General features: G+C 60.9%; 107 protein-coding genes, 2 tRNA genes and 1 riboswitch (2 of these 110 cut by a window edge). Of the genes, 43 read left to right on the forward strand and 66 right to left on the reverse strand.

Features of this window, described 5'->3' with window-relative positions; translation table 11 throughout:
- A protein-coding gene (locus CCICO_RS07520) for an MDR family MFS transporter (protein WP_018019172.1) crosses the window boundary here: on the forward strand, positions 1-1,011 show its 3' portion. It extends 678 nt beyond the left edge of the window; the window shows 1,011 of its 1,689 coding nt (coding positions 679-1,689); its start codon lies off the left edge, out of view; the stop codon is at positions 1,009-1,011.
- Between the two features lie 102 nt (positions 1,012-1,113).
- Here the strand turns inward: CCICO_RS07520 and CCICO_RS07525 are convergent, their stop codons facing one another.
- The gene (locus CCICO_RS07525; RefSeq protein WP_018019173.1) at positions 1,114-1,710 is read right to left on the reverse strand and encodes a GNAT family N-acetyltransferase; all 597 of its coding nucleotides are present in this window, start codon (positions 1,708-1,710) and stop codon (positions 1,114-1,116) included.
- A 69-nt stretch (positions 1,711-1,779) separates the two neighbouring features.
- Positions 1,780-2,475 (reverse strand): type 2 periplasmic-binding domain-containing protein, encoded by a 696-nt coding sequence (locus CCICO_RS07530; RefSeq protein ID WP_018019174.1) that lies wholly within the window; start codon positions 2,473-2,475, stop codon positions 1,780-1,782.
- Between CCICO_RS07530 and CCICO_RS07535 the strand changes: the two genes are divergently transcribed.
- Positions 2,474-2,866 (forward strand): DUF5997 family protein, encoded by a 393-nt coding sequence (locus CCICO_RS07535; protein WP_018019175.1) that lies wholly within the window; start codon positions 2,474-2,476, stop codon positions 2,864-2,866. The genes CCICO_RS07530 and CCICO_RS07535 overlap by 2 nt on opposite strands.
- A gap of 63 nt (positions 2,867-2,929) precedes the next feature.
- On the opposite strand, the gene glyA is transcribed toward CCICO_RS07535, so the two are convergent.
- On the reverse strand, positions 2,930-4,228 hold the full coding sequence (gene glyA, locus CCICO_RS07540; protein WP_018019176.1) for a serine hydroxymethyltransferase: 1,299 nt from the start codon (positions 4,226-4,228) through the stop codon (positions 2,930-2,932).
- Positions 4,229-4,429: 201 nt separating this feature from the next.
- On the opposite strand from glyA, the gene coaA reads away from it, so the two are divergent.
- Positions 4,430-5,356 carry a type I pantothenate kinase gene (gene coaA / locus CCICO_RS07545; RefSeq protein ID WP_018019177.1) on the forward strand — a complete coding sequence of 309 codons (927 nt, stop codon included), beginning with the start codon at positions 4,430-4,432 and terminating at the stop codon, positions 5,354-5,356.
- A 24-nt stretch (positions 5,357-5,380) separates the two neighbouring features.
- Here the strand turns inward: coaA and CCICO_RS07550 are convergent, their stop codons facing one another.
- The 4 genes from CCICO_RS07550 to mca form a co-directional block, all read right to left on the reverse strand.
- Positions 5,381-5,899 (reverse strand): flavodoxin domain-containing protein, encoded by a 519-nt coding sequence (locus CCICO_RS07550; RefSeq protein WP_018019178.1) that lies wholly within the window; start codon positions 5,897-5,899, stop codon positions 5,381-5,383.
- Between the two features lie 3 nt (positions 5,900-5,902).
- Positions 5,903-6,694: an isoprenyl transferase gene (locus CCICO_RS07555; protein WP_026161354.1), complete on the reverse strand. Its 792-nt coding sequence runs from the start codon at positions 6,692-6,694 to the stop codon at positions 5,903-5,905.
- Between the two features lie 109 nt (positions 6,695-6,803).
- On the reverse strand, positions 6,804-7,076 hold the full coding sequence (locus tag CCICO_RS07560; protein ID WP_018019180.1) for a hypothetical protein: 273 nt from the start codon (positions 7,074-7,076) through the stop codon (positions 6,804-6,806).
- A 5-nt stretch (positions 7,077-7,081) separates the two neighbouring features.
- Positions 7,082-8,023 carry a mycothiol conjugate amidase Mca gene (mca, locus tag CCICO_RS07565; RefSeq protein WP_279625137.1) on the reverse strand — a complete coding sequence of 314 codons (942 nt, stop codon included), beginning with the start codon at positions 8,021-8,023 and terminating at the stop codon, positions 7,082-7,084.
- A gap of 157 nt (positions 8,024-8,180) precedes the next feature.
- On the opposite strand from mca, the gene CCICO_RS07570 reads away from it, so the two are divergent.
- From CCICO_RS07570 to CCICO_RS07580, 3 genes are all read left to right on the forward strand, one after another.
- Positions 8,181-8,630 carry a DUF4307 domain-containing protein gene (locus tag CCICO_RS07570; protein ID WP_018019182.1) on the forward strand — a complete coding sequence of 150 codons (450 nt, stop codon included), beginning with the start codon at positions 8,181-8,183 and terminating at the stop codon, positions 8,628-8,630.
- A gap of 91 nt (positions 8,631-8,721) precedes the next feature.
- Positions 8,722-9,246, forward strand: coding sequence for a transcription elongation factor GreA (gene greA, locus CCICO_RS07575; RefSeq protein WP_018019183.1), 525 nt, complete (start codon positions 8,722-8,724; stop codon positions 9,244-9,246).
- An 18-nt stretch (positions 9,247-9,264) separates the two neighbouring features.
- Positions 9,265-9,720, forward strand: coding sequence for a hypothetical protein (locus tag CCICO_RS07580; protein WP_156809820.1), 456 nt, complete (start codon positions 9,265-9,267; stop codon positions 9,718-9,720).
- 80 nt (positions 9,721-9,800) lie between these two features.
- On the opposite strand, the gene CCICO_RS07585 is transcribed toward CCICO_RS07580, so the two are convergent.
- Both CCICO_RS07585 and CCICO_RS07590 read right to left on the reverse strand, forming a co-directional pair.
- Entirely contained in the window at positions 9,801-11,228 is a 1,428-nt protein-coding gene (locus tag CCICO_RS07585) for an HNH endonuclease signature motif containing protein (RefSeq protein WP_018019184.1), read from the reverse strand.
- 460 nt (positions 11,229-11,688) lie between these two features.
- The gene (locus CCICO_RS07590) at positions 11,689-12,555 is read right to left on the reverse strand and encodes a Bax inhibitor-1/YccA family protein (RefSeq protein ID WP_018019185.1); all 867 of its coding nucleotides are present in this window, start codon (positions 12,553-12,555) and stop codon (positions 11,689-11,691) included.
- Between the two features lie 197 nt (positions 12,556-12,752).
- Between CCICO_RS07590 and CCICO_RS07595 the strand changes: the two genes are divergently transcribed.
- A tRNA-Leu gene (locus CCICO_RS07595) sits at positions 12,753-12,826 on the forward strand.
- A 65-nt stretch (positions 12,827-12,891) separates the two neighbouring features.
- Here CCICO_RS07595 and CCICO_RS07600 read toward each other — a convergent pair.
- From CCICO_RS07600 to CCICO_RS07625, 6 genes are all read right to left on the reverse strand, one after another.
- Positions 12,892-13,857 (reverse strand): Ppx/GppA phosphatase family protein, encoded by a 966-nt coding sequence (locus CCICO_RS07600; protein ID WP_018019186.1) that lies wholly within the window; start codon positions 13,855-13,857, stop codon positions 12,892-12,894.
- 1 nt (position 13,858) lies between these two features.
- A complete protein-coding gene (locus CCICO_RS07605; protein WP_018019187.1) occupies positions 13,859-14,413 on the reverse strand; it encodes a DUF501 domain-containing protein in 555 nt (184 codons plus the stop codon).
- A 33-nt stretch (positions 14,414-14,446) separates the two neighbouring features.
- Positions 14,447-15,058, reverse strand: a complete 612-nt coding sequence (locus CCICO_RS07610) for a septum formation initiator family protein (protein ID WP_018019188.1) — start codon at positions 15,056-15,058, stop codon at positions 14,447-14,449.
- A gap of 104 nt (positions 15,059-15,162) precedes the next feature.
- Positions 15,163-16,440 carry a phosphopyruvate hydratase gene (gene eno / locus CCICO_RS07615; protein ID WP_018019189.1) on the reverse strand — a complete coding sequence of 426 codons (1,278 nt, stop codon included), beginning with the start codon at positions 16,438-16,440 and terminating at the stop codon, positions 15,163-15,165.
- A gap of 255 nt (positions 16,441-16,695) precedes the next feature.
- Positions 16,696-17,484 carry a lytic transglycosylase domain-containing protein gene (locus CCICO_RS07620; protein ID WP_026161356.1) on the reverse strand — a complete coding sequence of 263 codons (789 nt, stop codon included), beginning with the start codon at positions 17,482-17,484 and terminating at the stop codon, positions 16,696-16,698.
- 25 nt (positions 17,485-17,509) lie between these two features.
- Positions 17,510-18,067 carry a MazG nucleotide pyrophosphohydrolase domain-containing protein gene (locus tag CCICO_RS07625; protein ID WP_018019191.1) on the reverse strand — a complete coding sequence of 186 codons (558 nt, stop codon included), beginning with the start codon at positions 18,065-18,067 and terminating at the stop codon, positions 17,510-17,512.
- Between the two features lie 73 nt (positions 18,068-18,140).
- Here CCICO_RS07625 and CCICO_RS07630 point away from each other — a divergent pair, with 73 nt between their 5' ends.
- A complete protein-coding gene (locus CCICO_RS07630) occupies positions 18,141-19,649 on the forward strand; it encodes an amino acid permease (protein ID WP_051067234.1) in 1,509 nt (502 codons plus the stop codon).
- Positions 19,650-19,779: 130 nt separating this feature from the next.
- On the opposite strand, the gene mfd is transcribed toward CCICO_RS07630, so the two are convergent.
- Both mfd and CCICO_RS07640 read right to left on the reverse strand, forming a co-directional pair.
- The gene (gene mfd / locus CCICO_RS07635; RefSeq protein ID WP_018019193.1) at positions 19,780-23,544 is read right to left on the reverse strand and encodes a transcription-repair coupling factor; all 3,765 of its coding nucleotides are present in this window, start codon (positions 23,542-23,544) and stop codon (positions 19,780-19,782) included.
- 320 nt (positions 23,545-23,864) lie between these two features.
- Entirely contained in the window at positions 23,865-24,617 is a 753-nt protein-coding gene (locus CCICO_RS07640; RefSeq protein WP_083878267.1) for a TetR/AcrR family transcriptional regulator, read from the reverse strand.
- 477 nt (positions 24,618-25,094) lie between these two features.
- Between CCICO_RS07640 and CCICO_RS07645 the strand changes: the two genes are divergently transcribed.
- Positions 25,095-25,952 carry an SGNH/GDSL hydrolase family protein gene (locus tag CCICO_RS07645; RefSeq protein WP_040357466.1) on the forward strand — a complete coding sequence of 286 codons (858 nt, stop codon included), beginning with the start codon at positions 25,095-25,097 and terminating at the stop codon, positions 25,950-25,952.
- 147 nt (positions 25,953-26,099) lie between these two features.
- On the opposite strand, the gene uriH is transcribed toward CCICO_RS07645, so the two are convergent.
- From uriH to CCICO_RS07670, 5 genes are all read right to left on the reverse strand, one after another.
- On the reverse strand, positions 26,100-27,059 hold the full coding sequence (gene uriH, locus CCICO_RS07650; protein WP_018019196.1) for a uridine-preferring nucleoside hydrolase UriH: 960 nt from the start codon (positions 27,057-27,059) through the stop codon (positions 26,100-26,102).
- A 58-nt stretch (positions 27,060-27,117) separates the two neighbouring features.
- Positions 27,118-27,918, reverse strand: coding sequence for a MetQ/NlpA family ABC transporter substrate-binding protein (locus CCICO_RS07655; protein ID WP_018019197.1), 801 nt, complete (start codon positions 27,916-27,918; stop codon positions 27,118-27,120).
- A 4-nt stretch (positions 27,919-27,922) separates the two neighbouring features.
- Positions 27,923-28,498: a 2OG-Fe(II) oxygenase family protein gene (locus CCICO_RS07660; protein ID WP_018019198.1), complete on the reverse strand. Its 576-nt coding sequence runs from the start codon at positions 28,496-28,498 to the stop codon at positions 27,923-27,925.
- Between the two features lie 39 nt (positions 28,499-28,537).
- Entirely contained in the window at positions 28,538-28,972 is a 435-nt protein-coding gene (locus CCICO_RS07665; RefSeq protein WP_018019199.1) for a 2-oxoglutarate and iron-dependent oxygenase domain-containing protein, read from the reverse strand.
- 154 nt (positions 28,973-29,126) lie between these two features.
- Entirely contained in the window at positions 29,127-32,564 is a 3,438-nt protein-coding gene (locus CCICO_RS07670) for an exonuclease domain-containing protein (protein ID WP_018019200.1), read from the reverse strand.
- Positions 32,565-32,862: 298 nt separating this feature from the next.
- On the opposite strand from CCICO_RS07670, the gene CCICO_RS07675 reads away from it, so the two are divergent.
- The 3 genes from CCICO_RS07675 to CCICO_RS07685 all read left to right on the forward strand — a co-directional run bounded on the left by CCICO_RS07675 (position 32,863) and on the right by CCICO_RS07685 (position 36,740).
- Entirely contained in the window at positions 32,863-34,119 is a 1,257-nt protein-coding gene (locus CCICO_RS07675) for an MFS transporter (RefSeq protein ID WP_018019201.1), read from the forward strand.
- A 146-nt stretch (positions 34,120-34,265) separates the two neighbouring features.
- Positions 34,266-35,738: a bifunctional UDP-N-acetylglucosamine diphosphorylase/glucosamine-1-phosphate N-acetyltransferase GlmU gene (gene glmU, locus CCICO_RS07680; RefSeq protein WP_018019202.1), complete on the forward strand. Its 1,473-nt coding sequence runs from the start codon at positions 34,266-34,268 to the stop codon at positions 35,736-35,738.
- A 24-nt stretch (positions 35,739-35,762) separates the two neighbouring features.
- Complete coding sequence (locus CCICO_RS07685) at positions 35,763-36,740, forward strand: ribose-phosphate diphosphokinase (protein WP_018019203.1); 978 nt, start codon at positions 35,763-35,765, stop codon at positions 36,738-36,740.
- Between the two features lie 140 nt (positions 36,741-36,880).
- On the opposite strand, the gene CCICO_RS07690 is transcribed toward CCICO_RS07685, so the two are convergent.
- The 9 genes from CCICO_RS07690 to CCICO_RS07730 all read right to left on the reverse strand — a co-directional run bounded on the left by CCICO_RS07690 (position 36,881) and on the right by CCICO_RS07730 (position 44,629).
- Entirely contained in the window at positions 36,881-37,735 is an 855-nt protein-coding gene (locus tag CCICO_RS07690; protein ID WP_018019204.1) for an alpha/beta fold hydrolase, read from the reverse strand.
- Positions 37,736-37,811: 76 nt separating this feature from the next.
- Entirely contained in the window at positions 37,812-38,228 is a 417-nt protein-coding gene (locus CCICO_RS07695) for a PaaI family thioesterase (RefSeq protein WP_018019205.1), read from the reverse strand.
- A complete protein-coding gene (locus CCICO_RS07700) occupies positions 38,225-38,548 on the reverse strand; it encodes a GNAT family protein (RefSeq protein ID WP_018019206.1) in 324 nt (107 codons plus the stop codon). The genes CCICO_RS07695 and CCICO_RS07700 overlap by 4 nt, the downstream gene beginning before the upstream one ends.
- Positions 38,541-40,181: an AMP-binding protein gene (locus CCICO_RS07705; RefSeq protein WP_018019207.1), complete on the reverse strand. Its 1,641-nt coding sequence runs from the start codon at positions 40,179-40,181 to the stop codon at positions 38,541-38,543. Before CCICO_RS07705 ends, CCICO_RS07700 begins: the two co-directional genes overlap by 8 nt.
- On the reverse strand, positions 40,181-41,011 hold the full coding sequence (locus tag CCICO_RS07710; protein ID WP_026161361.1) for an SDR family NAD(P)-dependent oxidoreductase: 831 nt from the start codon (positions 41,009-41,011) through the stop codon (positions 40,181-40,183). The genes CCICO_RS07705 and CCICO_RS07710 overlap by 1 nt, the downstream gene beginning before the upstream one ends.
- 36 nt (positions 41,012-41,047) lie before the next feature.
- Complete coding sequence (locus CCICO_RS07715; protein WP_083878279.1) at positions 41,048-41,554, reverse strand: aromatic-ring-hydroxylating dioxygenase subunit beta; 507 nt, start codon at positions 41,552-41,554, stop codon at positions 41,048-41,050.
- 82 nt (positions 41,555-41,636) lie between these two features.
- Positions 41,637-42,854, reverse strand: a complete 1,218-nt coding sequence (locus tag CCICO_RS07720; RefSeq protein WP_018019210.1) for an NAD(P)/FAD-dependent oxidoreductase — start codon at positions 42,852-42,854, stop codon at positions 41,637-41,639.
- A gap of 54 nt (positions 42,855-42,908) precedes the next feature.
- The gene (locus CCICO_RS07725; protein ID WP_018019211.1) at positions 42,909-43,253 is read right to left on the reverse strand and encodes a non-heme iron oxygenase ferredoxin subunit; all 345 of its coding nucleotides are present in this window, start codon (positions 43,251-43,253) and stop codon (positions 42,909-42,911) included.
- A gap of 50 nt (positions 43,254-43,303) precedes the next feature.
- On the reverse strand, positions 43,304-44,629 hold the full coding sequence (locus tag CCICO_RS07730) for an aromatic ring-hydroxylating dioxygenase subunit alpha (protein WP_018019212.1): 1,326 nt from the start codon (positions 44,627-44,629) through the stop codon (positions 43,304-43,306).
- A gap of 504 nt (positions 44,630-45,133) precedes the next feature.
- Between CCICO_RS07730 and CCICO_RS07735 the strand changes: the two genes are divergently transcribed.
- Positions 45,134-45,931: an IclR family transcriptional regulator gene (locus tag CCICO_RS07735; protein ID WP_026161362.1), complete on the forward strand. Its 798-nt coding sequence runs from the start codon at positions 45,134-45,136 to the stop codon at positions 45,929-45,931.
- A 161-nt stretch (positions 45,932-46,092) separates the two neighbouring features.
- Here CCICO_RS07735 and dmpG read toward each other — a convergent pair whose 3' ends face one another.
- From dmpG to CCICO_RS07755, 4 genes are read right to left on the reverse strand one after another with little or no spacing between them, the layout of a single operon-like run.
- Positions 46,093-47,097 (reverse strand): 4-hydroxy-2-oxovalerate aldolase, encoded by a 1,005-nt coding sequence (dmpG, locus tag CCICO_RS07740; RefSeq protein WP_018019214.1) that lies wholly within the window; start codon positions 47,095-47,097, stop codon positions 46,093-46,095.
- A gap of 18 nt (positions 47,098-47,115) precedes the next feature.
- On the reverse strand, positions 47,116-48,021 hold the full coding sequence (locus CCICO_RS07745) for an acetaldehyde dehydrogenase (acetylating) (protein ID WP_018019215.1): 906 nt from the start codon (positions 48,019-48,021) through the stop codon (positions 47,116-47,118).
- Positions 48,022-48,810, reverse strand: a complete 789-nt coding sequence (locus CCICO_RS07750) for a 2-keto-4-pentenoate hydratase (protein ID WP_018019216.1) — start codon at positions 48,808-48,810, stop codon at positions 48,022-48,024.
- Positions 48,811-48,818: 8 nt separating this feature from the next.
- Positions 48,819-49,754: a 3-carboxyethylcatechol 2,3-dioxygenase gene (locus tag CCICO_RS07755; RefSeq protein WP_026161363.1), complete on the reverse strand. Its 936-nt coding sequence runs from the start codon at positions 49,752-49,754 to the stop codon at positions 48,819-48,821.
- Between the two features lie 191 nt (positions 49,755-49,945).
- Here CCICO_RS07755 and CCICO_RS07760 point away from each other — a divergent pair, with 191 nt between their 5' ends.
- The gene (locus CCICO_RS07760) at positions 49,946-50,335 is read left to right on the forward strand and encodes a (deoxy)nucleoside triphosphate pyrophosphohydrolase (RefSeq protein ID WP_026161364.1); all 390 of its coding nucleotides are present in this window, start codon (positions 49,946-49,948) and stop codon (positions 50,333-50,335) included.
- Entirely contained in the window at positions 50,336-53,182 is a 2,847-nt protein-coding gene (locus CCICO_RS07765; protein ID WP_018019219.1) for a DEAD/DEAH box helicase, read from the forward strand.
- Positions 53,183-53,186: 4 nt separating this feature from the next.
- On the opposite strand, the gene CCICO_RS07770 is transcribed toward CCICO_RS07765, so the two are convergent.
- Positions 53,187-53,609 (reverse strand): bifunctional 3-phenylpropionate/cinnamic acid dioxygenase ferredoxin subunit, encoded by a 423-nt coding sequence (locus tag CCICO_RS07770; protein WP_083878268.1) that lies wholly within the window; start codon positions 53,607-53,609, stop codon positions 53,187-53,189.
- A 156-nt stretch (positions 53,610-53,765) separates the two neighbouring features.
- Between CCICO_RS07770 and CCICO_RS07775 the strand changes: the two genes are divergently transcribed.
- The 10 genes from CCICO_RS07775 to pth (CCICO_RS07820) all read left to right on the forward strand — a co-directional run bounded on the left by CCICO_RS07775 (position 53,766) and on the right by pth (CCICO_RS07820) (position 65,377).
- Positions 53,766-54,599, forward strand: coding sequence for a fumarylacetoacetate hydrolase family protein (locus CCICO_RS07775; protein WP_018019221.1), 834 nt, complete (start codon positions 53,766-53,768; stop codon positions 54,597-54,599).
- A 244-nt stretch (positions 54,600-54,843) separates the two neighbouring features.
- Entirely contained in the window at positions 54,844-55,506 is a 663-nt protein-coding gene (locus CCICO_RS07780) for a 50S ribosomal protein L25/general stress protein Ctc (protein WP_018019222.1), read from the forward strand.
- 149 nt (positions 55,507-55,655) lie between these two features.
- Entirely contained in the window at positions 55,656-57,164 is a 1,509-nt protein-coding gene (locus CCICO_RS07785; RefSeq protein ID WP_018019223.1) for an ABC transporter substrate-binding protein, read from the forward strand.
- 425 nt (positions 57,165-57,589) lie between these two features.
- A complete protein-coding gene (locus CCICO_RS07790; protein WP_018019224.1) occupies positions 57,590-58,240 on the forward strand; it encodes a class II aldolase/adducin family protein in 651 nt (216 codons plus the stop codon).
- 409 nt (positions 58,241-58,649) lie between these two features.
- Positions 58,650-60,407, forward strand: a complete 1,758-nt coding sequence (locus CCICO_RS07795) for an L-fucose isomerase (protein WP_018019225.1) — start codon at positions 58,650-58,652, stop codon at positions 60,405-60,407.
- A gap of 73 nt (positions 60,408-60,480) precedes the next feature.
- A complete protein-coding gene (locus tag CCICO_RS07800; RefSeq protein WP_301355018.1) occupies positions 60,481-61,821 on the forward strand; it encodes a rhamnulokinase in 1,341 nt (446 codons plus the stop codon).
- An 11-nt stretch (positions 61,822-61,832) separates the two neighbouring features.
- Positions 61,833-63,179: an L-fucose:H+ symporter permease gene (gene fucP, locus CCICO_RS07805; protein ID WP_051067235.1), complete on the forward strand. Its 1,347-nt coding sequence runs from the start codon at positions 61,833-61,835 to the stop codon at positions 63,177-63,179.
- Between the two features lie 65 nt (positions 63,180-63,244).
- Positions 63,245-63,673, forward strand: coding sequence for an RbsD/FucU family protein (locus CCICO_RS07810; RefSeq protein WP_018019228.1), 429 nt, complete (start codon positions 63,245-63,247; stop codon positions 63,671-63,673).
- 99 nt (positions 63,674-63,772) lie between these two features.
- Positions 63,773-64,768 (forward strand): LacI family DNA-binding transcriptional regulator, encoded by a 996-nt coding sequence (locus CCICO_RS07815; protein WP_018019229.1) that lies wholly within the window; start codon positions 63,773-63,775, stop codon positions 64,766-64,768.
- Between the two features lie 66 nt (positions 64,769-64,834).
- Positions 64,835-65,377: an aminoacyl-tRNA hydrolase gene (gene pth / locus CCICO_RS07820; protein WP_018019230.1), complete on the forward strand. Its 543-nt coding sequence runs from the start codon at positions 64,835-64,837 to the stop codon at positions 65,375-65,377.
- A 54-nt stretch (positions 65,378-65,431) separates the two neighbouring features.
- On the opposite strand, the gene CCICO_RS07825 is transcribed toward pth (CCICO_RS07820), so the two are convergent.
- The gene (locus CCICO_RS07825) at positions 65,432-66,925 is read right to left on the reverse strand and encodes an FtsX-like permease family protein (protein WP_018019231.1); all 1,494 of its coding nucleotides are present in this window, start codon (positions 66,923-66,925) and stop codon (positions 65,432-65,434) included.
- Positions 66,922-67,680 carry an ABC transporter ATP-binding protein gene (locus CCICO_RS07830; protein WP_018019232.1) on the reverse strand — a complete coding sequence of 253 codons (759 nt, stop codon included), beginning with the start codon at positions 67,678-67,680 and terminating at the stop codon, positions 66,922-66,924. The genes CCICO_RS07825 and CCICO_RS07830 overlap by 4 nt, the downstream gene beginning before the upstream one ends.
- A gap of 131 nt (positions 67,681-67,811) precedes the next feature.
- On the opposite strand from CCICO_RS07830, the gene CCICO_RS07835 reads away from it, so the two are divergent.
- The 4 genes from CCICO_RS07835 (at position 67,812) to CCICO_RS07850 (ending at position 71,708) form a co-directional block, all read left to right on the forward strand.
- Positions 67,812-68,576, forward strand: a complete 765-nt coding sequence (locus tag CCICO_RS07835; protein ID WP_018019233.1) for a sensor histidine kinase — start codon at positions 67,812-67,814, stop codon at positions 68,574-68,576.
- Positions 68,576-69,229 (forward strand): response regulator transcription factor, encoded by a 654-nt coding sequence (locus CCICO_RS07840; RefSeq protein WP_018019234.1) that lies wholly within the window; start codon positions 68,576-68,578, stop codon positions 69,227-69,229. The genes CCICO_RS07835 and CCICO_RS07840 overlap by 1 nt, the downstream gene beginning before the upstream one ends.
- A gap of 24 nt (positions 69,230-69,253) precedes the next feature.
- On the forward strand, positions 69,254-69,754 hold the full coding sequence (tpx, locus tag CCICO_RS07845; RefSeq protein ID WP_018019235.1) for a thiol peroxidase: 501 nt from the start codon (positions 69,254-69,256) through the stop codon (positions 69,752-69,754).
- Between the two features lie 472 nt (positions 69,755-70,226).
- The gene (locus tag CCICO_RS07850) at positions 70,227-71,708 is read left to right on the forward strand and encodes a sodium/glutamate symporter (RefSeq protein WP_018019236.1); all 1,482 of its coding nucleotides are present in this window, start codon (positions 70,227-70,229) and stop codon (positions 71,706-71,708) included.
- 110 nt (positions 71,709-71,818) lie between these two features.
- Here CCICO_RS07850 and CCICO_RS07855 read toward each other — a convergent pair whose 3' ends face one another.
- The 3 genes from CCICO_RS07855 to CCICO_RS07865 form a co-directional block, all read right to left on the reverse strand.
- On the reverse strand, positions 71,819-73,273 hold the full coding sequence (locus tag CCICO_RS07855; RefSeq protein ID WP_018019237.1) for a glyceraldehyde-3-phosphate dehydrogenase: 1,455 nt from the start codon (positions 73,271-73,273) through the stop codon (positions 71,819-71,821).
- Positions 73,274-73,462: 189 nt separating this feature from the next.
- On the reverse strand, positions 73,463-73,642 hold the full coding sequence (locus CCICO_RS07860; protein WP_018019238.1) for a hypothetical protein: 180 nt from the start codon (positions 73,640-73,642) through the stop codon (positions 73,463-73,465).
- 122 nt (positions 73,643-73,764) lie between these two features.
- Positions 73,765-74,754, reverse strand: coding sequence for a nitronate monooxygenase (locus CCICO_RS07865; RefSeq protein WP_018019239.1), 990 nt, complete (start codon positions 74,752-74,754; stop codon positions 73,765-73,767).
- Between the two features lie 29 nt (positions 74,755-74,783).
- Here CCICO_RS07865 and pth (CCICO_RS07870) point away from each other — a divergent pair, with 29 nt between their 5' ends.
- The gene (gene pth / locus CCICO_RS07870; RefSeq protein WP_018019240.1) at positions 74,784-75,449 is read left to right on the forward strand and encodes an aminoacyl-tRNA hydrolase; all 666 of its coding nucleotides are present in this window, start codon (positions 74,784-74,786) and stop codon (positions 75,447-75,449) included.
- A gap of 17 nt (positions 75,450-75,466) precedes the next feature.
- Here pth (CCICO_RS07870) and CCICO_RS07875 read toward each other — a convergent pair whose 3' ends face one another.
- On the reverse strand, positions 75,467-76,855 hold the full coding sequence (locus CCICO_RS07875; RefSeq protein WP_018019241.1) for an anaerobic C4-dicarboxylate transporter: 1,389 nt from the start codon (positions 76,853-76,855) through the stop codon (positions 75,467-75,469).
- A 455-nt stretch (positions 76,856-77,310) separates the two neighbouring features.
- Positions 77,311-78,237, reverse strand: a complete 927-nt coding sequence (locus CCICO_RS07880) for a Sir2 family NAD-dependent protein deacetylase (RefSeq protein WP_026161366.1) — start codon at positions 78,235-78,237, stop codon at positions 77,311-77,313.
- 22 nt (positions 78,238-78,259) lie between these two features.
- On the opposite strand from CCICO_RS07880, the gene CCICO_RS07885 reads away from it, so the two are divergent.
- Complete coding sequence (locus CCICO_RS07885; RefSeq protein ID WP_018019243.1) at positions 78,260-79,894, forward strand: peptide chain release factor 3; 1,635 nt, start codon at positions 78,260-78,262, stop codon at positions 79,892-79,894.
- Between the two features lie 99 nt (positions 79,895-79,993).
- Here CCICO_RS07885 and CCICO_RS11420 read toward each other — a convergent pair whose 3' ends face one another.
- Positions 79,994-80,128 (reverse strand): DUF8730 family Cys-rich protein, encoded by a 135-nt coding sequence (locus CCICO_RS11420; protein WP_494515696.1) that lies wholly within the window; start codon positions 80,126-80,128, stop codon positions 79,994-79,996.
- A 160-nt stretch (positions 80,129-80,288) separates the two neighbouring features.
- Positions 80,289-81,005 carry a DUF4282 domain-containing protein gene (locus CCICO_RS07890; protein WP_018019244.1) on the reverse strand — a complete coding sequence of 239 codons (717 nt, stop codon included), beginning with the start codon at positions 81,003-81,005 and terminating at the stop codon, positions 80,289-80,291.
- A gap of 815 nt (positions 81,006-81,820) precedes the next feature.
- Between CCICO_RS07890 and CCICO_RS07895 the strand changes: the two genes are divergently transcribed.
- The 8 genes from CCICO_RS07895 to pnuC all read left to right on the forward strand — a co-directional run bounded on the left by CCICO_RS07895 (position 81,821) and on the right by pnuC (position 87,797).
- On the forward strand, positions 81,821-81,970 hold the full coding sequence (locus tag CCICO_RS07895; protein ID WP_301354495.1) for a hypothetical protein: 150 nt from the start codon (positions 81,821-81,823) through the stop codon (positions 81,968-81,970).
- Positions 81,971-82,339: 369 nt separating this feature from the next.
- The gene (locus tag CCICO_RS07900) at positions 82,340-82,873 is read left to right on the forward strand and encodes an excalibur calcium-binding domain-containing protein (RefSeq protein ID WP_083878280.1); all 534 of its coding nucleotides are present in this window, start codon (positions 82,340-82,342) and stop codon (positions 82,871-82,873) included.
- 124 nt (positions 82,874-82,997) lie between these two features.
- On the forward strand, positions 82,998-83,189 hold the full coding sequence (locus CCICO_RS07905) for a hypothetical protein (protein WP_018019247.1): 192 nt from the start codon (positions 82,998-83,000) through the stop codon (positions 83,187-83,189).
- Between the two features lie 5 nt (positions 83,190-83,194).
- Positions 83,195-83,839, forward strand: a complete 645-nt coding sequence (locus CCICO_RS07910; RefSeq protein WP_018019248.1) for a hypothetical protein — start codon at positions 83,195-83,197, stop codon at positions 83,837-83,839.
- 654 nt (positions 83,840-84,493) lie between these two features.
- Positions 84,494-84,964 (forward strand): phage integrase central domain-containing protein, encoded by a 471-nt coding sequence (locus CCICO_RS07915; RefSeq protein WP_156809823.1) that lies wholly within the window; start codon positions 84,494-84,496, stop codon positions 84,962-84,964.
- A gap of 45 nt (positions 84,965-85,009) precedes the next feature.
- Positions 85,010-85,576, forward strand: coding sequence for a tyrosine-type recombinase/integrase (locus CCICO_RS07920; protein WP_018019251.1), 567 nt, complete (start codon positions 85,010-85,012; stop codon positions 85,574-85,576).
- 115 nt (positions 85,577-85,691) lie between these two features.
- Positions 85,692-86,777, forward strand: coding sequence for a hypothetical protein (locus CCICO_RS07925; protein ID WP_018019252.1), 1,086 nt, complete (start codon positions 85,692-85,694; stop codon positions 86,775-86,777).
- Between the two features lie 36 nt (positions 86,778-86,813).
- Positions 86,814-86,939: riboswitch (FMN riboswitch) on the forward strand.
- A 150-nt stretch (positions 86,940-87,089) separates the two neighbouring features.
- A complete protein-coding gene (gene pnuC / locus CCICO_RS07930; RefSeq protein ID WP_018019253.1) occupies positions 87,090-87,797 on the forward strand; it encodes a nicotinamide riboside transporter PnuC in 708 nt (235 codons plus the stop codon).
- 177 nt (positions 87,798-87,974) lie between these two features.
- Here the strand turns inward: pnuC and CCICO_RS07935 are convergent, their stop codons facing one another.
- The 7 genes from CCICO_RS07935 to CCICO_RS07965 form a co-directional block, all read right to left on the reverse strand.
- A complete protein-coding gene (locus CCICO_RS07935; RefSeq protein ID WP_018019254.1) occupies positions 87,975-89,063 on the reverse strand; it encodes a 3-hydroxyisobutyryl-CoA hydrolase in 1,089 nt (362 codons plus the stop codon).
- Between the two features lie 228 nt (positions 89,064-89,291).
- Complete coding sequence (gene ppk2, locus CCICO_RS07940) at positions 89,292-90,218, reverse strand: polyphosphate kinase 2 (RefSeq protein WP_018019255.1); 927 nt, start codon at positions 90,216-90,218, stop codon at positions 89,292-89,294.
- A gap of 102 nt (positions 90,219-90,320) precedes the next feature.
- The gene (locus CCICO_RS07945; protein WP_018019256.1) at positions 90,321-90,647 is read right to left on the reverse strand and encodes a putative quinol monooxygenase; all 327 of its coding nucleotides are present in this window, start codon (positions 90,645-90,647) and stop codon (positions 90,321-90,323) included.
- Between the two features lie 51 nt (positions 90,648-90,698).
- Positions 90,699-92,495, reverse strand: coding sequence for an ABC-F family ATP-binding cassette domain-containing protein (locus tag CCICO_RS07950; RefSeq protein ID WP_018019257.1), 1,797 nt, complete (start codon positions 92,493-92,495; stop codon positions 90,699-90,701).
- 73 nt (positions 92,496-92,568) lie between these two features.
- Positions 92,569-93,516: a 4-(cytidine 5'-diphospho)-2-C-methyl-D-erythritol kinase gene (locus CCICO_RS07955; protein ID WP_018019258.1), complete on the reverse strand. Its 948-nt coding sequence runs from the start codon at positions 93,514-93,516 to the stop codon at positions 92,569-92,571.
- Positions 93,513-94,436 (reverse strand): 16S rRNA (adenine(1518)-N(6)/adenine(1519)-N(6))-dimethyltransferase RsmA, encoded by a 924-nt coding sequence (gene rsmA / locus CCICO_RS07960; protein ID WP_018019259.1) that lies wholly within the window; start codon positions 94,434-94,436, stop codon positions 93,513-93,515. The genes CCICO_RS07955 and rsmA overlap by 4 nt, the downstream gene beginning before the upstream one ends.
- A gap of 201 nt (positions 94,437-94,637) precedes the next feature.
- Positions 94,638-95,777, reverse strand: a complete 1,140-nt coding sequence (locus CCICO_RS07965) for a resuscitation-promoting factor (protein ID WP_018019260.1) — start codon at positions 95,775-95,777, stop codon at positions 94,638-94,640.
- 460 nt (positions 95,778-96,237) lie between these two features.
- Between CCICO_RS07965 and CCICO_RS07970 the strand changes: the two genes are divergently transcribed.
- On the forward strand, positions 96,238-97,110 hold the full coding sequence (locus tag CCICO_RS07970) for a Cof-type HAD-IIB family hydrolase (protein WP_018019261.1): 873 nt from the start codon (positions 96,238-96,240) through the stop codon (positions 97,108-97,110).
- Here the strand turns inward: CCICO_RS07970 and CCICO_RS07975 are convergent.
- The 5 genes from CCICO_RS07975 to rsmI all read right to left on the reverse strand — a co-directional run bounded on the left by CCICO_RS07975 (position 97,095) and on the right by rsmI (position 104,376).
- Positions 97,095-97,919: a TatD family hydrolase gene (locus CCICO_RS07975; protein ID WP_018019262.1), complete on the reverse strand. Its 825-nt coding sequence runs from the start codon at positions 97,917-97,919 to the stop codon at positions 97,095-97,097. The two genes, CCICO_RS07970 and CCICO_RS07975, sit on opposite strands and share 16 nt — an antisense overlap.
- Positions 97,920-97,923: 4 nt before the next feature.
- On the reverse strand, positions 97,924-99,756 hold the full coding sequence (gene metG, locus CCICO_RS07980) for a methionine--tRNA ligase (protein ID WP_026161370.1): 1,833 nt from the start codon (positions 99,754-99,756) through the stop codon (positions 97,924-97,926).
- Between the two features lie 120 nt (positions 99,757-99,876).
- Positions 99,877-101,139 carry an alpha/beta fold hydrolase gene (locus CCICO_RS07985; RefSeq protein ID WP_018019264.1) on the reverse strand — a complete coding sequence of 421 codons (1,263 nt, stop codon included), beginning with the start codon at positions 101,137-101,139 and terminating at the stop codon, positions 99,877-99,879.
- Positions 101,140-101,274: 135 nt separating this feature from the next.
- Positions 101,275-103,155, reverse strand: a complete 1,881-nt coding sequence (locus tag CCICO_RS07990; RefSeq protein ID WP_018019265.1) for a BCCT family transporter — start codon at positions 103,153-103,155, stop codon at positions 101,275-101,277.
- A gap of 339 nt (positions 103,156-103,494) precedes the next feature.
- A complete protein-coding gene (gene rsmI / locus CCICO_RS07995; protein ID WP_018019266.1) occupies positions 103,495-104,376 on the reverse strand; it encodes a 16S rRNA (cytidine(1402)-2'-O)-methyltransferase in 882 nt (293 codons plus the stop codon).
- Positions 104,377-104,528: 152 nt separating this feature from the next.
- Between rsmI and CCICO_RS08000 the strand changes: the two genes are divergently transcribed.
- Entirely contained in the window at positions 104,529-106,199 is a 1,671-nt protein-coding gene (locus CCICO_RS08000; RefSeq protein WP_018019267.1) for a dolichyl-phosphate-mannose--protein mannosyltransferase, read from the forward strand.
- A 16-nt stretch (positions 106,200-106,215) separates the two neighbouring features.
- Here CCICO_RS08000 and CCICO_RS08005 read toward each other — a convergent pair whose 3' ends face one another.
- The 6 genes from CCICO_RS08005 to CCICO_RS08030 form a co-directional block, all read right to left on the reverse strand.
- Positions 106,216-106,929, reverse strand: coding sequence for a zf-HC2 domain-containing protein (locus CCICO_RS08005; protein WP_018019268.1), 714 nt, complete (start codon positions 106,927-106,929; stop codon positions 106,216-106,218).
- Positions 106,926-107,330, reverse strand: a complete 405-nt coding sequence (locus tag CCICO_RS08010) for a DoxX family protein (protein ID WP_018019269.1) — start codon at positions 107,328-107,330, stop codon at positions 106,926-106,928. Before CCICO_RS08010 ends, CCICO_RS08005 begins: the two co-directional genes overlap by 4 nt.
- A 117-nt stretch (positions 107,331-107,447) precedes the next feature.
- A complete protein-coding gene (locus CCICO_RS08015; RefSeq protein WP_018019270.1) occupies positions 107,448-108,242 on the reverse strand; it encodes a fructosamine kinase family protein in 795 nt (264 codons plus the stop codon).
- Between the two features lie 124 nt (positions 108,243-108,366).
- A complete protein-coding gene (locus CCICO_RS08020) occupies positions 108,367-108,765 on the reverse strand; it encodes a hypothetical protein (RefSeq protein ID WP_018019271.1) in 399 nt (132 codons plus the stop codon).
- 293 nt (positions 108,766-109,058) lie between these two features.
- Positions 109,059-109,448 carry a hypothetical protein gene (locus CCICO_RS08025; RefSeq protein WP_018019272.1) on the reverse strand — a complete coding sequence of 130 codons (390 nt, stop codon included), beginning with the start codon at positions 109,446-109,448 and terminating at the stop codon, positions 109,059-109,061.
- Positions 109,449-109,459: 11 nt separating this feature from the next.
- On the reverse strand, positions 109,460-110,701 hold the full coding sequence (locus tag CCICO_RS08030) for a Na/Pi symporter (protein WP_156809824.1): 1,242 nt from the start codon (positions 110,699-110,701) through the stop codon (positions 109,460-109,462).
- Positions 110,702-111,509: 808 nt separating this feature from the next.
- Between CCICO_RS08030 and CCICO_RS11385 the strand changes: the two genes are divergently transcribed.
- Both CCICO_RS11385 and CCICO_RS11390 read left to right on the forward strand, forming a co-directional pair.
- On the forward strand, positions 111,510-112,040 hold the full coding sequence (locus tag CCICO_RS11385; protein WP_435869253.1) for an MFS transporter: 531 nt from the start codon (positions 111,510-111,512) through the stop codon (positions 112,038-112,040).
- Complete coding sequence (locus CCICO_RS11390; protein ID WP_156809825.1) at positions 111,955-112,494, forward strand: MFS transporter; 540 nt, start codon at positions 111,955-111,957, stop codon at positions 112,492-112,494. The genes CCICO_RS11385 and CCICO_RS11390 overlap by 86 nt, the downstream gene beginning before the upstream one ends.
- A gap of 215 nt (positions 112,495-112,709) precedes the next feature.
- On the opposite strand, the gene CCICO_RS08040 is transcribed toward CCICO_RS11390, so the two are convergent.
- The 3 genes from CCICO_RS08040 to CCICO_RS08050 all read right to left on the reverse strand — a co-directional run.
- Positions 112,710-112,782: transfer RNA gene (locus CCICO_RS08040), tRNA-Ala, on the reverse strand.
- A 36-nt stretch (positions 112,783-112,818) separates the two neighbouring features.
- Positions 112,819-113,961 carry a divisome protein SepX/GlpR gene (gene sepX / locus CCICO_RS08045; protein ID WP_018019274.1) on the reverse strand — a complete coding sequence of 381 codons (1,143 nt, stop codon included), beginning with the start codon at positions 113,959-113,961 and terminating at the stop codon, positions 112,819-112,821.
- Between the two features lie 180 nt (positions 113,962-114,141).
- Positions 114,142-114,373, reverse strand: partial view of a GNAT family N-acetyltransferase gene (locus CCICO_RS08050; RefSeq protein WP_301354504.1) — the 3' end only. It continues 422 nt past the right edge of the window; only the last 232 of its 654 coding nucleotides appear in the window; its start codon lies beyond the right edge, outside the window — the gene reads right to left on this strand; the stop codon is at positions 114,142-114,144.

A 114,373-nucleotide genomic window follows, 5' to 3' on the forward strand; every position in this document is an offset into this window, starting at 1 on the left:
ACCACCTGGGGCGGCTCCCGCTACGAGTGGTCCGACCCAGTGATCATCGGCCTGATCTTTGGCTTTGTGCTCTCTGCAATCGCGCTCATCGCCGCCGAACGCCGCGCCACCAACCCCGTGGTGCCGCTGGAGTTCTTCGCCAACCGTAACTTTGCTCTCACCACCACCGTGGGACTCGTCTTGGGCATCACCATGTTTGGCGTGCTCGGCTATCTGCCCACCTATATGCAGATGGTGCACGGATTCAACGCCACCCAGGCCGGCTTCATGATGATTCCCATGCTCGTCTCCATGCTGAGCACCAGCATCTGGACCGGCCTGCGTATCACTCGCACCGGCCACTACCGCATCTACCCGATCGTCGGCATGGTGATCGTTTTTGCCACCCTCGTGCTTTTCCACTCCATGCAACCCTCCACCCCGGTGTGGCAGATCGCTGTCTATCTCTTCCTGCTCGGCCTCGGGCTCGGCCTGTCCATGCAGGTGCTCGTACTCATCGTCCAAAACACGCTACCGGCCGCCGTGGTGGGCACCGCCACCGCGGTGAACAACTTCTTCCGCCAGATCGGCTCCTCGCTCGGCTCCGCGCTGGTCGGCGGTGTGTTCGTGGGCAATCTCTCCACCCTGCTCGCCGAACGAATCCCCGCCGCCACCCGCCAGTTGCCGCCCGAGCAGCAGGCCGCGATGGCGCAACACGGCGGGCTCGACACCAACGCCATCACCCCAGGGTTGGTGGAGCAGATGCCCACACCTGTGCGGGAGGCCTTCATTGCCAGCTACAACGACGCGCTGACCCCGGTGTTTGTGTACGTGATGCCGATGGTGGTGGTGTCGTTCATCTTGCTGTTGTGCATCAAACACGAGAAGTTGCGTGAGACGGTCGGAACAGACAGCGATGCTGGGGCTGCACCCACGACTTCGGAGGAGGATGCCCCACGCACTCGGATCGTGGAGCATTCCGAGCCTGCCGGTTATGAGGAGCATCCCTCGCGCACACCCGCAGCCCGCTAGCCCCACCGAGGCGCCGAGCTCATCCATCAAGGAAGACCACAGGCGTCCACCGGCGCCTTTTCGTGGCCGCCGGTGGGCGCCTGTGTTGCGAGTAGCTATCTCTTAGGTCTCGGGCGCGTAGTCCTCGTGATCAAGCCGGTCCAGGGTTTCGTGGGTGTGATTGTCTGGGTCATAATCCTCAGGCTTGTCCAGCAGCCGCTCGTACAAATCCACGTTGCGCCACTGGCCTTTGAGCTCCCCGTAGGTCATGCGTCCCATGTGATGCATGGTGCCCACCCGCTCGAAACCGCGGGATTCGTGCAACCGCTTTGAACCTTCGTTCTCGGGGAAGATCCACGCGTGCAGCGACCAATAGTCCAAGCTATTGCACACCTCGATGAGCTTATCCATCAACGCCCCAGCAATACCTCGCCCGACAGCGTCTTTGCCCACGTAGATCGAGTTTTCCACCACGCCGTAGTACACAGAGCGCGAGGAGGCCGGCGCCCCAGAAACCCAACCGAGCACCTTCTCATCGTTGTCTTTTTCGACCGCGACAAAGCAGGTTTTCAGCAGCTTCTTCTGCGCGAATTCCTCCCAAGTAGGACCGCTGGTCTCGAAGGAGGCGTGACCGCTGTCGAGCCCGTGCTCATAGATTGCACGGGCCTGCGGATAGTCGGCCTTCGTCATCGGCCGGATACGGAAATCTCGCTGTGCCATGCGGACTATCTTCTCTCATTGCAGATTTACCCTGCAACATATGCCCATGAGCACGCAGTTCCCCTAGGCTTATCGACGCCGCCTCGCACGCCGTCCACCCTTAGTCTTGCCCGCGGCCGCCGTGCGTTGTCCCCGCCGCTGCTGTTTGGCGAGTGTTTTCTCCCGCGCTGAACGCTTGTTGCGTGTCTCCCCTGCCGGCTCGGTGCGGGTGCTACGCGGGGTGCGCCCACGGGTAATGCCCACAAACTCTTGGATCTCTTCGCAATCGCTGTCTTTCCTCCACACGACAGCGATCGTGGTGGGCCTGCCGTCGCGATAGTCGCGGTGGGCACAGGATTTCACATTGAACGAGCGCAAAAGTGGCCGCGGGGCGATAGCCACGCCCACATTGGCGCCGACCACATCGAGCGCCTGCTTGACCGCGGCCACATCCACCACGCCCTGCTCGTCGGGGGCGTTGATGGTGATTATCTCCTCGGCGATATCCTCAGCTGAGATCTCCTCGAGCAGTGTGAGCTCAGAATCCACCGGCACCGCAACCCCAGGCTGCTCCTGGTAGAGGGTGACCACGTGGTAGGAGTCGAGATGGTCGAGGGAGGTGGCGTCGACAAGCCGCGCGAGCGCTACCGTGGCCTCGCCGGAATCGATGTCCGCGAGCGCATCATAAGTTTCGAAGGAACGGAACGTAATGTCGGTGCGGTCCCGCATCCGAGCAAACCATTTGCCAGGCGCAGTGCCCTTGACGTACGAGATCACGAGTTCCATGGGCATAAATGCTACCGTGAAGCCTGTGAACGAAGAATCTGCACGCACCCCCATCGAGCCCTCCGGCACCGCTATGAAGCCGGAGACCGCCGCCAAGAAATTGGGAATCTACTTCCCCGCCTGCCCAGAGGAGTTCCGCACCACCGCGATCACGCACGCGGAGCTGAAGGCCCTGCGCACCAACCCGCCCGAGTGGCTCACTGAGCTGCGCGCTCACGGCCCCCACCCGCGTCCCGTGGTGGCCGACAAACTCGGTATCACCATCGCCGCCCTCAAACGCAACGAGATGGATGTGCCCATGACCACTGCCGCCATCGACGAGCTCATCTCCGCCATGCCTTCCTGGCTGGCCGAAGAGCGCGAGAAGTTCCAAGAAAACAAGAACTCCTAAAACACCCAACCACCATCGTCTCCGCAGCTGAATGCCGAGCCGATGGTGGTTGTTTGTGTGCGCCTAGGCGAGCTTCCACTCCTCGAGGCCGTCGTAGAGCGGGTACTGCGCAGCGAGGGCATCGACACGCTTACGCAGCGCCGCAACATCGGCGTTCTTAGCAGCAGCGAGAGCGGTGGCGATAATGTCTGCCACCTCGGTGAAGGCAGCGGCGTCGAAACCGCGGGTCGCCAGCGCCGGGGTGCCGATACGCAGACCCGAGGTGACCATCGGCGGGCGCGGATCAAAGGGCACAGCATTACGGTTGACGGTGATGCCCACCTCGTGCAGGAGATCCTCGGCCTCTTGGCCGTTGAGTTCGGAGTTACGCAGATCCACCAACACCAGGTGCACATCGGTGCCGCCGGTGAGCACATCCACACCTGCCGCGGCGCAATCCTCGCTCATCAGACGCTCAGCTAGGATCTTCGCCCCCTCGATGGTGCGGGCCTGGCGATCCTTGAACTCCTCAGTTTGGGCCACCTTGAAGGTCACTGCCTTCGCGGCGATAGCGTGCATCAGCGGCCCGCCCTGCTGTCCCGGGAAGACAGCGCTGTTGAGTTTCTTGGCGTAGTCCTGCTTGGCCAAGATCACCCCAGAGCGCGGCCCGCCCAAGGTCTTGTGCACCGTCGAGGACACCACGTCAGCGTGCGGCACCGGGCTCGGGTGCAGCCCAGCCGCCACCAAGCCCGCGAAGTGGGCCATATCCACCCACAGCTTCGCCCCCACCTCATCAGCAATCTCGCGGAAGGCCTTAAAGTCCTGGTGGCGCGGGTAGGCGGACCAGCCACCAATGATCACATCCGGACGCTCCGCCAGCGCCTGCTCGCGCACCTTATCCATATCCACGCGGAAGGTCTGAGGATCCACCTCATAGGCGGCCACCTCGTAGAGCTTGCCGGAGAAATTCAGCTTCATCCCGTGGGTGAGGTGACCACCGTGGGCCAAAGACAGGCCCATGATTTTATCGCCCGGATTGGCCAGGGCCATGAGCACCGCGGCATTCGCCTGCGCCCCCGAGTGCGGCTGCACATTCGCGAACTCAGCACCAAAAAGCTTCTTCACCCGCTCGCGGGCAAGATCCTCGATGACATCCACGTGCTCGCAGCCGCCATAGTAACGACGCCCCGGGTAGCCCTCCGCGTACTTATTAGTCAGCACCGAGCCTTGGGCCTGCAGCACCGCGCGAGGCACGAAATTCTCCGAGGCAATCATTTCCAAGGTGTCGCGCTGTCGACCCAGCTCGCCGCCGATCGCGGCAGCCACATCGGGATCGAGCTCGGCAAGCGACTGGTAGCGGATATCCGAGGTGTTCTCGCTCATGAAGGTCCTTCCCTATCACGGTGGTAGAGCGGCAGCGAGGAGGCGTCGACAAGCAAGCCCTGCCGCGAACGTACTGTAACCGTAGCTAACTCTCGGGGCGAGACTAAAGCCACATACACCTTGTACCCTACCCCCGATCACACCAACAGACAGCGGGGTTAAAGTTTTAGCCTCGCAAGCCCAGAAGGCACAATAGAGGCTATGGTCCGCGCCAACGACTCCAGCCCCTACCTCGACTTCGACCGCAACTCATGGCGCACGCTGCGTAAATCCATGCCGCAGGTGTTGACGGAAAAAGAAGTCATTCAGCTGCGCGGCATCGGAGAATCCATCAACCTGGACGAAGTCGCCGAAGTCTACCTCCCGCTCTCGCGACTGATCCACCTGCAAGTCGCCGCTAGACAGCGCCTCCACCAAGCCACCGCGGAGTTCGTCGACGCGCCCTTTACCCCCGTGCCCTACATCATCGGCGTCGCTGGATCCGTCGCCGTCGGCAAATCCACCACCGCACGTCTGCTCCAAGTACTCCTCTCCCGCTGGGACAGCCACCCCAGAGTGGACCTTGTGACCACCGACGGCTTCCTCTACCCCAGCGCCGAACTCCACCGCCGTGGCCTCATGAGCCGCAAAGGATTCCCCGAGTCCTACGACCGACGCGCCCTGCTACGCTTCGTCACCGACGTCAAAGCCGGCAAACCCCTTGTCCAAGCACCCGTCTACTCCCACACCCTGTACGACCGCGTGCCCGGTGAGACCATCAACATCGAACGCCCCGACATCGTCATCCTCGAAGGGCTCAACGTCCTTCAAACCTCCCCCACCCTCATGGTCAGCGACCTCTTCGACTTCTCCGTCTACGTCGACGCCGCCACCGAACACATCGAAAGCTGGTACATCGAGCGCTTTCTCAAACTGCGCCACTCAGCCTTCCAACAACCCAACGCCCACTTCTCCCACTACGCCAACCTCGACGACAACTCCGCCCGCGACGTCGCCCGCGAAATCTGGCAATCCGTGAACCTGCCCAACCTCGTCGAAAACATCCTGCCCACCCGGGTGCGGGCGTCGCTGGTGCTGCGGAAAAACATCGATCATTCCATCCAGCGGGTGCGGATGCGCAAACTATGACAGCGATGCCGATATGAACAATGTTCACCTGGCGGCGGTTGAGGCACGCTGCAGCCAGGCTTCGATCGGATCCAACTCCGCGAAATCGATACGCGAGATGTCCTTGCCATAGCCATCAAGAAGCTCCTGCTCCGCCACACTCAACGAGGTCTTGGCGCGCAGCACCTTCGTGAGCGTCCACAAAGCCGCCCGGTGCACCCGAGAAATCTCCGAATAGGCCAGACGGCCCGGCAAATAGAAACGCTCAATACTCGCACACTCCAGCACCCCCAACAGCTGGTCCTTCGCTCGGGCCTGCGACAGCGGGGTCATACCCACCGCAGCGAAAGCAACAGGCACGCCCTGGTGCGCCACTGAGCGGGCAAGATCGACGCCACGAAACTGCCCCGCATAGTTCGGCGACACGATCACCACTGGGCCGCGATGAGGGGGCTGGGAGGTGGCGTCGTCAAGCGTGATGCACGAGGCACCAACCCGGGCGGCGAGCTCGCGGGCGTAGCGCTCCGTGGAACCATACGTGGACGAAAAGACGATCGCTGTCATGCGCTACTTACCGAAACGACGCGAGCGCGAAGAATACTCACGCAGCGCCCGCAAAAAATCAATACGGCGAAAAGCCGGCCAATACGTATCAGTGAACCAAATCTCCGAATAGGCGGCCTGCCACAACAAAAAGCCCGACAGGCGCTGCTCGCCAGAAGTACGAATCACCAAATCCGGATCCGGCTGGCCCTTCGTATACAGATGAGTAGAAATCGCATCCACAGTGACAGCATCCGCAAGAGATTCCGCCGGGGTATCTTGCGCCAATTCATCACGAATCAACGCCTGGACAGCATCCACAATCTCCTGGCGGCCCCCATAGCCAACCGCAACATTGACTACCACGCCCGAATGCTCCGAGGTGCACGACTCAGCCTCCCCCAAAGCCTCAGACAGCGAATCAGGCAACAACTCCGTATGGCCGACCAACCGCACCCGACAATTAATATCCGGATCCGACAACTCGCGCGCCACATCCGCCAAAATCTCAAACAGCTGCTCCAACTCCGCCGAAGACCGAGCCAAATTCTCAGTACTCAGCAGATACACCGTCACCAAGGTGATCCCCAGCTCGTCCGCCCACTGCACCATCTCGGCGATCTTCTGGGCCCCCACCCGATGGCCATGGCTTACATCCGAAAAACCCGCCTCACGGGCCCAACGACGATTACCATCCGCCATCACCGCGATGTGCTTCGGCAGACGGGCCCCACGCAGCTCCTTCGTGATGCGCCGAACATCCCGCTCTAGGCGCTTCTCGTAGAGCGGGTACAAAACCTTCGGCAGAATCCTCACAAACCATTAGCTTATCCCCACTAGACAGCGATCGCGATTTTCCGCGCCCGCTGTCTAGTGAAAAACCCGCTGCGGTGGGCAGCGGGTGGCGTCGATAAGCGACAGACAGCTAAAACCAAGTGCGCTTCGCCTGGTCGTAGAGGCCGGCCTCCTTCAGGGCCTTATCGACGGCTTCCGTGTCGAACACATCGAGGCCATTGTCCTCCGCGAAACGCTGACGGCGGTTCAGCCGGGCGATACGACGCGACAGACGCCAGCCAATGAACAACACCGCCACCAGCGCCACAACCACCACGAACAGGCCAATCGGCGACGCCTTACCAAAATCAGGGCCAAGCGGGCCCTCCAGCTGGTCGGCCTGCGCGAGAATCTCATACAGCACGTCAGTTAATCCTTATCGATCCCAGCGAACAAATCGTCCTCTGGTAGTTCAGTCTTCACCCTCGTACGGGCCAATTCAAATTCCTCCGTCGGCCACAACTCGCGCTGCAACTCCACCGGAGTAGCGAAAAACGTGCCCGCCGGATCAATCTGCGTCGCATGAGCCCGCAACGCATCATCGCGCTGCTCAAAATACTCCGCGGCATGCACCTGAGTGGTCACACGCGCCAACGTATCGCCCTGATCAGAACGCAAACGATCCAAAAAGCCACCATACGGCGAGGGGCGGCCCTCCGCGACCAGACGATCATGGAACATCTGCAAACGCTGGCGAATAAATCCGTGCGTGTAATACAGCTTCAGTGGCGTCCAGGGCTCGCCCACCTCCGGATAGAAGCTCTCATCACTAGACAGCGCCCACGCTTTCATCGACACTTCATGGACCTTTAGATGATCCGGGTGCGGATAACCACCGTTCTCGTCATAAGTAATAATCACGTGCGGCTTGAAATCACGCACCACCCGCACCACCTCACGGGTAACCTCATCGCTGTCAGCGAGGGCGAAGCACCCCTCGGGCAGCGGCGGCAAAGGATCGCCCTCCGGCAAACCCGAATCCTCATAGCCCAACCACACGTGCGAGGTACCCAAAGCACGCATCGCCGACGCCATCTCCTCGCGACGCACCTCAGCCATGTTCTCCAACACGCCTGGGCGATCCATGTTCGGGTTCAAAATGCTGCCCCGCTCACCACCGGTGCACGTCAACACCAGCACCTCAGCGCCCTCATCGACATAACGGGCCATCGTGGCCGCACCCTTACTCGACTCATCATCCGGGTGGGCATGGATAGCCAAAAGACGCAAACCCGCCTTCGTACCAGACCGGCCCGCCGAGCTAGCACCACCACGAGCCTGCTCGAGTGCGGAGTCCGAATACATAGTCACGTGACAGTCACTCCCATAAACGTTGACAGACATTACATTCATTCGCCTGCGCACAAGCGCGGGCATCCCACCATCGTAATAGCTGAAGCCAGCAAGCTAGAATGACAGCGATCAACGTTTTCACACAAAGGTCTCCCCACACCCCAGAAAGCACGCCATGCCCACCCCCACGTCGCAACCGCGCAACCGCAGCACCGAGCCCACCGCAACCTATGACAGCGATCGCGGAACGATCTCCGGAAAGCTCATCGCTGTCGGCGCTGTCATCTTCGCGATCGTGGCCGTGGTGGTGATCGTGCAGTACTTCAACAAGCTGCAGGCGGGAAGTGTCGATGGGCAGGTCACCAAGTATGAGCGGGTCGAGGACAACCTGATAACGGCGACGGTGGATATCACGCGAGATGACGTCGATAAGCCTGCATACTGCATAGTGACAGCGATGAACTACGACGCCGTGGAAGTCGGGCGGCGCGAAATCTACATCCCCGCTGGCGGAGAACGCACCACCCGGCACGACACCAGCATCACCACCCGCGACATCCCCGTCGTCGCCGATCTCTACGGATGCTCCAACACCATCCCTGACTACCTGAAAGGCGACAGCTAGGGCGTCTGATACTATGGCGACCTAGAATTTCTCGCTGACAGCGATGCACCCCCACCCACCACCCAACGACGGGAAGGTATAAAGGCTAACTATGTCTGACGCCCGAAAGCAGTACATCACCCCGGAAACCAAGGCGAAGCTCGAAGCCGAACTCAACGAGCTCATCGCGCACCGCCCCGTCGTCGCCGCCGAAATCAACGAGCGACGCGAAGAAGGCGACCTCAAAGAAAACGCCGGCTACGACGCCGCCCGCGAGATGCAGGACCAAGAAGAAGCCCGCATCAAGCAGATCTCCGAAATCCTCGCCAACGCCACCACCGAGCGCTCCGCAGTCGAAGAAGGCGTCGCCAACGTCGGCTCCGTCGTGCACGTCTACTACAACGGCGACGAAAACGACAAAGAAACCTTCCTCATCGGCACCCGCGCCGCCGCCAGCGAAAACCCCGACCTCGAAACCTACTCCGAGCAGTCCCCCCTCGGCGCCGCAGTCCTCGGCGCATCCGAAGGCGAAACCCGCGAATACACCGCACCCTCAGGGGCAAGCATCAGCGTCACCGTGATCTCCGCCGAGCCGTACAACTCCGAAAAGTACGCCACCCTGCGCAACCAACGCTGACAGCGATCCACTTTTCCCATGCGCTCAACGATCCTCGCGATCGCAGCACTCAGCTCTGCGATCGCGCTTTCGGCGTGCACGCCGAGCCTGGAACAGGACTCTCCACGTAAAATCACCACCCCAGACAGCGATGCGATTCCCGCGAACCTTCCGCGATACATCGACTGCGTTTCTTCCCCGGAGGTTAGGCCCGAACGGATTTCGCTCAATTGCGCTACAGACAGCGATTACGTTGACGAAATCACGTGGGATGAATGGCTCATAGACAGCGCTTCCGGAACAGCGACACTGCACACCGCGTCGCTGTCTAATCAGACGAAGAAGCGTTCTGGTTCCAATAAGGCGAAGGACACGAAGACTGACTCCACCAAGACAGCGAAGCGCGTCGCTGTCACTCTGGGGGATCCAGTGCGTACGCCGTTTGGTGTGGCTTTCACATCGCTGTCTATTGATGGCGAAGAACAATCTCCTTAGCTTGCTCCCCTACCACGACCCCTAGCCTGGGCACCTTAACGGCGGCCAGGCATTTGTGTTGTGGGCGTGGGGTTTTGTTTTTAGGGGTCGTCGTCGGGTGGGGCCGCACTGTCGGGCCAGGGTTGGCGGCGGATTTTGGCGGCGGCTGATTGCTGGGAGAAGGTGCTGTGGTTGAAGCGCTTCTCTGGGTTGGGATTATCGGGTGTTGCGGCCTTGGTGTGGTAAACGATGCCGCTGTTGGGGTCTCGTTCGGCGTGATATCTGTGCGGATGGATGCCGCTGTCGTCGGTGTCGGAATGGTGTTGCGGGCACATCAGTGTGAGGTTGTCGAGGTCTGTTGGACCGCCGCGGGAGAAAGGATCAATGTGGTGGACGTGGCACGCTGTCACCGGTTGGTTGCAGCCGGGGTGGGAGCAGACCAGCTCGGTGGCGAACAGGGCGATGCGTTGGGCGACGTCGGCGAAGCGTTTGTCGGTGCGGAGGGACTTGATGCGGCCGGAGGTGGCGTCGTGAAGCGCGACATGCCCCGAGGTATCAATGCCGAGGAAGGCGAGATCGACGGCAGAGAGTTGGATGCCGCAGGTGGTGTGGAAGAGGGCGTTGGCGCCGGCGCGCGGTGGGAGCTCTAGGTCTTTCGCCGACAGCGATACGACAACGTGCGTGAGTGGGTGTGTGGGTTCGTGTGCTGTGGGCTGGCGGCCGAGGATGGTGAAGAGGGCGTCGGCGAGGCGCTGGCGTTTGGTGCGGTGGCAGGTGCTGTCGGCGCGTAGCGGACGCGCGGTGGATTGGGCGACGTCGAGTTGGGTTTTGAGCAGCGCCAGGGCGTAGGGCGGGATATAGCCGCCGATGCGGGCACCGCCATCGCTGTCTTGAGGGCCGATGAAGAATCCGCGGTTGCGGTGGGCGCGCAGGGTGTCGCGGGGCAGCTCGTCGTTGCGTTGGTTGACCTGGCTGATGACGAAGGCCTTGAGGTCCTCGACGCTGCAGTGGGCGGCGCGTTCGACAGCGCGAAGACGAATTGTCTCGCGCGGGATCGCGGACTTGGAGCGGAGGCATTTAAGGCCGCGCTCGATGGTGAGGCGCTGCTCGGCGGTGAGGCCATGGCGGTTGGCAAGGGTACGGGCAGTGGCGCGGATGCGCTCAGCTTCTTCCCGCCGCCTAGTGACAGCGACGCTGCTTTCGCCTTCGGTGGCGGGATCATCGACGACGCTGTCATACCAGCCGCGGCCTTGGGCGCGGAGATCCTTCGCCTTAGCTTTGGACCAGCCGTAGGACTCGGTGAGATACAGCGTGGACTTGTTAGAACCGCATAGCTCGGTAGTGCTACACGTATCTGCGGCTCGAGCTAGCTCGAGTTCGAATCGGGCCAGGGCGGTGAGAACCGACTTGATACGGTCGCGATTTTCGTGAACCGTGGCGAGAGCTATGTCGCCGGATTCGAGTCCGGCCGAGTGCTCTTCTAGCCATAGCGCCGCGCTGTCTAGCACGTGCGTATCCCCCGAGTACATTGGCTTGTTCCCCCGAATAAGTCAGTACTGCGTTGCGTTTACCTGACCAACCCTAACCTCCTTCCTACTCGCCACGCTCGCTAACTGTGCACGTCTCGGTGGGCATCGCTGCCCAGCATAGAGCGTCGGAATGAGCTATGGCCGGGGCGCAGGTGAGCTATGGTGAAAGTGCGCCGCTTGCCTCGCGCCGCGTGCCGCCCACCGCGTGCCGCCCGCAGTGCGCCGCGCGCAGCAGTGCCTCACGCAGTGCCGTGCACGGTGCCGCAGAGCGCAGCGCCTACGCACTAAACGAACTAAAACTCGGCGCAGCGCCCCAGCGCCCAACCACACAGCAACGCAGCCAGGCCAGTAACACCCCAACCCAACCGCCCCGGCACGACCCACTGCTGGGCAAAGAAAAACCCACAACCGACATCGCTGTCTGTTGTGGGTTGTCCTACCCCAATCTCAGATTGAGACCCTAGTTCCGGAAGTAGGACAGCAGGCGCAGAATCTCGGTGTAGAGCCACACGAGGGTGACGGCCAGTCCGAGGGCAACGCCCCAGGCCATTTTCGCGGGGGCGCCTTGGCGCACGAGCTGGTCGGCCATGTTGAAGTCGTTGAGGAAGGAGAATGCGGCGAGGCCGATGCACACGAGGGAGAACACGATGGCGAGCGGGCCGCCGTCGGTGAGCGGGTTGCTGCCGGTGAACATGTAGAGCAGCAGGTTGCCGATGGACAGCACGACTACGCCGATGATGGCGCCGGTCATGACGCGCTGGAATTTGGGCGTGACTTTGACGGCCCCAGTTTTGTACACGTAGAGCATGCCGATGAAGACGCCGACGGTGCCGAGGACGGCTTGGCCGATCATGACGGCGGCGTTGGTATCGGCGACCACCATGTTGGCGAACATGAAGGAGATGCCGCCGACGAAGAGGCCTTCGAAGGCCGCGTAGGTGAGGGTGATAGGCGCCGAGCCGTATTTCTTACCGAAGGCGCCGACCAGAACGGTGATTAGACCACCGATGGCGCCGATGCCTGCGAGCATCATTGCGATGCCGGGGTTGGAGACGCCGATGGCGTAAGTGATGATGGCGCCGACGATGATCACGCCGAGCGTCATGCCGGTTTTGGCGATCACGTCGTCTACGGTCATCGGCCGCTCACCGCTTTGGGCGGTGGCGTTGCTGAGGCTGGGATCTTGGTAGTAGCCCTGCATGGCGGCTTGCTGTGCCGTCTGCTGGCCGCGGTAGCCCTGGCCATAGGGGTCTTGGTTGCTGGGGCCGTGGCCGCCGCGCTGCCCAGATTGGGTGAGGGAGCTAAATACTGGATTGCTGCTACGCACTTGTTTCCTCGTGTCCTTTCGTAGCGTTGTTTATCTGCGATTGGATAGTGTCCAATCGCGCTTACGTCATATTCAACGTTTCCGCCGCCGTTTTAGTTCCCTCACCGTCGCACTATTCTCCCACCCTGCCGGTGCGGGAGATTCGCCCGCCATGCGCGCAATGTTTTACACTGAGTCGAGCGCGCTCGGCGCGTGATCCCCCTATAGCCCAATTGGCAGAGGCGGTGGACTTAAAATCCATTCAGTGTCGGTTCGAGTCCGACTGGGGGGACTTTATCTTTGTGTGGGCATCGCTTTCTCGCTTGTCGACGCCACCTCCCTGCCCTACCCGCTTTCTTAGTCGAGTTCGCCGCGCTGTCTAGCGAGCTGCTCGATGATTCCGTCGAGGATGTCCTTTTCGGAGATCATGATCTCGTGGACGTCGGTTTCTTCTTCGATCATGGTGGTGATGCCATCGACGACTACCGCCCCGCCGGAAATGACGTCTGCTCGGCCTTCGTGGATCACGGGGTGGGCGGCCCGTTGGGTGGAGGTTTTGGCGAGCAGGTCGTCGCAGAGCACGCGGAGGGCGTCGAAACGCAGTGTGCTGCCGTGGATCGCGGTGGCTTCGTAGGCTTCGAGGCCTTGGGCCAGGGCGGAGAGTGTGGTGAAGGTGCCGGCGCAGCCGACGAAGGTGGTGGCGCTGCTGATGGGCACGATGGCGCGCACTTCGGAGAGGCGTTCGCGCACGTAGTCGCCGGCGATTTCGATCTCTGTGCTGGTGGGCGGGTCGGAGCGCATGATCCGTTCGGTCAGGCGTACGCATCCCATTTGGCTGGAATGGGCGCCGAGGATCTCGCCGTCGCGGGTGCCTACAACGAATTCGGTGGAACCGCCGCCGAGGTCGATCACGCAGTAGGGGCCGGGCAGTTCCTTAAGGTCGCTGACGGCGCCGGCGAAGGAGAGCTGTGCTTCTTCCTCGCCGCTGATCACCTCGGCGCCGCGGCTGGGGGCCACTTGGTTGAGCAGGCGGCTGGTCATGGCGAAGAATTCTTCGCGGTTGCCGGCGTCACGGGTAGCGGAGGTGGCCACCATGCGCACGGCTTCGACGCGTTCGATTTTCATGATGCCCACATAGCGCTCGAGTACGGCGCGGGTGCGTTCGAGTGCTTCGGGGTCGAATTCTCCGGTGGCGTCGACTCCTTGGCCGAGCCGGACAATCTCCATGCCGCGATAGATGTCCCGGACGTGGCCATCCCGGACTTCGGAGATGAGTAGGCGCAGCGAGTTGGTTCCGCAGTCGACGGCGGCGAGGCGGGTCATGCTATTTCACCTCGGCGTTGGAGAAGTCGAAGTCGGCGAGATCAATGCCGAGCTCGGCACAGGTGGGCCAATCGGCAGGGATCGCCGTGCCGCGCAACTTGCCGTGTTCGGCGGCCATTGCCACGGCCTCGGTGCCAAGCCGCACGTGCTGCGGCCCTTCAGACAGCGCATAGGCGATCAGGACGTGCAGGCACTTCACCCGGTCCGGCATGCCGCCGCCGGAGAAGTCTGTGCCGAGATCCTCGATCGCGTTGCGCTTGTTCAGGTAAAACTCGTGGGCGCGGCGATAATCCTCGGCCAAATCCGCATCGCTGTCTAGTCGCGCGGTCATCCACTTCATCACGTGCGCCACCTCGAGCCGGGAAGCCTCCGCGGTCAGCCGCGGGTCGGTGAGGTAATACAGCGTGGGAAAGGGGGTGCCGTCTTCCAGCCGCGGGGCGGTTTCGATGGCCCCGGGTGCTCCGTCGGGGCAGCGGTAGGAGATGGCGCGCACGCCGCGGGGGCGGCGGCCCAGCTGGGTCTGGATTTCGTCTAGATCTGCATCGCGAACGCTCATGCGCTCTAGTGTCTCACGATCCTTCCCGCGGGGTTAATTCTGCGCCGGCGCTGCTGGCTCCTCCTCAGCGGGCTGGGGCTGCTGCTGCGGTTCGAGGGGCTCGAGCGGCAGGTTGGAGATATTGGGCTCTCCCCCACGATCGCTGTCTGGATTGTGGTTGAGTTCGACCAGCGGGGCGTGCGGGTCGGTGATCGTGTGCCAGAGATCGGAGTACCAGGTGTGGTTCGAGGCATCCTCGTCGGAGCTTGTCGACGTCACCCCGTCGGTGGGGGTGATGGAAGGGTCGAGGATACGAAACGGTGTTTCACCCTCGGCGATGGCGCCGAGCCGGCGGCGGATCTGCTCGTCCTGGTAGGCCGGCGAGTTGTTTTTCTCAAGCTCATCGAGCAGGCGTTGTTTTTCGGCCTGCTTGGCGGCGATCGAGGAGTTCAGATCGGAGATGTCCGAACGCTGGTCAAAGTAGGTGCGCAGGGGAAAAACGATGAGCCACAGGGCAAGCAAAAGGGCCACGACTAGCACAACGATGCCGACGGGGCTGATTCCACGGGTCACTGATGCTCGGGGGAAGCTAGCGCTGCGCGTGGGGGCGGCGAACTGCGCCTTGTTATTCACCGGTACCGAACGCGGGGTGTCTCCTGAGGCCATAATGCGTTTTAGTCTAGCCCCACACGCACCACCGCGCCCCACGCGACACCCTGTGCGGGTGTTCGTTCGTGGGGCGCGGTGTTCGCCGGGGGCCTAGGTGCCTCTTAGGCGTTGAAACGCGGGAAAGCGTCGGCGCCAGCGTAGACAGCGGCATCGCCCAGGATCTGCTCGATGCGCAGCAGCTGGTTGTACTTAGCTACGCGCTCGGAACGGGCCGGGGCGCCGGTCTTGATCTGGCCACAGTTCAGGGCCACTGCCAGATCGGCGATGGTGACGTCCTCGGTCTCGCCGGAGCGGTGGGACATCATGCAACGGTAGCCGTTGCGGTGGGCCAGCTCGACGGCGTCGAAGGTCTCGGTCAGGGTACCGATCTGGTTCACCTTCACCAGCAGGGCGTTGGCGGCCTTCTTCTCGATGCCCTCCTTGAGGCGCTGCGGGTTGGTGACGAAGAAGTCGTCGCCCACAATCTGGACCTTCTCGCCGATGGTGGCGGTGAGGGTGGTGTAGCCCTCCCAGTCGTCTTCCTGCAGCGGGTCCTCGATGGAGACGATCGGGTACTGCTCGATGAGCTCCTCGTAGACCTTGGCCATCTCCTCGGCGGTGTGCTCGCCGCCCTCGAAGTGGTACTTGCCGTCCTTGAAGAACTCGGAGGAAGCCACGTCCAGGGCCAAGGCAACGTCCTTGCCCGGGGTGAAGCCGGCCTTCTCGATGGCCTCAACGATGAGGTCGAGGGCAGCCTTGGTGGACTCTACGGAGGGAGCGAAGCCGCCCTCATCGCCCAGGCCGGTGGACAGGCCCTTGTCCTTAATAACCTTCTTCAGGGTGTGATACACCTCTGCACCGGTGCGCAGAGCCTCGGAGAAGCTCTCAGCACCGATCGGGGCGATCATGAACTCCTGGACATCCACACCGGAGTCAGCGTGGGCGCCACCGTTCAGGATGTTCATCATCGGCACGGGCAGAACGTGAGCGTTCGGGCCGCCGACGTAGCGGAACAGCTCCAGCAGAGAGGAGTCAGCGGCAGCCTTGGCCACAGCCATGGACACGCCCAAGATGGCGTTGGCGCCCAGGCGGGACTTGTTGTCGGTGCCGTCGAGCTCGATGAGGGTCTGGTCAATCAGGCGCTGGTCATCAGCCTCGAGACCGGCGAGGGCGTCAGCGATTTCCTCGTTGACATTCTCCACTGCCTTCTGCACACCCTTGCCCAGGTAGCGGTCGCCACCATCGCGCAGCTCGTGTGCCTCGTGCACACCGGTGGATGCACCCGAGGGAACATCGGCGCGACCGTGCGAGCCATCATCCAAGATGACCTCGCACTCAATGGTGGGGTTACCGCGGGAATCAAGGATCTCGCGTGCAAATACGTGCATAATCTCAGCCACTATGGCCTCCTAAGCCGTTAGACAGATGTGGGGTGTGGAAATGCGTGTGCAATCTTTCCACCAACATGCCCGATTCTAGCGCATTCCTGTGGGATACGGACCTAAAACCACATGGACTGTGTCCGATACCCAACAATTCTGCTGGATAGGCTTCGAGATGGTTGCGAAAGTCACGCTTCACCGCTCAATTGTGGCACGAATTGCCTGACTCTGCCGTCCCAGAAGCGGTTGTGGGAACAAACTCACATCGCAGATCTACAAGGCCGGCTGCCCCAGCGCATAGGAGGCGGCGGCATCGCGCACCCGCACCAGATAGTCATTGGACATGTTGTAGGAGCGAATCGCCTCGGCCCAGCCCTCCGGGGTGGACAGGTCGCGGTCATTGGCGCACAGCAAGGTAGCGGAACCGAGCGCAGCGTCGTCAATCTGATGCGGGTCTGCTACCTCATCGCCGTTGGCGTCGCGACCAAAGCGCTCCCAGGATTCGGGGATAAACTGCATCGGCCCCACGGCGCGGTCCCAATCGGGATCGCCGTCGAGTTCGCCATTGTCGGTATCGGGGATCTCCGCAAACCCGGGCGAGCCATCCAGCGGCACGCCGATGATCGGTGGCGAGACCACACCGTTGTCATCGATACTGGCGCCGCCGAAGACCTTGCCGGTGTAGGTGCCGTGGCGGGTTTCTACAAAGCCAATCCCGGCGAGGGTGTTCCAATGCAGGTGGCAATTGGGCCACGAGTCGGCGGCGATCAGCTCCGCATTGGCATAGGCGCGCAGCGCGGGGGCGGGAATGGACATCTCCGCGGCGAGCGGATCGGCCCAGTAGCCGAGTTTGTCCGAGGTGCGCCCAGAATCGTGCACATCAATAGCCGGCACCTCGGCGCCAGCGGCCGGGGGCACATTGTCCGGCACGGGCTGGAGCTGCCTAATAGGGCTTGAGCCCTCCAGCAACGACAGCGCCCAGCCTACGACGGCGATCACCATAATGATCGCCAAAACCGTGCTGCAGCCGCAGCCGAGCGCGCGTCGTCCTCCAGTAGCCATGGACGTTTAATATACAGAATCGCTGTTAGCTCGCTGAGTGCTCGGCCCGCTTAGCTTCCTGCCACAGTCGATCCTGCTCGGCCTCGTCGACGATCTCGCTGGTGCCGTCGAAGAGATAGGGGGCGCGGGCCTGGAGTTTGCTCACGAACGCCTGGGCTACCTCGGCCATCGAAAAATCGCCTCGGCGGCGGGCGATTTCCGCGTGGAAGAGCACCTGCAGGTACACATCGGCTAGTTCTTTTCTTAGCTCCTCCGCGCTGGCGTCGCCGCGCTCCCAGGCGGCGACGGCGGCGATGAACTCCTCTGTTTCTTCCCGTAGATAAGGCACCAGGGAGCTATGGGTTTGGCGGCGCTCCCACTGCCCGATTTCGAGGGCGCGCTCCATTACCGCTACCGCGCCGGCTTGGGGACCGGCAGTGATGCACACCGAGGCGTCGGGGCTGTGTACTGCTCCGAGGGCGCGCAGCTGGGATTGGACGGAGGTGGGCAGGGTGGCGTCGATAAGCACGGGCCCACGAAGGCTGGGGATGGCGTCGAGCGGGAGGGCGTAGTTGTTATCGGCGTCGAGAACAATGGTGCGCATGGGCCTAGCGTAGCGCCCTACCCCCACACGGTTGTGCGAGGCTTATTACTTTTTGTGCAGCGTGTTTTAGGGTATGGGCGTGACCAATACACTTCAGCCCGTAATCTCGGGCGCTGACTCTCATCGGCCGACCGTGCGCGTATGGACGCTCGTGTCGCTCATTATCGGTTCAACAATCGGAACAGGAATTTTCGCTCTTCCGCAAAATGCGGGTTCCGTGGCCGGCCCAGGCGCCATGCTCATTGGGTGGGCTATTGCGGGCGTGGGCATGCTCTCCATTGCGTTTGTATTCCAGATTTTGGCGGTGCGGAAACCGCATTTGGATTCGGGCGTGTATTCCTATGTGCGTGCCGGATTGGGCGATTTTGTTGGCTTCGCCTCGGCGTGGGGGTATTGGCTCGGTTCTGTCATCGCCCAGGTGGGATACGCCACCCTGTTTTTCTCCACGATCGGCCACTATGTGCCGATCTTTGATGAGCAGCACCGCTGGATTCAGGCCGTGGCTGTGTCGGTGATGACATGGGCCATTTATTTCGCCCTTACCCGCGGTATCCGCCAGGCGGCGGCGCTCAATATGGTGACCACCGTGGCAAAACTGCTGCCCATTGCCGCCTTTATTGTTTTGGTGGCCTTCATCGGCTTTAGCTGGGATACCTTCACTCTAGATTTCTGGGCGCGCGAGGGCTCGGTGGGCTCGACGATGGACCAGATCAAGGGCATCATGCTCTTCACGGTATGGGCGTTCATCGGCGTGGAGGGCGCCAGCGTGTACTCCAAGCAGGCCCGCACCCGCGCCGATGTGGGTAAAGCCACGGTGTTTGGTTTCTTCACGGTGCTCGCGCTGCTGGTGACGGTGGCCACGCTCTCCTATGGTGTGCTCACTCAAGAGGAATTGGCGGCACTGCCGGATAACTCGATGGCTAGTGTGTTAGAGGCCGTGGTCGGCCCGTGGGGCGCGGCGCTGATTTCGCTGGGTCTGTGCCTCTCTGTGCTCGGCGCCTATGTCTCGTGGCAAATGCTGTGCGCCGAGCCGATTGCGCTCATGGCAGTTGATGGGTTATTGCCGCGGAAATTGGGGGCGGTGAATGATCAGGGCGCGGCCGTATGGGCACAGCTGGTTTCTACCGTGGTGATTCAGATTTCGGTGATCATTTTCTTTGTTAATGAAACCACCTATGTCTCCATGGTGCAGCTGGCCACCATGATGTACATGCTTCCCTACGTGTTCTCCTCGATCTATTTGCTACTGCTCACCACTCGCGGTCGGGGCGTGGCACATCCGCAGGCTGGTATTCGTTTCGACGATTCCGGGCCGGTAATCTCGGCGAAGAATAACGCCACCCACCGCCTCGTGGCTGTGATTGCCACCGTGTATTCGCTGTGGCTGTTTTATGCCGCCGATGTGACCTATGTTCTGTTCGGCGCGCTGCTCGTGATTCCCGGGCTTGTGCCCTATGTGTGGACGCGAGTAAAAACGGGCGATCGAGTGTTTAACCCAGTGGAATGGGTCATTGTGCTGCTCGTGCTTCTTGGCGGCGCAATCGCCATCTACGGCCTCTCCACCGGCAGCCTCTCGCTATAACCGACTACCCGCTAGTAGCCACTTCGCGCGTTCACCCGCTGATCGCGTTTATCGACGCCTCCCCGCCGCAGCATCACCTATCTGCGTATCGGGGAGGCGCCGTGGTAGTGACCGTTGCGTGCTCCAGCTGCTAACGCAGCCGGTATTTCCGCCGCCTCGCCTCGCGCTTGTCCTCGAGGTCCATGGCTTCATCGATCTCGGCGGCGCTGCGCTGCGCCCGCCTACCGCGGCCTTCACGCGCGCGGGTACTGCTTCCTGCCCCAGCACCGGTGCCACCGCCACCAACGCTACCGCTGCTGACCACGGGGGCCACGGTGTCGAGAGCGGATTCCACCCCGGTGGTCACATTGACTCGGTCGAGCTGGAACAAGGTGGAGACAAAGTCTGCCACCCATTGCACCAGCTCGACATCGCGCAGCTGCGGATCGGTGATGTTGCGCCCCGCCTTGGGCAGCGGAACCATCACCGCTTTAGCGGCGGCGCGGTAGGTTGCGCCACTGAACAGGCGCTTGAGCCGAACCTGTTGAGAGTCTTTGAGCTCCACCGGGTGGATCTTGATGCGATTGCCCTGCACCACGATGTCCGCCACAGAGGCTCGTGCCGCCACCCGCCGCAGCCGGGCCATGGTGAGCAGCCGCTGCACTTCCACCGGCAGTGCACCGAAGCGGTCGGCCATATCTTCCACGGCGCGGCCGAGTTCTTCTTCGGTATTAGCGGCGGCGATGGTGCGATACATATCCAGCCGCAGGCGTTCGGAGTTGATATAGCTATCCGGAATGTGGGCGTCCACCGGCAGATCGATGCGGATCTCGGTGGATTCCTTCTCGGTGGCATCCAGCGGCTGACCGGAGGCGAGGGCGCGGAACGTCTCCACAGCCTCTCCGACTAGGCGCATGTAGAGGTCAAAACCCACCCCAGCGATGTGCCCGGATTGTTCGGCGCCAAGTACGTTGCCGGCGCCGCGCATCTCGAGGTCCTTCATGGCCACGGCCATGCCGGCCCCGAGATCATTGTTTTGGGCGATCGTGGACAGCCGGTCGTAGGAGGTTTCGGTGAGCGTGGATCCCTTGGGGTAGAGGAAATAGGCGTAACCGCGCTCGCGGGAGCGCCCCACCCGGCCGCGCAGCTGGTGGAGCTGCGATAGGCCCATGTGGTGGGCGTTTTCCACAATCAGGGTGTTGGCATTAGCGATATCGAGGCCTGTTTCCACGATGGTGGTGCACACCAGCACGTCATAGTCCCGATTCCAGAAGCCCTGCACGGTTTGTTCCAGCAGTTGCTCGCTCATCTGGCCGTGGGCCACCACGATGCGCGCCTCGGGCACAAGTTCGCGCAGCTCGCGGGCACGTTTATCGATGTCCTTGACCTTGTTGTGCACGAAAAACACTTGGCCGTCGCGCAGGATTTCGCGGCGAATAGCGGCAGCGATCTGTTTATCCTCCGCAGCCCCCACGTAGGTGAGCACGGGGTGGCGATCTTCCGGCGGGGTGAGAATGGTGGACATCTCGCGAATGCCCGCCATGGACATCTCCAGGGTGCGCGGGATCGGGGTGGCAGACATGGTGAGCACGTCCACGTGGGTGCGCAGGCCCTTGATGTGTTCCTTGTGCTCCACGCCGAAGCGCTGCTCCTCGTCCACGATCACAAGGCCGAGGTTCTTCCACGTCACACCCGTCTGCAGCAGGCGGTGGGTGCCAATCACTACATCCACCTCGCCGCTGGCCAGGCCGGTGATGATCTCCTTAGCCTCCGCGGTGGAGGTAAAACGTGAGAGGCCACGGATCGTCACGGGGAAACCGGCCATCCGTTCTTCGAACGTGGATAGGTGCTGCTGCGCCAGCAAGGTGGTGGGCACGAGTAGCGCCACCTGCTTGCCGTCTTGCACGGCTTTGAACGCGGCGCGCACCGCCACCTCGGTTTTGCCGTAGCCCACATCACCGACGACCACTCGGTCCATCGGCACGGGCTTTTCCATGTCCTCTTTCACGGCCTCGATGGCGAGCATCTGGTCTTCGGTTTCGACGAAGGGGAAGTTATCCTCCATCTCTTTTTGCCACGGCGAATCCGGGGCAAAGCCGTAGCCGGGCGCTGCCTGGCGCTTGGCGTAGAGCTCGATGAGTTCACCGGCAATTTCACGCACCGCGGCGCGCGCTTTGCGCTTGGTGTTCTTCCAGTCCGAGCCGCCCATCTTCGACAGCGTTGGGGTTTCGCCACCCACATATTTGCTCAGAAGATCGATCGAATCCATGGGCACATACAGTTTGTCGGCCGGCGCGCCGCGCTTTGAGGAGGCGTATTCCAGCACTACGTATTCGCGCCGCGAGGTGCCATCACCTGTAGTGATGGTGCGCTCAGTCATCTCAATGAATCGGCCGATACCGTGGGTGTCGTGCACCACATAGTCGCCCTTTTTCAGGGCCAACGGGTCTACCCTATTGCGCTTTTTCGCTGGACGACGCTTCGCCCCGGCAATATCTCCCACCCGGTTACCGGTGAGGTCGGTTTCGGTGATCACCACCAAATCGGGATCGTCAAAGATCAAACCATTGTGGGCGAAAGCCTGGTAGAGGGTCACCTCGCCGTCGCTGGGCCGCCAGCCCGGGGTGGCCACCTTGGTGCGGATACCCTGTTCCTTGAAGCGCTCCTGCATGCGGTTGATCGCCCCCTTTGCCGGGGCGATGAACGCCGCCTTGCCGCCCGCCACTGTATGGGCCAGTAGCTGGGTCATCATCGCTTGGATCTCCGCCAGATCGCCTCGCGGCTGCGGAGGCAAAGAAAACTCCAGCGGCAAGGTGAGGTCCTCGCTGGCTTCCATGATGCCTGGCTCAGCGGCAGTCCAGTGCGGCTGGGACTGGGCGAGCATGGCGTCGTGAAGCGCATCGATGCCCACATAGGAGCCACTCGATAGGTCCAGATCAGCGGTGGCCACTGGTGCCGCCCCGCCCATCGCGGCTACTTCCCACCCCGCGGCGAGAAACTCCTCATCGGTGGCGATGAGATCGCTGATGCGGGTGATGATTTTTTGCGGCGCCAGCTCCAGCACGTGCCAACCGCTACCCAGCAGCTGCGGCAAGGGCACCAGTGCATGCGGGCTGAGCACCGGCAGCAGTGCCTCCATCCCCTCGGCATAGGTGCGGGTAGAGATCTTATCCAACAGCTCACTCAAGGCGGGGTGATGTGCATATACCCGGGCCAGCTCGCGGGCACGGTCAGCTACATCATCATCAATCAGCAGCGTGCGAGCCGGATAGATCGACAGCTCACTGAGGGTGCGATTCGCGATGGCACGCTGATCGGCCACCGCGAACTCGCGCAGCTCGCTCACCTCATCGCCCCAGAACTCAATACGCACCGCTTGGTCCGCGGTGGTGGGAAAAATATCGATAATGCCGCCGCGGGTGGCGAACTCGCCGCGCCGGGAGACCATATCTACATGCGCATAGCCGAAAAACACCAAGCGTGTGCGCAACTGCTCAAAATCGCACTCCTCATCCACCCGCAGATGGATCGACTGCTGCGGGGCATCGAGCACTGGCTGGCAATAGCTCCGCGCGGGTGTGACTACCACCCGATAGTCCTGCAGGCGATCGAGGGTCTGCGCCCGCCGCCCCACAATGTCCATTCCAGGGCTGAGCCGCTCGTGTGGCAGGGTCTCCCAAGAGGGCAAAAAGGCAACCTTCTCCCCCACCATCGCCTTAAGCTCCGCAGTGAGATCCTCGGCCTCGCGGCCATTGGCAGTAACCACCAATAGCTGTGTGCGCTGCGAGAGCGCGGCGATGGCCCAGCTGCGGGCTTGATCGTGCAGCGATAGGTGCAGGCGTGGATCGCCCACGTGGGTGAGCAAACCAGCGAACTTCTTGTCCTCAGCGGCGGTACGAGCCAGCCCGCTGAGCATGGGAGTGGATGATCGGGACGCCTCGACAGTCACGACTTCGGCGATGCCTTCCTGACACGATGGGAAACGAACAAAATTCTGACAATTGCTGTGATGAAACCCTAGGGCGGCGATATCTCACGCGCACCGGCACATCAGTTGCCGTGGCGGGCTTCATGCGACAGCACTACCGCGCGATACTACTCGCCGCCCCAGACACGCCCCTCACCACGGCACATGGCCGCTCTCACCACGAGCTCCAGCGCGCTGCAGTCCACAGCCGCGCTACCGCCTCCACCACCCCTGTTTTCCCCACAGAGAGGTGTTCTGCAGGGGGCGCGCTAGGGGGTCTCGGGGGATGCAGAATCTGTAGGAGCGGCAACTGTGGAGTCGTTGCCCTGCTGGAGTTGACGGTTGTGCTCGCGCTGGAGAGCTTCGGGGGCTTCGGTGGGCTGATAATACTTGGCATTCTCGCCTACGGTCTTAAGTTCTGGATCCCGCAGGCTGGGATCTGCCACCATGCCGGCTAGGCCATTCCAGCACAGATTAACAATGTGTGCGGCCACCACTTCCTTGCTGGGCTCGCGCACATCCAGCCACCACTGCGCCGTGGAGGAGGCCATACCCACCAGCGCCTGGCCATAAAGCACTGCCACATCGGGGTTGAGCCCGGATTTCTCGAAAGCGCCGGCCAAGATATAGGACACATTTCCTACGGTGTCATTGAGCAGCGTGGAGTAGGTGTTTTGCTGCTCGGGATCCACATCGCGGGTGAGGATGGTGAACTCATCGGTGTGGTCTTCTACAAAAGAAAGGAAGGCCATAACGGCGGATTCCACGCGGCGGCGATAGCCAGAGCAGTTCAGCGCATTTTCAATGACTGAGCGCATCAGCTGCGTATCGCGGTCCACAACCTCGGCATAGAGCCCCTCTTTGCCCCCAAAGTGCTCATAGACTACCGGCTTAGACACCCCGGCGCGGGAGGCGATCTCTTCCACACTCGTGCCCTTGAGCCCGCGCTCAGCAAAGACTGTGCGCCCCACTTCAATCAGTTGCTCGCGGCGCTGCTTGCCGGTCATCCTCCGCTTCACCATGCAGTAAAGCCTATACGCTTACGCATCTCTCAGCTGCATCCCTCTCCCCTCACACCTCCCCCACGGGCGATTGGCACCCCCTCGACGCTATGTTGTAGGATTTCTAGCGCACCGCCTACGCGCGAGTGCGTTTCCCCATGGTGTAATTGGCAACACTACGGTTTTTGGTACCGTCATTCTAGGTTCGAGTCCTGGTGGGGAAGCTTTTTTTATTGCCTCACCCCCTCCTCCGCGCATCCTGAGGCCGAGGCGTGTCGACGCCCCCTCCCTACCCCCTCATTGTGTGTGCCGAAGATATTCCGGCCGGCCAGCGCATGCGGACAAAGTTTTGCACCCCTACATACTATGGCTGTAACGTGTGTGACAAAAGTTAAGTCTCGTTTAGGTAACACCTGATAGACTCCCATGCGATATACATCAATGATGCCGCTGACGTGCGGCGCTGATGTTTCCTGTGACCCGATTGGAAAGAACTTCATGAAGTCTGCATCCCGGACCCGTACGAAGGTGCTGTCTCTAGTGACCGCCGCAGCCGCCGCTATGGGAATCACCGCGGCGCTTCCCACCACCGCAGAGGCCGCGCCCGGCAATGTTGTGGTGGTCGGCGATTCTATGCCTGCCAACCCCAGCATTGAGGACTACGTGGGCAGCAAGCTGCCCGAGCAGGCTCGCGGTCTCACTCCGAACGCCAAGGTCAACCATGTGGGCTGCGGCTCTGACGGGCTGTTCACCGGCACTTACGCCCGCGTCTCCGGCAAGGCTGTAGATGATTTCACCTGCCCCGGCGCGAGCTTCATGACCGGTGGCATGCGGGTGGACTTCGCCCTCGACACCGCGGCACAGCGCGGCAAGCTCAACGGCGCTACCTCTGAGGTTGTTATCTTCGCCGGCGCCAATGACACCTACTCGCGGATGCGTAACCAGTCCTTGCCCGACATTGAGCGCGAGCTCTATGGCGCCATCCGTGGCTCTATCGCCAAGGCTAAGCACTACGCCCCGAATGCCCGCGTGAAGGTTGTGGGTATGCCCCACGTGGCCAATGCCAATGGCGGCGTGTGCCTGATTAACGTGATCCCGAATATTCCGCTAGGCATTCCTGCCGGAGTGGTTAACGATGTCGAGTTCCACCTGCAGTGGGCTCAGGTACATGCCTCCCATGATGGTGGCGCCACCTTTGTTGACACCAAGCCGATCTCCGATGGGCACGAGATGTGCTCCAATGACCGCTGGATCACCGGCATCATTGACACCACCGCCCGCAGCCCGCACAATCTCATGTTCCACATGACTGATGCCGGCCTGACCTCCGTGGCCACCCACACCGCCCGCTCCTAAGCGCGGTGCCTGCGCGGCAGTTCTGCCAGCTGCGTTTTACACGTCGCCAACACCCGGCTCTCAGTCTCTTCGCTAGTCGAGGGACCAGGGACCGGGTGTTCGCATGTCACGCCGGCGAGCGTCCACACGCTCTGGCGAGAGCCCAACCTAGAGCTCAGGCTTGTCCTCGACAGCGGCGATTGCCTCGGTAACCAGCTGCCAGAACCGCCCGTGGTCGAGGGTGGTGGCCACCTGGGTGGAGCACTCGGGCCCAGCGGGGCTACGGAAGTCCACCACGGTCATGCCGGTGGTGAGACTTCCCCGCAGTTCCACGTCGATGGGGGCTCGGCGGGTGGCCACACATTCGGGATCGATCAGGTAGGCGATGGTGCAGGGATCGTGCACCGGCGGGTCATCGAAACCTTGGTTCTCGCGGTAGGCCTCGCGGAAGAATCCGCACAGGTCCACCACGAGCTGGGAGCAGTCGGTGCCGAGCTCAGCGATGCTGCGCTCCACTTCACGGGTAGCAAGTGCTTGGTGGGTGAGGTCGAGGCCCACCATGGTCACCGGCCAGCCGGCGTTGAACACGATGTGGGCGGCTTCTGGGTCCACATACACGTTGAATTCTGCCCAGGCGGTGCGGTTGCCGGTGTGGTAGCCGCCTCCCATGAGCACGACTTCTCGGACCTTCTCCACGATGCGCGGCTCCTTGCGCACCGCGAGGGCGATATTGGTTAGCGGGCCGGTGGGCACCAGGGTGATCTCACCGGCGTCGCTGGCCATGATGGTGTCGATGATGAAGTCTACGCCGTGCTTCTGCCCCAGTGGCACGCGCGGCTCGGGCAGGCTGGCCCCATCGAGCCCGGTCTCGCCGTGCACATCGGCAGCCACAGTCAGCGGCCGGACCAGTGGGCGGTCACAGCCGGGGTAGACCACCGTGTCGAGCCGAGCTACGGTGGCCACCGCGCGGGCGTTATGGGTTACCTTCTCGAGGGTTTGGTTTCCGCCGATGGTGGTGATGCCCAGCAGCTCAATGGCGGGATTGCCGCCGGCGAGGATGATGGCCACCGCATCGTCGTGGCCGGGATCGCAGTCCAGAATGATTTTTCGAGGAGTGTGTGCGCTCATAGTTCTTCAGTCTAAAGAGTCACACCACTGGGCGCTGGGACTGTGCCGTAGCCCTGCGCTAGTGCTGGGCGGGAAGCACAGCCCCGTGGTAATTGTTGCGGATAAATTCCGCTACCTCAGGCGACTGTAGTGCCGTGGCGAGGGCTTTCACCTGCGGCGAGTCGGCCACATCCTGCCAAGCCACGAGAATATTGACATAGGGGTTGTTATCTGGATCCTCGCCGGCCAGGCTGTCCTCCTCATAGTTCAGTCCGGCCTCGAGCGCGAAGTTGCCGTTAATCACCGAGACGGCCACATCTTTGTCTTCGAGGGTCTGGGGCAAAAGGCGAGCGTCGACAAGCGTGATTGTGAGATCGCGGGGGTTGGCGGTGATGTCTTCTACCGCGGTCTCGGCGCTGCGCTCGTCGATCTCGATGAGGTTGTTCTCCGCCAGTAGCGATAGTGCGCGCGCACGGTTGACGGGATCGTTCGGGATGGTCACTGTGGCGCCGGCGGGCAGCTGCTCGAGGGAATCGACGCTGGTGGAAAACACCGTGAGCGGCTCAAGGTGCACAGCTGCGACGGAACGCAGACTGTGATCATCGTTTTCCTCGCTCCACTCCTGCAGATAGGGATCGTGCTGGAAGAAGTTGGCGTCCGCATCACCATTGGCGGTCACGTGGTTGGGATCAATGCCTCCCTGGATCACCTTCACATCCAGCTCGACGCCCTCGGCAAGGCCTTCATCGGCAATGTAGTTCAGGATGCGGGCGTGCGGCTCGGGCGAGGCGACGAGGGTGAGCGTGTTCTCCTTGTGTTCGGAGCTACAAGCACTCAGGGCTAGGACACACACTACGGCGGCGGCTAGTCGTTTGAACATGATCTCAGGCTGCTTTCTTGTGCTTATCGACGATCACCGCGAAGTTGTCTGCGATGTGCTGGTGGTATTTCTGCGTCACATCAGGGTGAGCACGCAGGCGCGACTTCAAGGCATTCAACCCGTTGGTGCAGTAGATCTCCTCGCCGTCAAGATCCACCCCTATCTCCTCGGTGCCGGTCTTAAGCTCTGGCGGCAGGGTGATGCGGGGGATTTCGGCGTCGAGCGCTGGGCTGTAGAAGAAAGGAAGCGAAAACCGCTCGGTTCCTGGCAAAGAGGGCAGCACTCGGTGCGGGGTGGCCTTTAAATAACCACCGGTGGCCACGCTCATCAGCTCGCCGATGTTGACGATGAGATAGTCCTCCACTGCTGGCACATTCACCCAGCTGCCGTCTACCAGCACCTGCAAGCCACGCGAATCCTCCTCCACGGTGAGCAGGGTGATGAAACCAGCGTCGTGGTGGGCACCCACCCCCTGGCGAGTGGCGGAGAGATCATGGGCGGGATAGTGCACGATCTTCAGCAGTGAATGCGGGGCCGCGAACGCCTCGGCGAAAGTGTCCTCGCCATGGCCGAGCGCCACCGCCCAAGCGCGCAGCAGCTGCTCTCCTATCTGCTCCAGCTAGGCAAACCAGGCGAGGGCGCGGGTTTTGAGTTCGGGCTGATCCTGCGGCCACTGATTGGGCCCCTGCAGGATCTTCCACGGCTCGGCGGGCACCTTCTCTAATTCAGCGGGCAGCTCTGGACCGATGTCTAGTTGCTCGCGCCAGTCGCGCAAACCTTGGGTGCGCTCCGCGCCGGTGGCGGTGTAGCCGCGATAGTGCGGGGAATGCACCTGAGCGATGCGGCGTTTTGTGGCTGCGGATTGGGAGAAAAAGGCGCGGGCCTCAGCTAAGAGCGCGTCGCGTTCGGCGGGGTCGATGCCGTGGCGGGCCAAATAGAAAAAACCCACCTCGTGGGCGGCCTGTCGCAGCGCATCTAGCTCATCCGCATAACCAGGCGCCGAAGGGCTGCGCAGGCGGGAGAAATCGATGACGGGAATATTCAGAGAAGCCATGCCGCCATCATAGACCCCTCTGTCTATCCAGTCCGCACTATACCCCCACCCTGGCCGCAACTACACCCGCAAGTAGCGCCGCTAGCTGGCCTTTTAATGCAGACCGCTCAGTACGCTCACAGGTGCTGTTCGCACGCTCCTCTCCCAAACGGGTTTAGAGGGCACGGACGAGCTCAGCGAGGGGGTCATCACCGCGATCGCGCAGGCGCCGCACGGTCGTTCGCCGCGGACAGTCGGCGTCTAGCCCAATGGCCAGATTGAGCGCGCCGATCACCGCCGTGGGCTCCACTCCTTCTGCTAGGGCACCCTCGGCGTCGAGAAATTGCTCATCGGCCCCCATGCGGTTGATAAGTTTCACGAGCCCTTCGGCATCCTCCCGCAGCGCTGGCGCCCGAGTGATATCGAAGTTGCTGCCAAAGTGCAGCCAGGCTCGATCGCCTTCTTCTAGTTCGAGATCACGGATGAAACGGGAGATCGTGCCCAGCGCGGCGTTGGTCTTTCCCCACGTGAGGCGCTGCTCGCCGAGGCGGCTGGGAATCAGCACGGATTCGCCATAGGCCACATCATAAAGGGCAAGCACCCCACGATCGACGGCCGTACCGGACCCGCGCACATGATCGTGGTGAATGCTCAGCAGCAGCTGCCATTCGCCATCGCGCAGATACAGCCCGCGAGTCTGCTCCGGCTGGGCATCATTAACCACCGCTTCCTCGCTGCTGCGGTAGCGCACCTGACCATTGTCCAGCACGAAGTCGCCGGTGTCGGCGTAGACGCGCACGGAATTGGGCGAGACCCCATAGCCGGTGGCTTCCTCGATGAGCTCCTGCAGCGCCACCCCGCGGCTGCGCTCGGGATCTTCGGCATTGGCCTGTGCTAGGCGGTTGGCGATGAAATCAGCGATGGTGGTCCACTCCTGCTTGCCCCATTCCCGCAGCGCCCAGGTGCGCCGCCCGCACCGCTGCACCACCTCGGCTGCTGCGAGGGCATTATCAATAGAGTTCATGCTGCGATCAGGCAGCACGGCGTGCAGCTGCTCGGAGGTCATCGGCTCGCCTTCCACCTGCAGCACACCACAGGCCCGGGCCACCACCGATTCGGTGCGGCTCAGCACGTGCTCCTTATAGATCACATAGGGGGTGAGCACCTCGACCCACTCGCGCATCAGTTCCACCTCGGCGCCCGCTGCCTCAGCGAGGGTTTCGAGTGCGATCACCCCGTAGGCATCAGCGGCGCTAGCGATGGCCTCATCCACCGCGTCGATAAATCCTGCACGGCTAAACCACAGGTAATCGGCGGTGTGCTCGCAGTCGGTGAATTCCACGCACTCCACACCCCACGCACCTGGCTCGCCCACCAGCGGCAGAATCCGCAGCAGGTCGGTCTCTATCCCCTCGGGCGCTAGCTCCAGCGCCGGCAGTTCGCGGTAGAGCTCCGTGGCGCGCCGAGCAGCCCCCACCCTCCCGCGCAGCGCGGCTTGAACCAGAGCGCAGGCAGGGCCGATGGCGGCGAGAGAGGCACACAGGTCTCGTTCGAGTTGGCGGACCCTTTCGCGACTGACATCAAAGCGGTCCCCGAGTTCCTGCAGCGTGGCCTCGCCAACGAGACGCTCATCCAGGATCACCCCGAGGCGTTCATCGCTAGCGAGCACCTCGGCGATCTCTGCGCAGGCTGCGCGCACCACCTGTTCTGCACGTTTCGGCAGATCCGCAATCTCCGCGGCAACACTCTCAGGCAGCGCCTCAGTCTGCGTTGTCACCAGCGTTGCAGTGCCGCTGAGCGCCAGCCAGTCCAGTAACGCGGACTGCGAACGCTCCTCTGTGTCAGGCGCTGCGAGTGTCTCGGGGCGCGGCGTGGCGGCCTCGATCCCGGCCGCATCGGCTGTGCCCCCTGCCTCGTATTCATCAAGGGCCAACAGCACGACCTCGCTGATAAGTTTCTGCAGCCGCACCCGCCCAATGCCGGGCAGATCCGCCAGCTGCTGCGCGCTCACCTGCGTCACACCGCTGTCCGGTGGGGTGTTCAGCAGCGACCGGGCGCGGGCCCACATCCGCCCCTCCGGCACCATTGTCGTGCGCAGATAAGGCGAAAGCTCACCTAGGGGCGTGGTGCTGTCGCGCGCGAGCCACGCCTGGACGATACTCAGAGTGTCGCAGCCGCTAAGTGCACCCAGATCCAGCCACGGAAAAACCTCCCCCAGGCTGTGTTTTTGCCGTTCTGCCTCGGAATCTTTTTCCGTTGAGCTTATCGACGCCATCATGGCCGCCAACGCCCGGGCAAAACCCACCTCGTCGATGATCTGCACCCCGAGCTCGCGGGCCTTGGTGGCCTTGCGGGACATGGTGTGCACATCCGCGGCCACCACCAGCCGAGAGGCCCGAATCACCCCGCCTACGCTCAGCCCCGCCTCGCGGGCACGGGCCTCCCAGGTGTCTCTGGGTGTCACCAGCGCGCCGGTGAAGCTCACCCGATCACCCGGCGCGAGAGCGCACACCTCAGCATGCTCGCCGTCGGCTCCGGCGGCGTAGGTGTCCTCGGCGGGCTGGGCGAGCAGCTGATGGAATCGTTCCGTGTCGATCGAGAGCTGCTCGGCGATGCGCTCGAGCCAGCACCGCTCCCGCTCGGCCACCACCCCGTCAGCCCAGGCCTCTACCACCAATTGCGTGAGATAGTGCTCGTGCAGCTCGCTGATGTCCTCGGCTGCCAGCCCTTGGGCTGTGGCCACCCGGTTCAGCTGCTCAAGCTCCTGCGTGCTCAGCCGGCCATCCACCATCGCTTGGGCCAGGGCCGCGCAGTAGCGATCGGAGGCTGCATCCCCGGTGGCTGGCATGGCCGTGATGAGCCGGAAGAGCCAAGCGGACTCGGCCGAGGAGGAGGCGTCGATAAGCGCCTCGCTCCACGCCTGCAGCGGGCCAGAGGCAGCCGACCCGCACAGCCCGTCTTGCCGCGCTAAGCATGCAACCTCGGAGTCAGCCAGTGCGGCCAGCTGCTCGGTGGGGCACATCAAGGGCTCTGCGGTGCTGCGCAGCCGGGGATGCCGGCGCAGCAGCTCAGCCCACAGCTGGGCGGTGGCCACAGCATCGGCAAGCGCGGTGTGGGCAGCACTATTGTTCACCCCAATCGCCGCGATGCACTCGGACAAGGAACGCGGCGCCCCTGGCAGAAGCCGGCGCGAGAGAGCTTGAGTGTCCAACAACCACGTGCCCTGCGGCAGCTCTAGCCCAGCGCGGGCGAACTCGTGCTCGAGGAAACGGCGCTCGAAGGGGGCGTTGTGGGCCACCAGAATCCGCCCCTGTAGCACCTGTGCTAGCCGCTGGGCGATCTGTGCAAAGGTGGGGGCCTTCACCAGATCCGTGGCGGTGATGTGATGAATGTGGGAATTATTAAAGCCACACTCCGGTTGCACCAATGTGCGCCAAAAGCCTTCGGGATGCGCCTGCGCATCGAGTAACACGATGCCGATTTCAAGGATTCTGCTGCTTCTGCTGAATCCGGTGGTCTCGAGGTCGATCACGGCGAAACCCGGCTCAGTGCGGCCGCAGATGTGCTCAAAGGCGGCATGCGTGTTCAGTTCTTTCTGTGTGGATAACAGCAATCATTTTCTCTAGCCCACTTAGTGTAGCGATGCCTGTGTATTTTGTACCGCCTTTTCAGCCTTCTTTCCCACCCCCTACCCTCGCGCCGAAAACCTCGTCGACCAGCGGCGACAGCACACACCACTTAGTACAGCCGCACTTTAAGCAGTGCGGCCTTAATGCCACCGCCTTCTAGGCGCAGGCATAGCATCAAAGAGCTCACCTGCCCAGAGCACAGCTTTATCCAGCCCCAGTGCCGTTTCTATCAGCCCCTTAACGCAGGCCCTCTCGCCTCGTTTCGCTTTCAGGAGTATCACCATGTCCACCCAGCGTCCAGGGTCAATCTCTGGTTCGACTCAGGAAAAGGCCAACGCCCGCCGCCTGATTGCCGCCAATAGCCTGCAAAACGTGGGTGATCAGTTTGTGGCGGCCAAAACGGTGCTGCCGTGGCTGCTCGCCCACGCCGGCACGCCTGGTTTTTTCATCGCCCTTTTGGTGCCGATCCGCGAGTCCGGTTCCATGCTGCCCCAGGCGGCACTCACCCCGTGGGTGATGCGCCATGATCGCCGAGCCGGAATCTGGGTGGCTGGCGCCCTCGGCCAGGCGATCACCGCGGCCATCATCGGACTTGGTGCACTCGTGCTTGAGGGTTGGTGGCTCGGCGTGTGCGTGGTGCTAGCCCTAGCTGGGTTCGCGCTGGCTCGCTCTTTGTGCTCGATTGCTTCGAAGGATGTTCAGGGACGCACCGTGGCCAAGGGGCGACGCGGCCGCATCAACGGCACCTCCACCATGATCGGCGGACTAGTGGCCATCGGTGTAGGCGGCGCTGTGCGGCTGATGCGCGAGCACGCCCCCGATTGGCTGCTGGCGGGTCTGATCTTGCTTGCTGCTGGCCTGTGGCTCATCGGTGCGCTGGTATTTCACCGCATCGAGGAACCGGCCCATGCCGCCGATGACAGCCAACGCCCCACAGGCGGCTGGGTGAAGGACATGCGCACCCTGCTGGGTGGGGATACAGACTTCCGGAACTTTGTGATTCTGCGTTCGCTGCTGCTGGTTTCCTCGCTCTCGCCGGCCTTTATTGTGGCGCTCTCCCAAGAAGCCACCGCCCTGCTCGCGGGATTGGGCTCCTTTCTTGTGGCCTCCGGACTGGCTGCGGTGCTCGGCGGCAGGATCTCGGGAATCTGGTCGGATCGCTCCTCTAAGTCGGTGATGACCATCGGTGCCGCGGTTGCCTCAACGACATTGCTGGCCGTAGTGGCCTGTTATTGGTGGGCCCCCACCGGCTGGCAGCCTTGGCTCTATCCCCTGCTGTTCTTTGTGGTCAGCCTGGCCCACACCGCGATCCGGGTGGCCCGCAAGACCTACATCGTGGACATGGCCGAGGGTGATGTGCGCACCCGCTATGTGGCGGTAGCCAATACCGCCATGGGCTTCATCCTGCTCTTCACCGGCGTGATCTCCGGACTCTTCGCCCACTTCGGCGCCCAGTGGGCACTGGTATTTCTCGCCGCCTTAGGGTTTATCGGCGTGGTCTTCTCCCGCGGTATCGCGGATGTCTCCGCCACCTCCTAAAACACGCCACACCCACCCCACGGGTTCCCACGGGGGCGGCGCCCGAGCCGGCGCTACAGCCTGTGAGTCGCCCCAGTACCGAGGGCGGCTAATGGTAGTTTTAGACCCGTACACGAAACGCGATCGATAAAGAGTCACCTACCTTTATGTCAGATACTTCCCATAATTCCGCCGCCACCGCAGTGATCATGCTCGCTGCAGGGGCCGGCACCCGAATGAAGTCCGCCACCCCGAAGATGCTGCACCCCGTAGCCGGCCGCTCCATGCTGGCCCACGGCCTGCACGCCGCGGCGGGCATTAACCCCAGCCATCTCATCGCAGTCGTCGGCCATGGCCGCGAGCAGGTGGTGCCCGCCATCGAGGCCGAGGCGCCGAGTCTGCCACACTCCCCTGCCGTGCGCACCGCGGTACAGGAGGAGCAAAACGGCACCGGCCACGCCGTAGGCATCGGCCTCGAGGCCCTGCCCGCTGACTTCACCGGCACCGTGGTGGTCACCACATCCGATATCCCGGCGCTTAATGCCGAGACTCTGCAGCAGCTGGTGCTCACGCACACCAGCGCCCCGCAAGCCGCGGTCACCGTGCTCACCACCGCGGTGGATAACCCTCACGGCTACGGCCGCATCATCCGCGACGAGGATGGCCGCGTGACCGAGATCGTGGAGGAAAAAGACGCCACCGATGCCCAGCGGGCTGTCACTGAGGTCAACTCCGCCGTCTACGCCTTCGACGCCGCCCTGTTGCGCGAGGCCCTGACCCAGCTGGATACCAACAACGCCCAGGGCGAGCTGTATCTGACCGACGTGATCAAGATTGCCCGCACCTCGGGCAAGCTGGTGCGCGCCCACAAGCTCGCGGATTCCTACTATGTTTCGGGTGTCAACGACCGAGTGCAGCTGGCCGCGATGAGCAAGGAATTCAACCGCCGCCTCTGCGAAGAGGCCATGCGCGGCGGCGCCACCATCGAGGATCCGGCCACCACCTTCATCGACTGCACCGTGCGCATCGGCCAGGATGTGACCATCCACCCCGGTACCCAGCTCAAGGGCACCACCACCATCGCCGATGGCGCGGAGATCGGCCCAGACACCACGCTCACCAACGTGGAGGTCGGCGAGGGTGCTCAGGTGGTGCGCACCCACGGCTTCGACTCCCGTATCGGTGCCGGCGCCTCGGTGGGACCGTTTACCTACCTACGCCCAGGCACTGATTTGGGCGAGAAGGGCAAGCTCGGCGGTTTCGTGGAGTCTAAGAACGCCACGATCGGCCGCGGCTCGAAGATCCCGCACCTGACCTATATCGGCGACGCTGAAGTGGGCGAAGAGTCCAATATCGGCTGCTCCTCGGTGTTTGTGAACTATGACGGCGTGAGCAAGCACCGCTCCGTGGTGGGCAGCCATGTTCGACTCGGTTCCGACACCATGATTGTGGCCCCAGTGACCATTGGTGACGGCGTGTACTCCGGTGCAGGTACAGTAATTAAAGATGATGTACCTGCAGGTTCGCTCGTAGTCTCAGGCGGCAAGCAGCGCAACATCGAAGGGTGGGTAGAGCGCAAGCGACCGAACACCCCGGCTGCCGACGCCGCAGCTGCCGCCCGAAAGCCCAAGCAAGCATAAGGAAAGGTAAGGCATCGAGAAACGATGACTGGCCAGTGGACAGATAACCAAAAGAACCTCATGGTGTTTTCCGGTCGGGGCAACTCGACCCTCGGCGAGCAGGTGGCGCACGAGCTCGGAACTGAGCTCACCCCTACCACCGCCCGCGACTTCGCCAACGGCGAGATCTTTGTGCGGTTCGAGGAATCCGTGCGCGGCTGCGACGCCTTCGTGATCCAGTCCCACGCCCAGCCGCTGAACAAGCTGCTGATGGAACAGCTGATCATGATCGACGCGCTCAAGCGAGGCTCCGCCAAGCGCATCACCGCGATCCTGCCCTTCTACCCCTACGCGCGCCAGGACAAGAAGCACCGTGGCCGCGAGCCGATCTCCGCCCGCCTGGTGGCCGATCTGCTCAAGACCGCCGGCGCCGACCGCATCGTGTCCGTGGATCTGCACACCGACCAGATCCAGGGTTTCTTCGACGGCCCCGTCGATCACATGCACGCCATGCCGATCCTCACCGACCACATCAAGAGCAACTACGAGCTCGAGAACATCTGCGTGGTCTCCCCCGATGCCGGCCGCGTGAAGACCGCCGAGAAGTGGGCCAACACCCTAGGCGATGCCCCCATGGCTTTCATCCACAAGACCCGCTCCGTGGACGAGGCAAACAAGGTGACCGCCAACCGCGTGGTCGGTGACGTACAGGGCCGCACCTGCGTGCTGCTCGACGACATGATCGATACCGGCGGCACCATCGCCGGCGCAGTGAAGGTGCTTAAGGAGGCAGGTGCCGGCGATGTGATCATCGGCTGCACCCACGGTGTGTTCTCCGACCCGGCCCGCGAGCGCCTCTCCAAGTGCGGCGCCAAGGAAGTCATCACCACCGACACCCTCCCGCAGAACCCCGAGGGCTGGGACAACCTCACCGTGCTGCCCATCGCCCCGCTGCTGGCCAAGACGATCCACGAGATCTTCGAAAACGGTTCGGTGACCACCCTCTTCGAGGGCGAGGCCTAACCGCTTAGGACTCCTTCACCGCCGGCCGCCGTCTCCCCTCTCTGCGAGGCGGCGGCCGCTTCTGCGCTTATCGACGCTAGGAGCGGGTGGTGAACACGAAAAGCCCGCCCTGCGCAGAAGCGCAGAGCGAGCAATCAGAGCTAGAGACGCTCAGAAAGCCATTGCTTAATTACGCGGTTGAACTCATCAGCGCGCTCCACCTGGGACCAGTGACCGCACTGGGAGAAGATATGCACGTCGGCATGAGGGACCACATTCAGCAAATCCCAGGTTCGCGACACCGGAATCACTTTGTCCTGGGTGCCATGAATTAGCAGGACCGGAATATCGAGTTCCGCCAACTTGTCGAAATCGAGGGGTAGCTCATTGCGGTCTCGGTCACGAGCCGCAACAACTTCCTTGAGTCGGTCACTTGCCGTGTCGTTGAGAGCGGAGTTGTAGCGCAAATCCACGAGCTCCTCGGTGATAAGGGTCTTGTCCACCACGAAAAGCTCGAGCGTATCTCGGATACCCTCCCTGGTCAGAGTCGGATTCGAGTGCCCCTTCAATGCACCGGTGAGCTTAGCCCCTCCAGTACCCATGGAGATGATTCCAGCAAGGCGCTCTGGGTGATCGATCGCGAACTGGAAAGCAAGCCACCCACCCAGGGAATTACCGACGATCCAGGTCTTTTCGATACCGAGTGCATCTAGCACGCGAATCGCATGATCGACCCACTGGCGGATTCCATACTCGGTTCCCTCTGCCACCACTGTCTGGCCGTACCCGATGGAATCGATGGCAATGCAACGGCCAAACTCCGCGATCTGGGGCAAGTTGAGCCACCAGTTGGCCGCGGCGGTGACTCCGGTTCCCGATCCGTGCAGGAACAGGATGGGCGTTCCCTCACCCAGTTCGTGGTAGTGCGTGATCTCGCCCGGAGCAGTTTCAAGCCACTTGTCCTCCAGGCCAAAGAAAGGGTCAGTCTTGAAGTCGGGGATGTGTGTCTCAGTCATAGCGCCTACTGTATCCTCCATCACATTTTCAGTTCAGTTACTTGTTCCATTGTGCGGGACGTGGCCCCGTTCCGGATCACTCCCGCGGTCGCGGCACGGAATAGGTGGTAATGAATTTTCCGAGCAGTGTTCCACTGTCACTGGAGTGCACCTCTGTATCTGTCACGATGATTGACTTTCCTGCCCGCACGATTCGGGCAGTAGCAATCGCGTCGCCTGTCTTCGCGTTAGCCACCACGTTAACGGTGGAGGACACAGCCAGCGGAAATACTCCCTCATCCACGTTGTACATCACCAACCATGTGGCAGTGATGTCTGCCAGGCCAAACAGCGCCGGTGCGGCAAACATCCCAGCGGGCTGTGATACCTCTGCCCTCAGAGGCATTCCCACCTTCACGCACTCAGCCGAACCCTCGATTGGGTAAAGACCGAGAGTGATGGCGATGTCATTTACTCGCGAGTAGAACGCGTTCCACTTGTCTTCAAAAGTCATGTCAGCTCCAATGAATCGATATCCGTTGAGTGTTTCTTCACCCGATCAGGCTCAGCAACCATAAGATTCAGTTCCGCCCCGTCTCGCGTTTCGACATCCACCACAAAGTGCATTCCCGCCGATTCGCAGGCGCGCACTCCTTCAAGGTCATCGACATCCACGCCAACAATTACCCGGCGACAGCGTGGATACTCCCTAAACACTCGCTCGATGCAAGCACTCATGCGTTCCGTGGTGCTCAGAGACATCTCGAGGTCGTCGGCACCATAGGGGTAGGTGTGCTTCAATGGAGAACGATCAATGGGGGTGAGGCTAGGCATGAGTATCCTTTCGAATCTCTGCTTCCTCATGAGCGCGTTCGATGGCGAGAACTTCGCGCACATGCTCCCGAATGGCAATCTTGTTCACCTTGCCTGCCGAATTACGATCAATCGTGTCTACCAGCACCAGCTTCTTGGGCAGTTTGTACCGAGCAAGGTGGTGCTCGCAGTGCTCACGCAAGTGCTCAATGGTGAGAGTGGCCCCCTCGTCCAGCTGAACAACCGCCACCACGATTTCCCCCCACTCCGGATCGGGATGGCCGACTACCGTATTTCCTAGTACGCCTTCGGCACCAGCGACTACCCGTTCTACCTCGGCTGGGTAGACATTTTCTCCGCCGGTGATGATGAGGTCTTTGAGCCGATCGACCACATAATAGAAACCATCCTCATCCCGGATACCAATGTCTCCGGAATGAAACCAGCCTGCCGTGTAGGCGGAATTAGTGACCTCGGGGTTGTTCCAGTACCCCGTGGCCACATTCGGACCACGCACCCACATTTCTCCCGAGACACCAGGCTCTTTAACTTCTTCGCCGGTATCAGGGTTCATGAGCTTCACCTCGGTGTAGGGCATTGGAATGCCACAGGAACCAATCTTGGTAGCCGTCATCTCGGGAGGAAGGTAGGTAGCGAAAGGCGACGTCTCCGTGAGCCCCCAGGCCTGTTGGATATTGATTCCTTTCTCCATGTAGCGATGAATCAAAACCGGCGGTACGGGAGCTCCCGCGCAAATGGTGGCGCGCATCGAGCGGAGATTTGAGGAGGCAAAGTTAGGGTGCTTATACATAGCCTCCAGTTGAGCAGGCACAAGAAATGCGGTGGCAACAGAGTATTTCTCGATCTCTTCCAGAACACCCCCCGGGTTGAAATGGCGGTGAATAAGCACAGTATTGCCACGAACGAGAGATCGGATAGAAAAGGAATTCAGCGCACCTACGTGGAACAGCGGAGCGGTAGCGAGAGTGACGTCCCCAGGACGCACATCCACCATCGTGTCAACATTGATCTGATTCCACCACAAATTGCCAAAAGTCAGCTGAGCTCCCTTAGGCAGTCCGGTAGTTCCAGAGGTGAAAAGCAGGAGAGCCAGATCCTTCATGCCCATAGGCCGCACCTTGGGCGCTGGATTCGACTCGCCGGGATCAGGAAAAGTAGACGTCGAATGCCAATAGACAGGGATAGTTTTATCCGGAGGGCTGAGAGAGTCGTCGTCAACAGCCACAACGTGCTGTCTCTCGATTCCATAAACCGTCATGGCTTTGCCCACGTACTCGCCTTCAACTACCACGGTGTGCGGGGTTCCCTGCATCAACAGCTTGGAAACCTCGGGGGCAGATAGGCGGAAGTTGAACGGCATAAAGGTAGCACCCAACCACCAACTTGCGAGCATCGTGTAAAAGAAGCTCACCGAGTTCACACCTATGTAGGCCACGCGATCGCCCTGGCGAACACCTGCCTCATCGAGGTGGAGTACCCACCGCTGCAGAGTGTTATGGAGCTCGCCGTAGGTGATAGTGCGGTTTTCGTAGACTAGCGCCACCGCTTCTGGCTTGTACTGGGCATGTCGCGCAATTTGCGTGACGGGGTTGATGTCTAAAGAGTCCGGATTGTGGACTACTCCATTGATCATCACAAGCAATCGCCTCCTGCGGCTGTGTGGAAGCCGCGCGCGGCAATGCCTCCATCGATCTGGATGACTGAGCCAGTCATGTTAGCTCCGTCAGCAGGATCCGCAAGCATCACGTAAGGCCCCGTGAAGCTACGTGGATCTGTCGAAATGTCATGCAAAGGAATGTAGGGATTTCCGCCTTCTGGGCGGCGATCCATGGTGTCTTTGAAACTACGGCTATCGAGACCAGCAGCCGCGGGACCTCTGAGATCAGTCCGCATGCCGCCAACAGCGACGCCATTCACTCGAACTTTGGGGGCGAGCTCGTGCGCAAATTGAAGCATCAGCCCTCGATCTGCGAATTTTGCCGCGGTGTAGACGGGGCCACCGCCCGCGGGATAGTACGACGCATTCGAGAGGGTCATGATGATAGAGCCTTCCGACTTCACCAGCTCTCTCCACGTCGCTTCAACAGTAAGGAGATAGCCTTTGACGTTGATGCCGAAAACCTCATCGCACACAGATGCAAGCTCGTCACCGTTAAGCCGTGTGACCGAACGGTTGTAATCCCAGATACCCGCGTTGGGAATAACAGTGTCGATCCCTCCAAACATCCGGCAGGTCTCATCGACTGCAGCGTGAAGCTCGTGAGGCGAGCGCACATCGGCACTACAGGCAAGTGCCCGGGATGTCCCAAGCTCTGTCGTCACTGCGTGCGCTCGTTCGAGCGATACGTCCACGACGGAGACATTGGCACCTTCTGCGTGAAATCTTCGTGCTAGGGCCGCCCCTAACCCCGAGCCTGCACCGGTGATGAACAACGTATGACCTTGAAAACGCTGCTGCGTCATAGCGATTCTCTTCCTGTCTTTGAGGGAGCCGACCAGCTAGAAGAAGGTAGATATGTTTTTCGACGTCAAGACATTGATGTCCAACAGAATGCGGCGATCAAAAATCTTGAAGCCTTCACCTGTGGTACGAAGCAGATCTGTGCGAGTTCCAGCGAAGGTGTCCTGTTCTGTTTCCAGTCGAGTGCGCCACACGAGGAAGTTACTTCGTGCTTCGATGACCGGCTCACCGGCAAGATCTGCATGCCGGAAAACAAGGTTGCTAATAAGATGCCTGGTTCGAGACGGTGGGTCTTCGGCCCACGCCATTCCCGAGTCAAACCGGCGGATACGCCACGCTAACGATTCCTTGGTTTCGTCGTAGAATGCCGCTTCGCCATAGGAGGCGACGGATAGTGCTTGTTGCCGACGAAGCCTATTGGACCTGGTGGGCGCCCAGTACAGGAGATCCTCATCGAATCGGTCCAGCCAGTCGGTGTAGCGGCCATCATCTAGAAGGTCCGCCTCGCTGTAGTAAAAACTCTGCAACTCGTAGGCGCGCTCCATACTCACCAGTTCACCGACGACTGCGTCGTCCCTGCGTAGGTAATCAGTCACTGCTCTCTCCTCCCGTTAGTCTTGGGGGCTTTCAGCGCGAAAGCTTCTTAAGGTTCTGGCTGGGGTCTGCAAGCTTGTCCGGATCAGGGCTAATACCGCGGTCAATCATCCGGCGAGCGGCGCGAACTGCCATTGAATCGTCGATCGCTGCGGCTCCCACCACTTGTCCTTGCGCGTTCAATCGGAAAGCCACCGCAGGATGACCATCTCGGTCCTCGCGGACAACCGTGTTTCCTGGGAGGCTCATATCACCCACTCCCTCGACATGTACGCCATAACGATCAGACCAGAACCAGCCGGCACTGTGTTGAGGCAGATCCTTCCCCGTAATCGTGGCCGCCGCGGTCTGCGCGGTGTGCACTGCATTTTCCCAATGCTCATGACGCCGTTCGAGCGCACCGTCACTGCGTCGTGTGCGGGCACAATCACCGATCGCCCAGATCCCTGGCACGCTAGCTCTCTGTTCTTCATCGACGACAATGCCGTTGTCGAAATCCAGCTCTGCCGACCGTGCAAGGGCTTCTTCAGCAGTGATACCTACCGCAACGACAACCACGTCTGCTGCCAATGATGCGTGTCCCTTGATGTTCACCGTGAAGCGATGGTCGCCCTCCTCGTGATATTCAATTGATTCCGTAAGACCATTGATGTAGGCAACCCCATTATCCTCATGCATAGTGTGAAGGCGGGTAGCGATGTCCTCACCCACTGCCGGCACCAGTGCAACCGGAGCCGGATCAATGAGTGTGACCTGAGCTCCCAACTCCAAGGCAGAACCCGCCAATTCAGCTCCGATAAGCCCAGCTCCAACGATGGCCAAATCAATCCCCGGGCCGAGCTTTTCTTTAAGCAGTTCTGCATCCTTCATGGTCCTCAACGAAAAAATCTCAGGATGGTTGAACCCGGGAAGCGGTAGCACACGCGGCACACCACCCGTAGCGATGACAAGGTTGTCGTAGCCCAGGGTGTTCGAGTCCTTAAGCGTGACTTTCTTGTTGGCGCTATCGATGGCGATAGCCTCCGCCTGGATCACCTCCACCCGGTTTTCCTCATACCATTCGGTTGGGGCGAGCAGAAGGTCATCATGGCCCTTCGTGCCCTGCATGATCTCTTTCGACAAGGGCGGTCGATCATAGGGAAGTCCCTCTGGATCAACGATGGTGATCTCACCTTCCCAATCATGTTTGCGTAGTGACTGGGCGAGAGTGAACCCTCCGATTCCGCCTCCGATAATGAGTGTGTGTGCCACGTTTTCAGCTCCTTGATGTGTGGGGCAACGATTCTGTGGATCGGCTTATGATCTCTACTCAGCCGTGGCGGGGGTGCCGGGGTAGATCCAGATCTCTTCCCCGCGCAGCTCAAGCTTGTGGCTGGCTACGTCCTCCGTTGCGGGCATGCACTGCACTGCACCTGTCTTGAGACAAAACTTGGCTGTGTGAATCGGACACTCCACCTCACAGCCCTCGATCCAGCCGTCAGCAAGCGAGGCGTCCTCGTGAGAGCACGTGTCATTGAGCGCGTAGAATTCATCATCCTCGGTACGGAAAACAGCAATGGGCTCCGAGAACCCGGTGACGTCGGTATCTACAACGATGGCCTCTTCCGGCTCGATATCGTCCTTAACTGCGACCTTGACTGCTTCAGACATCGGTGAACCTTTCCGCGTGGTGTAGTTGGTAGTTGTTGTGGAGATCGGGCTTAGTTTTCGTGCCAGGCCGGGGTGTTCATGAGCTCTTTCCAGCGCCGATAGAAACCCCGTCCGGCTGCGTCGGAGTAGAGCTCAGAGGTTGTGCCAGGGAAACCTGCGTTGTGCTTTTCAGTCCCCATACCCATCTGGTAATTCAGTGCGGTTCCCTGAATCATGAAGGCGTGAGCGTTGGCTTGAACCTCGGACCAGTTTTCTCCATCGTCTTGCTCGAAAATCCCGGATGGGCCAAAAGTACGAAGGTTATACAGCCGCTGGGCTTTCTTGACGTCTTCCGGCATGGATTTATCCAGAACTGTCCACGCCCAGACCTCAATCTTGTTAGGACCTTTCGGGTGCCAGACCCTGATCGAACCATTAACCGGAAGATATGAGAAGTTGGGAAAGACATTTCCGTGTCCGTTGGTCATCGGACCTGTGACCTGCTCTGGAGACAATCGGTCTCGCAGAAACTCATAGTCGTAATACTCGTGCACCGGCTGGGCATCGAAGCGATTTTTCGGATGCACGGGGAACCCGGCCCCGTGGCCAGAGTCACTCGTGAATTGCTTGCCAGTTCGCTCAGCAATCGCCTTTTTGGGCCCCTTGCCGGATGGCGACATCACCATCAACGCTGATGCGTGGGACATGTTGACGTGGTACCAGTCTGTGGCGAACTGCTCCGCTGCGAGTTTCCAGTTGCCTTCGAGCACCCACTTGGTCACACCGCCAACAACACAGGTTCCCTCCGGATCACGATCGAGGAACGCGTCGAGGTACCAGGTGAGGTCACCGAGAGCATCCTCGAGTGGTTCCGCGTTTTCGTCCCAATTGGCAAAAATAAGTCCCTTGTAGGACTCCACCCTCGGCGCGGTGACCAGACCCCAGTCGGAGGGATTAAAGGAGGGGTCATAGTCGTCTTTACCAGGAAGATTAACGAGTTCTCCGTCGAGATCGTATGTCCATCCGTGATACGTACACGTGAAGTTTTTTGTGCGGCCGTGGTCTGCACGACATACACGTGCCCCTCGATGCCGACAATTATTGAGCAGAACGCGAATCTCGCGCTTCTTATTCATCGACGCAATGACTGGATCTTCGCCCATGTAGGTCTGGAAGAAATCACCGGGTTTCTGGAACTGATCCTCATGGGCGATAAACAGCCATGAGCGTGCAAAAATGCGTCGCATCTCTTGGCGGTAGATCTCCTCGTCACTGAAGATTCGGCGATCTATCAGTCCATTGTCAGGATCCGCCATTCCGCCAATGTCGGTATTAGTGTCGAGGCCCTGAGGGCGTGTCAGCCCGGCGAGGGGCCTCGGATTCTGCGGAGTTGCCATGTATCCTCCGTCCCTACTTTCCTTGTCCTGTCGTGCCACAGAGCTACAGCCGTGTCTGGAGCGACTTTTACCGGGGGAATAGCACCCCCTCAAAGACCACACTCGAGTTCAAGCTGCTGCCTACTGTGCCGAATCAGCTCGACTCCTCTGTCGCGGCCCCTGCATCAACGCTAGGCGGGGTGGCCAACTACCGCGATCTGGTGCCCTTGTGAGCTGATTCATATATTGTGTGCTCAATTATGTGACTGGAGTCAAAATTTTCTAAAGAGCCCGTTCCACCCTCCGGAACGCCGCCAGGCATGTATGGTCGCACCTGGGAACTATTGCTTTTCACACCACTTCACACAGCACCCCCTTAACGTGGGCATGTGAAGAACAAAATGGCACAAAAACTGAAACTGGAGATGAGGGTTGTGCGGAGCTTCCGGTTGCCCGCATCTCCCACACCATTCACACCACATCGTGCGTGCTCTACGCACCCGCAGCAGGAAGGTCGATCACCCAATGACAGGAGAACAGCCCGCCAAGAACACACGCGGAGCAGTGGACAAAGCGATGAGCCTCCTGCGTTGCTTCAGCACGCATGACGCAATGGGAATCGGCCTGAGTGAACTTGCCCGACGCGCTGACCTATCTAAGACAACGACGCACCGCATTCTCGGAACTCTGGTTGATAATGGGGCACTCGAGCGCTCAGGCGACGTGTATCGGCTTGGGCCGTTGTTCTTTGAGCTCATGACCGAACGGGGCAGCAAACATTCCGAGCTTGTGAGCGAACAGCTCACTCCATATCTCGCCGCCCTTTTCGAGCACACCCGGCATACCGTGCATTTGGCCTATCTCGACAGCACAGAGGTGGTGTATGTGAACAAGCTGTTTTCTGCTCGGCGGGTCGATGCCCCTTCCCGCATCGGAGGTCGTGCCCCGGCACACTGCACCGGTGTAGGAAAAGCAATGTTGGCTTTTGATGAAGGCGCAACTGAGACCGTTATAGCCTCAGGCCTGCGCGGATGGACTCCGTTCACAATCACTGATCAAGCCCAGTTGCGGCGTGAACTTTCCACCATTCGCGATACCGGAATAGCTCACGATCGCCAGGAGATAACCCTGGGACTGAGCTGCGTAGCGGCGCCGATCTTCGGGATTCACAACGTGCCTCAAGCCGCGATGAGCGTCTCGGGACCTTCGGAGACCTTCAATCCAAACCGGGTGCTCCCACCCCTGAAAAAGATCTGCTTATCAGCTTCCCGCGTAGTTCAGCAGTGGCAAAGGAAAAACCGCCCGGAGATTTTCGAAGATTAATTCCTAGAACTAGAACGCACAGGCAAGGGGCTAGAGGCCTGCACAGGCGCAGCGTGAAGTGGCTGACATAAAGAATGCGGCTTCCACCTCGCAAACCTCGGCACGTGCACGTTGCGTTCTGAAGGAAGCCGCATCTAACGGAGTTGCTCTTTGACCCCGGTTTAGCTGGCGCGTTTCAAATCCACAGCCACATCGATGATCATATCCTCCTGGCCGCCTACATAACCACGACGACCAACCTCCGCCAAAATGTCCTGGGTAGGTACGCCGTAGCGCTGAGACGCCCGCTCAGCATGGAGCAGGAAGGAGTTGTACACGCCCATTTGGCCCTGCACGATTGAACCGCGATCCATGCTAGGAAGACGATCCACCAGTGGTTTCAATACGTCTTCGGCAGCGTGCAAGATCTCTTTGGTTTTCACGCCAGTCTCAATACCTAGCCGATCGAAGGCCACAGCAAGTACTTCTGTGGGGGAGTTTCCCGCTCCCGCTCCGAGGCCAGCGAGCGATCCATCAATCTGGCTGGCCCCTGCCCGAACCGCTAGAACAGAGTTAGTGACGCCAAAGGACATATTTTGGTGCCCATGGAAGCCCACCTGGGCATCAGAGCCTATCTCCTCTACAAGAGCACGTACCCGCTCCTCTGCTTCTTCCATGATCATCGCGCCGGCTGAATCCACTACGAAAACGCACTGGCAACCCGCGTCCACCATGATTCGTGCTTGTTCAGCAAGCGCCCGAGGCTCCGAACGGTGAGACAACATGAGAAAGCCGCTCGTTTCCAACCCGAGTGCGCGTGCTTCTTGAAAGTGAGAGATCGATACATCAGCCTCAGTGCAGTGAGTTGCCACACGGATGACATCGACGCCACATCGCTGCGCCTCCTTGATGTCATCTACTCGTCCAACCCCAGGCAGCACGAGTGCGCCGATTTTGGCTTTCTTCGCCTCATCCCTTGCCGCCGCGATGAGGTCAAGCTCGTTGACTTTGGAGAAGCCATAATTGAAGGATGAACCGCCCAGGCCATCGCCGTGGGTTACTTCGATCATGTCCACGTGGGCGTCGTCGAGCGCCCGCACGACCGCGCGTACCTGCTCCTCTGTGTACTGGTGACGTACAGAGTGTGAACCGTCACGCAGCGTGGTGTCATTAATCCGAATGCTCATTGGGTGTCGTGTCCTCTCCTAGATCAGGCTCGCCAGTCGTTCACCGGTAGCCACTGCAGCTGCTGTGATGATGTCCAAGTTGCCCGCGTACTCCGGCAAGTAGTCACCGGCTCCGGTTACTTCCAGCAGCACAGTCACTCGCCCCCATCCATTCCATTCCGGGCGCGCCTCATCGAACTGCGGGGTTGCAGTCACGTGGTAGCCCGGAACGTAGGAGCTGACCCGCTCAACCATGCTCTCAATGGAATCGAGAACCTTCTTCTGCAGTTCCCCCTCCACTGCGGCTTCGGCCGGTAGCGAGCAATAGACGGTGTTGCGCATGTTCATCGGAGGATCAACTGGGTTCAGCACGATGATGGCCTTTCCCCGCCGCGCTCCACCTACCTTCTCCAGTGCGGTGGCAGTGGTCTCCACAAACTCGTCAATATTGGCCCGGGTGCCTGGGCCAGCGGATCGTGATGAAATCGACGCAACGATTTCTGCATATTCCACGTCGACCACACTCGATACTGCGGAAACGATGGGCACTGTCGCCTGACCACCGCACGTAATCATGTTGACATTATCTAGGTCTTTGAGGTCATCTAGGTTCACGCTGGGGGAGAAATAGGGCCCCACAGCCGCCGGCGTGAGATCGATCGCCCGAATACCAGCGTCACGGTAGAGCGGCGCGTTTGCGAGGTGAGCGCTCGCGGAGGTGGCTTCGAAGACAATATCCGGTTTTGGTTCCTGCCGAACTAGCCATTCAACGCCTTCAGCCGAAGTGATAAGACCCTTGTCTTTAGCCTTCCTCAAACCTTCTGATTGCGGATCTACTCCAACCATGTACATCGGCTCGATTACCTTAGATTTCAGGAGCTTGTACATGAGGTCAGTGCCGATATTGCCTGGGCCGACGATAGCCGCTGTGATCTTATTGCTCATTTACTTGTGTCCTTTACTAAAAGTGGCCGTCAACGTTCCGTATGTTCCGTAGTCCACATACACGTTTTCTCCGGCGCGCACTGCCGCGGCGCCGCAGAAGCTTCCTGTGAGGATGATTTCCCCTGCTTTCAGTGGAGTGCCCTGCTCTGCAAGCACCCCGGCTAGCCACACCAGCGGCGTCAAAGGGTGTCCCATCACAGCAGCACCCGTACCGACATGTGGTTCGCCATCCCCGACCGTCATCACAGCTTCGACCTCTGGTAGTTGGTCCACAGCAACATCGATAGGCTGAGAGCTGAGAATGACTGCGGCACACGAGGCGTTATCCGCCACCGTATCGACCAGACGGATGTCCCAATCCCGGACACGTGAGTCGATAATTTCGACTGCGAGATATACCTCGTCAACGGCCTCCACCACATCGTCGAAGGTGGTATCCGCTCCCAGATCACGGTTGATTATGAAGGCCAGCTCAGGCTCCACCTTGGGGGCGATGAACCGAGACACGTCGATGTGGTCCCCATCTCGGTACAGCTGTTGATCACTAAAGAATCCAAAATCCGGACTATCCACGCCAAGTTGTTGCTGCATAGCGACCGACGTAAGCCCAATTTTGCGACCGATGATGCTCCGTCCTGCGTCTTTGAGTGCTTTTTCTTGCCACTGCTGAATGGCATAGGCACCTTCTAGATCCAGACCAGCGATCGTGTTTCGCGGCGGCTCAATAGGCACTTTGGTGTCGTAGGCGCGAAGTAAATCAGCCGCTACCCTGTGCTTCTCATCATTCATTTTCGTGCCTATCCTTTCGCCATGATCCCGAAGCCGGCAATGAACTCTTTGATCGGCCTGTAGTACTGGTAGCGAACTTCTGCATCGGGATGTGCTGCTGCAAGTGCCGAAAATGCCGCCACCCAAGTGCGCACTTCATGCGAGGAGTGTCCAGCCTGCTGGTCCATCTCATCCGCGGTGTAGCTGTCAAAGCCTGCTGGATCGTTGGAAGCACAGACTTCCATGAAAGCCGCATCCCACTCCGGGTTGAGGTCCTGAATCGGGGCTTCTCCTTTTGCAAAAGCGACGGCATTGTTGATGACATTTTGCTCGCGAGCCTGCCGAGCCTCTTCTGTCGGATGACGGCCGTTAAGCAGCAACGCCTTTTGCTCCTCTGTAGCCGTGGCCCACTGCGGTACCGGCGGGTCGTGAGACAGCCCGCCCGACGCCATGAACAGCACGCGCTCGTCACGCTGAGCGAAGAAGCGACCCACTGCCTCCCCCATAGCTCGCACACGCTTCATGGAAACGAAGGGGCGTGCCACTCCATTAACGAAAATCGGGATAACGGGAGTGCCTTCGATGTCTCCGTATATGACTTCGAGCGGCTGCACTCCCCCGTGATCGATCTCCATGCGACGAGAGATAGCCACATCAATGTCCTGAGAAATGATGAACTGAGCTAGTTCCTCTGCTAGTTCGGTAGGCACGTTGAGCTGCCCGACCTGGCCTCCCCAGTCTCCCACGCTGACGCACTCGTAGCCCACGCAGTAGGGCGGCATCAGATCATAGAAAAATCCGTTGTAATGATCGGGCCAGAAAAGCACGACCAGATCTGGGTTGTAGGACTTCACGAACTCTCTAGCATGATCGAAAGCGCCGTGGAGCTCGTCGAGCACGTTCCTGGGCGGCTCGAGAACGTTGAGCAATGGACTGTGCGACATCGCAAGTAACTGAGCAGGCATGCTTCTTGCACTCCCCTTTCCTATTAACGTCCTTACGTTTCTGACCACAATATGGTTCAGATCACTAGAGGAGACAGTGCTCGTTCCGATTGGTGGAACAGCCCAACACGGCACGAAAACCAGGGCCGGCCAGCAGAGCCGTTGCTACAATTGCACCATTATCCAGCCCTAACCCCACAACGCGAGGCGAGATGAAGAAGACGATTCGAGTGACCGGCGCAGTGCTCCAACGAGACGGAAAGATCCTTGCTGCCCAGCGTGGTCAAGACAAGAGCCTCGGCGGATTCTGGGAGTTTCCGGGCGGGAAGATCGAAGAGGGAGAAACCCCTGAGCAGTCGCTAGCCCGCGAGCTAAAAGAAGAGCTTCTCATCGACGCCTCCATCGAGGAGCACATCACAACTACTCGTTATGAGTACGATTTCGCAATCATCGAGTTGTCGACGTACGTCTGCAAGCTGCAATCCGGCGAGCCCACCCTGACCGAGCATGAGCAGGTCCGCTGGGTCGGCCCCGAGGGCCTAAAAGAGTTAGAATGGGCTCCCGCCGATATCCCCACCGTCGAGATCCTCGCGACTGCCTAGATGAGCACAAATTCCACATCGCCGCTGTTGGCTGATCTTCAGCACGGCTTCATTGATAAGCACCATCCTGCGCAGGGCGACTGCACCCCTCACCTGATCGATAACCGAGATCCAAACACGATGCTCGCCGCGATCACGCGCGAGATGGAGCGCTGTAACTCTTTTACTTTCTCAGTCGCGTTCATCACCCCGGATGCGCTCGCCCTTCTCAAGCCCTATTTGTTGCGCTTTGAGGGACGAGCAATAATCATTACGTCCACATACCTGGACTTCAATAACCCTGATATGTTTGAGGAGCTATTGCAGCTACCAAACATCGAAGTACGCGTAGTAGATGACCATACCCAGGGGTTCCACGCGAAAGGCTATATCTTCTCTACCGACTTCGGTGTCACCGCCATTGTGGGTAGCGCCAACATGACCCGCCATGCCCTGATGAAGAATCAGGAGTGGAACGTCAAGTTCAGCGCAATGAAGCACGGCGACATCACCTACCAGATCCAGGACGCCGCAAACTACCAGTATTCGATTTCTGTACCTCTCACGGCGGAATGGATTAAGAAATATCGTGCGCACCGCCGGCCTCCCTCTTATCCACGGCATGATCCTCAGCTGCCGTCCCATGAGCGCATTACTCCGAACGCGATGCAGCTTCACGCCCTCGAAGAACTCTCTAAGTTGCATAGCACGGGCGCCAAGAAGGCGCTCATAATCTCTGCCACAGGTACTGGCAAAACGATACTGGCTGCGCTGGCCGTACGTGCAGCGCAGCCACGCCGCTTGCTCTTCTTGGCGCACCGAGAACAAATCGTTCGTAAAGCACAGCAGGAATTTCGCCGGGTTATAGAGGCCGATAATAAGGATTTCTCCGTGTTTCTCGGCGCGAATCGCGATGCTTCGGCCCGTTTCGTCTTCTCTACTGTTCAGACTATGTCTCAGCCGTCGAGCCTCGGTAGTCTCGATCCTGATCACTTCGATTACATCATTATCGACGAGGCTCATCGCTCTGCAGCTTCGTCTTATGAAAAAATCACAAAGCATTTCACGCCGGATTTCCTCCTTGGCCTCACCGCCACACCGGAACGCACAGACGAGAAAAGCGTATATGAGTTTTTCGACTACAACGTGGCATTCGAGATCAGGCTCAGCGACGCCCTCGAGAACAACATGCTGACTCCTTTCGACTACTACGGTGTCGCGGACTATGTCACCGAAAGCGGCGAGACAGTGGATGATTCCACCGAGCTGAAGTACCTCGTTGCCGAGGAACGCGTCGAGCATTTGCTCGAAAAGCTGCGGATCTACGGCCGGGTCCGTAATGTCTGCGGGCTCATCTTCTGCAGCCGGGCTGAGGAAGCACGGGAGCTGTCCCAAAGGCTGAATGAAGCAGAATTGTTTGGACGACGGCTTCGGACCGTAGCGCTCACCTCGGACGATCACCAGAAAGAACGCGAGCGCGCGATTGAACGACTAGAGTCTGGCGAGCTCGACTACATCATCACAGTGGATCTGTTCAACGAGGGCATCGATATCCCTAAGGTCAACCAGATCGTCATGCTCCGTCCAACCCAGTCCGTCATCGTCTTCACCCAGCAACTCGGCCGCGGACTACGTAAATACCCTGAAAAGGACAACCTGCGCGTCATCGACTTCATCGGTAACTACAAAAACAACTTCCTGGTTCCGATGGCTCTACACGGCACAACGCGCCGACGGGACGTTCTCCGGGATGGTACGCGTGGCGCCAAAGCAGTATCTGGGCTAAGCCATATCTCCTTTGACAAGGTTGCCCAGCAGCGAATTCTTGCGGCCATCAACTCTGCGAGCATGGACCATCTCCGCATACTCAAAGAAGACATCGCCGAACTTCACAGCCGCCTCAACGCGGTGCCCACGCTCTATGACTTCGCTCGATTCGATCGAGCGGAGCCAGAAGTTCTTGCGTTGAAGATGAAGAACTATTGGTCGCTGCTCAATTCCACCAAGTTTTGCGATGTCGCGCCCACCGAGGTCCAGGCGGGCATGCTGAACCTGCTCTCCCTGCGAATTCTCAACGGCAAACGACCGCATGAGTCCCTCCTACTTCGGCGACTTATCGACGGTCCTGCAACAAACGAAGAGATAGCCACGCTGTTTGTCGACTACGGCACGACGTCGCACCAAGCCGTCATCGATAGCGCTGTGCGAGTGCTCACGGGCGAATTTGATAGTTGGAAAAAGGATCCACAATTTCCGATAATCGCCCGTGACGCCCACACTCTACGGCTCTCCCAGAACTTCGAAGCCAATTACCGTTCGTCCGCGCTGTTTAAGAAGCATGTGGACGACATCATCACCACAAGCCTCTTCCTCAACAGGGAAAAACACTCTATCGAGGGAAAGATGATCGTGGGCAAGTTGTACAACCGCGAAGACTTTTGCCGTCTCTTTAACTGGAAGCGTAACGAACGCGGCGTAATCAATGGCTACAAGATCGATAAGGACACCAACACCTGCCCGATCTACATCACCCACCACAAGGGTGATGGATTCTCTGAGAGCACGCGTTATGAGGACTACCTCGACTCGGCTGAGTCAATGACCTGGTACACCCGCGGTAACCGCACCTTGAAGAGTAAGGAACTCATTCCGATCATCAACAACTCTGTCGAGCTTCACATGTTTGCGAAACGTGATGACCGGGAGGGCACCGATTTCTTCTACCTTGGTCCGGTGACATCGCGGGACGCCGTTAATGAACGAATGCCCGTCGAAGACCGAAGCATCGATATCGTGCGCATGAAGCTCGATTTCGAAGTTCCTGTCGATCCTGCAGACCTAAGCTACCTGCGCGGCGCCGAGACCTAGGCCCTCACTGCTCTACCAGCACCCACACGTGCCCGTCAGTGACGCGGACGGGATAGGTGCGTACGGCTTCGCTGGCTGGCGGGGTGAGCGCTGCGCCTGTGCGTAGGCAAAAGGCTGCCAGGTGCACGGGGCATTCGACTGTGCAGTCTTCGAGCCAGCCGGCCGCGAGGGAGGCATCTTCATGGGTGCAGGTGTCATCGATGCAGTAGAACTCGCCGTCTGCGGTGTGGAAAAGGGCAATGGGGTCATCAAGGCCGGTGGCATCGGAGTCGAGCACGACCGCGGAGTCGGACTCGATAGCGCTGGCGGGGCCGGCATCCACCCAGCGCCCGGCAGTTGCCTCGTGGTGAGCGCTGCTGGGGTCCTCGTGATTGTCCGTGGCCTCGCTTATCGGTGCGCGTCGGGTTATCCTTCCCCACCACCGCATAGTGGACCCTCCTCTACTGGGGATCGAAGGTGTGCTCTGTGCATCGTTGTTGCCTGTCCCCAACTCTAAACATTGGTGGTTCTCGGCTCGTGTTGCCCCACCCTTCGCTGCCACCCGCACTGCACGGGCGCCTGTAGCCAAGTAGCCTCGGTGCACATGAAGCTTGCTACGTTCCGCTCCCCGCTCACTGCCAACCATACTCGGGTTGGTCGTGTGGATGATGACCATTCGGCTACGCTCATCGGTGATTTCGCCGATGTTGGCGAGCTGCTGCGCCAGCCTCGTTGGCGCGAACTGGCCGAGCAGGCCTCGGAGTTGACGGTGGAGTTTCAGCAGCACACCCTCGCTCCGCCGATTCCCCGCCCAGGCAAGATCATCTGCGTGGGCTTGAACTACGCCGCCCATATTGAAGAGATGGGCCACGATCGTCCCGATGTTCCCACCTTGTTCATCAAATACCCCGAGGCGCTGATTGGGCCCTTCGATGATGCGCAGGTTCCCCCGATCGCGCAGGCTTCTGCGGACTACGAGGGTGAGCTGGCGGTGATCGTCGCTAAGCGCACGCGCAATGCCACACCTGATCAGGCCGCGGATTCTATCGCTGGGTTTTCGGTGATCAATGATTTTACGGCCCGTGAGCTGCAGTATCGCACCAAGCAGTGGCATCAGGGAAAGTCCTTGGAGCACACGAGTGGTTTTGGCCCGTGGCTGGTGACTCCGGATGACATGCCGGATCAGGCGCGTCTGCGCACCGTGGTCAATGGCGAGCAGCGCCAGGATGCGCCATTGTCGGATCTGGTGTTTACCCCGGCGGATTTGGTGTCGTTCTGTTCGCAGCTCTACACGCTGAACCCGGGTGATGTGATCGCCACCGGCACCCCAGCGGGTGTGGGCCATGGATTGGGAACCTATCTTTCGCACAATGACGTGGTCGAGATCTCGGTCGATGGGATCGGGCGGATCCGTAACCGAGTGGTCTTTGGTGCATAAACAGCGGGTTGTGCTAGACTTCCGTTCGTCTCGGCGAGGGGGCTTGCTAGCCCAAGCCCCGTTATCGACGCGATCGAAAGAGCTCAGCCCCATCTAATCTGGGGCCTAATGCCTGCGGCGATGCGAGATGCCACGCACTGCTAGCGGGCTTTTTTGATGTCTATGGCCTCTGATGATGGCCCGGATAGTCACAGCCCGTGTGTGGTGTGTTGACCACCAACTAGAAACTTTTAAGGAGATAGCAATGGCTACTAAGGCAATTGATATCAAGGCTAGCGCTCGCACTGAGTTCGGTAAGGGCGCTGCCCGCCGTGCCCGCCGCGACGGCCTGATCCCGCTCGTGGTGTACTCCAATGACCTGGAGGCCCCGGTGCACGCCACCGTTGACCGTATCGAGTTCACCGCCATCGTGCGTCACCACGGTGTGAACGCGATTGTGAATCTCAACGTGGATGGCGAGGAGCACCTCACCATGATCAAGCACGTTGATCAGAACCCGCTCACCTTCGACATCGACCACATCGACCTCTACGCCATTTCCCGCGGCGAGAAGGTTGAGGTTGAGGTGCCGATCACCTACGCCGGCGATCCGGCTCCGGGCACCCTCGTCTACCAGGATGCAGACACCCTGCTCTTGGAGGCCGACGTGCTTTCCATTCCGGAAGAGATCGAGATCGACGTCGAGGGGCTCGAGGTTGGCACCCAGATCCTGGCCAAGGACGTTGCTATGCCTGGCAACTGCACCCTGGCTGCCGACGAGGAGCTGCTGGTTCTCACCGTCGTCTACCCGGAGACCGAGAATGTCGAGCCGGGCGAGGCCGAGAACGAGGACCCAGAGGACGTGCCCACCGTGGACGAGGACGAATCCACCACCGAAGAGGGCTCCGCTTCCGAGGACGAGGAGTAAATCCTGCCTCTGTGGCGCGATGTTTTGATACACGCCACCTTCTTTCACCACCACCCTAGGCGCCCACTGTGCGTGCCTAGGGTGGTGGTGTATCTGGGCGCGCTACGATGAGATGACTCTCGGTGCTGATCTAGAAAGCTTCTCGCCCCATGAACGTAGCCAAGACCACTGCCCTGGCGGCCGCCTGTGCCCTCTCGCTGGTGCTCACCTCGTGTTCAGCTGACTCTGACGCCGCCGACGCCACCCACGCTCGGGTAGGCGTGGCCTTTTCCCCCGTGGCGAACTTCGCGCCCTTTAGCGCCGATGCCCCCATCGCCACCAAGTTGGGCTCCTCGGAGACCTTGGTGCGTATCGATCCTGATGGCACCCCGAGCGGCTGGCTCGCCTCCTCGTGGACGCAGCCCACCAGCAGCAGCGTGGTGTTTGAGCTACGGCCTAAGGTGCGTTTTCACGATGGCTCCACCATGGATGCCGAGGCGGTAGCCCATAGCCTCAACGAGGCTTTTTCCTCTCCTTTTCGACCCCGTGGGTTGGGCTCGGCGGCGCTGAAGGCCACCGCCACCGATGATCTTGAAGTGAAGGTCACCTCGGATCGACCTGATCCGATTCTGCCGCAGCGCTTCGCTGATCCGGGCACCATGATCTTGTCTAAGAAGGCCTACACCACCGAAGACGACCGCCCAGTGATCAACGCCATCGGTTATGGCACCGGCCCCTTCACGTGGATCTCTGCGTCTAACACGCACGCCCACCTAGAGGCCAATGAGGACTATTGGGGCGAGCAGCCTGGGATCCGCAGCGTCTATGTCACCTTCTCCGCCGACCCGCAGGAACTCGCTGAGGACATCGATAGCTCCCGAGTGGATGTGGCAGCCGGTATTCCCGCCAGCAGTGTGCCCACCGTGCAGGAACACGCCGAGGTGGCGACCATATCAACGCCGCGCACCAGCCTGCTGTATTTCAATACCGCCAAGGGGCTCTTTACCCGAGCCGATGTGCGTAGCGCGGCGATCGATGCCCTCGATGTGGACGCGCTTGTAGACGAGGTCTATCCCTCCGGCACCGACACCCTGGACGGCACGCTCTTTCGTACCGCCGAACGCGGCGACGCTTCCGTCTCCCCCGTGGAATTGAACACCGCCCCCACGGGCAGCATCAAGAATGGCCCGCGGCATATCACCATGGTGACCTACACCGATATTCCCGAGCTTCCCCAGCTCGCCGAGGCAGTGGCCGAGCAGCTGCGACAAGCCGGCTTTGACGTAGAGATCACCCTCGATAGCTACGGCAATCTAGAAAACCGCATCCTCGATGGCCGATTCGATCTGGTACTGGGCTCGCGTAACTACATGAGCGGCACCGCCGATACCCTCAGCTACCTAGCCTCCGATGTGACCTGCGGCAAACGCTATAACATTGCCCGCTACTGCAACGACTCGCTCGATGCGGAGATCACCAGCGCACTGAGCACCAGCGACGCCACCGACCGAGAAGATGAAGCCGTGGACATCGCCAGCGAGGTGCTGGCGGCTGGAGCCATCGTGCCGATCGCCGTGGAACACGTCTATCTCGGCTCTCGGGGTGTCACCGGGCTCGTGGATGATCCCTTCGAGGTGCGCCTGCTCACCTCCGACTTCCGGCCGGACTCTGCCTCCTAGACCGCTGCCTAGCGCCTACCCTGCGCCGCCCCAAGGGAGAACGGCAGCGCTGAGCTGCGCTGAGCCCGCCGCCTAGGTAACAATCACCTGCGTGCTACGTGTTTCTATCTTCCACTTCTCGGCTGAACAGACCGTGGACTGGTGCTGCGCTGTACCCGAGCGCAGTGAACCGCGGTGGACATGAACACAGGCACACCCCATTAAATCACCCCTATAGGTGGGTGTGATTGCCGTACTTGTCGGAGCTATCTTTATTTCATCTAGGCTATGCCGATCGACAGGAAGAGTAGTAACATGACTGATGAGAGCGCTACCATTTCGAGTTTCATAGCCTCTAGCTGCACATATCGCCAGTCATCACATAGACACGACAGTGATAGACACCCACGGCTTCTACTCGCAGACCTAATCGCCAGGAGGACACCATGCTTCTTTCAGAAGAGAGAACACTTATCGCCGACTATTGCCAGCACTTCGCATCCGACGGACTGGTCGTAGGAACGGCCGGAAATATCTCTATTCGCGCAGGTGAGCTCGTAGCTATCACCCCCACCGGACTGCCCTACGTCGGGATCACCCCAGAAGACATCTGCGTGGTCAATTTTGACACCGGAGAGCAGGTTGAAGGTCAGTATCGCCCCACCAGCGAGATACATCTCCACCTCCAAGCACTGCAGACGACCGGTCTCGATTCGATCGTGCACACGCACTCCGCTTATGCCACCACTGTAGCCAGCCTTGAAGGCGTGACTGAGCTGCCCAATATCCACTACATCACCGCCACCATGGGCGGAGCGATCCCCGTCACGGAGTACGCCCGCTATGGCAGCCAATTGCTCGCCGACAATGTCGAGGCTGCACTGCAGAGCAAAACCGCATGTTTGCTCGGCAATCACGGCTCCGTAGCCGCAGGCAAAGACCTTGCCGAGGCCTACACCAAGGCACAGTCCATTGAATGGCTATCCAAGGTCTACCTCAATGCCCTAGCTGCGGGAACCCCGCGCATCCTCACGTCCGAGCAGATGGAAGAGGCCAGCGCCGCCATCGCCACCTACGGCCAGCCACACAAGCGCTAAGCCACACAACTAACAGCCCCACCATCGCCGTGGTGGGGCTGTTTTTCCTTGCCGCGTGGGAACGTTATCATTTCGCCCCACCTACCCCATACCGCCGCACAATTACCCCCATTAGGTGGCGCCCCCCCCCACCATCCTTTCCGCGCCCACAAGCTAGTGTGGCGACCGTCAAATCCGGTTTTAAGCTCGATAAATGTCATAAAACCCATCCCGCACGTTTAGAGCCAGCGGGAAAGGTTCCGAAAGCCCTTCCCTATCTACATGGCCGATGTTAGACTTTTGATAGCGCTAACATAAGGGCTTGAGACAGTGCCCACAGGCCGATTGCTAGACCCATTCACCCCCACCGGCCACGGCGCTCCAGATCCCCCATACTGGGGTGACATTACCTCCCGAAGGAGAACTACCCATGGTTCATCACCCGAAGATTGGCATCCGGCCCACCATTGACGGCCGTCGTCGCGGAGTCCGCGAATCACTCGAAGATAAAACGATGTGGATGGCCCACGCTGCCGCCGATCTCATCACTAAGAATCTCCGTTACCTCGACGGCGAGCCCGTCGAGGTCGTCATCGCCGAAACCACCATCGGCCGCCCCGGCGAAGCAGCTGCCTGCGACGATCTTTTCGCTAACCAGAACGTGATCGCCGAACTCACCGTGACTCCCGCCTGGTGCTACGTCACGGAAACCATGGATATGGATCCCAACCGTTTCCACGCCATCTGGGGATATAACGGCACCGAGCGCCCCGGCGCCGTGACGCTGGCCGCAAATCTCGCCGCCTACGCCCAGTACGGCATTCCCGCATTCAGCATCTATGGTCACGACGTTCAAGATGCCGATGACACCGACATCCCCGTAGAGGTCTCTGACAAGATCCTGACCTTCTCCCGTGCAGCCGTTGCTGCGGGCCAGATGCGAGGTAAGGGCTATCTGCAGATGGGCTCGACCTGCATGGGCATCGCTGGTTCCTCCAGCGATCGCCACTTTTTCCAAGACTATCTCGGCATGCGCGTGGAGTCCGTGGACATGACCGAGTTCATCCGCCGCATCAACGAAGGCATCTTCGATCCCGAAGAGTATGAGAAGGCACGCGCATGGGTGCGTGAGAATGTTCAGATTGGCAAGGACTTCAACCCCGAGCCGCGCGACGACGCCGAAGAGCAGTGGGACTTCATCACCAAGATGGCTCTCATCGGGCGCGACATGATGGAAGGCAACCCCAAGCTTGCCGAGCTGGGCTTCGAGGAGGAAGCATGCGGCTTTAACGCCATTGCCTCCGGCTTCCAGGGTCAACGTCAGTGGACCGACACCTACCCCAATGGTGACTTCATGGAGACCATGCTGAACACCACCTTCGACTGGAACGGCGCGCGCCGCCCGGTGGTATTGGCCACGGAGAATGACACCCTCAATGGTGCCAGCATGCTCCTCAACTACCTGCTCACCAACCGCACGCAGATGTTCTCCGATGTACGCACCTATTGGTCTCCCGAGGCCATTGAGCGCGTCACTGGCGAAAAGCCCACCGGCGGGGCCACGAATGGCTTCCTAGACCTGCGCAATTCCGGCGCCACGACTCTTGACGCCACTGGCGTGATGAAGGACGCCGACGGCAATCCGTGCACCAAGCCTTTCTGGGAAGTCACCGAAGAGGACCAGAAGGCTGTCATGGAGGCCACCACCTTCCATGCGGCAACCCACGAGTATTTCCGTGGGGGTGGATTCTCGACCCACTTCCGCACCGCTCCGAACATGCCTGTCACCATGATTCGTCTGAATTTGATCAAGGGCGTCGGCCCGGTGTTGCAGATCGCCGAGGGTGAGACCGTCACGCTGAGCGAAGAGGCCACCACCAAGATCGAGAACCGCACGGACCGCACTTGGCCCACCACGTTCTTCGCCCCGCGTCTGACGGGCAAGGGCGCATTCACCTCGGTGTATGACGTGATGGACAATTGGGGAGCGAACCACGGCGCCATCGGCTTCGGCCACTTCGGCAAGGAGCTGATCACTCTCGCCGCCATGCTCCGTATCCCAGTGAACATGCACAACGTGGACGATGCAAAGATCTTCCGTCCGCGCGCATGGGGTCTCCATGGAACCGCAGACAAGGAAAGCGCCGACTTCCGCGCCTGCAAAAACTATGGTCCATTCTTTGCCTAATTGCGCAGTGCACTGAGCGACAAGAGATAAGGATCACATAATGTCACGGGTCATCAGGACTTTGGCAATCGACATGGGCTCGTCCTCCGTTCGTGGAATTGTTGGTGCATGGGACACAGATTCCAAGAAACTGACAAGGTCGGAAGTGTTTCGTGCAGAACACCACGTCGGCACCGATGAGCAGGGAAACCTGCACTGGGACCTGGAGGCGCTTAAAGACGCAGCCGGCCAGGCACTCCAAGCGGCCGGAGATATTGACTCAGTTGCTGTCGATGGATGGGGAGTCGATTTCGTCGTCGTCGACGAGAACAACAATCCTCTGTCACAGGCACTCTCCTATCGAGATAGTGCCGGCGCCCGAGGCCGAAGCCTGATGGCATCACGAATGCCGGAGGCGGAGCAGTACCACGCCTCCGGCATTCTCCCCCAAGACATTAACTCTGTATATCGCCTCGCACTGCAACCGCCCAACACCGGCACGGTGATGTTCCTCCCGGACTTCATCGCCCGCTGCGTGCTTGATCAGCCCACCCAGGCGTGGGCGTCGCGTGGAATCGCCTCTACCTCGGGGCTTCTCGCGGCAAGTCATGAGGATTGGTCCGAGGAGATACTCGCCGCAGCGGGCATCGACCGGCAACGACTCCCCTCTATCACCAGCGAGCGGCGCGTGATCGGCACCCGTTCTGATGGCGTCCGCGTCATCGCCGCTGGCTCTCATGACACTGCGTGTGCATTGTCATCGTTGTCTCGGGAATGTGGCTATCCCGAAGATGCCATGTTTATTTCCTGCGGATCATGGTCCGTTGTTGGCGCGCAAACCTCAGAAGCGGTGGTAACAGAGGATGCCTACTCCCGAGGAGTCACCAATGAAGCCACCGCACGGGGCGATAACAGAGCTGAGCTCAACCTCACTGGGCTCTGGGTCGCTCAAGAGTGTCGACGCACCTGGGGAAATCCAAGCTACGAAGAACTCAACCGGCTGCTAGCGGACGCCTCAAATCCAGGCGCCATTATCGATGTGTGCGACCCACGCTTCAGTGCCCCTGGAGACATGCCGGATCGCGTCGTGCAGGCAGCACGTGAACACAACGTCACCCTTTCGACACGTGGCGAAATCCTGCGCGTCGTGTTTGATTCCATCGCCCGAGCTCAAGCAGATGCGATCCACTCGCTTCGCACTCTGACCGGATCCACGGGGGAAACCTATGTCATGGGAGGCGGGGTAAAGAACCTCTTCCTCATGCAAAGGACAGCCGCCGCCCTCGGCGAAAGCATTCGCGTGACGGATCCTGAGGCCACGGCCCTAGGAAACATCATCAACCAGCTCCTCACCCTGAACGTTCCCCCTACAGACCTAGCGGAATGGGTTCGCAACGCTGGGGTGATCACCACCGTCTGCCCGACGGACGACTGAAAGAAAAAATCATGACTGACACTTCCGTTAGCAGTCCACAATCAGCACCCCCGAAGAAGGAACGTAAAAAGTACCTGAACGATGGAATGCTCGTTCCTTTCATCCTTCTGGTGTCCTGCTTTGCAGCCTGGGGTATGTCCACCGACATGACCGCTCCTCTCGTCAAGGTATTTGGTTCGGTCTTTTCGATGTCGACCTTCCAATCCTCGCTCGTGCAGTTCTCCTACTACGGGGCCTACTTTCTGCTCGCTATTCCGGCGGCCTACATTAACTCCAAGTTGGGCTACAAGGGTGGCGTTTGTATCGGCCTCTTCCTCGCTGCTGCCGGCGCCTTTGCGTTCTACCCTGCGAGCCTGAGCATGACCTTCGTGGCCTTCATTGGGGCCCTGTTCTCCCTCGCGGCAGGCCTGTCCATCCTCGAGACCTCCGCTAACCCGTTTGTTATCGCCATGGGCCCGGAAGAGACCTCGACGCGGCGTCTGAACTTCGCTCAATCCTTCAACCCCATCGGTTCTAACTTGGGTGTGCTGGTTGCTGCCATCATGATCCTGCCCAATATCCACGAGCACACGGCAGAAGAACGAGCCTCGCTGCCTCAAGAGGAACTCACCTCTATGGTCTCGGGCGAACTCAAGGCCGTGATGATTCCTTTCGTCGGCCTCGCCATCCTGTACTTGGTGCTCGGCATTGCCATCGCATTGGTCAAAATTCCTGACCGCTCTCGCAGTGCTGGAGACAGCACAGTCGCTCTTTCAGTACCGAGCTCGGGCCGCCTGGGCCGGTTGATCAGAAATCGCCGCTACTCCTTCGGTGTGGTTGCCCAGTTCTTCAACATTGGCGCCCAAACCTGTATCTGGACCTACGTCATCCACTACTCCACCAATGTCGTTGGCAAGACCAACGCCGAGTCGGGAATATGGCTCCAGGTCTCCCTGATCTGCTTCCTCGTTGCCCGCTTCGTCATGACCGCCTTGATGGGCATCATCGACGCCCGCCGACTCTTAATCATCATGTGCTCCTTGGGGGGCGTCCTCACCTTGGTCGGCATTCTCGCCGGGAACATCATCGGTTTGATCGCTATCGCTTCTCTCTCCGCCTGTATCTCCTTGCTATTCCCCACTATCTATGGACAGGCACTCACCGGACTCGGAGAAGACACTAAATTCGGTTCGGCTGGGCTTGTTATGGCCATCGTCGGTGGCGCTATTCTTCCCCCGGTACAAGGCCTGCTCGTCGATACTATCGGCACCGCTCACTCGTTCATTGTTGTTCTCGTCTGCTTCATTGTGGTGCTGTCCTACGGTGTGTTTACGCTCCGCTTCAAGAACCCTGGCGAAACCGCACCGACTGCCGCATAGGAGGTTCAATACATAATCTCTCTCACGCCCCTCATCGTCACCTCTTTTCACGCTAAGGAGAACACATGCTCCGCAATATCCCGGAGAAGATTTCACCGGAACTCCTCTACACTCTGGCCCGCATGGGACATGGCGATCGCATCGTCATCGGAGATGGAAATTTCCCAGGCTACACCTACAATTCCACGGTCATCCACGCTGATGGTCACACCGTCGCTGGCATGATGGACGCAATCCTCAAGCTGATGCCCTTGGACTCCTATAATCCGTGGCAGATCGGTCTCATGGAAACTGTGGGAGACGATCCAGAGCCTCCTGTATGGAGCGAATTCGCCGAGATCGCCGAACGCAGCTATCCGAGCCATACCGTGAAACACTTTGAGCGATTCGAGTTCTATGAGCAAGCAAAGAAGTGTTTCGCAGTTGTTGTGACCACGGACACCGCTCTCTACGGAAATATTATCCTCACGAAGGGAGTTGTCATTCCAGAATAGATTCACGCATTTCGACAGACTGTATGGCGCCTAGGCCACCCGCATTCTTGGGTGCCCTGGGCGTCATGTACACTTACCGGCGTGCGTAAAAAGTCGGTTATGCAGGATGTGGCACAGTTAGCGGGGGTATCCACGCAAACTGTGTCTCGAGTAGTAAATAACCATTCTTCCGTGCGACCAGCCACCCGCGAACGCGTCTATGCCGCTATGCGCGAGCTCGACTACCGGCCCAACGCAGCGGCCCAAATGCTTGCTTCCGGCTCCTCCCGCTCCATTGGTGTCCTTTCTGTGGGCACGATGTCTCACGGCTTGATCACCCTCTTTGCCGAGCTGCAGGCCCACGCCAAACACCGGGGATGGCATGTGCTCACCTCCTCATCAGCCAATGCCGACTTCGCGGAGACGCAATCCGCCCTTGACTATTTGCACTCCCGACAAGTGTTGGCGACGGTCATCCTCTTCCAACATCGCAGCCTTCTGCCACTCTTCGAGCATTGGACAGGTGCTCCTGGGGTGATGATCAGCTCCGTCGACCACGGCATTGAGGACATGTCCACCATCGGCATCGATCAAGTATCCGGTCTACACTCCGCCTTGGACCATTTGTGGGACCAAGGAGTAACCGATACGGCCATGATTACCGGTGACCGGGAATATATCGACGCTCGGGAACGAATGGTCATCTACCAGCGCTATAGCCGTTTGAAGAAGCAATCCTTCTCGCTTTTTGGCGGCAAGGGTTGGGGCGCCTGCGATGGCTACGCTGCCGCGCAGGAGATCCTCAACGTTGGCCTCCCCGAAGCCGTCATCGGCGGCAATGATAAAATCGCGGTCGGCTGCGCCCGCGCCTTCGCCGAGCACGGCTTCACTGCGGGGAAAGATTATAAGCTTATCGGGATTGACGATGATGAAGTCAGCTCCTACCTGACCCCTCCCCTCTCCTCTATTCGCCAAGACTTCGCCGAACTCGCTGGTGTTGTCATTGATGAACTCGCCGGGTTGATGGAGGGCAAGCCCCACCGCAAGCTCCTGCTGCCTTCCCATTTCATTCCCCGCGCGTCTTCGCTGCCTGAGGATGCGCCCGAGCTCGGTTAGAACACACAGCAGCTGATCCTAGGCTCGGAAACTGCGGCGGTATCGCTGCTACTAGGGTTAGTGGGCATGGAAACTTTCATCGTGGTTGGGCTGGGCAACTCGGGTAGGCAATACGCCGAGACCCGCCACAACATCGGATATCTTGTGGCCGATGAGATGGCGGGCCGCGAGGTGGCGTCGTCACGCTTTAGTGTGCATAAAAAATCCGGCACCCAATTAGTGGAAGTGCGGCACGGCCAGCGGAAAGTGATTGTGGCGAAGCCGCTGTGTTTGATGAATGTTAGCGGCCGGCCGGTGCAGGCGCTGGCGCGCTTCTACTCGGTGAACCCGAGCAATATCGTGGTGGTTCACGACGATATGGAACTGGACTTTGGGCAGGTGGCGCACAAGATCGGTGGTGGGCTGGCCGGGCACAATGGGCTGCGTTCGATCGCCCAGAGCCTCGGGACGAAGGAGTTTCAACGCATCCGAGTGGGCATTGGACGCCCACCGGGATCCCAACCACCAGCAAGCTTCGTGCTCAAGCCCTTTAGTACCCGCGAACGCCCCGAACTGCCCTTCGTATGCAGTGACGCGGTGGATGTGATCGAACGCGAGGTGTTGGGTTAGTAGCTGCCGGCTGTGCCCCGCCGTCTGCGCCGCGCCACACCCCGCTCATCGCGGCTAATCGCTACGCCGCACCCGCCTCGCCCCGGCAAGCACCATGGAGCGCACCGGCAGGGTCACACTCAGTGCCAAGGCCATCACCACTACCCCGCCGAGAACAATGGACAGCCACGAGGCTGGGTTCTCGAAGATCGTGGGAATATGGGTGCCGAACTCCTCGTACTCGGCGAAGGGGCGGAATAGGATGCGGCCGAAAATGAAGGCCACTACGCTCGCTCCCACCATGGGGCCGATCATCTCTAGCCATGAGACGGCCAGACCAACGCGGCTGGGCACGCCGATTTTGTTGAGCGCGAGTGTTTGATCAGCGCGCTCAAACTCGGCGGAGCACTGGTTAATCATCGCGGAGATGCCGGCCAGGATAAACGCGAAGACGATCGTGGAGATCACCCCGGTGGTGATGTCGGAATACACCCCAGAGATCAGTCTCGTCTGTGCTTCGGCCTGGCCCGGATCGCTAGGATCACGGAATGGCGCCGAGGCGAGCGCTGCGATGATCAGGGAAATCGCGGCAATGCCAGAGACACGCCGCCAGGCTTTCACCGGTTCCATCACCACGCGGCGGGCAGTCCAGCTCACAGTGAGCCACGGTGCCCGTGCGAGCAACCGAGATGCAAGCTGCAGGAGCAGCGGCATCACGAGGTCCACGGCAAGCAGAAATACCGCGACAATCAGCACGGTGCCGAGATAGCGCCACGGACCATCGCTCATACCGGGTGCGGGCATGAGCACCAAAGCACCAATGGCGACGATGAGCACGATTAGCCGCCAGAAGCGCAGCGCCTTCGGGGTTGATCTACGAGATACCCCGAGCGGAGAGATGTTCACCCGCAGCAGCCCGAACCACGCCGAGATGCAGACGCATCCGAGCAGCAACAGATCCAGCGAGAGATACAGCCAGAACGGAGCAAGGATCTCCTCATAGCGCACGCTGTCTCCTTGGAAGGACAACCGCTGGAAGAAGGGCAATAGAAGAAGCGCAATGCCGGTGCCGAGGATGATGCCCACCACGGCCTGTACAAGGGTTTCGAAGGTGCCCATGCGGTTGATCTCCGAGCGCGACAGCCCGAGCAAGCGGAATGAGGCCAGCCTCCGCTCCCGCATCCGGGCACCTAGCACCGCCGCCGCGCTGGTCAGCGTGAGCACGGGGAAGATCAGCAACGCGCAGGCAAAGCCGGCAAGGAAAACGTAGAAACCAAGCATCGCTTCCATGCCTGGGTCCGCGGCAATAGCCTGGGCTGCGAGCTCGCGCGGATGTTGCTGACGATAGACAAACATCCAGGTGCCGGAGGCCACGATCATCACGATTGCGCTGATCACACTAAAAGCCACGATCGCCAACAGCGTTAACAACCCCGAACCATCGCGGCGGCGCATCCGCGCAGCAAACACGTGGTAAGTAATCGAGCGCAGGTTCGCGGCCCCGCGGTAGACCCGCTGTGGCCGAATGCTGTCGCGTGTGGTGGAGGAGGTTTGCGTGGGAGTGCTCATCGCTGCCCCTCCTCCCAAGCGCGTCCAGCTGCCTGGCTGGTCGCGGCCGCGGTGGCGGTGCGGGTGCGGGAGCCGTCGATGGCCCGATCGGCGTGCACTCGCCCATCGCGGATCTCGATCAGCCGGTCGCACCACTGGGCCACATTGCTGTCGTGGGTCACGATCACCAGCGTGGCGCCGCTGCGCTGCACTAGGGCAGTGAGCAGCTGCATCACCTCATGGCCGGTGGCTTGGTCAAGTGCGCCGGTGGGCTCGTCGGCGAAGATGATCTTCGGCTCACCGGCGATAGCCCGTGCCACCGCCACTCGCTGGGCTTGGCCGCCGGAAACATCACCGGGTAGCTTGGCGCCGTGCCCAGCCATGCCGAGCATCTCCAGCAGCTCATCGGCGCGAGCGTGCGCCGCCCGGCGCGACTGGCCACGCAGTTGCAAGGGCATGGCCACGTTTTCACGGTTGCTCAACTCGGGAATGAGTTGGCCGTCTTGGAACACAAAACCGAAATCGTGCAGGCGAATGCGGGAGCGCTGGGTGTCATTGATGGTGGTGATATCGCGCCCGTTGTAGATCACCGCGCCACTGTCGGGCACCAACACTCCTGCAAGGCAGTTGAGCAGGGTGGACTTACCGGAACCGGAAGGGCCCATCACGGCCACTGCCTGTCCGGCGCCGATCTCAAGGGAGACATCATGGAGGACATTTTCTGTGCCAAAGCTCTTGGAGAGGTTCTGCGCGCTGAGTAGTGATTGCGTTGTCATAGCTTCAATTCAAGGCTGTACGCTGGCAATTTCCAATAATCTAGAGACTAGTTTTCTTAGTAGTGCTAGCACTACCCCCACCGTGGCTGCCTCGGCAGGATTTGTCGGAGAGCCCTTTTAGAATGAGTGCCATGGCAGGTTTGTTTCGCCGCGTTCGTAGCGCGGGCTCCCAGCGTGATCACGATGCGGAGATCCGTCATCTCATCGATTCGCGCCGCACGATTGTCAACGCCTACGAGGTGGAGCGCCGCCGCATCGAGCGGGATTTGCACGATGGCGCTCAGCAGTCCTTTGTGGCTGCGGCGATGGCACTCGGCGAGGCGGAGCTGGACCCGGCGGTGGAGGCCAACCCGCAGCTCAAAGCGTTGCTTGCGCAGGCACACCGCACTCTCGATGAGGGTTTAGAGGCGCTGCGGGCGACGGTGCGGGGGATCCATCCGCACACGCTCAGCGATTCTGGGTTGGTTGCCGCGGTGGAGGAGCTGCTGCATTCCATGCCGTTGCGCTCTTCTCTCACCTGCCCGCATCCGCTTCCCACCCTGCCGGAGGGGGTGTTGGCCTGTGGTTATTTCTTTGTCTCTGAAGCGCTGAGCAATATTGGCAAATATGTGCCCGAGGCGCGGGTGGATGTGTTGATCACGGTTGAGTCCAATCTGCGGATCTCGGTGCTGGACACCGGTTCCGGCGGGGCGCGCATTGTGCCAGGCGGCGGTCTGCACGGCATTAAGGAGCGGCTCGCCGCGTTCGGCGGCACGATGGAGCTGAACTCCCCGCCGGGCGGGCCCACCCAGGTTGTGGCTAATGTGCCCTTGTTGTTGCATCGCGGGGAAAGCGGCATTGTGCTCAGCGCCGTCGAATCCGCCGCCAGCCCCACAGACGTAGGAGAGGATCGCTAATGAACATCATTTTGGCCGATGATTCGGGCCTGCTTCGCGAGTCTTTAGCGGCCATGCTGGAACGACAGGGCTTCACGGTGCTCGCGCAATGTTCCTCGGCCGAGGAGATCATGCCGCTTATCGACGCCCACTCCTCGGCCGTCGACCTCCTAGTCACAGATGTCCGCATGCCACCATCGATGAGCGATGACGGCCTGCACGCAGCCGTGAATGTACGGCACCACTACCCTTCGGTGGGCATCGTGGTGTGCTCGCAGTATGTTGCGCCGGCTTATGCTCGCACCGTGTTGGAGATGGCAGGGGGTGTGGCCGGTACCGGCTATGTGCTCAAAGACTCGGTGGGGCATGTGGCCGATTTCATCCGCACTCTGCGCACGGTGGCCGCCGGCGGCATGGTGATTGATCCGCAGGTAGCCCAAGCCATGGTGCGTTCTCAGCAGGGAATGAACGATCTCACCGCGCGGGAGAGCGAGGTGCTTGCTCTCATGGCGCAGGGGCTTTCTAACCCCGACATCGCCGAGCGCCTTGTGGTCTCGGGTGCTGCGGTAGCCAAGCACATCGCCTCGATCTTTCAGAAGCTGGGCCTTTCTCCGGGGGAGGACAATCGACGAGTCAAAGCGGTGCTGCGTTATCTCTCGGACGTCGGCGCATGAGCTATTTCAGGTACAAAGGAGGGCATGACTTTACGTACTGCTTTCCAAGGAAACCCGGTCACCGTCTCCGGCGAACTGCCCGAGGCAGGCTCGCGCTTGGGCGAGTTCTCGCTGACTAATGACTCGCTTGAGACTGTCACCAACTCCGATTACTCCGGTCGCCGAGTGGTGCTCAACATTTTCCCCTCTGTGGACACTGGCGTGTGTGCCGCATCGGTGCGCCAGTTCAATGAGCTCGCCGCCGGACTAGATAACACCGTGGTGGTCAACGTCTCCCGCGATCTGCCTTTCGCCTTGGCCCGCTTCTGCGGCGCCGAGGGCCTAGAGAACGTGGAGGTGGCTTCGGACTTCCGCCGCGGATTCGGCGATAATCTCGGCCTGGTGCAAAGCGATGGCCCGCTGGCTCAGCTGCTTGCCCGCGCCGTGATCGTCTGTGATGAAGATGGCACCGTCCTGCACTCCCAGCTGGTTGATGAGATCACCACCGAGCCGGACTACGAGGCCGCCCTTTCCGCACTGCGCTAATCGCACTGTCGTCCTATATTGCCCGCTTCTGCCCGCCTTCTCCTCTGCTGACGCGCGAGTAGGAGGCGGGCTGTACTTGTGGCCTAGATGAGGCTGCTGTGACCGCGACGACCACACGCTTTTCTGCTGCTCATAACCGGCGAGGAACTGGCCGACGATCCTTGCCATGCCCACTGAGTGAAGCTCACTGCTTTATTTCTAACAATGGAATTGTGGCCATCACCTGATCAGCCCACCTACGTTCTTCATCTATCCACTGGATGAACAGCCTCTATTGCCCTGCCATCAACGCGGCCCCGTCTACCCCTTCAGGCCACAGATATCGCTCAGCCGATATCCCTTACATTCTTGTGCTCACCTCAGCTTTTCTATCCATTCCGCACAGCACACGCTAAGGTATCCCCTAACTGTGTTGTTTGTGCGGTGCGCCACATGTGCACCCCGGATGTAGAAAAGGAGGTGTCCGCATACTATGACACCCAATTCCGTTGGTTTTGCACTCGTGGTTCTCATGGTTGTGCTCTTCGTGGGCAAGATCGTGCGCATGCGTGTGAAATGGACACAAAACCTGTTTTTGCCCAGTTCCATCATCGCCGGTACCCTCGCCCTGCTGCTCGGGCCTGAGGTGCTCGGCACCATCGCGGGCTGGTTCGGAGAGAACTCCACCACCGAGTATCTCCAAAGTGGTGGCCTCTTCGGCGAGCAGATGCTCAGCGTATGGAAAACCCTGCCCGGCCTGTTGATCTCGGTGGTGTTCGCCACCCTGTTCTTAGGCCAGAAGCTACCCAAGCCCAAAGAGGTGTATCACCTCGCCGGCCCGCAGCTGTCGGTGGGCGTGGCCTTCGCCTCCGGCCAGTACGTGGTGGGCATGCTGCTCGCCGTGGCAGTGCTGGCGCCACTGTTTGGTATGTCGCCCATGGCGGGTGCCCTGATCGAGATCGGATTCGAGGGTGGGCACGGTACCGCTGCCGGCATGATTGATGTGTTCCACGAGGTGGGCTTCCCCGAGGGCGGCGATCTCGCCGTGGCTGTGGCCACCGTGGGCCTCGTGGGCGGCATCGTGATCGGTGTGGGCGTGATCAACTGGGCCATTCGCACCGGCCGCACCCAGATCGTCACCGAGGTCAAAGACCGCTCCCTCGAGGAGCAGCGTGGCCTGTTCCGGCGCGATGAGCAGTACACCGCTGCGGTGATGACATCGCGCCCCTCCTCTATCGAGCCGCTATCTCTGCACGCCGCGTTTATCGGCCTGTCCATCCTCATCGGTATCTGCATTCTCGAGTTTCTGCAGTGGGTCGAGAAGATGCTGTGGGCCGATCAGGTGGAGCTGCTGCGCTATGTGCCGCTGTTTCCGATCGCCATGATCGGCGGAATTATCGTCCAGATTCTGCTGAACAAAACCGGCTATGACTACTTGGTGGATTCCAACATGATGCTGCGACTGCAGGGCCTAGCCCTCGACATGCTCATCGTGGCCGCACTCGCCACCATCTCGCTGCAGGCGATCGCCAATAACTTCTGGCCCTTCGTACTGCTGTGCCTGGGCGGCATCATCATCAACGTGTTCATACTGCTGTGGCTCGTGCCGCGGACCATCCCCTCCTACTGGCTCGAGCGCGGCATCGGCGACTTCGGCCAGTCCATGGGTGTCACGGCCACCGGCCTGATCCTCATGCGCATCGCCGATCCCGAGGGCGAAAGCCCCGCCTTCGAGGCCTTCGGCTACAAGCAGTTGGTATTCGAGCCCTTCTTCGGCGGCGGTGTGATCACCGCCCTCGCCGTGCCGATCATCTACCAGTTCGGCCCCGGCTGGATCTTGGGCCCCATGCTCGCTCTATTCATCGCTGCCTTGGCGTGGAGCCTGCTCTACTGGGCGAAGAAGAATAAAGATCCGCACGCCGAGAAGGTAGTGCAGCGCAAGCAGGACTCCGGCGCGGAGCCCGAGCCCGTCTAGACCACTACGTGGCGACCGCGCGGTGTGTGCCCGACATGACGTCGATAAGCGCTGACCGCACAATAATGCCCCATTCGAAGAATCGAATGGGGCATTGGTCTATCGTGCAGCTAGTCGAGCTCGGAGAGCTCGCGGCGCGGAGGATACACCCGCGGCCGGGTGCCGGCGATCTCCTCCACGATGCGAATCACCTGGTTGGAGTAGCCGAACTCGTTGTCGTACCACACGTACAGCACCAAGTGGTTACCGGTGGCGATGGTGGCCAAACCATCGACGATGCCGGCGTGGGTGGAGCCGATGAAGTCATTCGACACCACCTCGGGCGACTTGATGTAGTTGATCTGCTGGCGCAGCGTGGACTTCAACGAGACGGTGCGCAGGTAGTTATTCACCTCATCGGCGTCTACGTCCTGCTTCACCGTCAGGTTCAGCACCGCCATGGACACATCCGGGGTGGGCACGCGGATCGCGTTGCCAGTGAGCTTGCCCTCGAACTCAGGCAGGGCCTTGGCCACGGCCTTCGCCGCGCCGGTGGAGGTAAGCACCATGTTCAAGGTGGCGGCACGGCCGCGGCGCTCGCCCTTGTGGAAGTTATCGATCAGGTTCTGATCGTTCGTAAAGGAATGCACTGTCTCCACATGGCCAAACTCCACCCCATAGCGGTGGTCGATGGCCTTGAGCACCGGGGTGATGGCGTTGGTGGTGCAGGATGCGGCGGAGAGCACCTCATCCGAATCCTCGATGTCGGTGTGGTTGATGCCGTAGACGATATTTTTGATGTCACCCTTGCCCGGGGCGGTGAGTAGCACCTTAGACGCACCCTTGGACTTCAGGTGCTGAGACAATCCAGCGCGGTCGCGCCACACACCGGTGTTATCCACCACGATGGCATCCTGAATGCCGTAGGCGGTGTAGTCCACCTCTTCGGGGCTGTTGGCGTAGATCATCTGGATGGGGGTGCCATTGGCCCAGATGATGTCCTTGTCCTCGTCGATGGTGATGGAACCGTCGAAGGCACCGTGGATGGAATCGCGGCGCAGCAAAGAGGCCCGCTTGACTATGTCATCCGCGCACTTCTTGCGCACTACCACTGCCCGCAGGCGGGTACCGCGACCCTGCGTTTCGCGGGCCACGAGGATCCGGGCGAGCAGACGCCCAATACGGCCGAAGCCGTAGAGCACCACATCGCGCTGCACCTCAGTGTCCTTGGTGCCGATCACATCGGCCAGCTGCTCCTCCAGGTAGGCGCGCAGATCGCCGCCCTGCTTCTTGTAGCCCACTGCAAGGCGCGCCACATCGATAGAGGCGGTGCCCAGATCTAGCTCAAGCAGGGTTTGGAAGACAGGCAGGGTGTCTTCCAAGGGAAGCTCGCGCTCCATGACGCGGCGCGCATAGCGGTGCATCTTGATGATCTCGATGTCCGACGGATTCACCAGCAAACGACCGAAGATCGAGGTAACCACGTTCTTCTCGCGGTGCAGGCGGCCGATCAGCGGGATCATCTGCTCGGCGAGCTCGATGCGCTTGCTCCAGTCGCTGGGGTTGGGGGTGTGGGCGTCGGTCATAGTGGCGTTCATATCCTCCGCTAGTGATGGGTGAATGGTTCAATGTCCACCTCAAACGGTAGCGAAGATGTGGTTTTCAGGGGGCCATTTTCACCCCACTTTCTCACCACTCGGGGGTAGATACATGTCTGTTTTTATCCACCTCAATCACTAAATGTGAGCCGCCCCCCTACCCCACTGTGACGCGCGCTACCACTTGCGCGCTTTGGCGATGGCCTTCTTGAGCGCCTTATCGTCCAAATCCAAGGCATGAGCCTTGCGCAGTCGGTGGCACACCACAGGACACGAGCAGCAGCGCTTCTTGGATCGGCAACACTTCTTCTTCGTCTTGCCCTTTTCCAGATTGCGGCGAACCTTTTCCAGTTTCATTCCTGCACCTTCATCCGCGCTTATCGACGCCCACCTCTACGCCCCGTCCCCACGTGGGCGGCACGCAGCCGACGGCGTAGTAAACCTAGCCTTAACTAGTGAAAGTGTAGCCTAGCCGTGCCTCACTTACTGAGCAGATGCCGCACGATTTCTGCGGCCGAAGCCTCCCGGCAGTGATTCACGCCCTCGCCTGCGAGACAATAAGCCCACGCCCGCTCCTCCTTCTTTCTCTCAGGGGCCGGGCTGATATGGGGAAACACCGGCGGCATGCTAGCGTTCGCGTGCTCATCCACCCCTGTGATGACACCACGAGCAACCCGCCCAGTAAACGCGCGGGTGGCGGCGGTTTCTAGCTGGCCTTCGCGCAGAATGGCGCGATTACTCTCACTCGTCCCAGCCTCATCTGCCAACAGAAAAGCGGTTCCGCACGAGACTGCGACCACCTGCTCTAGGCTCAGAGCATCAGCCACAGCCGCTGGGGTAGTTAGCCCGCCAGCCGCGATGAGCGGCAGCGTGCATTCGGCGGCCACCGCGGCGATAAGCTCTGGCAGCGCCAACGTGTTGGGTTTCTCATCCTGATCCCAACTACCGCGATGCCCGCCAGCGCTAGCTGCCTGCACGATCACCGCGTCCGCCCCCACCTGCTCTGCTACGCGGGCCTCATCGGGGCTTGTGACGCTCACCCATGCTTCGATCCCCCGCTCGTGGGCCTGACGCACCTCCTCTGCGGAGAAGCAGCCGAACATGGAATTGACCACCAGTGGCTGCGCCTCGAGCACAGCAGCGAATTTCTCATCCCACTCAAAGCTGTAATCCACCTCGGGTTTCCAGCGGTCACTCAGCTCGGCGGCCACGTCGTGCTCTGGGTGCTGCTGAAAGTAGCGCGGCCGTGGATGCGGGGCGAAGAGGTTGACGCCCACGTTCATCCCGCCGGGCAGCTGGGCGGCGGCACGCATATTCTGCCGCAGCGCATCGGCGCTGGCCCGCCCCGCGGCGAGGAAACCGAACTGCCCAGCATTCCACAACGCGGCCGCCAGCTCAGCAGTGGAGGGCCCGCCCGCCATGGGCGCGGCAATCAGGGTGATCTCTCGGGTGCGTAGCAGCTCACTCATGCCCCGAGCCTATGTGCAAGAATCGATGCGTGCACGGATTTGATAACCTCACCGATTCCCTCCGCTCCTTCTTCGCCCGCCTCGGCTCGAAGACTCCAATCCCCACCACCACGTTGCCCGAGCGCATCGATTACCTGATTCTTGGGTTGGGTAACCCCGGTGGACGCTACGACGCCACTCGCCACAATGTGGGCTACATGGCGGTCGACGATATCTTGGCCACCCGCGGGGACATCCTCACCCCGGTCCACGGTGCGCCCCTGAGCATCGCGGTGACCGACCACGATGGCCGCTGCATCGTGGTGGCGCGTTCGCAGACCTATATGAATAACTCCGGCGAGGCGATCGAGGCGATCCGCCAGCACCTCGAACTGGACGCCTCACAGGTGCTCGTGATCCACGATGAGCTCGACCTTCCCGCCGGTGCGGTGAAGATCAAACGCGGCGGAAACGAAAACGGCCACAACGGGCTGAAATCACTCAGCGCCGCACTAGGCACCCGAGACTATGTGCGGGTACGCATCGGGATTGGACGGCCACCGAAGAATGAATCAATTCCCATCCCGACATGGGTGTTAAGCCCCATTGACTCCTCCCCAGAAATGGAAGAGGCTATCGCCCGGGCCGCCGAGGGCGCGTGGCTGGCGGCCGCAGACTCTGTCAGCGCCGCGCAGAACAGGATCAACCGGCGCTAGCCTCGATTCCCTCCCACCTAGCCGAGAATCAGCTGGGCAAGCAGCGATCCCACCACACAAGAGGTGGCCACGCTGATGGCACCCGGGATGAGGAAGGAGTGGTTGATCACGAACTTCCCAATGCGAGTGGTGCCGGTGCGATCAAAACCGATGCACGCCAGGTCCGAGGGGTAGGTGGGCAGGATCCAGTAGCCGTAGGCCGCCCCGTAGAAGCCGACAATAAGCACCGGATCCACCCCGAGGCTCAAACCCAAGGGCGCGATAGCGACCAGCGCCGCGGCTTGAGAGTTAACCAGCTTGGACACGATAAGCAGCACCAAGGCGTAGGTCCACGGCGCTGAGGCCACTACATCACCGAGGCCGTCTTTTAAGGCATCGATGTGTGTGCTGAAGAAGGTATCTGCCATCCAGGCCACACCGAAGACGGAGAATACCGCCGTCATACCTGCTTTGAACACGGTGGTATTAGCGATCTTTGCCTTATCCACCTCGCACCAGAGCAGAATGATGGCGCCGGCAACCAACATCACCATCTGAATCACCAGATTCATCGACAGCGGCTTCATCACCCCATCCTCGGTGGGGAAACTGGGCCTGAGCCCTTCCACAGCCCCCAACAGCACAACGACGGCAATCGCGGAGAAGAACACCGCCACCGCACGATAGGCGCTTTTGTCGAAGGTCTGCGAAAGCAGCGAGGTGTTGCTGCTACGCATGGTCTCGGCGAACTCGGGATCCTGGAGTCGCTGCTGGAATTCAGGATCATCATCGAGATCCTTGCCGCGACGGGTAGACCACAAAGCGGCCAGAAGCACACCACTCAGGGAAGCCGGCAGCGCCACAGAGAGGATCTGTGGGATGGAAAACGCCTGATCGATCACTCCGGCATTCTCAGCCAAGATAGAAGCAAGCGACACTGTGGCCACAGACACCGGCGAGGCGGTGATGCCCATCTGCGCCGCAGTAGACGCTGCAGCCATAGGCCGCTCAGGGCGAATATTCTTCTTCACCGCGATGTCTTCGATGATGGGAAACATCGTGTACACAACGTGTCCGGTGCCGCAGAGTACCGTGAGCGTCCACGTGGTCAGCGGCGCAAGAATGGTAATCAGGTGCGGTTTAGTGCGCAGCAGCCTTTCTGCGAACTGCATCATCACATCCAAGCCCTTGGATTGCTGCAAGGTGGATGCACAGCCGATCACCGCAATGATCGTGAGCATTACCGATACTGGTGGCTCGCCGGGTGCCAGCCCAAAGAGGAAGACCAGCACCATCAACCCGAGGCCAGAGATCAGGCCGAGCCCGATTCCGCCGTAGCGGGTGCCGAGAAGAAGACAGAAGAGAATGATCGCGACTTGCAGCACGATCGCAAGAGTGGACGTGGGGTCGAGGAGCCCAGAAAGCATGACACTGCCTCTCACTAGGGGTTAAACAGCTTCTACACGCGCCTTCAATCCCACTAATCATACCTGCACAGACTCGTTTTCTAGGCCCAGCTGTGAGATCACAACGCTACCCCCAAGGCTATGCGAGCAGGAGGTGGGATGTCTAGCTGGGAGGTGCCTATCCATCAGCAGCTCCACTAGCACCGATACGAACACGATCACGAGCACTGAGCTCAGCTCTCAGGAATCCGCAGTCACACACAGCAAGGCTCCGGCAGCCGCTAGCGAGGAACCGGTAGTGGGCTACACAGAAGCTCTTGGCAATGCCGTCCCGACGGTCATGAATAAGACCATCCGCGAGTGTGGCGATGCGAATCTCCACGAGGCGGGGACGACATTCTTTACCGATGGAACCAGCGGATGGACTGAGCGGTGTTCCTCTCAGTGGCTCTCCCTCTGCTACACAGATGGTTACGTCAGGCCAGCCCGGTGGCGTCAATGAGCATCGCGAAGGCGTGCTGCACATCGCTGCGCCACAGCACCTCGGCGCGATCATCGGCTCGCCCCGGACCGCCATTGATCACCACCACTGGCTTCCCGGCGCGCTGAGCCTCGATAGCGAAGCGGTAGCCGCTCATCACCGCCAGTGACGAGCCCGCCACGAGCAGAAAGTCTGCCTCGTCCACGATTGCTCGTGCCGCCGCTTTGCATTCGGCGGCCACAGGCTCGCCGAAGTACACCACGTGTGGTTTGAGTAGCTGCGAACCGCAGTGAGGGCACCCCACCAGCTGAAAGCGCTCTACGATGTCATCGTCGAGGGATACGTCTCCATCGGGATTCACCGCGCCGCGCCTAGCCTCGGCTTTCTCTAGGTAGGTGGGGTTGGCGGAGTGCAGGCGGGCGTCGATAAGCGAGCGTGGCAACACAGCCTTGCAGCTCAAACATTCGATACGGGAGAGATCGCCGTGTAGCTCCACGAGTCTGCTGCTGCCGGCCGCGCGGTGAAGCCCGTCCACATTTTGGGTAATCACCCCAGTGATCAGCCCTGCATCTTCCATTTCCACGAGCTGGTAGTGCACCGAGTTCGGCCGCGCCTTGGCCAAGTGCCGCCACCCCACATATGCCCGGGCCCAGTAGCGATGCAGGGCGGCGCGATCGTAGCGAAACTCTTGATATGTCATTGGGCGCGAGCGCGCCAGCGAGCCCTGCGGGCCGCGATAATCCGGGATACCTGAGGCCGTGGACACCCCCGCGCCGGTGAGTACCGCGGCGCGCCCAGTGGCGAAAAGTTCGGCAATGCGCGCCACGGCTTCTGCAGGCTCGGTCGGGGTGGTGGTTTCGTTGACCACGCGCCGAATCGAGCGCACCGCGGAGGCATGCGTGCGAGCGATTGATTCGGACATCGAGGCGTTATGATGAAACACCATGAGCAGAGTAGTTGACGAGGCCTCGCGCCGCAGAACCTTCGCCGTGATCGCCCACCCCGACGCCGGTAAGTCCACCCTGACCGAGGCGTTGGCGTTGCACGCACATGTGATCGCCGAAGCCGGCGCGGTGCACGGCAAAGCCGGGCGCAAGGCCACCGTCTCCGACTGGATGGACATGGAGAAAGAACGCGGCATCTCCGTGGCCAGCTCGGCGCTGCAATTTGAATACGCCCCCGAGGGCCACAAAGGCGAGCCGTACATGATCAACCTCGTGGACACCCCCGGCCACGCCGACTTCTCCGAGGACACCTACCGCGTGCTCACCGCCGTGGATGCTGCAGTGATGCTTATCGACGGCGCCAAGGGCCTTGAGCCCCAAACCCTCAAGCTGTTCCGTGTGTGTAAAGCCCGCGGCCTTCCCATTGTCACCGTGGTGAACAAGTGGGACCGCGTGGGCAAAGAACCCCTCGAGCTGATGGATGAGATCGTCTCCGAGATCGGGCTGCAACCCACCCCGCTGTTCTGGCCCGTGGGTGCCGCTGGCAATTTCCGCGGCTTGGCGCGCATCAACTCCGACGGCGAGGCCGAGGAATACATCCACTTCCTGCGCACCGCCGGCGGCTCTACCATCGCCCCCGAGGAGCACTACACCCCGGAGGAGGCCGCCGCAAAGGAAGACACCGCGTGGGAGACCGCCGCGGAAGAAGTAGAGCTCATGGCCGCCGACGGTGCGGTGCACGATCAAGAGCTCTTCCTCGAGTGCACCACCTCCCCAACGATTTTCGCCTCGGCAATGCTCAATTTCGGTGTGCACCAAATCCTCGACACCCTCTGTGCCCTCGCCCCGCAGCCAGCTCCCCGCTCCGCAGACCCAGCCGTTGTGGCCGCAGCCACCTCCGCCATTGATGATCACCGCGACCTCGACAGCGAGTTCGCCGGCGTGGTGTTTAAGGTTCAGGCCGGCATGGATCGCAAACACCGCGACACCCTAGCGTTCATGCGCGTCGTCTCCGGCGAGTTCGATCGCGGCATGCAAGTCACTCACGCCCAGTCTGGGCGCAGCTTCTCCACCAAATACGCACTCACCGTGTTCGGCCGCACCCGCGACACCGTAGACACCGCCTACCCGGGCGATATTGTGGGCTTGGTCAACGCCGGTTCGCTCGCACCGGGCGACACCATCTACGCCGGCCGCAAAGTGCAGTTTCCCCCCATGCCGCAATTCGCCCCCGAGCACTTCCGCACGCTGCGCGCCAAGACCTTGGGCAAATACAAGCAGTTCCGCAGGGCCCTGGAGCAGCTCGATTCTGAAGGCGTGGTGCAGATCTTAAAGAACGAGGCGCGTGGCGACGCCGCGCCCGTGATGGCTGCCGTGGGCCCCATGCAGTTCGAAGTGATGCAAGCGCGCATGGACGTGGAATACAACGTGGAAACCATCACCGAACCTGTTCCCTACTCGGTGGCACGGCGCACCACCGCCGCCACGGCCCCCGAGCTGAACAAGCAGCGTGGCGTAGAGATCTTCACCCGCACCGATGGCGAACTCATCGCCCTCTTTGGCGACAAATGGCGACTGAGCTTTATTGAGAAGGAACACCCCGAGTTCGAGCTCTTCCCCCTCGTGGCCGACTAAAAAGAGACAAGCACCCAGAGGTGGGTGCTTGTCATCTACCTTGTGGGGCCTCTCTGCTCGGGCTTTCTGCTCGCCCCCTGCTGTGGCTAGGCGGGCAGCCTAGTGGGCGCTGTTCTTATGATCGCCATCGCACCACTGCTCTGGTGGCACCGTGGCCTTTACTTGGGCGATGTGCTCACCACACCCCGCCCATGTGGTTTTACCGCAGGTGGGACATTCAACCGGACGACACATAACAGCGCTCCTTCGCTCTACTGCCGGAAATATTTGATCTACCTGCAATAATACGCGCCCAACCGAAATGATGAATTCCGGCGAGGCGTGTCCCTGTGCATCTATCGCAAGCGCACTGGCCTCGGCAGCATCCCGTGGCCGGTGCTCCTAAACGGCCTGGCTAGTAGCCTATGGTTGCTTCACGTAGCGCAGAGGTGTTCTGTGCGGTGCGCACGAGCGCAATGTTCATCTCAAGGGCCAGTCGCACCACCACAATCTGCACCAAGGCCGGGATCCAGCCAAAGAGCAGCGTGATAATCGAGAAGAAGGATGCCGCCATGCCCAGCACGGAGTCATCTGCCATAACCGTCCAGATGAACACCCAGAAGGCGTAGCCCAGCAGGGCCAGGATCATGTTGACGAGGTGAATGGCTTTGGCGAACTTGATCGTGATGAAGCTGGAGAAACTCAGATCGAACAGCGCCTGCACGAAGTTCTTCGACTCCGCGCCCACCCCACTGAACTGCGGTAGACCAGTACCACCGAGCCCGGCCCCCTGCCCCTGCGAGTTCTGGTAGTTCTCGGCACTGGGGTAGAACGGGGCAGCACCCTGCTGGGGGTTCTGCGGCTGGCTATATTGCGCGCCAGTCTGTTGCGCGCCATACTGCTGGCCGCCGAACGGTGCGTTGTTCTGGTCGGTGTGCGCGCCAGCATTATCTGCTCCGTGCTGAGCGGAGGCGCCGAAGCTGGTGTTGCCGTTCGTGTTGCTGCTCGTGCTGTCGTTCGCGCCGTGAGAACTGTTGGTGTTGTGTGCGCTATGTGCGCCGGCGGCTCCAGCGTTGTCGTTGGTGCTGTTGTTGGTGCTGTTGTCGTCGCTGGTGGGATACTGGTTATCCATTGGGGGGTGGTTCCTTGAAAATAGTGGTGCGTAGCTATCGCTTAAGTCGCAAGCTCACGCCGAGAAGATGGTTGCTGTCTCCAACCGCTATGCACACACGAGGAGCAAGTGGCAGCACTCTACAGCCACCACACCAGTGACACTGCAGTCACCGAAATGCGCACGTCATGGCGGTAAGACACGGGTGGTTAGGCTAATGAACTGATTTTGTGGAGTCAATCATCTATCTAGGTCTTTGCCCTCACGCGGGGGGGCTGCGCTTATGCTGCCCTCAGGGTGGAGTGGGGTGCGAGGGGACGTCGATAAGCGTCGAGACCTCATCACTCCGCTAGGTAGAATGCACCCTTTCCTGAGTGAATGCACACAAAAGGCGCACTTGAGTGCGCGTTAGCGCATGTATCCATGCGTATTCTTAAAGCATGAGTAAAGGTGATCCCCTCGGCATTCCTCATGAGTCTGAGCTGATACGCGCAGCGCGTAAAAGCGCTGTACCACAGCTGTCCCAACGGCGGGCAGCAGAGCGGGCTGGCAAATCTCAGACCCGATGGAGAGACATCGAAAGAGGGTGGCTAACGACCTCAGACAAGGACAAAGTCCCCACACACGCTTCGGCCTCACTGCTGGCTAAAGCTGCTTTAGCGGTTGGCCTTAGCCCCGAAGACCTCGAGTCAGTAGGGCGCCCCGATGCAGCTAAAGAGCTGGCAACCCGCATTGCAACTTCGCGATCAGAAGCACCCAACCCCAGATATACAGACTCGCAGTTTCCCCTCGAAGAAGTACCCGTTTACATGCTGCTCGCCGAGATACAGCGACGCATGTCCATGCGATCAGAGATGAGAGGCCAGCGCCGCCAGGCAGCACCCTCTGAGATTCCTCGTACCGAGGAGTACGGAGCCCAACCCGATTACGGGCTCGCGGCACGGCGCGTAAACCCGAACGACACCAGCACCTTCACCGAACACTAACTTACCTACCCCGCCCAAGGACCCACAATGACCAAGCCCACCAAGTCCCTCATCCCGAAAATACTAGCCACCGCATCCCTCATCGTCGGCGGCCTGCTCCTCCTAGCGAACATCGCCACAATCCCAGAAGGGGCACGCTCTTTCATAGGAGGACTCTTGGTCTGCGTCGCCATCATCCTCCCCGGCGCGACATGGTTCTATTACCAATCCCGCGACAATAAGCTTCAACAACAGGCAGAATCAGACCAGCAGGTGAGCGAATATCTAAGCGATGAGGACAGGGAGCTGTTGCGGGGTCTACCCGCGCCAGTAACAAATGCGCGCCGTAGGTGGGGGCTGGTCGTCGCGGGATGCATAGGGCTGCTCGTCATGGGAGGGGTGATCTTGCCCTCGGCACAAAAGGATGAAACAACCAAGGACGACAACACCAGCAGCAGTACGAGTAAGAGCAGCACATCTTCATCTAGCAGCACTACCAGTAAGCCGAAGCGTTCCACGACCACGAGTACCACGACGAGCACGAAATCAAGCGAGAATCGCGAAGACAAGACTACCGAGCCCGAGCGGGACAGTAGCGACGATAGCCGCCCGTCTGAGCCTGAACGTAGAAAGCCTGAGCCTAGTCAGCCGCCGCGCGTGAACATTGCACCCGCCCCAACCCCCGAGCCTGAGCGCGCCCCAGCACCGACACCTAACCCTGCCCCGGCACCGGCCCCAGCGCCTGCACCCGCGCCCGCTCCTAACCCAGCTCCAGCTCCAGCACCCGCTCCCGCACCTTCCGGTGACTACTACCCCAACTGTGACGCAGCCAGAGCAGCTGGTGTAGCCCCGATCTACGAGGGCCAGCCTGGCTACCGGCCCGCTCTCGACCGCGATGGAGATGGCATCGCCTGCGATAAATAACCCCCATGTTTGCTACCCCTACCGCGGCAGTGGGGGCAGCTTTTACCCTCTGCCTCCGACACCAGCCTAGGATGTATCACGTAAAGCACTTTGCACCTATTCATCCAGCTCGGAGGTGAATCCGATGGCAATCCCCCAGTTCACTGCCAAAACCGACGAAGCGCTTCGCGCGGAGCGTGACGAGGTAGTAGCCCAGATGCAGCCCTACACCGTCGATATGTTGAAGCGGCTCCGCGACGCTACCGCTATCGAGTTCGAAGAGGAAAACCTCCTCGACCGATACGAAGCCCTCACCTGGGTACTCGGCGAGGGCTAAACGCGGTGAAACCTGCTGACTTCGAGTGGACCACGCGCGACTTCGTTGCTTCGCTCTATGCCCTTCTAGAGGACTGCTTCCCCGACCAAACGGATGTGGAAGACTTGGGCGTCTCCGCCACAAGGCTATCTGCGTCGACGAAACTTAGAACCCCTCTCAGAGTTCGTTCCCTGAACGATAAGCTGCAGCTCGTGGGCGTATTCAAGATTGGCATCGATTCGTCGGGAAGCCATATCGCAGTGAAAAGCAGCAGCTTTAGGGTGCTTTTCCAGTCGGCGAATCGTAACCTTCCTATCGTGCGTTTCGAGTTCGATAGGGACGCAAGGAACAAGCCAGCTTCTCATTTTCATTTTCACTCCGATTCGGTGCCGTTAGCACTACTGCTTGCGCGCGCAGGTCGTTACGATGCAGCCGCACAGCAGCATAAGGTTCACTTCCCTATGGGTGGTGTTCGCTACCGTATTTGTCTGGAAGATGTGATTGAGTTACTTGTGAACGAGTTCGGAGTGGAGGCTAGGCCCGGCTGGCGCGAGCGTGTCTGTGAGAGCCGACTGCAGTTTGATCGATTGCAGACCGACACCGTGATTCGGAAGAACCTTTCTCGCGCTGTTGAGTTGCTGCAAGAGGATGGCTATAGCGTTAGTCGTTAGTTAATAGGCCCTACAGGTGACGGTCTAGAACCTTCGCCCGTGGGGCCTAGTTGTGTGGGCATTATATACAGCACCCCCCAAATATAGAACACATATTCGATGCTGTTGGTGGGCTGAATATAGTGAAAACATGCACCACAACCCCATAAACATCATCACCAACCAGCCGCTGCCAGACGGTGTAGCCGGACTCACCGACGGCACCACCATATGGCTCAACCCGCGGCTCACCCCAGCCGGAAGGTGCTGCACCCTCACCCACGAGCTAGTCCACTGCTAGCGCGGTATCCCTCCAGCCCCTCTTGAAGCCAGAGAGAAACGCCGCGTCGACACTATCGCTGCGCACCGGCTCGCCCCTATAGAACACCTAGTCGATGCGCTCATCTGGCACGCCGGAGACGCAAACCGCGGCGCCCTCGCCGCCGACCTCGACATTGACCTCGGGACACTCGCCACCCGGCTAGAGACCGTCACAGAGGAAGAAAAGGCGCTCATCCAGCACGCCCTCGCCGACCTCGCCGAGAGGGGAGCGTAATGCCCGGCAGGCCACGGCTACCCATCGGCGAATGGGGGTCCATCTCGACACGCAAACTCGCCAGCGGTAGATGGCGCGCAACGGCGAGGTACAGGGACCAAGACGGGAGAGTGCGGCATGTGACCGCCACGGCGAGCTCGAAGAGCGCCGCGCACCGCGAGTTGATGGGACGGCTCAAAAACCGTCACCACGCCGCGACCGGCGGTGCGCTTACCAGCGCGATGCCCGTGGGCGAGCTAGTGCGGCGACACCTCGCAGCGCGGGAGGGTATCGCGACACAGACTAGACGACAGTACGAGCACATCCTACGCACGCATATCTGCCCCACCATGGGCGATGTGCAGCTCGGCGAGCTACGCCCCGCAACGCTAGCCGCAGCACTCGCCACGATGCCACGCAGCGCAGCGATGACAGCCCGCTCAATCCTGATACAAGCGCTCGCCACCGCCGTCGAGCAAGGCGTGATCGACACCAACCCCGCGGCCCAGCTCTCCAAGCCGCGCAAACCCGCAGCGGTAGAAGTCGCCTACCTCACCCCCAGCGAACTAAGAAACCTGCGAGAAAGAATCTCTGACTGGCAGGCGGGATAACTCGACGACGACGACCAACCGGCGCAGCGCACCCCACCCAGCGGGGTGAATCTGGTCGCCGTCCTAGACCTCCTGGTAGCAACCGGGTGCCGCCCCGGCGAGATACTCGCACTCAGGTGGGGCGACATCGACCTCGACTCGATCCCGGCGCGGATCACTATCTCGGGGACTGTGGTGCGTGGGGCAGGGCTCGGCACGGTGAGGCAGCCGCATACTAAGACTCGGGATGTGAGGGTGTTGTCGGTGCCTGAGTATGCGGCGGGCATGCTGCATATGATGAGGGCGAGTGCCCCGCGGGTCGAGGAGGAGACGCCGGTGTTTGAGTCCCCTAGGGGCGGATATCGGAATGTGTCGGGTGTGCAGGCGGCGTTGCGGCGAGCTCGGCGCGCTGCGGGGCGGGGCGAGCCGGAGCGGTTCGTCTGGGTTGAGTTGCGGACGATGCGACGCACGGTTGCGACGTTTATTGAGCGCGCCGGTACTGAGAATGATGCGGCGCTGCAGCTGGGCCACACCTCGACGCGGGTGACGAGGCGGCACTATATCGCTGCCCGGCCGCGCATGGCGCCGGATTTATCGACGGTACTTGAACGGCTCGCGCGGGGCGTGGATTAAACCGTGTATTAGGCGTGTACCGGAGGGGCTGGCGTGGTTGTGTAGGGAGCTGGAAACATGGCATATGCTGGGTGTTTTCCGCGCACTTCCGGCGGGGTCGTTACAATGCACCCTTGTGAGTATTCCTGCACCAGCTTGCCTAGATGACCTGCGCGCCGACGGCTACTTTCACCAAGCCTGCCTCGATGCCGCCACCCTTCCTGTACTTTCCTCGGTAACGGCCGTGGAAGCCGGCGATGCGGAGGGGCATACGGTGCGCGTTCGACTCAGCACCGACGGGCAGAAGCCTACCGAGATCACAGGCCAGCGCATCTCCAGAATCCTGAGCAACGGGGTGTGGCAGTGGCTGCATCCGCGTGTCGCCGAGGCCGCCGCGGAGTTTTCCATCCCCGAATTCGAGCACGAGTGGGTCGCTCCCCGCCCCGCAGACATGGACGTGGCGACCGCCCAGCAGCTGCGCGCCACCAGCGAACACTCGGACTCCACGAGCGACAACCCGCCCCAGTTGCGCGCCTATCGCAGCCTTGCCACGGCAGCGGAACTCGCCTCCGCGGTCCGTACTGTGTTTTCGGATCAGCCAGTGCTGTATCTTCCCACCGCCGATAACGCGACCATCTTGGTGGCCGTGCCCGCCGCCGGGGCCGCAGATTTTAACCGCACCCTCCTACATGCCGGCGCCTTCATGCCAGCCTCGCCCAATATGGATCGCAGCATCGAAGGCTTGGCCCGGCTCTTCGAATGCGAGTACCGCCCCTGCGGCGATGGCCGCTACGAGCTGCGCCTAGCCGGACAGATCGTGCCCATCACCACCCGCGAAGGACTTGTGATCGACTATGGCCTGGGCATGAGCCTGGCCGAGGTGCTTCGCGACGCCCGCGACGTGCCAAACGATGTTCCCCCTTTTACCCACCCAGCTGTGGCCAGCCATCCCGCGATCATCCAGATGGCACACACCAACGGCATTCCGGTGCTCATGCGTGCCGAGTCGGCGCACTCCCCGGAGCTCAACGCCGAGCTGCAGGCCGCTCGCCGCTGCGTGCTCTACCGCAGCGGCGCCCTGCCACCGGCGCAGGGCCAGGGTCCTGCAGGGCCTGCAGGCGTTGGGCCTACCGGCGCGGGACCTTCCGCTGCTGGGAACCCGCTCGGCGACGGTGGGGGTCAAAGCCCTACTACCCCCGTATCCCAACCTCCTTCGCACTAGCACCTGTTTTCGCTGTGCGGCGCGCGCTATAGTGAAAGATGTTCTCAGGGCGGGGCGTAATTCCCCACCGGTGGTGATAGTCCACGAGCCGCAGCTTCGGCTGTAGCAGACTCGGTGAAACTCCGGGACCGACGGTAATAGTCCGGATGGAAGAGAACCTAGGCGCTTGGACGCGCCGCACACGGCGAGACCGCCACCGCAGCGTGGCGGGTGCGTTTTTGTCGTTGCGGCTTGAACAGCTGACCTATGTTGTGTTTCACCTGAGGATTTGTTTTCTGCTCAACCGAAACATGAAAGCGTGTAGGTCAGCGAATGAATCCTATAGTCGAGCTTCTTGATGCCACCGTTGTGATCGGTGGTGCTCCTATTCTGTGGCGCGAAATCATCGGCAATGCATTTGGCATTGGTTCCGCCATTTTTGGTTTAAAACGACGCGTGTGGGCGTGGCCGGTGGGCATCATCGGCAATATTTTGCTCTTCACGGTGTTTCTTGGCGGGGTATTCCACACCCCGCAAAACCTTGATCTATACGGTCAAGCAGCCCGCCAAGTGATGTTTCTGGTGGTGAGTCTCTATGGCTGGTACGGCTGGCAACGCAACCTCTCTACGCGGGATCGTTCCACCGATGAGGCCGCAGTAGAACCCCACTGGGCCACCCCACGGCAACGGCTGGCCATCATCACCTTTATGGTGATTAGCACCGTGATCTGCGCCCAGGTGTTTTCTGCTCTCGGGTCGTGGGGCCCGTGGGCCGATGCCTGGATTTTCTCCGGTTCCCTTCTGGCCACCTTCGGCATGGCCAAGGGCTGGATCGAGTTCTGGCTGTTGTGGCTCAGCGTGGATCTTGTGGGAGTGCCCCTGTTGCTGGCCGCCGGCTACTACCCTTCGGCCGTGCTGTATCTGGTCTATGGCGGCTTCGTGGCATGGGGGTTTGTGGAATGGTCGCGCGTCGAGCGCCGCCGCCGCAGCCAACCCCACAGCAGCACTACCCCAGCGGAGCCTGTGCACGCGCCTGCCTAGCTCAGCGCTGCGTAGCCACGGGCCGTATCCCCACACCACGGACAACAGCCACAAAAAACACAACCGGCCAAGGAGCATTATCCTCGGCCGGTTGCGGCGGATTCACAAGCTACCTCGCCCGTCCAATAGGCCACAAGGGACCAGTGGCCTCACGGGACGGATCGCATTGTGGTGGGCTTAGTTCACCACGGAGCGGAATTTCTCCACGTCCACCTCAGCGGTGGTGGCGGGATCAAAGACGGCATCGCGTCCCTTATCCACGAGCACGGCGCGCACGCCCTCAACAAAGTTCTTGTCCTCGCGCAGCACCTTGCCCACGGCGAACTCGTTGGCCAAGGCGTCTTGCACCGAATCCACCCGCTCATTGGCATCCATGAGCTCCATGGTGGCCACGAGCGAGGACGGGTTGGCCTGGGCCAAGTGGCCGCGCACCAGCTCCTGGAACTCTTCGCTGGGGCACGCCTCCAGCTGGGTTACTACCTGCTCCCACGAGGCGGCGTCGAAGACCACCTCGATGTGCTCCATTAGCTCGGACAGCTGGGATGTGCCCTCGAGGGGCTCGGCGAATTGATCGATCACGGCATTCATACCGTCCGCATCAGCTACCTGCTCGAGCGCCTCGCGCAGCTGCTCGAACTTCTCCGAGGGCACATAGTCTGTGGCCAAACCGGACCACAGCATGTCCTGCGGGCTCAGCCGCCAGGTGGTGAGCACCAAGAACTTGGCCAGAGGGAAGGAATTCTTGCCGCTGGCATTGACCATGCGCTGGAAGGCGTAGGTAACGCCCACATCGGGGCAGAAACCGATGGCCATTTCCGGCATGGAGGCCCAGGAGCGCTCGGACACGACGCGCCGGCTGCCGTGGGCGGACACGCCCAAACCACCGCCCATGACGATGCCGTCGATCAGCGCAATGTAGGGCTTGGGGAAGTCCACCACCGCCGCGTTCATGGAGTACTCGATGTCTAGGAAGTGATCACCCACCTCTGGCTGCCCGTCGAGGATGGCTTCGCGGATCACGCGCACATCGCCGCCGGCGCAGAAGGCCTTAGGGTTATTGGAGTAGATGACCACGCCGGACACGGTGTCATCCTCGCGCCATTCATCCAATGCGGAGTGGATGATCTGGCACATCTCTGTGTCGAGGGAGTTGAGGCTCTTGGGGCGGTTGAGCTCGAGGAAGCCGACCGAACCGCGGACCTCAGCGATCACAGTTTTCTCTGCTGCGGCACCCTGGGTGCCCGTGGTGGAATCTGCTGTAGTCATGTATCCAGTGTGTCACAGATCCTCAAGCAATGTGTCCGCCAACACTAGTTCCAAGTTTCGCTGCACCACCCATTCAGCCGCGCCATCCAGCCAGCCGCGCCCGCGCCCTACCGCAGGCTGCGCACTCGGTGGCTCGCTGCGTCGACAAGCCCTGCGCGAACGCACAAGCGCACGCCCCCTAGCAATCGTCATGCCTGGAGCGTGCGCTTAGCTGCGAGGCCGCGAGGGCTACTTCTTATCCTTTGCGGCTTTCTTGTTTTTCTTGTTCTTCTTCGACTTGCCGTTCTTCTTTGACTTGCCCTTCTTCTCCTCGCCGTCAACCTTGTCCTTTTCCAGCTTGGCGGCCACGTCCGGCACGTAGCGGAAGTCCGAGCGCGGCGGGCGCTCGTAGTTGGTTTCCGCCTCGGGCCGCTCGGGAATCTCCGGCAGCTCGCGGTCGATCTTCTCGTACGGGATGGTGGACAACAAGTGGCTGATCACATTGATGCGAGAGCGCTTCTTATCCTCGGATTCCACGGTGTACCAGGGCGCGGAAGGGATGTCGGTGTGGATGAACATCTCGTCCTTGGCGCGGGAGTAATCCTCCCAGCGCGTGATGGACTGCAGATCCATCGGCGAGAGCTTCCAGCGGCGCAGCGGATCATTACGGCGCGACTTGAAGCGCTTCACCTGCTCCTCATCCGACACCGAGAACCAGTACTTGCGAAGCATGATGCCGTCTTCCACCAGCAGGCGCTCGAAAATGGGGGCTTGGTGCAAGAAGCGGCGGTACTCCGCGGAGGTGCAAAAGCCCATGACACGTTCCACTCCGGCTCGGTTGTACCAGGAGCGGTCGAAGATCACGATTTCCCCGGCGGTGGGCAGCCGCTCGATGTAGCGCTGGAAGTACCACTGGCCTTGCTCGCGGGAGTTCGGGGCCGGCAGCGCCTCAATGCGGCAGGTGCGCGGGTTGAGGTATTGGGTGATGCGCTTGATTGCGGAGCCCTTGCCGGCGGCGTCACGGCCTTCCATGACAATCACCACGCGGGCGCCGGTTTCCACCACCCACTGCTGCATGTCCACCAGCTCGGCTTGGAGGCGCTTGAGCTCTGACTCGTAGGCCTTCTTCGATAGCTTCGGCGGGTTAGTGAAATCCTTCGTGTCCTTCTTGCTCATAAAAACCAGCGTACCTGACGATTCGCTGAAAAAACCGGCTTATTCAGCACGAAAGGGCCACAGCGCTTAGCGCCGTGGCCCGTGCGGTAGTGGCTACGGGGATTAGTCCTCTACAGAGAACTCAGCCATCTTGTCCCACTCGGTCTTGCCCTCGATGACGGTGTTGATGATGTCCGGGGTCTTCACCAGCAGGTGCGGCATGTCCTCGCAGGCCTTCTTAAAGTGATCGGAGTTCACGTGCGCCTCGGCGGCGTCATCCTTGAAGCCCTCGATGAGAATGTAGCTGTTGGGCTCATCGGTGGAGCGATACCACTCGAAGAACAGGTTGCCCTCTTCGGCGCGGGTGGCCTCGGTGAACTCGGCGACTTCCTGGCGGAAGGTCTCCACGTACTCGTCCTTAACGGTGAATTTTACGTTGATCAAGATCATGGCCCCAGCCTACGAAAATTCCCAGCCCGCGGCCAGAAGCGCAGCGCAGCGCTAGCCTTCCATCTCCTCACCCAGCTCCAGCCACTGCATCTCGAGGTCTTCGGCACGCGCGCGGGCATCCTTCAGCGCCGCATCAAGCTCGATCATCGCCTCCTGATCCACCGCTTCCGCCGCGGCGGCCATCTTCTCATTGAGGGAGTCGATCTCCGCACGCACCTTATCCAGCTTGCGCTCGGTGGCGGCCAGCTTCTTCGACAGGGCTCGCCACTGCTTCTGGTCTACCTTCTTCGCGCTTGTCGACGCTTCCTTGGTGCCCACATTCAGCGGTCCCGAGCTTTCCGCGGCTGCCAACTCATCGCGGCGCGCGAGATACTGTTCAATCCCGCCCGGTAGATTCGTGAGCCCGCCATCGCCGAATAGCGCCCACGTGGAATCCGCGATGCGCTCAATCAGGTAACGGTCGTGGGAAATCACCACGAGGGTGCCTGGCCAAGAGTCCAGCAGCGATTCCAATTCCTGCAGGGTATCGATGTCTAGATCGTTGGTCGGCTCGTCGAGAAGCAGCACATTCGGCTCAGCCATCAGCACCCGGGTGAGCTGCAGTCGACGGCGCTCGCCACCGGAGAGATCCTTAATCGGGGTGCGCTGCCTTTTGGCGGAAAAGCCGAGGCGCTCTGCTAGCTGAGAAGCCGAGAGTTGCTTCTTTCCCAGCTCCACATAGCTGGCCACATCCTCCACCGCGTCGAGCACGCGGCGGTTGGGGTCGAGATCATCGAGCTCCTGGCGCAGCCAGCCGAGGCGTACCGTTTTGCCCTCGATGCGTCGGCCAGCATCGAGCGGATGCTCGCCGGCCAGTGCTCGCAGCACCGTGGTCTTGCCGGAGCCGTTCACCCCGACCAAACCGATGCGCTCGCCCGGCGCGAGACGCCACGTAAGATCCTGCACCAGCACCCGGCCATCCGGGGTAGAGATCGTGGCATCTTCCAGCTCGATCACCACTTTGCCTTGGCGGCGTTTGGAAAAGGCCATCAGCTCCACGGTGTCGCGCGGGGCCGGCACATCAGAGATCAGCGCCTCGGCGGCCTCGATGCGGTAGCGCGGCTTCGAGGTGCGAGCCGGCGCGCCGCGACGCAACCAGGCCAGCTCCTTGCGGACGAGATTACGCCGGCGCTGTTCCATGGCATCGGCCTGGCGGGCACGCTCGGCGCGGGCGAAAGTCCAATCGTTGTAGCCACCCTCGTAGACGTCCACGGTGCCGTCGTGCACCTCCCAGGTGTGGGTGGCCACGGTGTCGAGGAACCAGCGATCGTGGGTAACCACCACTACGGCGAGGTTGCGCTGCAGCAGGTGATCCGCCAACCAGCGCACCCCCTCCACGTCGAGGTGGTTGGTGGGCTCGTCGAGCACCACCAGGTCTAGATCGCGCACCAGTGCCGCGGCGAGGTGGGTGCGGCGTCGCTCCCCGCCGGAAAGCGACGACACCGAGGTATCCAGCCCCAGATCCACGATCCCCAACCCAGAGAGCACATCGCGCACCTTGGCGTTGGAAGCCCACTCGTAGGTTTCGAGGCCGAGCTGTTCGAGCACCACCTCCCCCACGGTGCGGGTATCGTCCAGCTTCGCCCGCTGAGTCACCACCGCCATGCGCAGCTCTTTATTGTGCGAGACCCGTCCGGAATCTGGGGCGAGCTGGCCAGACAGGATCTCAATCAGAGTGGTTTTACCGCCACCATTGAGCCCCACCACCCCGATGCGGTCGTGCGACTGCACGCCCAAACTCACGGAATTGAGTAGGGTCTTTAGCCCGAAGCTCTGACTCACGTTTTCCAGATTGATCAAATTGGCCACGACGGCGGGTATGTCCTTTTCCACTAGTTGGCGTCGATATGCAGGGCGGGCATGCGGGAATCAGCCAGATCGGCTAGGTATCGATGCTCCCGATGCCTTGGGGCACGGTGTGCACGGCGAAGGCGTCAAAAACGGTGCCGGAGTCGCGCAGATCCTCGGCCACCACCTCGGCCGCATCAGCGCTGTCGCAGAGAAACGCCGTGGTGGGCCCAGAACCGGAGACGATACCGCATAAGGCGCCTGCATCCTTGCCTGCGGCCAATGTGGCGCGCAGCGCCGGCATGAGCGATAGCGCCGCCGGCTGCAGATCATTGTGCATCTCGGCGGCCACCGCCGCTGGCTTCCCGCTCACCAAAGCCGTAGCAAGAGCTGAGGTGTCTGTGTTTGGCTCAGCGGTCTTGCCGGCGGCGCGCATCTCATCGAGCTTGGCAAACACCTCTGGGGTTTTCAGCCCCTGCTTCTGAATCCCTAGCGCCAGATGATAGGTGCCACGGCTCAGCATCGGCACCAACCGCTCGCCGCGGCCGGTCCCCAGCTGTGTTCCACCCACCAGGCTAAATGGCACATCCGAGCCCAACTCCGCGGCGATCTCGAGCACCCGCTGCCTAGGCAGCGGGGCGTAATCACTCAAGGCGTGCAACACGGCGGCCGCGTCCGCAGAACCACCCGCCATGCCGCCGGCGGTAGGAATGCCTTTGTGAATATGGATATCGAGCACCGGCAGCTGGATCTCAGGGTGGTTTGCGGCCACCTCCGCGAGGTAGCGGCTCGCGGCGGCAACCACAAGGTTGCTGGCATCAAGCGGCACCGAACGCGCCGCCAAACCTGAGGCGCTCACACTCGCCACATACTCTCCGAGCTGAGCCGGGCCCGAGGCGGGGCTTAGCCGCACCACATTGTGATTAGACAGGGATTGAAACACGGTGGTGAGCTCATGGAAGCCGTCCGCGCGGGCAGCACCCACCCCGAGGAAGAAGTTGATTTTGGCGCAAGCGCGCACCGAGGTGGTGGGAAAACTCATGCGCCCGCGTCCTCACGACTAGCCACCGCAATATCCACAAACTCCTGCACCCCGAGGCGTTCGCCACGCAGGGTGGGATCGATGCCCGCCCGGCGAAGAATCGCCTCGCTGCGTTCACCGGAACCGAAGTGCCCCGCCAGTGCGGCGCGAAGGGTTTTGCGACGCTGCGCAAAAGCGGCGTCCACGATCGGAAAGACCTCCGCGGCGCTCGCCTGCCACGGCATGGCATCACGATCGAAGCAGTCGATGCGCACCAAACCGGAATCGATCTTTGGGGCAGGCCAAAACACGTTCTTTCCGATCACCCCGGCGCGGCGCACCGAGCCATAGTAGGCGGCCTTCACACTCGGCACCCCGTAGATCTTGCTGCCCGGTTGTGCCGAGAGCCTATCCGCCACCTCTTTTTGCACCATCACCAGCACCCGAGTGAGCGAGGGGAACTCCGCCAGAATGTGCATCAACACCGGCACCGAGACGTTATAGGGCAGATTCGCTGCCAGCACGGTGGGCTTGGTTGCGCACTCCTCATGGGAGAACTCAAGGGCGTTGCGGTTGTGTACCTCCAGCCGGGCGGCGGCAGCACCGGCACGCGCCCTCGCCGTGGCCGGCAACTCGCCCGCTAGGCGCGGGTCGATCTCTACGGCCGTAACCGAACGGGCGGCCTCCACCAGCCCGAGAGTGAGCGAGCCGAGCCCAGGGCCGATCTCGATCACATCGTCGGCAGCGGTGATATCGGCGGCGGCGATAATCATGCGCACAGTGTTGGGATCATGCAGGAAGTTTTGGCCCAGCTTCTTCGTCGGGCTCACATCGAGCTTCTCTGCGAGCTCGCGAATCTCCTTCGGCCCCAGTAGCTGTACGGCGGTGCCGGAAGCTGAAGCGGCGCCATCCTCGGCGTGCGGCGGCGGTGCGGTCGTCATAGTTTCTTCAGTCTAGTGGGTCCGTGGCCCGCACCCAGCACAGAGGCGCGCAAGGACCCGCTGAGGCAAGCCGGGAATGCTGGGACGAACTGGCGCGCGCAGAAAAAAGACTTCCCGCCGCCACCATCAACGATGGCAGGAGCGGGAAGCCGAGAAAACTATCGAGGCGCGATCAGTGTGCCGCGCCATCTGCGGAGGCTGTTAGCGGATGCCCAGCTTCGCGGTGCAGGCGGGCCATGCGCCCCAGCCCTGAGCGGCCTGAACCCGCTGGGCCACGTCGATCTGCTGCTCGCGGGTGGCCTGCCCTGCGGTGGGGGCGTACTGGCCACCGCCATAGGCCTGCCACGTGGAGGGGGCGAATTGCAGGCCACCGGAGTAGCCATTACCGGTATCGATACTCCAGTTGCCGCCGGACTCGCACTGGGCGATCTGGTCCCACACGCTGCCACCAGCCACAGCCGGCGCGGCGGGCTTCACGCCCCGCTTAATGGTGGCCGGAGTGGAGGGGCGCAGCTCCTTTTCACGGATAGTCACAGAGGCCACCTCCTTGCCGTTGACCAACGTGACCTTGCGGGTGATCTCCCGCTCGCCCGGGGTTGCCTCCTGCTCGACTACTTCGGCACCTTGCTCCAGGCTCTCATCATCCACGTACACCGGATCGGCGGTAAAGGGCTGGGTATCGGTGACTTCCTTTTCCTCCACGCGCTTGACGTCAATGGACATCCCGCGGGTGACAGGGGTGTTCGGGGCGGGGCTTACCTCGTCCTTCTCACCTAGGGTGATCCCGCGCTCCTTCAGCACATCACCCACGGTCTTTTCCGCCACCTTGGAGTAGGTGATGGCACCGCCATCGTTGATGGTGATGATCTTGGACTTAATCACGTCCACGGTGAGCCCGTCACGCGGAATCACGGTGGTGCCGTCCAAGGAGATCAGATCGGAGGGATCCACCATGCCGAGCTCTTTAAGCAGCTCATCGACAGTGAGGGCGGTGGAATCGACAGTCTTTTCCTCACCGTCAATCACCACAGCCACCTGCTTGGCGCTGCGCACAGTGATGGTTTGATCATCACTGATGGCACTCTCCGGGCTGGGGCTAACGAGATCGCGGTCCTCGGCCGGAATATCAGCCTCATCGAGCGCAGCACCCACGGTGGCCGAGCCGGTGGCTAGGTTGATGGTCTCGCCATTGAAGTCGATCGTCACATCGTTTTTGCCCACAGCATTGGCCGAGACCACACCACCGACCAACAGGGTGGCCAGCATGCCGCCGGTGGCGACGCGCAGCGGAGTGGAGCTAGAGCCGGTGCGGTTGATGCGAGCCTTGGTACGGATTCCCATGAAACCAGTTGTCCCTTCACCGTAAGCGGTGTGTCGTGGTGATCGTCTATCGTGCGCAGCCGGCGGATCGGAGCGTGGTGTCCCTCCCCCGCTGTCGCAATGGATGTAACAGTACGGTAACAATTCCGCAATGTCTAGAGATTTCCGCCACCCTGACTGAAATGTCTTAGATATCAGACCGTGCAGGATAGAGACCTTTCCGTGGGGAAACCACAGCCGTCACAGCCGCCCCTACCGACTCACGCATGTAGCAGATGTGGCATCTCATCCCGATGCGCACGCTCATCCGCCACCCCCGCCACACCAAGGTGCTTTTGCTCACATGCACTCGCAGCACGCCCACCTCGGCGGTAGCTAACTAGGCACGCCCACCAGCCTGCCCCTCTAGCCCGCTGGCGTGAAACACTAGGATGAGACCGCCGCCTGAAAACACATAATGACCCACGCGTGAAGGACCCTCATGTTCTCCCCCAGCGATATCCCCGCCACCCTACTTCGCGACCACTCCATCAAGCTCGTCGTTGCCGATATGGATGGCACTCTCTTGGGTGATGACCACCAGATTCCCGCCGGACTGTGGCCACTTTTGAGCCGCCTGGACCGGGCCGGCATCACCTTCGCCCCTGCCTCCGGCAGGCAATACGCCACCTTGTACGAGCAGTTCAATGACCCCGCGGCACAGGTGGCACCTCGCTGCTTCATTGCGGAAAACGGCACCAATGTGGTCTGCGACGACACCACGGTGTCCACCACCATGATCGCCCCAGATATCGTGCGGGAGGTAGTGGGGAAAGTGGGCCGGCTTGCCGCCCGCGGCCACGATGTGGGCCTCGTTGTCTGCACCCCCGAGGTGGCCTATATCGACCGCACCGATCCCGCCTTTCTTGATCAGACCGAGCGCTACTACGCCTCGATGCGGCGCGTGGACTCGGTGGCAGAGCTCAGCCCAGACAACGTGATCAAGATTGCGATCTTCGGGTTCGACTCCGTCGAGGAGACCATCTACCCGCATCTCGCCAACTTCACCGGGGTGGCAAAGGTGGCCGTCTCTGGTGCGCACTGGATCGACGTGATGTCCCTCGAGGCCGATAAGGGTCACGGGCTGCGCCACTTGTGCTCACAGTTGGGAATATCGCCCGAACAGACGCTCGCTTTCGGCGATTATCTCAACGATTGTGAGCTGCTCCAGCAGGCGGGAGTGGCCGTGGCCATGGCCAATGCGCACCCCCGTATCGCCGAGCTGGCCGATTACATCGCCCCGCCCAACAGCGACCAAGGAGTGCTCACAGTACTCACCCGTCTGCTCGACGGGTGCGACTACGTATCGAGCTGATACACCCGACGGAAGTTTTCCGCGGCCGCGGCGGTGAATTCCGCCAACTCCATCCCGCGCGCGTGGGCAATGCACGCGGCGGTATGGCCGATGAACGCTGGCTCATTGCGGGCACCCCGAAACGGCTCCGGCGTCATGTACGGCGCATCGGTCTCGTACAGGATCTGATCAAGGGGCACTTGGGCTGCTGCCTCGCGCAGATAATCGTTGCGTTTAAACGTGACATTGCCGGCAAAAGACAGCACATAGCCGCGCTCCCACGCCTGCTGGGCTACCTCCAGCGGCGAGGAGAAGCAGTGCAAGATCACGGTCTCAGGCTGTGGGGCGCTAGCAAGCACCCGCATGAGATCTGCATCGGCCTCGCGGTTGTGGATCATCAACGCCTTGCCGCTCTCCACCGCTAAATCAATGTGGAAACGCAAGGCTTCTTCCTGCACCTCAAGCGGAGCGCACCAGTCTTGCTTACCGATCCAATACGTATCAAGGCCTGTCTCCCCGATCGAGACACACTGCGGATTCTGGGCGAGCTGAGTCAGCCGCTCACGGGCGCTGTCATCGAGTTCTCGGGCACGGGTGGGGTGAATGGCGCACGCCGCCCACACCCGATCCAGCTGGGTGGCCACCTCTAGCGCTTGCTCGGCCTCCTCGAGGCCATCGCCCACGGTCACCAACGCATCTACCCCCGCGGCGCGGGCGCGCTGCACCACCGCTTCCGGCTCATCTGGGCAGGAGGTGAGGTGCGTGTGAGCGTCGATAAGCCCCGATGCCCCAGCGAGCGGAGTGGGAACAGGCCGCTTCTTTGATCCCATCGCGCTAGCTCACCACCGGCGCCCAGGACGGGCCTTCCTCGGCCAGCGCCGGGTCGAGCTTGTGCACCAGCGGCTTCGGCTTGGACAGCGGCGTGCCAGGAACGCACTCGATGCGCTGCCACGTGGCCTGCTGCTGGGTGTAATCACCCATGATCACCGGATAGGTCTTGTCCTTAGCTGGCAGGCCCACGCCCACCGGCTCCACCGGCATGTCATCGGCCACCTCACGCACCTGCGGGGTGGCGGCCCACTCACCCTCACGTCCCAAGGTTTCGTGCACCTTCTGGGCGGTGTGCGGGATGAAGGGGGTGAGCATGGTGTTGCAGTCAGACACCACCTGCAGCGCAGTCCACAGCACCGTGCCCAGGCGTTCGCGCTGGGTGTCGTCCTTAGCCAGCTTCCATGGCTCGTTCTCGGCGATATAGGCATTGGCCTCGCCGACAATGTGCATCACCTGGCTGATCGCGGCCTTGAACTTGGAGTGCTCCAGGTTCTCACCAACCTCCACGAAAGCCCGCTCCGCCTGCTCCAACAGCGCCTGATCAGCGGCGGTGAGATCACCCGGGGTGGGGATTTCGCCGAAGTTCTTATACGCCATGGACACGGTGCGGTTGACCAAGTTGCCCCAGCCATTAGCCAGCTCATTGTTCACTCGGCGCACAAACTCGTCCCAAGTGAAGTCGGTGTCATTGTTCTCGGGGCCGGCCACCGCGATGAAATAGCGCAGCGGATCAGGGCCGAACTCTTGTAGGAAGTCCTTGACGTAAATCACCACGCCCTTAGAGGAGGAGAACTTCGAGCCCGACATCGTCAGATACTCGGAGGAGACGACCTCAGTGGGAAGATCCAACTCGCCAAGCGAGCCTGCCTCGCCACCGCGCGAGCCCTGTCCGCGATAGCCCAGCAGCTCCGCCGGCCAGATCTGGGAGTGGAAGGTGATGTTGTCCTTGCCCATGAAGTAGTAGGAGCGGGTGTCTGGGTTGTTCCAGAACTCGCGCCACGCCTCGGGCTTGCCGCTGCGATACGCCCACTCGATAGACGAGGACAGGTAGCCGACCACCGCGTCGAACCACACATAAAGCTTTTTGGCGTTGTTGTCCTCCCAGCCCTCAATGGGCACGGGCACACCCCAGTCGATGTCGCGGCTCATCGCGCGTGGGCGAATATCCTTCAGCAGGTTCATGGAGAACTTCAGCACGTTCGGACGCCAATCCTCGCGCTCGTTCAGCCAGCTCTCCAACGCCTCGGCGAGGGCGGGAAGATCGAGGAAGAAGTGCTCGGTCTCGCGGAACTCCGGGGTCTCACCATTGAGCTTGGATACTGGGTTGATCAGATCCGCCGGATCTAGCTGGTTACCGCAGTGATCGCATTGATCGCCGCGGGCACCATCGGCGCCACAGATCGGGCAGGTGCCCTCGATGTAGCGATCCGGCAGAGTTCGGCCGGTGGATGGCGAAATTGCGCCCTGGGTGGTCTCTTTGACCATGTAGCCGTTGTCATACAACCCGCGGAAAAGCTCCTGCACCGTGGCGTAGTGATTGCGGGTGGTGGTACGGGTGAATAGATCGTAGGTCAAACCCAGCCCGGCGAGATCTTCCACGATCTGGCGGTTGTAGCGATCCGCGAGCTCTTGGACCGCCACCCCTTCCTTTTCCGCCTGCACGAGAAGCGGGGTGCCGTGCTCGTCGGTCCCAGAGATCATCAACACCGTGCGGCCACGCATACGCTGGTAGCGGGCAAACACATCGGACGGTACGCCGAAGCCTGCCACGTGACCGATGTGGCGGGGGCCGTTGGCGTAGGGCCAAGCAACTGAGACGAGCACAGATTCAGACATGCCTACGAGCATAATTGATAGACAGCTAAGTCTAAGACTTAGGCGCCATATGCTTATCGACGCCACCCTCCCCCACCCGCACCACAGCGGTCCGCAGGCTTGAGCCCACTCGGCGGTTGCTTAACGCACCCGGCGGTCGGTCGCGAGATCGAACAGGTGCCTCAACACGGCCCCGTTCTGGCTGGTGCGTAATCCCCCGTGCTCGTACTCGCTGGTGATGTACAGCTTGACGTGGTCCAACAACTCGCCTGTGTCGAGGGAGAAGTTGAGGGGAACGAAGACGTCGTTGGCATACACCGCAGCCGCGCCGCGAACACCGGATGCCTTGAGCGCCTCGGCATCGTAGAGACTAGGCCACTCGTGCTCGGCGAGGATCTCTGCCACCTCGGCCCACGGTTGAAAAGCGGGGACGGTCTCAGACCATTCTTTAAACACGTGCTCGCCGAGCAGCAGCGTGGGATCGTCCTTGAATTCCTGGGGCATGCAGCGCTGCGCGGCCCAGTTGGTCACGACCCCATCGGCGTAGGAGGATTCGTGCAGCACATAGTAGAGCGGGTTGCGCCCGCCATAAGGCAGAAGCCCTGCGAGATCGTAGGCAAACTGGCTCGAGCTGGGGTCGAGCTGTAGCAGCTGGTAGAGCTTCAACCAGCCATCATCCGAGCCGAGGCAGTGCCCCAGCGAGCGCAGGCGCGTCTCCGAGACCACCTCGCCATCAGGCAGCACGATCTGGCCCGCGCGGGCAGCCTCGACCAGGTCGCGCATGGTCTCTCGCAGCTGCGGGAAGCGGCGATAAAACTCCTCGGAGTTGCGCCGCATCCGGCGATAGCACTCGGTGTAGACCTCATCGGCTGTGCGCCCCACCGCAGAAAGCCCACCGGTGAAGTAGCAGGTATCCAGCGATTCCGGGTGGGTGGAGATGTAGTGCAGGGTGCTGAACCCGCCGAAGGATTGCCCCAGGGTGCACCACGTGTCCACGCCGAGGATTGTGCGTAGCGCCTCGGCGTCGCGCACAATGCCGTCGGCGCGAAGGTGAGTAAGATACTCGGCCACCTCCTCGGCGCTGCGGCCTTCGAGGATGCGCTCGTCCACAGGGCTGGAGTTGCCGGTACCGCGCTGATCGAGCATCACCACCTGGTAGTGCTCTAGGGCTGTGGGCAACCAGGAGGGCTCTGCCGGCTGGGCGCATGGGCGCGGCGCCTCTACCCCGGGCCCACCTTGCAGGAAGAGGAGATAGGGCTTGTTTTCCCCACCGGGGCCTGTGACCACGCGGGCGAAGACATCGATGCTGCGCTCATCCTGCGGGTCCGCGCTGAGCGGCTGGGTGAAGGTGATGGAGGTAAGCGTGAGCTCACCGAGATGCTGAGTGGAGGTTGTGTGCTTCATAGGGCCACAGTGTAGCGCCGGTACCGGACACCTCAGCGCCCGCGGCGATACGCGCCTGCATAAGCGCACAAGACACCGCCCTGTCCCCTTGACTTTCGGGGACAGGGCGGTGAGCTATGTGACGCTAAGACGCGTTTAGGTCATCTTGCGCGCTTTACGACGCACCTCGTTGCGACGCTCCTGCGCCTGCTTCCACTCGTTGTACACGCGGCGCTCGCGGGCCAGCTTCATAGCCCAGCGCTGCTGCTCCTTGTGATCCAGATAGAGCTTGTCATTACTCAGATCCTTGTACAAGGCAACCATGAGCAAAATGATCACCACGAGGAAGGGCGAGGCGGCCACGATGGTCACGTTCTGCAGGTTCGACAGCGAGTCTTCGCCGTCACCAATCAGCAGCAGCGTCAAGCCGATGCCGGCGGTGAGGATACCCCATGCTGCGGAAACATAGCGGTTGGCCTCGATGGCGCCGTTCTGGCTCAGCGAGCCCATCACCGTGGAGGCGGAGTCCGCGGAGGTGATGAAGAAGGTGGCCAGCAGCACCATGGCTACGAAGCCGGCGATGAATCCGCCCGGCAGCTGGTGCAGCAGATCGAAGAGCTGACGCTGGCTATTGCCATCGCCCCAGATGGACTGGCCGCGCTGTTCGAAGGTGATGGCGGTGCCGCCGAAGATGGAGAACCACACTGCGGACACAGCGGTGGGAACGAGCATCACACCGAGGATGAACTCACGCACGGTGCGGCCGCGGGAGATGCGCGCCAGGAACATGCCCACGAAGGGGCTCCAGGAAATCCACCATGCCCAGTAGAAGATGGTCCAACCGGAGACCCACTCGGCGGCCTCGGGGTTGCCATTGTTGGCGGTACGAGCCGCCATCTCGAAGAACTGGGAGAAGTAGGATCCCACAGAGGTGGGCAGCATGTTGAGCACGTTCACGGTGGGGCCCACCGCAAAGACGAAGATGGCGAGCACAGCTGCCATCACCATGTTGGCGTTGGAGATGTATTGGATGCCCTTACCCACACCCGACATTGCGGAGATGATGAAGCAGAGGGTGAGGATCAGCACGATCATGATCACGGTGGAGTTCTGCGGATCTTCAATCACGCCCGAGGCATCCAGGCCGGATTTAATCTGCAGGGCACCGATACCCAGCGAGGCTGCGGTACCGAAGACGGTAGCGATCACCGCGAGAATATCGATGAGCTTGCCAATAATGCCATTGGCGCCACGCTCGCCGATCAGCGGAATAAATGCCGAGGACAGCAGCTGCTTGCGGCCAAGGCGGAAGGTGGAATAAGCAATGGCCAAGCCGACGATCGCGTAGATCGCCCACGGGTGCAGCGTCCAGTGGAAGAGCGTGGAGGCAAAGGCCGAAGAAGCCTGGTGGTCTGGGTGTCCGGGCACACCATTGCGGTAGAAGGTCAACGGCTCGGAGGTACCGAAGAACATCAGGCCGATACCCATGCCGGCGGCGAACATCATCGCGATCCAGCTGGGGGTGGAAAACTCGGGCGCATCGCCATCAGCGCCGAGGTTAATATTGCCGAACTTGCTCATGGCCACATACAGAATGAAGGCCACAAATACCGTGCCGAAGAGCACGAAGGCCCAGCCCAGCTTGTCAATCACCTGGGCGAAGGCGTTGTCAGCAAACGTGGCGAAGCTATCGGGCAGGGCCAAACCCCACACCACAATAGCGATCACCACAGCCATCGAGGGGACAATGATGCCCCAGCTGAGCGGGGCATTCTTGTCCTCATAGGCGCCGTAGTCATCAAACTCGGCGGCGGCTTCGTCGTAGTTGTAATCGGCGTCGGAGTCGAGGAGAGAGGCGAACTCGTCCGCGGCGGTGGTGCCGCTGGAGGTCTCCGCGCTGCCCGAGGCGCTGGTGGCCTGATCGGACTGCGTGGCCGTGTTCGCCGACGCGTGCACCGCGTGGGTGTCAGCGCCGGATCCTCCGGTCTCATCCGCGGCAGAGCTGGCTGCCGCATCATTCTGGTCAGAAGTGCTCATACTTCTACCTTGGTGAAGATCGACCTAATTGCCAAAAGCACCCGGCGGCCAGATGGGGCGAAAACCGCAGCATAGGCGCTTCTTTAGCATGCTCAGAGACTGCTCAGCATGGGCTCAGCCACCGCACAGCAACGCCCATCCGCCCTGTTCAGCTCGGCGTTTCGCCCATCCTACCGGCCACCACCCCACACGAGAAGATCACAAAACGGTAACAATTCGCTCTCGCTGGGGGCCTGCGGTGGGGATTGTTGTCTCGACCACATCACAAGCTGTGCTGCGGCCACTGCGGTCGTTTCCACATCCACAGGCTGAGCTGGGCTACGCAGCAGCCCGAGGTAGCTAGCCGCGGCGGGCAATCACGGCGTCGTACAGCTCGTTTTTAGAGACCTTGTACTCCTTGGCCAGGTCCTTGGTCACCGTCTTTACCCGCTCGCCCGCTTCCACGCGTTCGAGGGCACGCTCCACGATATCCTCGAGGCTGCTCTCGGCTGTGCCATCTGCACCAGCGATCACCACCGAGATCTCCCCCTTCACGCCGCCAGCGGCCCACTCGGCGAGCTCGCCGAGACTGCCGCGCTTGATCTCTTCGAAGGTTTTGGTGAGCTCGCGACACACCGCGGCCTGCCGTGAGGAGCCGAGAATCTCGGCCGCCTCGGCGAGAGTGGCGGCAATGCGGTGCGGGGATTCGAAAAAGCACACGGCGCGCTCTTCGCTGCGCATCGATTCGAGCCAACTGCGGCGCGCCCCAGCTTTGCGCGGGGCGAAACCATCGAAGCAGAACCGCCCCACCGGCAGCCCCGACAGTGCCAAGGCGGTGGGAACAGCGGAGGGGCCAGGCAGACAGGTCACCGGCACCCCCGCCTCGTGGGCGGCCTGCACGAGCGGAAAGCCTGGATCGGACACGCTCGGCATGCCTGCATCGGTGACCACCAGCACCGAATAGGCGCGGGCGGCGGCGATGAGATCCTCCACCCTGGCGCTTTCATTGTGGTCGAAATTAGAGATCACCTTGCCCCTGATCTCTACGCCGAGAGCTGCGGCCAGCGACCGCGTCCGGCGAGTATCTTCCGCTGCAATGATGTCCGCCTGCGCCAATGCCGCGAGCAGCCGCGGCGAGGCATCGTAGATATTGCCCAGCGGCGTGGCCGCGATAATCACCCCACGGGGCAGGGGTTCGCGGTAGGCCGGCGGAGTGGGAACGGACGCAGAGGAGATATCCATGGCCTCTAGCTTCTCACACGCCCGCGCGGCGCTGCTCGCCTCCACCCCAGCCTGCACACATACCTGCGAGCGCTACACCGCTCAGACGCTGCAGCCCACCTACAGGCCCACTGCTTTAGCAGTGTCCTGCTTTCCACTTAAACTATGTAGCCATGAGTTCAGCCTCGGCGAGTGCGCATAGCGCCGTTAACCCGCCCTCCGATTCCCCTCCCCGCCCTGCCGCCCAGACCCAGCTGCTTAACCGCGAGCCTTTTTCTGGGTCGACAGCGGTGGGCGGGCGCCGCGCTAAGTCCGCGTCGCTAACCTCTGAACTCACCTGGAGCCGCAGCGATAGCCTGGCTTTCGCGATCATCGGCGTGCTGTCTGTACTCACCCGCTTCATCGGCTTGAGCACTCACACTGCTAGCGGCACCCCTGTGTTCGATGAGAAACACTATGTTCCCCAAGCCTACGACCAGCTGCGAAGCATCCACGGCCAGCTTGGGTTGCTTGCCGGCGGCGGCATCGAGTCCAACCCAGGCTATGGGCTGGTCGTGCACCCGCCTTTAGGTAAGCGGCTGACTGCCCTCAGCGAAGCCGTCTTCGGCTATTCCCCGCTGGGCTGGCGGGTGATGGCTGCTGTGTTCGGCAGTGTGCTCGTGCTCGTGATCATGGCACTGGCTCGCCGCATCTCTCGTTCCTTAAGGGTCGCTATCTTCGCCGGCATTCTCGCGCTTGTCGACGGCGTCCTGCTGGTCATCTCCCGCTTCGGCATGCTGGATATCTATCTGGTGTTCTTCGTGCTCTGCGCCTGCTATGCCTTCATTCGCGACCGCGAACAGGTTGCCCGGCTCGCCCGTATCCCCGGCCCGCCGCCGCTGCGCTTTGGCCTGCGTCCGTGGCTAATCACCTGCGGCCTGTTCTTCGGCTTGGCGTTGTCGGTGAAATGGTCGGGGCTGTATTACATGGCCTTTTTTGGCGTGGTCACCGTGTGGTGGGACGCCTGGGTGCGCGCCGGCGCTGGGGATAAGAAAGCTGTGGTCCGGACACTGCTGCGCGATGCCCCAAAGGCCTTTGTGTATCTAGTGATCATTCCAGTGCTGTGCTACATCTTCAGCTGGCGCGGCTGGTTCGCGGCCGAGACGTCCTCCTTTAGGCATGCGGCAGAGGAAGGCAAGATCGAGGACGGCGCCTGGTATGCATCGCTGCCGGATACCCTGGCCAGCTGGGTGTATTACCACGACAAAATGCTGAGCTTCCACTCCTCACTCACCAACTCCAATGGCCACGAGCACCCGTGGGAGTCGAAGCCGCTGAGCTGGCTGGCAGCGCTTCGGCCAGTCTTGTTTTACTCCAATACTGATATCGCCTGCGGCGATTCCACCTGCCGCCGCATGATCTTCCTCTACGGCACCCCGATCATCTGGTGGCTCACCGTGCCTGTTTTGGTGTGGGCGATCGTGCAGTTTTTCCTGCGCGGGCGCGGCGCGTATCTGATGGTGCTCCTCGGCTTCGGCGCCGGCTACATCCCGTGGCTGCTCTCCTATGACCGGCAGATGTATTTCTTCTATGCCGCGCCGCTGATCCCCTTCATCATCATTGGGCTGGCATTGATCTTGAACCAGATGTGGGGACGAGGCCCAACGCTGCGTCGTCACGCCAGCGATGGCACGGGGTTTGCTGCCAAGCTACGCGTACACACCTGGCATATCGGCAGCGTGGCGGCGGTAGCGTACCTCTCGGCAGCAGTGGTGTGCTTTGCCGTCTACTCCCCCATCCTCTACGGGATGCTGATTAGTGACGATTACTACTTCACCATCATGTGGCTGCGCAGCTGGCGTTAGGCCTTCTCCGCCCGCCTCAGCGCAGCTCGGCGCTGGGTGAGGGTTGTGCCGATAGTTGGCGCCACGCCAGTTCGAATGCCACAAGGCCTCGATCGGCTAGCCAGTAGCACAGCAGCACCAGGGCGCTAAGGCCCACCAGCACCAGCCAGTACACGCTGTCGCGATCGAGTGTGCCGAGCACCATGTCGCGCGCCCCGAATCCGAGGCTGAACGTAAACAGCGCCCCGTAGACCGGCAGCAATCCCACCGCGATGCGAGAGCGCCACACAGCAAAGACCAACCCAAAGGCCAACGCGAGACGCACCGTGGCTCCCTCGACGAGCATGCGTGCCAGATAAGGATCGAGATCTTCGCCCTGCCATGTCTGCTGCACGGTGGTGGAGGCGACGAAGAGCTGAATGGCCCAGAACAAAAACGCGATCGCACACACCACGAGCACCACGCGGCTCATCCCCACCCCGATCGCGCGTCGCGATGCTTGTCGACGCCGCTGCGGCTCCACCCCAGCCAGAATCAGCTCCGAGAGATCCGGTGGGCTTGCCTCCGCTGAGCCGGCGGTATCGGCGACGCAGAAGTTGAGGCTGCGTTTGAGCGCCGCCGCGTCATTGACAAAGGCTTGGCACTGCTCGCAGTGGGCCAGATGGGCGTCGAGCGCATCGTCGTTGATGCCGGTAGGTTCGCCGTCGAGGCGCGCGGACAACGCCGCCTGCACCTGCGCACAATCCATCATCGAGTAAGGGCTCCATCGATACTGACGCGCCCTGAGCCGAAGACGATCACCATAATCAGCGCGGCGATGAGCACCAGCACGTATTCGAAGCCGCCCGTGCCCACAAACACCCCCGAGTCAAGGTGCACGAAGTACAGGGCTCCAGCCATCACGAGTGTTAGCACAGCTGCGGCAATGGTGGTGAGGAATCCGACCACGAGCAGCCCGCCGCAGGCCAGCTCAGCCACCATGGTGATATAGGCGGAGAGCTTGGGCTGTGGCACATGCATCGCGCTGAACGCGCCGATGGTCTCATCCATGCCGTCGATCGCGATCTTCTGCCAACCGTGCGCGATAAAGACGAAGCCGAGCACGGCGCGCAGGAACAACAGCGCTGCGTCCCTCGTTGCTGGTTTGTCCATGGTTCCTAAGATTAACACCCTTAAGTCTCACCCTAAGCCGCGTAGTTCAACGAGGTTGGAGGGCCCCTTCGCGGCGGCGGATCACCTAGGCACTAAGGGCGAATCACTCATCCCACATCATTCGCCCCACATCGCGAGGACAGCGCGCGCCGCTTGTGCCAGTTCGCTGCCATAGGACGGGCCGTGGGTGGCGGCGTGTACCGCCAGTGGATGCATCTGGTGGAGCGGGATGAGCTCCTGCCAGTTCTCCTCCAGCGGGGCGATGCTGCGATAGCCGCGCACGATGTGGTCAAAGAATGGTGCCCCAAACAGCGCCAGCATCGCGATGTCTGTTAGGGCTGCCCCGCCGTGTGCGGCGGGATCGATAAACACAGGGCCTTCCTGAGCGAAGAGCAGGTTGCCTGCCCACAGATCGCCGTGGATGCGCGCGACTGGCGGGTGATAGTCAGCCGATTCTATGCTTGCGCAGGCCGCTCGCACGTCATGATAATCCTGCTCGGAGAGGTTGCCGCGCTCTCGCGCCATCTCGGCGAAGGGCAGCACGCGCTGCGCCGGATAGAATTCTCTCCACGTCTCTCGCGGTATGCAGTCCTGCGGTTGGGTACCGATGAAATTCTGGCCCTCAAATCGTTTCCCGCTAGGTGCCGGTGGGGCGCCGTGGGCATCGGCGCCGCCGCGGTGCATGAATGCCATCTGGCGGCCGGCCTCATAAGCGGCCTCGGGCGTGGGGCGTACCTGCTCTACGCGGGCGGTGACAATCGCTTCCTCAGAGGCTTCGCACACCTCCACTACTGCGGCTGGTGCCGCCTCCCGCAACCAGCGCAGGCCGGCTGCCTCGGCGAGGGCTGCGCCTGGCTCGTTGGGGCGTTTGATAAATACATCGTCTCCATAGGCGTCCATGCCTTCCAGCATGCCAAAGCAGAGCCTTCCTCTCACCCACCACCGTGTGCTGCCTGCTCCCCGAGCGCTAGTCACAGCGCGTTCGCGCCTGCTTCAGCGCGGCGGTGCTGGTGGCGGCGCGGATGGCCCACAAGCCCTAGTGCTGCGGGGGCTCCTCGGGATCATCGTGGCGCGGCTGGGAGACAGGATCGAGCACCGCGTCCTCGGCAGAAATGCGTGCCTCTGGAGTGTGCCCGGTGCTGTTTTCGCGATCTCGGCGCAACTCGGCGATGGAATCCTCAAGAAATTCGAGCACCGAACGCCACTGCACAGCGGTGCGCTGCATGTACTTGTCCAGCTCGTCGGTGACCGAGTGCTGCTCGGCCTCGCGCATCTCTTCTTCTGCTGCCTCAACTACCGCCCGCTCGGCCCGGGCGCGCGCCTTGCGGGCCCGCAACTCAGCCAGCTCCTTGCGCAGGCGAGCGACGTATTCCTCAGCCTCGGCGAGCTTTACTTCCAACTGAGCTTCCAGTTCAGTATCGCTTCGTTCACTCATGAATCCGTCTTCCTCACAGTTAGGAGGTCGTTGTACCTCTGTGTGCACAGTCGTCGCCGATCGGGATCACCCCGCACAGCGATCGCTCGTGCTCATTTGGGTGGCCTTCCTCGTGGGATAGCCACTGGGAAGTAGTGGGGTGCCACCAAGGGTACTCCCCTAGCGGCGTGGGTTCAGGCCACGTTAAAAACATAAGCCCTTACCGCCGATCTCGCAGGATGAAACTTGCAGCTCCCCACTCGAACAGCGAAACCCCAAGCGCTCGTCCTTCGCTTGGGGTCACGGTTGCGGCATCAGGGCGATGTGGTGTCCTCGCGCGGGGTCTGCACGGACGGTGCTTTCTCCGCTGTGCTCTTAGGGCCTTCATCCTCGGAGCTTGTCGACGCCACCTGCTGCTCTGCTACCTCGTCCTGGTCCTCATCCTTGTGGCCGGGGCGCAGCTCTGCGATAGCGTCTTCCAAAAACTCGACGATGGTGTGCCAGTGCACGTGGGTCTGCTTGATGTAATCATCCAGATGATCCACCGCGTCATGCTGGAGATCTTGTTCCGCGACAGACTCGGGATCATCCGCCTTCTTGGACAGTGATGCGATGTCCGCCCGAATGCTGGCGGCGTACTTCTCGGCCTCGGCGAGCTTTGCCTTGAGCTTGGACTCGAGATCAGCGCCGCTATGGTCGGACATGAATCAGCTCCCTAGAAGATGTTGGTAGCCAGGATCAGCAGAAGCGGGACCACAACGAAGACGCCGACGGTCCACAGCACAGCCCAAATCTTACGCTCTGCAGATACCTTTGCCAGCAGTTCTGCACCCTTAGGGGGCAGCGGCCGCAGGAAGGGAAGGCCGAAAATGATCAGGGTGGCAAAGACGTTGAACAGCAGGTGCACGAAGGCGGCCTGCATAGCCAGGGTGCCCTCGCCGCCGCTGAAGCCAAACGCAGCGATCAGTGCAGTGATGGTGGTACCAATGTTTGCGCCCACGGTGAAGGGGTAGATCTGACGCAGGGTGAAGGTACCGGAGCCAGCGAGCGGCACAGCCAAGGAGGTGGTGGTGGAAGAGGACTGCACCATGATCGTCATCAGCGCGCCGGAGAAGATACCGGTGATCGGGCCGCGGCCGATAGCGTTGTGCAGCACGTCCTTTGCCTTACCCACCATGAGCACCTTGAGCAGCTTGCCGATGTTGTTGATCACCGCGAGGATGAGCACCACACCGAGCACGATCAGCAGACCACCGGTCCACACATCGCCCAGTCCCAGAGAACCAGCAGCACTCTTGAACAGATGAGCCAGCGGAGTGGTCACAGCCTTAACAAAGGATCCCAGGCCAGTGAACACGGTAGCCACAATGCCGCCGTCAGAGCCGTGAGTCTGCTCGGCCATCCAATGGGAGCTCTTCTCCAACACGCCGAACATCAGCTCCAGCGGGAGCAGGATGAGCACGGCCATCAGGTTGAAGAAGTCATGCACGGTGGCTGCGGCGAAGGCGCGTCGGAAAGCGTCCTTATCGCGAGCCATACCCAAGCTGACCAACGTGTTGGTCATGGTGGTGCCCAGGTTTGCGCCCATAAGCATCGGAATGGCAACAGCCATGGGCATGCCGCCAGCCACCAGGCCAACCACGATCGAGGTGGTGGTGGAGGAGGATTGAGTTAGCGCCGTGGCCAGAAGACCAATCATCAGAGCCACGAGCGGGTTAGAAGCAAAAGAGAACAGGGCTTCGGCCTGGTCGCCGGTGGCGACCTTGAAACCGGAGCCGATCACCTGAACGGCGGTGATCAGCACGTAAATGCCAATGACCACGCCGATCCAGTCGCGGATATTAGCTGCGGTCCCCTTCACCGGAATAAAGGAGAGGGGGCTGCGCGGAAGGGCGGCGTCACTCTGCGCCACCTGAGGCGCTTCCGTAGCGGTGAGTTCACGACTCTTGGTCTGCATGTAGTTCACATATCTCCGTATAGAGATGGACGAGGATCAGCTAAGAGTAAAAACCACCGACATAACGGCCTCACGAACCAAAGATGAACAAAGGATGAACACGCCACCCACACCACGTAATCGTGCCTGATAGAACCCTAAAAAAGCAGTGTTCTGTGATCTTAGACTCACATCGATTCTTCCTCGGCCTGCCTACCCCATCCACCACACCCACCCCACTAACCTCGCGCAGGCTAGGACGGTATTTCTCGACAGCGGTGTGCACGATGCCCTGTGCTCAACCAGTTGGGCCTGCTGTACAGCCCACTCCCCACCCCTATGTAGAGACCATAGGCCCCTTTCACTCTTCACTCACACCACGCTCGCTCTGCCCTGTGGCCCAGGATGAATCCGGCACATCACAGCCATGAACACACTGTGTCGGACGAGGGGGAAGACGCCGTAGAAGGCTATGAGGATACAAGCGCCAGAAACTCCCCTTAAGTGTTCGTTGCTGGAGATCACATTCTGACACGGAAGGTTTATCCATCGTGGCCACTTCAGCTGTTTACCCGATCCCCACAGCGTGTTCCCACTGCCCCATCTGTCGAGCTGGGCACGCATGAATCACAGGGCAGATCCACCTTCGCATCGCCTGCCCCAGGCGCGCTTCTCGCACTCTCGGCCGCTGGTTTTGTGGCGATCTTTACCGAAACCATTCCCGCTGGGCTTCTCCCCCAGCTGTCTCGTGGACTAGAGGTAGCAGAATCAGGCGCTGGCCAAACTAGTGAGTGCATACGCCTGAGGTTCAGTAGTTGCGGCAATTCCGCTGGTTGCTCTCACCCGAACCCTACGTAGAAAAAGAGTCCTCCTCGGCGCGATGGCCACTCTCGTCGCGTCAAATCTCGTCACCACGTTATCCCCATGGCTGATTCTGACCTTGGTGGCGCGCTGTGTGGCCGGAGCAGCCGCCGCCTTAGTGTGGGGCGTGCTGACTGGCTATGCCCGCGGCCTCGCCGCACCACAGCTCCAAGGACGGGCACTGGCCATCACCGGTCTCGGACAACCTCTTGCACTCGCAGGTGGCGTACCCGCCGGTGCATACGCCGCAACCATCATGGATTGGCGTTGGGTGTTTGGTCTCATCGCTTCAGGAGCAGCCTGTGTAGCACTGTGGATCGGCGCCGCGGTACCGGATAGAGCAGGCGGCAGCTGCCGCCGTCGCACCCGACTAGCGATTCTCACGCGAAGGCGCTCGGTACGGATCATATTGGGTGTCACCGGCATCTGGATTGTGGCCCATAATCTTCTCTACACCTACACCGCTGCCCCTGCTCGCAACCACAGACCTGCGCCTTGAGCTAGGGCTTGCGATCTTCGGCATTGCTGCTATCTCCGGGATTAGCTGCACAGGCGCAGTGATCGATCGCGCTCCTCGGCTCGCCACCTTGAGCTCACTGGCTGTGATGAGCCTCGCGGTCTCAATCTTCGCTCTCTCCAGTACCAGCGCGATCCTCGCAACGGCCGCTATAGCCCTGTGGGGACTTGGCTTCGGCGGGGCACCCGTACTGGTGCAGACAGCCCTTGCTGACGCTGCTGGGCAACACATCGATACCGCTCAATCTCTCTTCGTGACGGTATTCAACCTCGCCATCGCCTGCGGCGGCCTCATCGGCGGGCTTCTTCTCTCCCACGCGGGCGTCAACGGCCTCGTACTATCTTCAGCCGCTATGTGCCTATTCGCGCTATGTATTGTGCTTCTCGCACGTGGGAGCTTTTCTCGCAGTCGCTCGATAACGCATGCTGTAACCTAGCTGAAGAACGCCGATATGGCTGGTGCGGCGATATGTACGCCAAACTGGGATGCAGACTGTCACACAAACGTAGCCAGCGGATGACGTCTTGGGACGCCTCGGGTAATCCGAAGGGAATCAGTGCCCCACCGTTTTCCTTCCCTTCTGCTATCGCGATTACCCACCCCCGAATGGCGAAAACCCCTGCTCCCAGAGGAAACAGGGGTTTTGATCCGTGGAGCCAAGGAGAATCGAACTCCCGACCTTCGCATTGCGAACGCGACGCTCTACCAACTGAGCTATGGCCCCGCGCTGCGCCGAAAAAGTGTGTAGACCTCTGCGGTTCTAGCTCACGCGGCGCGGCTGCCTGTCATTGTAGGACGTTTCGGGCTCATCGTAGTAATCGTCATAGAAGTACTCGCCGGCGTCCATGGTGTCGAGGTATTCGAAGTCGGGGCTTTCATCATCCATGTCCAGCACCACGGCCCCGGGACGGCGCAGTCGTTGCGGCACTCCCATCTCTTCGTCGCGGTCGGTGCGCACACCAAGCCGTGCGCGGCGAAGGTGACGAAGGCGACGGCGGCGCAGCTGCTGCTCGGCGCGAACCTGCTGGCGCAGCGCGTAGAGGTACAGGCCAGTGAGCCCCATGGCGAGCAAGGCCACCAGCCAAGCCCAGCCGCCCACGATGATTCCTAGGGCCAGCCCCAGCAGTACAGAGACACCGAGTCCGACGAGGGTGCGCTGGCGCCGCTGGTAGCGCAGGTGCGCCCGATCAGCATCGGCCTCGGGGTCGTACCAACCGCGACCGCGTCGAGAAGCAGCAAACTCGCGATCCTCGTCGGTGGCTTCTTCATCGATCTCTGCGGCTTCGTCGTCGTAGTCGCTCGGCTCGATGATCTCATCGGCGTCGTCGTAGTGCGCAGCGGGGTGCAGCAGATCCGAGGGGCCGGCGTAGGAGCTGTCGATGTCGTAAGCATCCTCGGCCACCGGAGGCTCCGCGGCGATGTCCTCGTCCGCCACGACATCCTCGTCGAGATCTTCCGCGGCACCGGTGAGTTCCGCATCCTGCTCGTCCTCATCGGCCGGTAGCTCAGAGTCGCTGTTGTCTTCGCTCTCCTGCTCGGCGCTGATTACTGCACGCTCGGCGCGGGCGGCTTCCAGCTCGCGGACCACATCGCCATCGACCTCTTGGGCCACGGCCTCGGTGCTCGCGGCGGAGCGGCGGGGGGTGTCGTCAATCAGGATGTCCTCGGGATCTACTTCCTCCGCCTCCACTGCTGGCTGCGGGGTTTCGGCGCGGACATCACGACGAGACCACCGCGGGCGGGTTGCGCGCGGCAGATCCCCAGAGCCGCCTTCGTAGACCACGCGGGTTTCATCGAAGGCCTTATTGGTGCGGCGGATCGGCTTTTGACCTCGAAGTGCGAGGGGTGCAAGAACGAAGAGCCACACCACCACCATCACGGCGATCGCGACTGTACCTGACACTATTGGAGGACCTTCCTAACTGAGAATAAGTGTGGGATCATCGTCACCGACTATCCCCTCGCACCGCGAGCGGCTGGCGCGTGCACGCCCGCAACGAGGAGCGATCATCCCACTCTTGTCGGTACCTAACACTAGTTGTGGATGTTGTTGACATTCAGACAGCCACGCCGAGTCAGCCCATTATTTATTCCCTATATTCACAGCACGCACTCGGCCTTGTCGACGCAATCTCTCCACCGCAGGTATCGCATAATCGCTGCGCAGCAACCCCACGAGATAATGATCCTGCCACCGACCATTGATGTGCAGCGCGCCCCGCACATAGCCTTCCTCGCTGAAGCCGCAATGTTCGAGCACCGCGGCCGAAGCGGGATTGGTGGGCAGATAGGTAGCGGTCACCCGGTTGAGCTGA

The organism is Corynebacterium ciconiae DSM 44920 (assembly GCF_030440575.1).
GTDB lineage: Bacteria > Actinomycetota > Actinomycetes > Mycobacteriales > Mycobacteriaceae > Corynebacterium > Corynebacterium ciconiae.

Excerpts from the sequence above, each read along its gene's own strand:
- CCICO_RS08030 (WP_156809824.1), bottom strand. The coding sequence starts at position 110,701 with ATGCAGACCAAGAGTCGTGAACTCACCGCTACGGAAGCGCCTCAGGTG.
- dmpG (WP_018019214.1), bottom strand. The coding sequence starts at position 47,097 with ATGAGCATTCGGATTAATGACACCACGCTGCGTGACGGTTCACACTCT.
- CCICO_RS07775 (WP_018019221.1), top strand. The coding sequence starts at position 53,766 with ATGAAGCTTGCTACGTTCCGCTCCCCGCTCACTGCCAACCATACTCGG.
- CCICO_RS07630 (WP_051067234.1), top strand. The coding sequence starts at position 18,141 with ATGGGCGTGACCAATACACTTCAGCCCGTAATCTCGGGCGCTGACTCT.
- CCICO_RS07790 (WP_018019224.1), top strand. The coding sequence starts at position 57,590 with ATGCTTCTTTCAGAAGAGAGAACACTTATCGCCGACTATTGCCAGCAC.
- CCICO_RS07760 (WP_026161364.1), top strand. The coding sequence starts at position 49,946 with ATGAAGAAGACGATTCGAGTGACCGGCGCAGTGCTCCAACGAGACGGA.
- CCICO_RS07895 (WP_301354495.1), top strand. The coding sequence starts at position 81,821 with ATGTCCATGCGATCAGAGATGAGAGGCCAGCGCCGCCAGGCAGCACCC.
- rsmI (WP_018019266.1), bottom strand. The coding sequence starts at position 104,376 with ATGGATATCTCCTCTGCGTCCGTTCCCACTCCGCCGGCCTACCGCGAA.
- CCICO_RS07730 (WP_018019212.1), bottom strand. The coding sequence starts at position 44,629 with ATGGCAACTCCGCAGAATCCGAGGCCCCTCGCCGGGCTGACACGCCCT.
- CCICO_RS07550 (WP_018019178.1), bottom strand. The coding sequence starts at position 5,899 with ATGACAGCGATCGTCTTTTCGTCCACGTATGGTTCCACGGAGCGCTAC.
- CCICO_RS07755 (WP_026161363.1), bottom strand. The coding sequence starts at position 49,754 with ATGCCTGCTCAGTTACTTGCGATGTCGCACAGTCCATTGCTCAACGTT.
- CCICO_RS07985 (WP_018019264.1), bottom strand. The coding sequence starts at position 101,139 with ATGAAGCACACAACCTCCACTCAGCATCTCGGTGAGCTCACGCTTACC.
- pnuC (WP_018019253.1), top strand. The coding sequence starts at position 87,090 with ATGAATCCTATAGTCGAGCTTCTTGATGCCACCGTTGTGATCGGTGGT.
- CCICO_RS07825 (WP_018019231.1), bottom strand. The coding sequence starts at position 66,925 with ATGAGCACTCCCACGCAAACCTCCTCCACCACACGCGACAGCATTCGG.
- CCICO_RS07570 (WP_018019182.1), top strand. The coding sequence starts at position 8,181 with ATGCCCACCCCCACGTCGCAACCGCGCAACCGCAGCACCGAGCCCACC.
- CCICO_RS07935 (WP_018019254.1), bottom strand. The coding sequence starts at position 89,063 with ATGACTACAGCAGATTCCACCACGGGCACCCAGGGTGCCGCAGCAGAG.
- CCICO_RS07890 (WP_018019244.1), bottom strand. The coding sequence starts at position 81,005 with ATGGATAACCAGTATCCCACCAGCGACGACAACAGCACCAACAACAGC.
- glmU (WP_018019202.1), top strand. The coding sequence starts at position 34,266 with ATGTCAGATACTTCCCATAATTCCGCCGCCACCGCAGTGATCATGCTC.
- CCICO_RS07815 (WP_018019229.1), top strand. The coding sequence starts at position 63,773 with ATGCAGGATGTGGCACAGTTAGCGGGGGTATCCACGCAAACTGTGTCT.
- fucP (WP_051067235.1), top strand. The coding sequence starts at position 61,833 with ATGACTGACACTTCCGTTAGCAGTCCACAATCAGCACCCCCGAAGAAG.
- CCICO_RS07745 (WP_018019215.1), bottom strand. The coding sequence starts at position 48,021 with ATGAGCAATAAGATCACAGCGGCTATCGTCGGCCCAGGCAATATCGGC.
- CCICO_RS07725 (WP_018019211.1), bottom strand. The coding sequence starts at position 43,253 with ATGTCTGAAGCAGTCAAGGTCGCAGTTAAGGACGATATCGAGCCGGAA.
- CCICO_RS07850 (WP_018019236.1), top strand. The coding sequence starts at position 70,227 with ATGACACCCAATTCCGTTGGTTTTGCACTCGTGGTTCTCATGGTTGTG.
- metG (WP_026161370.1), bottom strand. The coding sequence starts at position 99,756 with ATGTCTGAATCTGTGCTCGTCTCAGTTGCTTGGCCCTACGCCAACGGC.
- CCICO_RS07860 (WP_018019238.1), bottom strand. The coding sequence starts at position 73,642 with ATGAAACTGGAAAAGGTTCGCCGCAATCTGGAAAAGGGCAAGACGAAG.
- coaA (WP_018019177.1), top strand. The coding sequence starts at position 4,430 with ATGGTCCGCGCCAACGACTCCAGCCCCTACCTCGACTTCGACCGCAAC.
- mfd (WP_018019193.1), bottom strand. The coding sequence starts at position 23,544 with ATGCTCAGCGGGCTGGCTCGTACCGCCGCTGAGGACAAGAAGTTCGCT.
- CCICO_RS07785 (WP_018019223.1), top strand. The coding sequence starts at position 55,656 with ATGAACGTAGCCAAGACCACTGCCCTGGCGGCCGCCTGTGCCCTCTCG.
- CCICO_RS07795 (WP_018019225.1), top strand. The coding sequence starts at position 58,650 with ATGGTTCATCACCCGAAGATTGGCATCCGGCCCACCATTGACGGCCGT.
- CCICO_RS08005 (WP_018019268.1), bottom strand. The coding sequence starts at position 106,929 with ATGATGGATTGTGCGCAGGTGCAGGCGGCGTTGTCCGCGCGCCTCGAC.
- CCICO_RS07580 (WP_156809820.1), top strand. The coding sequence starts at position 9,265 with ATGCGCTCAACGATCCTCGCGATCGCAGCACTCAGCTCTGCGATCGCG.
- CCICO_RS07750 (WP_018019216.1), bottom strand. The coding sequence starts at position 48,810 with ATGAATGATGAGAAGCACAGGGTAGCGGCTGATTTACTTCGCGCCTAC.
- CCICO_RS07855 (WP_018019237.1), bottom strand. The coding sequence starts at position 73,273 with ATGACCGACGCCCACACCCCCAACCCCAGCGACTGGAGCAAGCGCATC.
- CCICO_RS08010 (WP_018019269.1), bottom strand. The coding sequence starts at position 107,330 with ATGGACAAACCAGCAACGAGGGACGCAGCGCTGTTGTTCCTGCGCGCC.
- CCICO_RS07640 (WP_083878267.1), bottom strand. The coding sequence starts at position 24,617 with ATGGTGAAGCGGAGGATGACCGGCAAGCAGCGCCGCGAGCAACTGATT.
- CCICO_RS07700 (WP_018019206.1), bottom strand. The coding sequence starts at position 38,548 with ATGCCTAGCCTCACCCCCATTGATCGTTCTCCATTGAAGCACACCTAC.
- CCICO_RS08015 (WP_018019270.1), bottom strand. The coding sequence starts at position 108,242 with ATGCTGGAAGGCATGGACGCCTATGGAGACGATGTATTTATCAAACGC.
- CCICO_RS11420 (WP_494515696.1), bottom strand. The coding sequence starts at position 80,128 with ATGTGTCGTCCGGTTGAATGTCCCACCTGCGGTAAAACCACATGGGCG.
- CCICO_RS07835 (WP_018019233.1), top strand. The coding sequence starts at position 67,812 with ATGGCAGGTTTGTTTCGCCGCGTTCGTAGCGCGGGCTCCCAGCGTGAT.
- CCICO_RS07530 (WP_018019174.1), bottom strand. The coding sequence starts at position 2,475 with ATGGAACTCGTGATCTCGTACGTCAAGGGCACTGCGCCTGGCAAATGG.
- CCICO_RS07715 (WP_083878279.1), bottom strand. The coding sequence starts at position 41,554 with ATGGAGCGCGCCTACGAGTTGCAGAGTTTTTACTACAGCGAGGCGGAC.
- tpx (WP_018019235.1), top strand. The coding sequence starts at position 69,254 with ATGACTTTACGTACTGCTTTCCAAGGAAACCCGGTCACCGTCTCCGGC.
- CCICO_RS07955 (WP_018019258.1), bottom strand. The coding sequence starts at position 93,516 with ATGAGTTTTCCCACCACCTCGGTGCGCGCTTGCGCCAAAATCAACTTC.
- rsmA (WP_018019259.1), bottom strand. The coding sequence starts at position 94,436 with ATGACGACCGCACCGCCGCCGCACGCCGAGGATGGCGCCGCTTCAGCT.
- CCICO_RS07605 (WP_018019187.1), bottom strand. The coding sequence starts at position 14,413 with ATGAGCGTTCGCGATGCAGATCTAGACGAAATCCAGACCCAGCTGGGC.
- CCICO_RS07885 (WP_018019243.1), top strand. The coding sequence starts at position 78,260 with ATGAGCAGAGTAGTTGACGAGGCCTCGCGCCGCAGAACCTTCGCCGTG.
- CCICO_RS07970 (WP_018019261.1), top strand. The coding sequence starts at position 96,238 with ATGTTCTCCCCCAGCGATATCCCCGCCACCCTACTTCGCGACCACTCC.
- greA (WP_018019183.1), top strand. The coding sequence starts at position 8,722 with ATGTCTGACGCCCGAAAGCAGTACATCACCCCGGAAACCAAGGCGAAG.
- CCICO_RS07905 (WP_018019247.1), top strand. The coding sequence starts at position 82,998 with ATGGCAATCCCCCAGTTCACTGCCAAAACCGACGAAGCGCTTCGCGCG.
- CCICO_RS07735 (WP_026161362.1), top strand. The coding sequence starts at position 45,134 with ATGACAGGAGAACAGCCCGCCAAGAACACACGCGGAGCAGTGGACAAA.
- CCICO_RS08000 (WP_018019267.1), top strand. The coding sequence starts at position 104,529 with ATGAGTTCAGCCTCGGCGAGTGCGCATAGCGCCGTTAACCCGCCCTCC.
- CCICO_RS07525 (WP_018019173.1), bottom strand. The coding sequence starts at position 1,710 with ATGGCACAGCGAGATTTCCGTATCCGGCCGATGACGAAGGCCGACTAT.
- CCICO_RS07965 (WP_018019260.1), bottom strand. The coding sequence starts at position 95,777 with ATGGGAATCCGTACCAAGGCTCGCATCAACCGCACCGGCTCTAGCTCC.
- CCICO_RS07770 (WP_083878268.1), bottom strand. The coding sequence starts at position 53,609 with ATGCGGTGGTGGGGAAGGATAACCCGACGCGCACCGATAAGCGAGGCC.
- CCICO_RS07810 (WP_018019228.1), top strand. The coding sequence starts at position 63,245 with ATGCTCCGCAATATCCCGGAGAAGATTTCACCGGAACTCCTCTACACT.
- CCICO_RS07830 (WP_018019232.1), bottom strand. The coding sequence starts at position 67,680 with ATGACAACGCAATCACTACTCAGCGCGCAGAACCTCTCCAAGAGCTTT.
- CCICO_RS07780 (WP_018019222.1), top strand. The coding sequence starts at position 54,844 with ATGGCTACTAAGGCAATTGATATCAAGGCTAGCGCTCGCACTGAGTTC.
- CCICO_RS07665 (WP_018019199.1), bottom strand. The coding sequence starts at position 28,972 with ATGGCTTCTCTGAATATTCCCGTCATCGATTTCTCCCGCCTGCGCAGC.
- pth (WP_018019230.1), top strand. The coding sequence starts at position 64,835 with ATGGAAACTTTCATCGTGGTTGGGCTGGGCAACTCGGGTAGGCAATAC.
- CCICO_RS08020 (WP_018019271.1), bottom strand. The coding sequence starts at position 108,765 with ATGAGTGAACGAAGCGATACTGAACTGGAAGCTCAGTTGGAAGTAAAG.
- CCICO_RS07990 (WP_018019265.1), bottom strand. The coding sequence starts at position 103,155 with ATGAGCACTTCTGACCAGAATGATGCGGCAGCCAGCTCTGCCGCGGAT.
- CCICO_RS08025 (WP_018019272.1), bottom strand. The coding sequence starts at position 109,448 with ATGTCCGACCATAGCGGCGCTGATCTCGAGTCCAAGCTCAAGGCAAAG.
- CCICO_RS07645 (WP_040357466.1), top strand. The coding sequence starts at position 25,095 with ATGAAGTCTGCATCCCGGACCCGTACGAAGGTGCTGTCTCTAGTGACC.
- CCICO_RS07535 (WP_018019175.1), top strand. The coding sequence starts at position 2,474 with ATGGGCATAAATGCTACCGTGAAGCCTGTGAACGAAGAATCTGCACGC.
- CCICO_RS07675 (WP_018019201.1), top strand. The coding sequence starts at position 32,863 with ATGTCCACCCAGCGTCCAGGGTCAATCTCTGGTTCGACTCAGGAAAAG.
- CCICO_RS07875 (WP_018019241.1), bottom strand. The coding sequence starts at position 76,855 with ATGCTTTCTGGGCTCCTCGACCCCACGTCCACTCTTGCGATCGTGCTG.
- CCICO_RS07900 (WP_083878280.1), top strand. The coding sequence starts at position 82,340 with ATGGGAGGGGTGATCTTGCCCTCGGCACAAAAGGATGAAACAACCAAG.
- CCICO_RS07585 (WP_018019184.1), bottom strand. The coding sequence starts at position 11,228 with ATGTACTCGGGGGATACGCACGTGCTAGACAGCGCGGCGCTATGGCTA.
- CCICO_RS07710 (WP_026161361.1), bottom strand. The coding sequence starts at position 41,011 with ATGACGCAGCAGCGTTTTCAAGGTCATACGTTGTTCATCACCGGTGCA.
- CCICO_RS07685 (WP_018019203.1), top strand. The coding sequence starts at position 35,763 with ATGACTGGCCAGTGGACAGATAACCAAAAGAACCTCATGGTGTTTTCC.
- CCICO_RS07705 (WP_018019207.1), bottom strand. The coding sequence starts at position 40,181 with ATGATCAATGGAGTAGTCCACAATCCGGACTCTTTAGACATCAACCCC.
- CCICO_RS07610 (WP_018019188.1), bottom strand. The coding sequence starts at position 15,058 with ATGGCCTCAGGAGACACCCCGCGTTCGGTACCGGTGAATAACAAGGCG.
- CCICO_RS07975 (WP_018019262.1), bottom strand. The coding sequence starts at position 97,919 with ATGGGATCAAAGAAGCGGCCTGTTCCCACTCCGCTCGCTGGGGCATCG.
- CCICO_RS07765 (WP_018019219.1), top strand. The coding sequence starts at position 50,336 with ATGAGCACAAATTCCACATCGCCGCTGTTGGCTGATCTTCAGCACGGC.
- glyA (WP_018019176.1), bottom strand. The coding sequence starts at position 4,228 with ATGAGCGAGAACACCTCGGATATCCGCTACCAGTCGCTTGCCGAGCTC.
- ppk2 (WP_018019255.1), bottom strand. The coding sequence starts at position 90,218 with ATGAGCAAGAAGGACACGAAGGATTTCACTAACCCGCCGAAGCTATCG.
- uriH (WP_018019196.1), bottom strand. The coding sequence starts at position 27,059 with ATGAGCGCACACACTCCTCGAAAAATCATTCTGGACTGCGATCCCGGC.
- CCICO_RS07865 (WP_018019239.1), bottom strand. The coding sequence starts at position 74,754 with ATGAGTGAGCTGCTACGCACCCGAGAGATCACCCTGATTGCCGCGCCC.
- CCICO_RS07840 (WP_018019234.1), top strand. The coding sequence starts at position 68,576 with ATGAACATCATTTTGGCCGATGATTCGGGCCTGCTTCGCGAGTCTTTA.
- CCICO_RS07880 (WP_026161366.1), bottom strand. The coding sequence starts at position 78,237 with ATGTCCGAATCAATCGCTCGCACGCATGCCTCCGCGGTGCGCTCGATT.
- CCICO_RS07655 (WP_018019197.1), bottom strand. The coding sequence starts at position 27,918 with ATGTTCAAACGACTAGCCGCCGCCGTAGTGTGTGTCCTAGCCCTGAGT.
- CCICO_RS07620 (WP_026161356.1), bottom strand. The coding sequence starts at position 17,484 with ATGGCTACTGGAGGACGACGCGCGCTCGGCTGCGGCTGCAGCACGGTT.
- CCICO_RS07945 (WP_018019256.1), bottom strand. The coding sequence starts at position 90,647 with ATGATCTTGATCAACGTAAAATTCACCGTTAAGGACGAGTACGTGGAG.
- CCICO_RS07695 (WP_018019205.1), bottom strand. The coding sequence starts at position 38,228 with ATGACTTTTGAAGACAAGTGGAACGCGTTCTACTCGCGAGTAAATGAC.
- CCICO_RS07800 (WP_301355018.1), top strand. The coding sequence starts at position 60,481 with ATGGGCTCGTCCTCCGTTCGTGGAATTGTTGGTGCATGGGACACAGAT.
- CCICO_RS07690 (WP_018019204.1), bottom strand. The coding sequence starts at position 37,735 with ATGACTGAGACACACATCCCCGACTTCAAGACTGACCCTTTCTTTGGC.
- CCICO_RS07625 (WP_018019191.1), bottom strand. The coding sequence starts at position 18,067 with ATGCGCACCATTGTTCTCGACGCCGATAACAACTACGCCCTCCCGCTC.
- CCICO_RS07600 (WP_018019186.1), bottom strand. The coding sequence starts at position 13,857 with ATGACCCGCCTCGCCGCCGTCGACTGCGGAACCAACTCGCTGCGCCTA.